Annotated in this window: 96 protein-coding genes and 1 tRNA gene (2 of these 97 cut by a window edge); 51 read left to right on the top strand and 46 right to left on the bottom strand. The window is 66.1% G+C overall.

What is annotated here, in order from left to right; all coding sequences use genetic code 11:
• The 3 genes in view from AQ611_RS14950 to AQ611_RS14940 are tightly spaced (at most 14 nt apart) and all read right to left on the bottom strand, a layout consistent with a single transcriptional unit that may run on beyond the window.
• Window positions 1-773, bottom strand: partial view of an efflux transporter outer membrane subunit gene (locus AQ611_RS14950; protein WP_102720220.1) — the beginning only. The gene continues 820 nt to the left of window position 1, outside the view; 773 of the gene's 1,593 nt are visible here — the first part of the coding sequence; it begins with the start codon at window positions 771-773; its stop codon lies beyond the left edge, outside the window.
• 14 nt (window positions 774-787) lie between these two features.
• On the bottom strand, window positions 788-2,374 hold the full coding sequence (locus AQ611_RS14945) for an MDR family MFS transporter (RefSeq protein ID WP_069234950.1): 1,587 nt from the start codon (window positions 2,372-2,374) through the stop codon (window positions 788-790).
• A complete protein-coding gene (locus tag AQ611_RS14940) occupies window positions 2,367-3,494 on the bottom strand; it encodes an HlyD family secretion protein (protein WP_069234949.1) in 1,128 nt (375 codons plus the stop codon). Before AQ611_RS14940 ends, AQ611_RS14945 begins: the two co-directional genes overlap by 8 nt.
• A gap of 102 nt (window positions 3,495-3,596) precedes the next feature.
• Between AQ611_RS14940 and AQ611_RS14935 the strand changes: the two genes are divergently transcribed.
• The 3 genes from AQ611_RS14935 (at window position 3,597) to mnmH (ending at window position 7,691) form a co-directional block, all read left to right on the top strand.
• Window positions 3,597-4,373, top strand: coding sequence for a CerR family C-terminal domain-containing protein (locus AQ611_RS14935; protein WP_069234948.1), 777 nt, complete (start codon window positions 3,597-3,599; stop codon window positions 4,371-4,373).
• Between the two features lie 380 nt (window positions 4,374-4,753).
• Entirely contained in the window at window positions 4,754-6,472 is a 1,719-nt protein-coding gene (locus AQ611_RS14930; RefSeq protein ID WP_083237335.1) for a purple acid phosphatase family protein, read from the top strand.
• Window positions 6,473-6,611: 139 nt separating this feature from the next.
• Entirely contained in the window at window positions 6,612-7,691 is a 1,080-nt protein-coding gene (mnmH, locus tag AQ611_RS14925; protein WP_069234947.1) for a tRNA 2-selenouridine(34) synthase MnmH, read from the top strand.
• Here the strand turns inward: mnmH and AQ611_RS14920 are convergent, their stop codons facing one another.
• A complete protein-coding gene (locus tag AQ611_RS14920) occupies window positions 7,692-10,820 on the bottom strand; it encodes a transglycosylase domain-containing protein (RefSeq protein WP_083237334.1) in 3,129 nt (1,042 codons plus the stop codon).
• Between the two features lie 312 nt (window positions 10,821-11,132).
• On the opposite strand from AQ611_RS14920, the gene AQ611_RS14915 reads away from it, so the two are divergent.
• Together AQ611_RS14915 and AQ611_RS14910 are read left to right on the top strand one after the other, a co-directional pair.
• On the top strand, window positions 11,133-13,520 hold the full coding sequence (locus AQ611_RS14915) for a penicillin acylase family protein (protein WP_069235332.1): 2,388 nt from the start codon (window positions 11,133-11,135) through the stop codon (window positions 13,518-13,520).
• Between the two features lie 261 nt (window positions 13,521-13,781).
• A complete protein-coding gene (locus AQ611_RS14910) occupies window positions 13,782-14,756 on the top strand; it encodes a LysR family transcriptional regulator (protein ID WP_059520577.1) in 975 nt (324 codons plus the stop codon).
• Between the two features lie 155 nt (window positions 14,757-14,911).
• On the opposite strand, the gene AQ611_RS14905 is transcribed toward AQ611_RS14910, so the two are convergent.
• From AQ611_RS14905 to AQ611_RS14895, 3 genes are all read right to left on the bottom strand, one after another.
• The gene (locus tag AQ611_RS14905) at window positions 14,912-16,078 is read right to left on the bottom strand and encodes a porin (protein WP_069235331.1); all 1,167 of its coding nucleotides are present in this window, start codon (window positions 16,076-16,078) and stop codon (window positions 14,912-14,914) included.
• A gap of 666 nt (window positions 16,079-16,744) precedes the next feature.
• On the bottom strand, window positions 16,745-16,942 hold the full coding sequence (locus tag AQ611_RS14900; protein ID WP_059520576.1) for a ribbon-helix-helix protein, CopG family: 198 nt from the start codon (window positions 16,940-16,942) through the stop codon (window positions 16,745-16,747).
• A 216-nt stretch (window positions 16,943-17,158) separates the two neighbouring features.
• A complete protein-coding gene (locus AQ611_RS14895; protein ID WP_069235330.1) occupies window positions 17,159-17,920 on the bottom strand; it encodes a YoaK family protein in 762 nt (253 codons plus the stop codon).
• A gap of 1,007 nt (window positions 17,921-18,927) precedes the next feature.
• Between AQ611_RS14895 and AQ611_RS25605 the strand changes: the two genes are divergently transcribed.
• Together AQ611_RS25605 and AQ611_RS25600 are read left to right on the top strand one after the other, a co-directional pair.
• The gene (locus AQ611_RS25605) at window positions 18,928-20,172 is read left to right on the top strand and encodes a hypothetical protein (RefSeq protein WP_146011830.1); all 1,245 of its coding nucleotides are present in this window, start codon (window positions 18,928-18,930) and stop codon (window positions 20,170-20,172) included.
• Between the two features lie 147 nt (window positions 20,173-20,319).
• Window positions 20,320-20,628: a hypothetical protein gene (locus AQ611_RS25600; RefSeq protein WP_102720218.1), complete on the top strand. Its 309-nt coding sequence runs from the start codon at window positions 20,320-20,322 to the stop codon at window positions 20,626-20,628.
• 446 nt (window positions 20,629-21,074) lie between these two features.
• Here the strand turns inward: AQ611_RS25600 and AQ611_RS14890 are convergent.
• The 4 genes from AQ611_RS14890 to AQ611_RS14875 form a co-directional block, all read right to left on the bottom strand.
• Window positions 21,075-21,151 (bottom strand) — tRNA-Met (locus AQ611_RS14890).
• Window positions 21,152-21,340: 189 nt separating this feature from the next.
• On the bottom strand, window positions 21,341-22,999 hold the full coding sequence (locus AQ611_RS14885) for an MFS transporter (RefSeq protein ID WP_059520574.1): 1,659 nt from the start codon (window positions 22,997-22,999) through the stop codon (window positions 21,341-21,343).
• Window positions 23,000-23,217: 218 nt separating this feature from the next.
• Complete coding sequence (locus AQ611_RS14880) at window positions 23,218-24,816, bottom strand: sensor histidine kinase (protein ID WP_059520573.1); 1,599 nt, start codon at window positions 24,814-24,816, stop codon at window positions 23,218-23,220.
• Between the two features lie 14 nt (window positions 24,817-24,830).
• Window positions 24,831-25,571 carry a response regulator gene (locus AQ611_RS14875; protein ID WP_059520619.1) on the bottom strand — a complete coding sequence of 247 codons (741 nt, stop codon included), beginning with the start codon at window positions 25,569-25,571 and terminating at the stop codon, window positions 24,831-24,833.
• Window positions 25,572-25,782: 211 nt separating this feature from the next.
• On the opposite strand from AQ611_RS14875, the gene recA reads away from it, so the two are divergent.
• From recA to AQ611_RS14840, 7 genes are all read left to right on the top strand, one after another.
• Entirely contained in the window at window positions 25,783-26,853 is a 1,071-nt protein-coding gene (gene recA / locus AQ611_RS14870) for a recombinase RecA (protein WP_059520572.1), read from the top strand.
• On the top strand, window positions 26,853-27,779 hold the full coding sequence (gene recX / locus AQ611_RS14865) for a recombination regulator RecX (protein ID WP_069234946.1): 927 nt from the start codon (window positions 26,853-26,855) through the stop codon (window positions 27,777-27,779). The genes recA and recX overlap by 1 nt, the downstream gene beginning before the upstream one ends.
• A gap of 827 nt (window positions 27,780-28,606) precedes the next feature.
• Window positions 28,607-29,773 carry an ADP-forming succinate--CoA ligase subunit beta gene (gene sucC / locus AQ611_RS14860; RefSeq protein WP_059520569.1) on the top strand — a complete coding sequence of 389 codons (1,167 nt, stop codon included), beginning with the start codon at window positions 28,607-28,609 and terminating at the stop codon, window positions 29,771-29,773.
• 150 nt (window positions 29,774-29,923) lie between these two features.
• A complete protein-coding gene (gene sucD / locus AQ611_RS14855; protein ID WP_059520568.1) occupies window positions 29,924-30,805 on the top strand; it encodes a succinate--CoA ligase subunit alpha in 882 nt (293 codons plus the stop codon).
• A 121-nt stretch (window positions 30,806-30,926) separates the two neighbouring features.
• Window positions 30,927-31,640 carry a TerC family protein gene (locus AQ611_RS14850; protein WP_069234945.1) on the top strand — a complete coding sequence of 238 codons (714 nt, stop codon included), beginning with the start codon at window positions 30,927-30,929 and terminating at the stop codon, window positions 31,638-31,640.
• A 133-nt stretch (window positions 31,641-31,773) separates the two neighbouring features.
• Window positions 31,774-32,397 (top strand): pilin, encoded by a 624-nt coding sequence (locus AQ611_RS14845; protein ID WP_173678707.1) that lies wholly within the window; start codon window positions 31,774-31,776, stop codon window positions 32,395-32,397.
• A 150-nt stretch (window positions 32,398-32,547) separates the two neighbouring features.
• Window positions 32,548-34,323: a Wzy polymerase domain-containing protein gene (locus tag AQ611_RS14840; protein WP_069235328.1), complete on the top strand. Its 1,776-nt coding sequence runs from the start codon at window positions 32,548-32,550 to the stop codon at window positions 34,321-34,323.
• A 219-nt stretch (window positions 34,324-34,542) separates the two neighbouring features.
• Here AQ611_RS14840 and moaC read toward each other — a convergent pair whose 3' ends face one another.
• The gene (gene moaC / locus AQ611_RS14835; RefSeq protein ID WP_069235327.1) at window positions 34,543-35,046 is read right to left on the bottom strand and encodes a cyclic pyranopterin monophosphate synthase MoaC; all 504 of its coding nucleotides are present in this window, start codon (window positions 35,044-35,046) and stop codon (window positions 34,543-34,545) included.
• Between the two features lie 224 nt (window positions 35,047-35,270).
• On the opposite strand from moaC, the gene AQ611_RS14830 reads away from it, so the two are divergent.
• Entirely contained in the window at window positions 35,271-37,013 is a 1,743-nt protein-coding gene (locus AQ611_RS14830) for a M48 family metalloprotease (RefSeq protein ID WP_069234944.1), read from the top strand.
• A gap of 177 nt (window positions 37,014-37,190) precedes the next feature.
• Here AQ611_RS14830 and AQ611_RS14825 read toward each other — a convergent pair whose 3' ends face one another.
• The 6 genes from AQ611_RS14825 to AQ611_RS14800 form a co-directional block, all read right to left on the bottom strand.
• A complete protein-coding gene (locus AQ611_RS14825) occupies window positions 37,191-37,796 on the bottom strand; it encodes a DUF2946 family protein (protein ID WP_069234943.1) in 606 nt (201 codons plus the stop codon).
• Window positions 37,789-38,823, bottom strand: coding sequence for a YheT family hydrolase (locus AQ611_RS14820; protein ID WP_069234942.1), 1,035 nt, complete (start codon window positions 38,821-38,823; stop codon window positions 37,789-37,791). The genes AQ611_RS14825 and AQ611_RS14820 overlap by 8 nt, the downstream gene beginning before the upstream one ends.
• Before the next feature lie 19 nt (window positions 38,824-38,842).
• Window positions 38,843-39,292, bottom strand: a complete 450-nt coding sequence (locus tag AQ611_RS14815) for a nuclear transport factor 2 family protein (protein WP_069234941.1) — start codon at window positions 39,290-39,292, stop codon at window positions 38,843-38,845.
• Window positions 39,293-39,392: 100 nt separating this feature from the next.
• Window positions 39,393-40,433, bottom strand: a complete 1,041-nt coding sequence (waaF, locus tag AQ611_RS14810; protein ID WP_059520561.1) for a lipopolysaccharide heptosyltransferase II — start codon at window positions 40,431-40,433, stop codon at window positions 39,393-39,395.
• 139 nt (window positions 40,434-40,572) lie between these two features.
• Window positions 40,573-40,770, bottom strand: a complete 198-nt coding sequence (locus AQ611_RS14805; RefSeq protein WP_059520560.1) for a zinc-finger domain-containing protein — start codon at window positions 40,768-40,770, stop codon at window positions 40,573-40,575.
• Between the two features lie 48 nt (window positions 40,771-40,818).
• Window positions 40,819-41,742 carry a branched-chain amino acid transaminase gene (locus AQ611_RS14800; protein WP_059520559.1) on the bottom strand — a complete coding sequence of 308 codons (924 nt, stop codon included), beginning with the start codon at window positions 41,740-41,742 and terminating at the stop codon, window positions 40,819-40,821.
• A 259-nt stretch (window positions 41,743-42,001) separates the two neighbouring features.
• Between AQ611_RS14800 and AQ611_RS14795 the strand changes: the two genes are divergently transcribed.
• The 9 genes from AQ611_RS14795 to AQ611_RS14755 all read left to right on the top strand — a co-directional run bounded on the left by AQ611_RS14795 (window position 42,002) and on the right by AQ611_RS14755 (window position 51,653).
• Window positions 42,002-42,760 (top strand): AzlC family ABC transporter permease, encoded by a 759-nt coding sequence (locus AQ611_RS14795; RefSeq protein WP_069235326.1) that lies wholly within the window; start codon window positions 42,002-42,004, stop codon window positions 42,758-42,760.
• Window positions 42,757-43,080 carry an AzlD domain-containing protein gene (locus AQ611_RS14790; protein WP_059520557.1) on the top strand — a complete coding sequence of 108 codons (324 nt, stop codon included), beginning with the start codon at window positions 42,757-42,759 and terminating at the stop codon, window positions 43,078-43,080. The genes AQ611_RS14795 and AQ611_RS14790 overlap by 4 nt, the downstream gene beginning before the upstream one ends.
• A 313-nt stretch (window positions 43,081-43,393) precedes the next feature.
• Complete coding sequence (locus AQ611_RS14785; RefSeq protein ID WP_059520556.1) at window positions 43,394-44,587, top strand: phosphoglycerate kinase; 1,194 nt, start codon at window positions 43,394-43,396, stop codon at window positions 44,585-44,587.
• Between the two features lie 225 nt (window positions 44,588-44,812).
• Window positions 44,813-46,249 carry a pyruvate kinase gene (gene pyk, locus AQ611_RS14780; protein ID WP_069234940.1) on the top strand — a complete coding sequence of 479 codons (1,437 nt, stop codon included), beginning with the start codon at window positions 44,813-44,815 and terminating at the stop codon, window positions 46,247-46,249.
• A gap of 271 nt (window positions 46,250-46,520) precedes the next feature.
• Window positions 46,521-47,585 (top strand): class II fructose-bisphosphate aldolase, encoded by a 1,065-nt coding sequence (fba, locus tag AQ611_RS14775; RefSeq protein ID WP_059520554.1) that lies wholly within the window; start codon window positions 46,521-46,523, stop codon window positions 47,583-47,585.
• Between the two features lie 143 nt (window positions 47,586-47,728).
• Window positions 47,729-48,619: a phosphoribosylaminoimidazolesuccinocarboxamide synthase gene (locus tag AQ611_RS14770; RefSeq protein ID WP_069234939.1), complete on the top strand. Its 891-nt coding sequence runs from the start codon at window positions 47,729-47,731 to the stop codon at window positions 48,617-48,619.
• Between the two features lie 36 nt (window positions 48,620-48,655).
• Window positions 48,656-49,180: a 5-(carboxyamino)imidazole ribonucleotide mutase gene (gene purE / locus AQ611_RS14765; RefSeq protein WP_059520552.1), complete on the top strand. Its 525-nt coding sequence runs from the start codon at window positions 48,656-48,658 to the stop codon at window positions 49,178-49,180.
• Between the two features lie 221 nt (window positions 49,181-49,401).
• A complete protein-coding gene (locus AQ611_RS14760) occupies window positions 49,402-50,616 on the top strand; it encodes a 5-(carboxyamino)imidazole ribonucleotide synthase (protein WP_069234938.1) in 1,215 nt (404 codons plus the stop codon).
• Window positions 50,617-50,627: 11 nt separating this feature from the next.
• The gene (locus AQ611_RS14755) at window positions 50,628-51,653 is read left to right on the top strand and encodes an L-threonylcarbamoyladenylate synthase (RefSeq protein WP_059520616.1); all 1,026 of its coding nucleotides are present in this window, start codon (window positions 50,628-50,630) and stop codon (window positions 51,651-51,653) included.
• Window positions 51,654-51,839: 186 nt separating this feature from the next.
• On the opposite strand, the gene AQ611_RS14750 is transcribed toward AQ611_RS14755, so the two are convergent.
• The 4 genes from AQ611_RS14750 to dacB form a co-directional block, all read right to left on the bottom strand.
• Complete coding sequence (locus AQ611_RS14750) at window positions 51,840-52,976, bottom strand: SGNH/GDSL hydrolase family protein (RefSeq protein WP_069235325.1); 1,137 nt, start codon at window positions 52,974-52,976, stop codon at window positions 51,840-51,842.
• A gap of 331 nt (window positions 52,977-53,307) precedes the next feature.
• Entirely contained in the window at window positions 53,308-54,447 is a 1,140-nt protein-coding gene (locus AQ611_RS14745) for an SGNH/GDSL hydrolase family protein (protein WP_069234937.1), read from the bottom strand.
• Window positions 54,448-54,552: 105 nt separating this feature from the next.
• The gene (locus AQ611_RS14740) at window positions 54,553-55,464 is read right to left on the bottom strand and encodes a sterol desaturase family protein (RefSeq protein ID WP_069234936.1); all 912 of its coding nucleotides are present in this window, start codon (window positions 55,462-55,464) and stop codon (window positions 54,553-54,555) included.
• A gap of 248 nt (window positions 55,465-55,712) precedes the next feature.
• Window positions 55,713-57,311 (bottom strand): D-alanyl-D-alanine carboxypeptidase/D-alanyl-D-alanine endopeptidase, encoded by a 1,599-nt coding sequence (dacB, locus tag AQ611_RS14735; protein WP_180978176.1) that lies wholly within the window; start codon window positions 57,309-57,311, stop codon window positions 55,713-55,715.
• 185 nt (window positions 57,312-57,496) lie between these two features.
• Here dacB and AQ611_RS14730 point away from each other — a divergent pair, with 185 nt between their 5' ends.
• The 6 genes from AQ611_RS14730 (at window position 57,497) to AQ611_RS14705 (ending at window position 62,884) form a co-directional block, all read left to right on the top strand.
• The gene (locus tag AQ611_RS14730; RefSeq protein WP_059520548.1) at window positions 57,497-58,162 is read left to right on the top strand and encodes a response regulator; all 666 of its coding nucleotides are present in this window, start codon (window positions 57,497-57,499) and stop codon (window positions 58,160-58,162) included.
• Window positions 58,163-58,165: 3 nt separating this feature from the next.
• Entirely contained in the window at window positions 58,166-59,482 is a 1,317-nt protein-coding gene (locus AQ611_RS14725) for an ATP-binding protein (RefSeq protein WP_059520547.1), read from the top strand.
• A gap of 170 nt (window positions 59,483-59,652) precedes the next feature.
• On the top strand, window positions 59,653-61,137 hold the full coding sequence (locus AQ611_RS14720) for a DegQ family serine endoprotease (protein WP_059520546.1): 1,485 nt from the start codon (window positions 59,653-59,655) through the stop codon (window positions 61,135-61,137).
• Window positions 61,138-61,219: 82 nt separating this feature from the next.
• Window positions 61,220-61,642, top strand: coding sequence for a carboxypeptidase regulatory-like domain-containing protein (locus AQ611_RS14715; protein ID WP_059520545.1), 423 nt, complete (start codon window positions 61,220-61,222; stop codon window positions 61,640-61,642).
• Window positions 61,643-61,759: 117 nt separating this feature from the next.
• Window positions 61,760-62,107, top strand: coding sequence for a hypothetical protein (locus AQ611_RS14710; RefSeq protein WP_069234935.1), 348 nt, complete (start codon window positions 61,760-61,762; stop codon window positions 62,105-62,107).
• 24 nt (window positions 62,108-62,131) lie between these two features.
• Window positions 62,132-62,884: an SRPBCC family protein gene (locus tag AQ611_RS14705; RefSeq protein WP_059520543.1), complete on the top strand. Its 753-nt coding sequence runs from the start codon at window positions 62,132-62,134 to the stop codon at window positions 62,882-62,884.
• A 151-nt stretch (window positions 62,885-63,035) separates the two neighbouring features.
• Here AQ611_RS14705 and AQ611_RS14700 read toward each other — a convergent pair whose 3' ends face one another.
• Entirely contained in the window at window positions 63,036-64,007 is a 972-nt protein-coding gene (locus tag AQ611_RS14700; RefSeq protein ID WP_069234934.1) for a helix-turn-helix domain-containing protein, read from the bottom strand.
• 178 nt (window positions 64,008-64,185) lie between these two features.
• Between AQ611_RS14700 and AQ611_RS14695 the strand changes: the two genes are divergently transcribed.
• Entirely contained in the window at window positions 64,186-64,827 is a 642-nt protein-coding gene (locus tag AQ611_RS14695; RefSeq protein WP_069234933.1) for an isochorismatase family protein, read from the top strand.
• Between the two features lie 87 nt (window positions 64,828-64,914).
• Here the strand turns inward: AQ611_RS14695 and AQ611_RS14690 are convergent, their stop codons facing one another.
• Window positions 64,915-65,553, bottom strand: coding sequence for a TetR family transcriptional regulator (locus AQ611_RS14690; protein WP_069234932.1), 639 nt, complete (start codon window positions 65,551-65,553; stop codon window positions 64,915-64,917).
• Between the two features lie 416 nt (window positions 65,554-65,969).
• Here AQ611_RS14690 and AQ611_RS14685 point away from each other — a divergent pair, with 416 nt between their 5' ends.
• The 3 genes from AQ611_RS14685 to AQ611_RS14675 are packed head-to-tail and all read left to right on the top strand — an operon-like array spanning window position 65,970 to window position 72,020.
• The gene (locus tag AQ611_RS14685) at window positions 65,970-67,247 is read left to right on the top strand and encodes an efflux RND transporter periplasmic adaptor subunit (protein WP_069234931.1); all 1,278 of its coding nucleotides are present in this window, start codon (window positions 65,970-65,972) and stop codon (window positions 67,245-67,247) included.
• Window positions 67,248-67,265: 18 nt separating this feature from the next.
• Window positions 67,266-70,469: an efflux RND transporter permease subunit gene (locus tag AQ611_RS14680; protein ID WP_069234930.1), complete on the top strand. Its 3,204-nt coding sequence runs from the start codon at window positions 67,266-67,268 to the stop codon at window positions 70,467-70,469.
• 3 nt (window positions 70,470-70,472) lie between these two features.
• Entirely contained in the window at window positions 70,473-72,020 is a 1,548-nt protein-coding gene (locus tag AQ611_RS14675) for an efflux transporter outer membrane subunit (RefSeq protein WP_069234929.1), read from the top strand.
• 344 nt (window positions 72,021-72,364) lie between these two features.
• Here AQ611_RS14675 and AQ611_RS14670 read toward each other — a convergent pair whose 3' ends face one another.
• Window positions 72,365-73,738, bottom strand: a complete 1,374-nt coding sequence (locus AQ611_RS14670; protein ID WP_059520536.1) for a nucleobase:cation symporter-2 family protein — start codon at window positions 73,736-73,738, stop codon at window positions 72,365-72,367.
• Between the two features lie 378 nt (window positions 73,739-74,116).
• Here AQ611_RS14670 and AQ611_RS14665 point away from each other — a divergent pair, with 378 nt between their 5' ends.
• From AQ611_RS14665 to fghA, 3 genes are all read left to right on the top strand, one after another.
• Window positions 74,117-75,649, top strand: coding sequence for a xylulokinase (locus AQ611_RS14665; RefSeq protein WP_069235323.1), 1,533 nt, complete (start codon window positions 74,117-74,119; stop codon window positions 75,647-75,649).
• A 161-nt stretch (window positions 75,650-75,810) separates the two neighbouring features.
• Window positions 75,811-76,917: an S-(hydroxymethyl)glutathione dehydrogenase/class III alcohol dehydrogenase gene (locus AQ611_RS14660; protein ID WP_059520535.1), complete on the top strand. Its 1,107-nt coding sequence runs from the start codon at window positions 75,811-75,813 to the stop codon at window positions 76,915-76,917.
• Window positions 76,918-76,931: 14 nt separating this feature from the next.
• Window positions 76,932-77,780 (top strand): S-formylglutathione hydrolase, encoded by an 849-nt coding sequence (gene fghA, locus AQ611_RS14655; protein WP_069234928.1) that lies wholly within the window; start codon window positions 76,932-76,934, stop codon window positions 77,778-77,780.
• Window positions 77,781-77,811: 31 nt separating this feature from the next.
• On the opposite strand, the gene AQ611_RS14650 is transcribed toward fghA, so the two are convergent.
• Genes AQ611_RS14650 through AQ611_RS14635 form a run of 4 tightly spaced genes read right to left on the bottom strand, consistent with a single transcriptional unit; the run spans window position 77,812 to window position 81,006 of the window.
• Complete coding sequence (locus tag AQ611_RS14650) at window positions 77,812-78,603, bottom strand: metal ABC transporter permease (RefSeq protein ID WP_059520533.1); 792 nt, start codon at window positions 78,601-78,603, stop codon at window positions 77,812-77,814.
• Entirely contained in the window at window positions 78,596-79,462 is an 867-nt protein-coding gene (locus tag AQ611_RS14645; RefSeq protein ID WP_069235322.1) for an ABC transporter ATP-binding protein, read from the bottom strand. The genes AQ611_RS14650 and AQ611_RS14645 overlap by 8 nt, the downstream gene beginning before the upstream one ends.
• Window positions 79,463-79,478: 16 nt before the next feature.
• Complete coding sequence (locus AQ611_RS14640) at window positions 79,479-80,492, bottom strand: metal ABC transporter solute-binding protein, Zn/Mn family (protein WP_069234927.1); 1,014 nt, start codon at window positions 80,490-80,492, stop codon at window positions 79,479-79,481.
• Window positions 80,493-80,541: 49 nt separating this feature from the next.
• Window positions 80,542-81,006 carry a Fur family transcriptional regulator gene (locus AQ611_RS14635; protein ID WP_069234926.1) on the bottom strand — a complete coding sequence of 155 codons (465 nt, stop codon included), beginning with the start codon at window positions 81,004-81,006 and terminating at the stop codon, window positions 80,542-80,544.
• Between the two features lie 521 nt (window positions 81,007-81,527).
• On the opposite strand from AQ611_RS14635, the gene AQ611_RS14625 reads away from it, so the two are divergent.
• From AQ611_RS14625 to AQ611_RS14590, 8 genes are all read left to right on the top strand, one after another.
• Window positions 81,528-82,304 (top strand): L-iditol 2-dehydrogenase, encoded by a 777-nt coding sequence (locus AQ611_RS14625; RefSeq protein ID WP_069234924.1) that lies wholly within the window; start codon window positions 81,528-81,530, stop codon window positions 82,302-82,304.
• A gap of 149 nt (window positions 82,305-82,453) precedes the next feature.
• Complete coding sequence (locus AQ611_RS14620) at window positions 82,454-83,410, top strand: sugar kinase (protein ID WP_059520529.1); 957 nt, start codon at window positions 82,454-82,456, stop codon at window positions 83,408-83,410.
• Entirely contained in the window at window positions 83,398-84,750 is a 1,353-nt protein-coding gene (locus AQ611_RS14615; RefSeq protein WP_069234923.1) for a D-tagatose-bisphosphate aldolase, class II, non-catalytic subunit, read from the top strand. Before AQ611_RS14620 ends, AQ611_RS14615 begins: the two co-directional genes overlap by 13 nt.
• A gap of 95 nt (window positions 84,751-84,845) precedes the next feature.
• Complete coding sequence (locus AQ611_RS14610; protein ID WP_069234922.1) at window positions 84,846-86,171, top strand: ABC transporter substrate-binding protein; 1,326 nt, start codon at window positions 84,846-84,848, stop codon at window positions 86,169-86,171.
• A 90-nt stretch (window positions 86,172-86,261) separates the two neighbouring features.
• The gene (locus tag AQ611_RS14605; protein ID WP_069235321.1) at window positions 86,262-87,206 is read left to right on the top strand and encodes a carbohydrate ABC transporter permease; all 945 of its coding nucleotides are present in this window, start codon (window positions 86,262-86,264) and stop codon (window positions 87,204-87,206) included.
• Entirely contained in the window at window positions 87,203-88,069 is an 867-nt protein-coding gene (locus tag AQ611_RS14600; protein ID WP_069234921.1) for a carbohydrate ABC transporter permease, read from the top strand. Before AQ611_RS14605 ends, AQ611_RS14600 begins: the two co-directional genes overlap by 4 nt.
• The gene (locus AQ611_RS14595; RefSeq protein WP_069234920.1) at window positions 88,066-88,773 is read left to right on the top strand and encodes an HAD family hydrolase; all 708 of its coding nucleotides are present in this window, start codon (window positions 88,066-88,068) and stop codon (window positions 88,771-88,773) included. Before AQ611_RS14600 ends, AQ611_RS14595 begins: the two co-directional genes overlap by 4 nt.
• Before the next feature lie 78 nt (window positions 88,774-88,851).
• On the top strand, window positions 88,852-89,961 hold the full coding sequence (locus tag AQ611_RS14590) for an ABC transporter ATP-binding protein (RefSeq protein ID WP_069234919.1): 1,110 nt from the start codon (window positions 88,852-88,854) through the stop codon (window positions 89,959-89,961).
• Between the two features lie 108 nt (window positions 89,962-90,069).
• Here the strand turns inward: AQ611_RS14590 and AQ611_RS14585 are convergent, their stop codons facing one another.
• The 9 genes from AQ611_RS14585 to kynB all read right to left on the bottom strand — a co-directional run bounded on the left by AQ611_RS14585 (window position 90,070) and on the right by kynB (window position 101,581).
• Window positions 90,070-91,368: a lipase family protein gene (locus tag AQ611_RS14585; protein WP_231935863.1), complete on the bottom strand. Its 1,299-nt coding sequence runs from the start codon at window positions 91,366-91,368 to the stop codon at window positions 90,070-90,072.
• A gap of 557 nt (window positions 91,369-91,925) precedes the next feature.
• Window positions 91,926-93,221, bottom strand: a complete 1,296-nt coding sequence (locus AQ611_RS14580) for a haloacid dehalogenase-like hydrolase (protein ID WP_069234918.1) — start codon at window positions 93,219-93,221, stop codon at window positions 91,926-91,928.
• A gap of 330 nt (window positions 93,222-93,551) precedes the next feature.
• Window positions 93,552-94,499: a sugar-binding transcriptional regulator gene (locus AQ611_RS14575; RefSeq protein ID WP_069234917.1), complete on the bottom strand. Its 948-nt coding sequence runs from the start codon at window positions 94,497-94,499 to the stop codon at window positions 93,552-93,554.
• Window positions 94,500-94,570: 71 nt separating this feature from the next.
• Window positions 94,571-96,052 (bottom strand): xylulokinase, encoded by a 1,482-nt coding sequence (gene xylB / locus AQ611_RS14570; protein WP_069234916.1) that lies wholly within the window; start codon window positions 96,050-96,052, stop codon window positions 94,571-94,573.
• Between the two features lie 105 nt (window positions 96,053-96,157).
• On the bottom strand, window positions 96,158-97,630 hold the full coding sequence (locus AQ611_RS14565) for a mannitol dehydrogenase family protein (RefSeq protein WP_069234915.1): 1,473 nt from the start codon (window positions 97,628-97,630) through the stop codon (window positions 96,158-96,160).
• Window positions 97,631-98,038: 408 nt separating this feature from the next.
• Window positions 98,039-98,287, bottom strand: coding sequence for a hypothetical protein (locus AQ611_RS25595; RefSeq protein WP_146011828.1), 249 nt, complete (start codon window positions 98,285-98,287; stop codon window positions 98,039-98,041).
• Between the two features lie 250 nt (window positions 98,288-98,537).
• Window positions 98,538-99,515: a tryptophan 2,3-dioxygenase gene (gene kynA / locus AQ611_RS14555; protein WP_069234913.1), complete on the bottom strand. Its 978-nt coding sequence runs from the start codon at window positions 99,513-99,515 to the stop codon at window positions 98,538-98,540.
• A gap of 132 nt (window positions 99,516-99,647) precedes the next feature.
• On the bottom strand, window positions 99,648-100,898 hold the full coding sequence (gene kynU / locus AQ611_RS14550; RefSeq protein WP_069234912.1) for a kynureninase: 1,251 nt from the start codon (window positions 100,896-100,898) through the stop codon (window positions 99,648-99,650).
• Window positions 100,899-100,939: 41 nt separating this feature from the next.
• Window positions 100,940-101,581 carry an arylformamidase gene (gene kynB, locus AQ611_RS14545; RefSeq protein WP_069234911.1) on the bottom strand — a complete coding sequence of 214 codons (642 nt, stop codon included), beginning with the start codon at window positions 101,579-101,581 and terminating at the stop codon, window positions 100,940-100,942.
• 246 nt (window positions 101,582-101,827) lie between these two features.
• Between kynB and AQ611_RS14540 the strand changes: the two genes are divergently transcribed.
• The gene (locus tag AQ611_RS14540; RefSeq protein ID WP_059520515.1) at window positions 101,828-102,328 is read left to right on the top strand and encodes an Lrp/AsnC family transcriptional regulator; all 501 of its coding nucleotides are present in this window, start codon (window positions 101,828-101,830) and stop codon (window positions 102,326-102,328) included.
• Here AQ611_RS14540 and AQ611_RS14535 read toward each other — a convergent pair.
• A complete protein-coding gene (locus AQ611_RS14535) occupies window positions 102,315-102,815 on the bottom strand; it encodes a flavin reductase family protein (protein WP_059520609.1) in 501 nt (166 codons plus the stop codon). The genes AQ611_RS14540 and AQ611_RS14535 overlap by 14 nt on opposite strands.
• Window positions 102,816-103,039: 224 nt before the next feature.
• Between AQ611_RS14535 and msrA the strand changes: the two genes are divergently transcribed.
• Complete coding sequence (gene msrA / locus AQ611_RS14530; RefSeq protein WP_069234910.1) at window positions 103,040-103,597, top strand: peptide-methionine (S)-S-oxide reductase MsrA; 558 nt, start codon at window positions 103,040-103,042, stop codon at window positions 103,595-103,597.
• Between the two features lie 277 nt (window positions 103,598-103,874).
• Here the strand turns inward: msrA and AQ611_RS14520 are convergent, their stop codons facing one another.
• The 3 genes from AQ611_RS14520 to pdxH all read right to left on the bottom strand — a co-directional run bounded on the left by AQ611_RS14520 (window position 103,875) and on the right by pdxH (window position 107,182).
• Complete coding sequence (locus tag AQ611_RS14520; protein WP_069234908.1) at window positions 103,875-105,164, bottom strand: DUF72 domain-containing protein; 1,290 nt, start codon at window positions 105,162-105,164, stop codon at window positions 103,875-103,877.
• Between the two features lie 23 nt (window positions 105,165-105,187).
• Window positions 105,188-106,408, bottom strand: a complete 1,221-nt coding sequence (locus AQ611_RS14515; RefSeq protein WP_069234907.1) for an SAM-dependent methyltransferase — start codon at window positions 106,406-106,408, stop codon at window positions 105,188-105,190.
• 129 nt (window positions 106,409-106,537) lie between these two features.
• Entirely contained in the window at window positions 106,538-107,182 is a 645-nt protein-coding gene (gene pdxH / locus AQ611_RS14510) for a pyridoxamine 5'-phosphate oxidase (RefSeq protein ID WP_059520511.1), read from the bottom strand.
• Between the two features lie 132 nt (window positions 107,183-107,314).
• Here pdxH and tcdA point away from each other — a divergent pair, with 132 nt between their 5' ends.
• Window positions 107,315-108,169 (top strand): tRNA cyclic N6-threonylcarbamoyladenosine(37) synthase TcdA, encoded by an 855-nt coding sequence (tcdA, locus tag AQ611_RS14505; RefSeq protein WP_069234906.1) that lies wholly within the window; start codon window positions 107,315-107,317, stop codon window positions 108,167-108,169.
• A gap of 99 nt (window positions 108,170-108,268) precedes the next feature.
• On the opposite strand, the gene trxA is transcribed toward tcdA, so the two are convergent.
• Together trxA and AQ611_RS14495 are read right to left on the bottom strand one after the other, a co-directional pair.
• Window positions 108,269-109,117: a thioredoxin gene (gene trxA / locus AQ611_RS14500; protein WP_059520509.1), complete on the bottom strand. Its 849-nt coding sequence runs from the start codon at window positions 109,115-109,117 to the stop codon at window positions 108,269-108,271.
• Window positions 109,118-109,168: 51 nt separating this feature from the next.
• A complete protein-coding gene (locus AQ611_RS14495) occupies window positions 109,169-110,053 on the bottom strand; it encodes a pirin family protein (protein ID WP_069234905.1) in 885 nt (294 codons plus the stop codon).
• 191 nt (window positions 110,054-110,244) lie between these two features.
• On the opposite strand from AQ611_RS14495, the gene AQ611_RS14490 reads away from it, so the two are divergent.
• On the top strand, window positions 110,245-111,126 hold the full coding sequence (locus AQ611_RS14490) for an EamA family transporter (RefSeq protein WP_069235319.1): 882 nt from the start codon (window positions 110,245-110,247) through the stop codon (window positions 111,124-111,126).
• A 172-nt stretch (window positions 111,127-111,298) separates the two neighbouring features.
• Here the strand turns inward: AQ611_RS14490 and AQ611_RS14485 are convergent, their stop codons facing one another.
• Complete coding sequence (locus AQ611_RS14485) at window positions 111,299-112,873, bottom strand: N-acetylmuramoyl-L-alanine amidase (protein ID WP_069234904.1); 1,575 nt, start codon at window positions 112,871-112,873, stop codon at window positions 111,299-111,301.
• Window positions 112,855-113,409 (bottom strand): tRNA (adenosine(37)-N6)-threonylcarbamoyltransferase complex ATPase subunit type 1 TsaE, encoded by a 555-nt coding sequence (gene tsaE / locus AQ611_RS14480; protein ID WP_059520506.1) that lies wholly within the window; start codon window positions 113,407-113,409, stop codon window positions 112,855-112,857. The genes AQ611_RS14485 and tsaE overlap by 19 nt, the downstream gene beginning before the upstream one ends.
• A gap of 16 nt (window positions 113,410-113,425) precedes the next feature.
• Between tsaE and queG the strand changes: the two genes are divergently transcribed.
• Complete coding sequence (gene queG, locus AQ611_RS26365; protein WP_231935861.1) at window positions 113,426-114,943, top strand: tRNA epoxyqueuosine(34) reductase QueG; 1,518 nt, start codon at window positions 113,426-113,428, stop codon at window positions 114,941-114,943.
• Between the two features lie 281 nt (window positions 114,944-115,224).
• A protein-coding gene (locus tag AQ611_RS14470; RefSeq protein ID WP_059569479.1) for a methylated-DNA--[protein]-cysteine S-methyltransferase crosses the window boundary here: on the top strand, window positions 115,225-115,343 show its beginning. Its footprint extends 346 nt past the window's final position; 119 of the gene's 465 nt are visible here — the first part of the coding sequence; its start codon is at window positions 115,225-115,227; its stop codon lies off the right edge, out of view.

Here is a 115,343-nt window from a genome sequence, read left to right as displayed (position 1 = left end):
GTCGCGCGGGTGTTTTCCACTTGGGTCGTGAGCCGCTCGACGTCGGCGTCAGCGGCCACGCCGCGCGCGCGGCGCTGCAGCGTGAGATCGAGCATCTTTTGCTGGATTTCGGCCGTGCGTTGCGACAGCGCGAGGCGCTGCTGCTCGTCGCGCAGATCGATATACGCTTGCGCGACCTCGGCGGCAAGCGACACCTGCGTATCGGCGAGATCGGCCTCGACCGCGTCCGCCTGGGCCGACGCGGCCTCGATCGCCCGCCGCGTGCCGCCGAACAGATCGATTTCCCAGGTCGCATCGAAGCCTGCCGTGTAGAGCTGCAGCGGGCCGGTGCCGGCCATCGCGGCCGGCATCGTCGCGTTTTGCGCCGCGCCCGCGGGCAAGCCGATCACGCCGGCATCGGGCGCGCGCATGCGCAACGCGGCGGCATCGGCGGATGCCTTGGGCAGCGCCGCGGCGCGTTGTCGGGTGAGTTGCGCGCGCGCCTCGCGCAGCCGCGCTTGCGCGGCGTGCAGATCCGGGTTGTGCGCGAGTGCCGCGTCGATCAGGTCGTTCAGATATGTATCGCCGAGCGCGAGCCACCATCGGCTCGGCTCGGGCGCGACGCTTGCGACGCCTGCCGCCGGTGCGCGCACGAACGTCCGCGCGTGCTGCACGCCGTCGGGCGCGCTCGGCGCGCCGCGGTAATCGGGGCCGACCGTGCAGCCGGCAAGCGCGCACGCGGCGAGTGCGGCAAGCGCGGCGCACCCGGTGCGGGAAAAGCGAGGAGCAATCATGGTGAATCGATTCGTCAGTGGCCTGCGGACGGCGCGTTCTGCTGCCTCGCGGGCGTCCTGAGCAGGAGCGCGAGCGGCACGCATGCGAGCAGCGCCAGCCCGAGCAGATAGAAGGTTTCCGAGTAGGTCATCACGACCGCCTGCTGCTGGATCTGCAGCGCGAGCTGGCCGAGCGCACGCATCTTCGCGTAGGCGAGATCGCCTGTCTGAGCGAACCAGCCGGCCGCGTTCGCGGCAAGCCGCTCCTGGCCGAGCGCCGAGTTCGCGCTCAGCGATTCGCGGATTCTCGCGGCGTGAAACGTCGTGCGCCGATCGATCACGGTGCCGATGATCGCGAGCCCGATCGAGCCGCCGAGATTGCGCGCCATGTTGTAGAGGCCCGCCGCGTCGCCCGAATCCTCGCGCGCGACGGCTGCCATCGACGCCTGGTTGAGCGGCATCATCGCGAGCATCTGCGCGACGCCGCGGATGAGCTGCGACCAGACGAAGTCGTGGCCGACGCTTTGCGCGGTGAGGTCGATGTCGAGCATGCAGCTTGCGAAGAACAGCAGCAGCCCGCCGATCACGAGCACGCGGAAATCGACCTTGCCGAGCAGGCGCGGCAGGATCGGCATCACGAGGAACGCGGGTAACCCAGACAGCAGCATGATCGCGCCGGATTGCTGCGCGTTGTAGCCGGCGACGATGCTCAGGAACTGCGGCAGCAGGTACGACACGCCGTAGAGCGCCGCGCCGACCGCCGACACGATGACGATCACGCTCGCGTAGCGCGGATTGCGCATCAGCGAGAGCCGCATGATCGGCCGCTTCGCGGTGAGCTGCGACAGCGCGATCAGCAGCATGCCGAACGCGGAGATGCAACTGAGCGTGACGATCATCTGCGATTCGAACCAGCGCTCGCGCTGACCTTCCTCGAGCACGACGGTCAGCGTGCTCAGGCCGATCGCGAGCCCGGCGATGCCGAGCCAGTCGGCGTTGACGAACGCGTGCCACTGCGGCCGATCCGATGGCAGCCCGACGAGCAGCAGCGTCATCAGCAAGATGCAGACCGGCAGATTGATGAAGAAGCACCAGCTCCAGCTCACGTTTTCCGCGAGCCAGCCGCCGAGCACCGGCCCGAACAGCGGGCCGAGCAGCACGATGAGGCCGAACAGCGTCATGCCCACCGGCAATTGCGAGACCGGCAGCCGCGTGCGGATGATGGTTTGCGCGGTCGGGATCAGCGCGCCGCCCGTGAAGCCCTGGCCGATGCGCCCGGCGATCATCATCGCGAGCGTGCCCGACCAGCCGCACATCATCGAGAACGCGACGAAGAGCGCCGCGTTCGCGAGCAGGAAATTGCGCAGCCCGAACACGCGCGTCAGCCACGCGGCAAGCGGAATCATCACGATTTCCGACATCAGGTAGCCGGTGGAGATCCACGTGCCTTCGGTGCCGGTCGCGCCGATCTCGCCCTGGATCTGCGGCAGCGCCGAGTTCGTGATCGAGATGTCGAGCGTTGCCATCAGCGCGCCGAGCGCGCCCGCGGCAACCGCGATCCAATCGGCCGCGCTCGCGCGCTCGGGGTGCGGCGGCATGGCCGCGGCGTTCGCATCAGCCATGACGTTTCGCCGTGTCGTCGCCCGGGTTCGAGCGCGTGTCGACGTCGACGGTGACGGACAGACCCGGCACGAGCACGTCGCGCGCATCGCGATCGGCATCGACGCGGATGCGCACGGGCACGCGCTGGACGATCTTCGTGAAATTGCCGGTCGCGTTCTCGGGCGGCAGCAGCGCGAACTGGGAGCCGGTGCCGGGCGCGAAGCTGTCGACGACGCCGTGCAGCTTGCGCCCGGGCAGCGCATCGATGCTCAGCGTGACCGGCTGGCCCGCGCGCATCCGGCCAATTTGCGTTTCCTTGAAGTTCGCGACCAGGTAGGTGTCCTGCACCGGCACGACGGTTAGCAGACGCGTGCCGGGCTGCACGTATTGGCCGACGCGCACCGTGCGGTCGCCGACGCGCCCCGCGAACGCGCTCTTGACGACCGTGTTGTCCAGATCGAGGCGCGCCTGTGCGGCGTTTGCCTCGGCGGCCTCCAACTGCGCGCGCGCCTGCGCGAGCTGCGCGCCCGTCGATGCGATTTGCGAGCGCGCGGCGGCGAGCGCCGCGGTATTCGCGGCGAGCGTCGCCTGCGCCTGGTCGCGTGTGCTCTTCAAATCGGCGAGACGCTCGGCGGTTTCGGCGCCCGTCGACACGAGGGGCGCATAACGCGCGACCTCGTCGCTCGCGTGGCGCGCGCTGACCTGCGCGAGCCGCCGTTGCGCATCCGCCTGCGCGATGTTCGCCTGCTGTTGCCGGATCTCGGCTTCGGCGCGCGCGATGTCGGCGCGGCGCGCGTCGACGGTCGCGAGCGCCTGGTCGAGCGACACCCGGTACTGGCGCACGTCGAGGCGCACGAGCGGGTCTCCCGCATGCACTGGCTGGTTGTCGCGCACATAGACGTCGGTCACGTAGCCCGACACCTTGGGCGCGATCACGACGCTGTCCGCTTGCAGGTACGCGTCGTTGGTGCTTTCGATGAAGCGGCCGACGCTCCACCAGCGCGCGAGCCATATCGCGCCCGCGATCGCAGCGATCACGCCCAGCACGATCCCGATCGTGCGTTTCGACGGCCGGCGCGCGGGCGCCGCCGCGTCTTCCTGGCGATTTCCTTTCGGCGGATTGCCTGCTGCTGTCGACATCTTGACTGTCCGATTCCGTTCAATTTATTCCAAGTGGAAGAATTATTCCGCTTGATAAAAATAAGTCAAGTAGAATGCGCAAAGACGATTCACGAGAAGGTTATGAAAGAGGCGAAGAAGCTTCGCCGTGCGTCGGCCGCCGGCTACGCGCGCGGAGAAGAGACGAAGCAGCGCATCATCGAGGCGGCCGTCGAGCTGTTCGGCGAACATGGTTTCGCCGGCGCGTCCACGCGCGACATCGCGGCGCGCGCGGGCGTCAATGCGCCCGCGTTGCAGTATTACTTCGAGAACAAGGAAGGCGTGTACCGCGCGTGTATCGAGGCGATCGCCGATCAGGCGTGGAACGAGTTCGGGCCTGCCGTCGAGCACGCGCGGCGGGTGCTCGACGCGAACGCGCCGGTGCCCGAGCTGATCGAGGCATTCGTGCAGATCCTGGAAGTCGTCGCCGGGCGGATGTTCGAGAAGGCGAATAAACAGAGCCAGCGGATGTTCTTTGCGCGCGAACAGGCCGGCTACGAGCCGGACAGCGCGACCGAGATCATCACGCGGCGCGTGCGCCGGCCGCTCAACGACGTGGGCGCGGCGCTCATCGCGCGCATCACGGGCAGCACGCCGGACGATCCCGTCACGCTGATTCGGATGTCGAGCCTGTTTGGCCAATTCGTGATTTTTCATACCGCGCGGCGTTCGATGCTCACGTTGCTTCAATGGAACGAGTTCGACGATGCGCGCGTGGCGCTGCTGAAAGCGACGATCAATGCTCAGACGCGCGCGCTGCTCGAGCAATGGAGCCGGGAGCGCGAAGCGAAGCAGGCCAAGCGCAAGCCGTCGCGCGCGGCGGCCGCCGCGACGGGCAGGGCGGGGCGCTCGACGCGCTGATTGCGGGGGCGCGGCGAGGCGGCGGGGCGCGGGCGTTATGAGGTGCGCAGGGCGCGCGTGCAGCCGGCATCGTGATGTCCGGGCGGGCGCCGGATGCCGGACGCTTAGCCGAATGGAGCTTGCATTGCGTGATACGCGTGCTTACCGTGCTGCTCGCAGTCGCAGTCGCAGTCGCAGTCGCAGTCGCAGTCGCAGTCGCAGTCGCAGTCGCAGTCGCAGTCGCAGTCGCAGTCGCAGTCGCACCATACGCCTACGCGCCTACGCGATGACATCGCGTCGTCACACTTTCCGGTCTATCGTCGCGTCCTGTATTGCAACGATTTCTCCGCGCAGCGAAAGCTGCCTTTCGCCCCTCGACCGCCGAAAGCAGAACGACAGCCATGCCGAACAAGACCGCCAGCGAAGCGCCCGAAACATCCGAAACGCCCGAAACACAGGGCAAGCCGCCCGCCGATCCGCACGCGTGCGTGTCGCGCCGCGGCTTCCTGAAATTCGCCGGCGCGTCCGGCTTCGCGAGCGCGGCGAGCGGCTTCGCGGCCGCGCGGGCGACGGCCGCCGCGCCGGACGGCACCCCCGAGCAGATCCATCTGACCTGGGGCAATGGCGACGCGTCGGAGGTGATCGTGTCGTGGGCGACGCTTGCGGCCGCGGTGAATCCGCGCGTGCGCTTCATGGGTCCGGACAGCGCGTGGCGCACGGCGCATGGCGTGCAGCGCACCTATACAGACGGCCTGAACGGCGAGGTGGTGTTCACTTACCATGCGCGGCTGCACGGCCTGAAGCCCGGCGCCGTCTACCGTTACGAGGTCACGGCCGACAACGACAGCAATGCCGCGCAGCCGTTCGCCGCGCGCTTCCGGACGGCGCCGCACGGCCGCGCGCCGTTTCGCTGGACGAGCTACGGCGATCTCGCGACGCCGAACACCGGCTGGGTGCTGTCGTCGCCGCAAAGCCGTTTCGCGGTGCAGGCGGTCGAGCGCTTCGAGCCGCTCTTCCATTTGCTGAACGGCGATCTTTGCTATGCGAACCTGAACCCGCAGCATCAGCCGGCCGTGTGGCGCGATTTCGGCAACAACAACCAGACATCGGCCGCGAATCGTCCGTGGATGCCATGCCCCGGCAATCACGAAGTCGAGTTTCACAATGGCCCGCAAGGCTTCGATTCGTATCTCGCGCGCTACACGCTGCCGGAGAACGGCACGCGTTTTCCGGGGCGCTGGTACAGCTTTCGCGTCGGCGCGGTGTTGTTCGTGTCGCTCGATGCGGACGACGTCGTCTATCAGGATGCGGGCGCGTTCGTCGCGGGCCCGAATCCGCTCGTGCCCGCGGCGAGCACCGGCAATCCGGCGATCGAGCCCGGCACGTCGTTCTATTTGCGCGGCTACAGTCACGGCGAGCAAACGCGCTGGCTCGAACAGACACTGCGCCGCGCATCGTGCGATCGCGACATCGACTGGATCGTCGTGCAGATGCATCAGGACGCGTTGAGTTCGTCCAAGAGCGGCAACGGCTCCGACAAGGGCATCCGCGAAGCGTGGCTGCCGCTGTTCGATCGCTATGGCGTCGATCTCGTGCTGTGCGGCCATGACCACGACTACGAGCGCAGCTTTCCGGTGCGCGGCTGCCGGCATCGCACGGGCGTCGATGCCGTGACGGGCGAGGTGGTCGATACATTGCAGCCGCGGCCCGTGATCACGTCGGAGCCGGTGGACGGCAAGTACGACACGACGCACGGCACGATCCATTTGATTCTCGGCGGCGGCGGCACGAGCGCGCCGGCCGATACTTACGGCGAGAACCCGGCCACCGGGCTGCCGCAGGCGCGCGTGTTCACGAAGCCGAACCGTCCGGTGCCGGGCGCGGCGCCGAATACGTTCGTGCGGCATGGCGCGGATGCGCTCGAGGACGCGATCTGGTCCGCGCGGCACGATACCGGCACGGGCTACGGGATCGCGGTGTTCGACTACGATCCGGGCGAGCGCGGCGGCGACACGTCGATCACGGTGAAGTACTACCATGCGCCGGGCGCCGACCAGAAGCCTACGGCCGAGTACGAGCTGTTCGAGACGATCGTGCTCAGCAAGGCGCGCCGCAAGTAAAGGAGCGCGACGGCATGCGTCGGCGCACGGTTTGCACCGGCTGGCGCATTCGGCAGCCACCCCGGCCGGCGCAGCGGGCGCACGTGCGATAATAGCGGCCCCTTTGCGCCTGCGATGCGGCCCCGCCGTACCCGATACGTTGAACCCCCAACCCGTTTCCCTCGACCGGATCGATGAATTCGACGAGATCATCGATGTCCGCACGCCGCTCGAATATGCGGAAGACCATATTCCCGGCGCGCTGAACGCGCCCGTCCTCAGCAACGAGGAACGGGTGATCGTCGGTACGATGTACAAGCAGGTGTCGCCGTTCGAGGCGACGCGCGTGGGCGCGGCGATGGTCGGGCGCAATATCGCCGCGCATCTCGATACGACGTTCGCCGATCGTCCGCGCAACTGGCGCCCGCTCGTCTACTGTTGGCGCGGCGGCAAGCGTTCCGGCGCGATGACCGTCTGGCTCAACATGATCGGCTGGCGTGCGTGCCAGCTCGACGGCGGCTACAAGACGTACCGCCGTTCGGTCATCGAGGCGCTCGACACGCTGCCCGACGGATTTCGCTACGTCGTGCTGACGGGACATACCGGCAGCGGCAAGACGCGCCTGCTGCACGCGCTCGCGGCCGCCGGCGCGCAGACGCTCGATCTCGAGGCGCTTGCCGCACACCGCGGCTCGCTGCTCGGCGCGTTGCCCAGTGGCGAGCAACCGTCGCAGAAAGCGTTCGACACGGCTCTGGTACGCACGCTGCGCGGTTTCGATCGCGGGCGGCCGGTCTTCGTCGAGGCGGAAAGCCGGCGCATCGGCGCGATCGCACTGCCGCTTTCGCTGCTCAACGGCATGCATCGCGCGGATTGCGTCAACGTCGAAACCGCGCGGGACGAGCGCGTCGAGTTGCTGTTGCAGGACTATGGGCATCTGTTCGATCTCACCACGTTCTTCAAGATTCAGCTCGAAAAGCTCGTGCCGCTGCATGGGCACGCGCGGATCGGCAAATGGCATGCGCTGCTTGACGAGGATCGGCGTAGCGAGCTGTTCGAGGAACTCGTCGACGTGCATTACGATCCCGCCTATGCGCGCAGCAGCCGCGCGCATTTCGTCCGGTTGCCGCAGGCCGAGCGCTTTACGTTCCGGCCGTTGGCAAGCGATGTCGTCGAGCAGGCGCGCGCACTGCTCGCCCGTCTGGACTCGACGGATTCGCACGCGCGCAGCAAGCGTGCGTGATCAGCGAATGACGTATGGAGCAGGCGCTCGCGGCGCCGGATGATCCGCGGGCAGTGCGGCGGGCAGTAGCGCATTCGTTTGCCGCGCGGGCGGCTGCGCGGGCTGAGCGACGAGCGGCTGCAGCGCCGGCGCGAGTGACTTCAGCAACTGCACCGCCATTGCGCTCGTGAAATCGTAGCGGGCAGCATAGGGCTCGTGCACATAGGCGGTCAGCACACCGAAGAAGCGCTCGCCGAGTGCGAACGCGAACGTCGCGCTGCGGTTGACCTTGCGCGATTCGATCAAGCGCGCGCCGCGCGCATACACGTTGTAACGCTGATCGCCCGTGCCGGTCTTGCCGTATACGTCGAGCGTCCTGCCGTCGGCGAACGTCAGCCCCTGCGCGAGACGCCGGCCGGTGCCCTGCTGAACGACTTCGCGCAGCAGCGCGCGCGCTTCGTTCGCGATTTCCGGCGACAGCAGCGGCTGCGGCGTGCCTGCCGTATGCACGAAGCGGGTTTCGTAAGGCGTGCCGCGCGCGAAGTCGAGCGATGTGATCCGTTCGTCCGGCACCTTCATCCCGCCGTTCGCGATGATGCCGACCAGCTTCGCGAGTGCGGCCGGCTGGTCGCCCGACGCGCCGATCGCCGCCGCATACGAAGGCGTCAGATGCTCGAACGGATAACCGAGCGCGCGCCACGACGCGCCGATCGCATCGTATGCGCGCATCTCGACGATGCGGCGGATACGCCGGTCCTGCGTCGCGTGATAGCGCGTTTTGAAGAGCCATGTGTATGCGCTCAGCCGCGCGTCGCGGCTCGCGTTCTGCACGTCGTCGAGCGTGGCGTCCGGATGCGCGCGCAGATACGCGAGCGTCCACAGCGCGAGCGGATGAACCCCGGAAATGTAGCCGCGGTCGTTGAGATTGAAGCGATCGGCCGCGTACTTCGCATAGAGCTTCGCGAGCGCGTCGTCCGACAGCGTTTGGGCGGCGGGTGTGTGCCGCAGCGCCGCGCGCATCTGCGCATCGAACCATTCGCGCGGCGCGTCGGGCGCGACGCTGCGCAGCACCGTCGCGACGCGCGGCGGCGATTTGCGCACGTTGTCGAGCATCGCAGCGAGCGCGCCGTCGCCGGATCGGCCCGCGTACTTCGTATAAAAGCGCTTCACGTACACGCGGCTTTCGTCGTCGACGAAGCGCAGCAGATAGCGGCGGCGCTCTGCCGGATCGTCGAGCCATTGTGACGGCGGGCCGTTCGCGCGGATCGTTTCGTAACGCACGATGTCGCGCATCAGCCGCACGAACACGAGATTGACCGAATTCCGGAATGCGGCGCGCACGCTCAGCACGCTGTGGTTTTCCCATTTCGCGAAATTCGTGAAGCTTTGCGCGCCGCCGCCGGTATAGAAGGTTTCGCCGGGGTTGGCCGAATATTTGCGCTCGACTGCGGCATCGAGCATCGGCTGCAACGAGCGATCCGGTGCGTGCATCAGATAGTCGAGCGCCCAGCGCGTGAGCGCGTCGGACGGATCGGGCTTGATCTGCGCGAGTTCCGTGTCGCTCATCGCCGCATAGCGCGTATGCAGCTCGGCGACGATCTGCAAATACGTGACGAGCGTGCGCAGTTTCGCGGTCGAACCGAGGTTCAGCCGCGCGCCTTGGTTGATGTCGAACGGCTGGTCGACACTGTCGGTCTGCACGCGCAGCAGGTTCGCGCCGCCGTGGCGTTCGTACAGCGTGAAGCTATACAGAATCTTCGACGGATCATCGCCTGGGCGCAGCATCTCGAAGCCATACAGGCCCGCAGCGCGCGCACCGTCGCGCGTCGACGCGCGCGCCAGCGCCGCCGCGACCGCTTGCTGCGCGGCGTTGTCGAGCGTGTCGGTCGCGCGCAGATCGAGGCGGTCGAGCTGGTAGACGTTGTCGACGCCAAGCGCGCCGAGCAGATACGCGCGCGCCGACGTCACTGCCTTGCGCGTGACGAACGATGGCGCGGGGGGCTGCGCAGGCGCGGCGCTGCGCTCGATGCGCGCGGCCAGCGCGGCATCGCGCAGCGGCGGTGCAATCACGTCATTGCTCGCGAGTAAGCGCAGATAGCTGTCGGTGAGCCGCTGCAACGCCGGATAGCCGCGATTCAGGAAGTATGACGGCGCGCGCTGCGCGATCATCAGCGACAGCGTCTGCCTGAACGCGACGCCTTGCGCGCCGGCGTTGTCGGGCGTGAACGGCGCGGCGAGCAGGCGGTTGACCTCGTCGAAGTCGCGGCCGTACCACGCGGCAAGGCCATCGCCCAAGCCCGTCACTTCGCCGATATGGGGCCGTGCGGCGAGCGGCACGGCGTTCAGGTAATGGACCACGATCGCCCGGCGCGCGGGCATCGTCTGCGCGCCGTTCAAATACGCGCGTACCGACGCCGACGCGATCTGCCGAAGTTTCTCCGGTGGCGTCGCCGTGCGCCCGTCGGGCGAGTGCCGGAATTTCTCGATCTGTGTCGCGAGCGTGCTGCCGCCTGCCGCCGCATGATGCCGATTCACGACGCGCGTGGCTTGGTCCGCGAGCGCGCGGCTGAAGCGGCCCCAGTCGATCGCGGGATTGCGGCTGGGCTGATCGGGATCGAGCAGGTAGCGGTCCTCGATGAAAAGCAACGACTGGACGATGACCGGCGGGATCGCGGCGAAGTCGCGATAGACGTGATGCGGATAGACGGCGTCGAAGAGCGGTGCGTTCGCGGTGTCGACGATCGACAGGCCAGCCTGATCTTTTTCGCCGTAGGGCAAAAACAGGCCGTCGTCGGCGAGCGCCAGCATGCGCTCCGACGCACGTGCCTGCGACGCGACGGCAAAGCCTCGAGACAACAGGCGTTGCTCGAACGACGGCAGCAGCGCGTAGCCGAGGCGAAGATCATACGGCCCGCGCTCGGGAAAGCGGATCCGGTGGTTGACGCCGTCACCGGGTTCGTAGCCGATGCCGCGCGTGAGCGCCGACAGAAACCGCGCCTGCAGCCACGATGTTTCGATTTCGATTTGCACGAGCCGCGCGGCGGCGGCGAATGCGATCAGCACGATCGCCACCAGCGACCATTTGACACTCTTCCAGGATGGCAGCGTCCCGGATGGGCGCGGCGTGATCCGAATCAGCGGCCGGTTCATGGCGGCATCTCCCCGAGGGCGCCGGCGCAGGCGACACCCGTTCCGAGTAGTTTAGTACCGATTCGTGCAGTATTCCTTACGGATTGGCCCGGAAAGCAACACGTTTTGGAAACGATTTCGCTTTCGCGATGCTTGCACCGCTGTGGGCGCCGGCGGCGCCGGTTGTGCCCGTCGCGCGCCGAGGATAAACGCCGGCGCGCAAATTCGACTGCGCCGACCTTGACGCAACGCGCGCCGCCAATGAAGATGCGCTGCGCGGCCGCGCGCCCGACGCGCTACGCGATCACGCCAAACCGATGGACTCGCGCATTCATGACGCCCAACAAAAACCGTAAGCTGCGCTGGCTCAAGATCCTGTCGGGCCTGATATTGGCGATCCTGCTGACCGCGGTCGCGGGCATGGCCGCGTGGCTGCGCGCGAGCCTGCCGCAGCTCGACGGCGACGTGCGCGTGCCGATGCTCGGCGCGCCGGTGACGGCCGGGCGCGATGCGTTCGGCGTGCCGACGATCACCGCGCGCGACCGCTTCGATGCAGCCTACGCGATCGGCTATCTGCATGCGCAGGACCGGTTCTTCCAGATGGATTTGCTGCGCCGGATCGGCGCGGGCGAACTGTCGGAGCTGTTTGGGCCGCAGGCGCTCGGCGTCGATCGCGAGCATCGGTTGTTCCGGCTGCGGGAGTTTGCCGCGAACGCATTGTCGCAACTGCCGGCCGACGATGCGCAGTTGCTGCAGCGCTACACGCGAGGCGTCAACGACGGTTTGTCCGCGCTGCATGTGCGCCCGTTCGAATACGGGCTGTTGCGGATGCCGCCGAGATTGTGGCGGCCGGAGGATTCGCTGCTCGCGATCTGGGCGATGTATTTCGATCTGCAAGGCAGGCTCGCGTCGCGTGCGGTGGCGCGGCGCTGGTTGCAGGAACATGCCGAGCCGCGTCAGCTTGCGTTCTTGCTGCCTGAATCGAGCCGTTTTGATGCGCCGCTCGATGCGCCCGCGATCGCCGGGCCGGCCGCGCCGGTGCCCGATGCCGCGCCCGCATGGTTGCGTGCCGCACCGCCGCAACCCCCCGGCAACGCCGGCGCACGTCTCGTCTCGATCGACGATCAATCGTCGGTCGGCAGCAACAATTGGGTGCTGGCCGGCCCTCGCAGCGCGACCGGCGCGGCGATCGTCGGCGACGACATGCATCTGGGGCTGCGGCTGCCGAACATCTGGTATCGCACCGCATTTGCGTATCGGAGCGACGCAGGCGTGGTGCGGCGCGTTGCCGGCGTCACGCTGCCGGGCGTGCCGGCTGTCGTGGTCGGCAGCAACGGCCAGGTTGCGTGGGGATTCACCAACGGCTACGTGAACGGTCTCGAACTGGTGCCGCTCGAGCCGCACGAGAGCGATGCGCACACCTTCCGGCTCGGTGGCGCGTGGGAAGCCGCACACGCCTATACCGAAACGATCCGGGTGCGCGACGCCGCGCCGGTCCAGATGACTGTGCTGCAAACGTCCGTCGGGCCGGTACGCGAGATCGGCGGCCAATACTACGCAGTCCATTGGATTGCGCAGACGCCCGGCGCGGTGAATCTGGCGCTGGCGCGCATGTCCGACGCACATGATGTCGACGAGGCGATCCACATCGCCCATGCGGCCGGCATTCCCGCGCAGAACATCGTGATCGGCGACAGCGCGGGCCACATCGGCTGGACGATCGCGGGCGCGTTGCCCGATCGCCGTGCGAGCGCGGACGACGGTGCGCCGTCGTGGCGCGTGCCGTTGCCGCCCGATGCGTATCCGCGCATCGTCGATCCGGCGGCCGGTCAGCTGTGGACGGCGAACAGCCGGCAATTGGCGGGCGACGCGTACCGGTTGATCGGCGACGGCGGCGCGGATCTCGGCGCGCGCGCCGGCCAATTGCGCGATGCGCTGACGGCGCTTGGCCGTACCGACGAGCGTGCCGCCTATCAGGTCGACCTCGACGATCGCGCGCGCTTCATGTCGCCGTGGCGCGAGCGCGCACTGCGCGTGCTCGACGACGCTGCGCTCGCCGACCATCCGGCGCGCGCCGAATTCAAACGGTTGCTTGAACACGGCTGGACGGGCCGGGCGAGTGTCGATTCGGTCGGCTACACGCTCGCGCGCGGCTTCCTGTTTCGCCTGTACGACATGCTGTTCGGCGGCCTCGACGCGCGCCTGAAGCAATTGGACGCCGGCGCGGATTACGCGCTGGCGAATCCGCGCTGGCCGGTGCTCGTCGCGCGGCTGCTCGACGAGCGGCCGGCCGCGTGGTTGCCGGGCGGCACATCGAACTGGCGCGACGTGCAATTGAGCGCAATCGACAAGACGATCGCGGCCCTGACCGTGGACGGCGCGCCGCTCGCCGGCGCGACCTGGGGGGCGCGCAATACGCTGAGCATCGCCCATCCGTTCGCGCGAAGCGTGCCATTTTTCGGGCGCTGGCTGTCCGCACCGGCCGATCAGGTGCCGGGCGATATCCATATGCCGCGCGTGGCCGGGCCGGATTTTGGACAGTCGGAGCGCATGGTCGTGTCGCCCGGGCACGAGGAGGCCGGTATTTTCAACATGCCGGGCGGGCAGAGCGGCCATCCGTTCAGCCCATTCTTTCTGGCGGGCCACGATGCATGGGTGAAGGGCGTACCCCAGCCTTTTCTGCCGGGAGCGGCCGAGCATACACTGCGGTTCGTGCGTTGACGCGGCGGCGGCGCGCAAAAGCGCGCATCGCAGGGGCGGCCGGATGCGCGGACCGGTTTTGCTGCTACCGCGCGCCCCTTTTGCAAGAATCGCCCGGGGAGCAGGCGTTTCCAACAATCGACGCGGACGTTCGCGGGCGCGGCAAGCGCGCGCGGCGCCGGCGTGCATCACTATTCGGTGAACACGAATAATAAGAAAACGACTTGTATCGGATATCGCCGGAGTTCTATTCTGTTCTGTTGGCGATTCGAAGGGGATAGCATGGACCGCATCCAGGCAATGGAAGTTTTCACGCGCGTAGTCGACGCGAATAGCTTCACGCGGGCGGCCGACACGCTCGGCATGCCGCGCGCGACGGTGACGACGATCATCCAGAATCTCGAGGCACTGCTCGGCGTGCGACTGATGAACCGGACGACTCGCCGGCTCGCGCTCACGCCGGACGGCGCCGCTTACTACGAGCACTGTATCAAGATCATGGCCGAGATCGCGGAGACGGACGCGAGCTTTCAGGCGGGCAACCGCAAGCCAAGCGGCGCGTTGCGGGTTCATATGCCGGGCTCGCTCGGGCGCCGGCTCGTGATACCCGCGCTGTCGATGTTCCGTCAGCGCTACCCGGACATCACGCTCGATCTGGGGTTGTCGGACCGATTGGTGGATCCGATCGAGGAGGGCGTCGATTGCATGATCCGGGTTGGCCCGCTCGAGGATTCGTCGATGGTCGCGCGCCGGATCGGCATGCTCAGGCGCGTGACCTGCGCGTCACCCGATTATCTGCGGCGCCACGGCGAGCCGCGCGCGATCGAGGATCTGGCCGAACATCACGCGGTGAATTTCCGCGCGAACCATGGCGGCCGGCCGTTGCCGTGGATGTTTTTGATCGACGGCAAGACGGTCGAGGTCAGGATGGACGGCGTGGTTCTCGTCAACGATTCGGATGCCTATGTGACATGCGGTATCGAGGGCTTTGGAATGATTCAGCCGACGCTCTTCATGGTGCTGCCGCATCTGCTCGACGGAACCCTGCGGGAAGTGCTGCCGGACTTCAATCCGAAGCCCAAGCCGATCTCGATCGTTTATCCGAACAACCGTCATTTGTCGGCGAAAGTCCGCGTGTTTGCCGACTGGATCGCGGAGCTGTTCGACTCGACGCCCGCGCTCGAGGGCGGCGAGGACTGGCGCGGCGCGATGCCGAAGCCCGAGGCCCTGCCGAGTCGCGGGCCGGTTGCCGCGTAACGGGCGGAATGGAGCGGCGTGTGCCGATGCGACGGCGCCGCGCCGCGCGTTGCCGCGGAGCATGGCGCATCGCCCGGGTTGTACCGCGCCGTGCCGGATCTTGCGGCGGCATCCGTTGAGTGCCGCCGCTGAGGGGAGCAGGCGTTGCCGCGCGCTCAGAACGCGTGCCGCAGGCCGGCCGTGACGGCCACTTGCGTACCGGTCGAGGACGGCGACAGCGTATTGATCATCGCATTGGCAAGCGCGGAGCCGGAAGGCGCGCCATGCACGTGCTGATACACGCCTTCGACGTAGACACCGGTGCGTTTGCTCAGCGAATAAGCGGTTTGCAGCATCACCGTGTTCCATTTGGGAGACGCGTTCGTCACCCCGTTCGAATAAGCGCCGTCGGTCAATGTGTAAGCGGCCGATACGACCCATGCCGGCGTGATCGCGTATTTCGCGTTGACTTCATAGTTGTCGATGCGCAGCGTGCCATGAAGCGGCATGTAGCTGCCGCTGCCGAGCGACATCACGCTGGTCATGTCGTCGATCTGCGTGTGGCTCCACACCAGCCCGACGGTGGCCGGGCCCAGCGCGTAGCTGCCGCCGGCGCCCCAGATGCGCTGTCGTTTTGCGATGAAGTTCGCGCTGCTGTCGCTCTGCGCGAGCGCGCCGTTCGGATTGCCGCCCGCCGGGCCGCCGCCCGCGTTGTTGAACTGCAAATAGCCTGCTGCGACATTGACGGGCCCTTGCGCGAACGCGGCGCTGATCCCGTATGCACGGTTGCTCGCAAAGCCGCCCGCCTGGTTGCTGAACGAATACATGCCTTCGGCCGTGACGCCATAGCGCGTGGGGCTCACGTACTTGACCGTATTGTTGGCCGTGACGGAATTCGCGGCGAGGTTGTCGTTCTCGAACGGATGCGCGGCCAGATTACCGCCCCAGGTATTGCTGCCGGCCGATAGCGGTCCGAGCAAATCATTGAGCACATCGAACTGGCGGCCGAACATCACCGTGCCGTATGGCTCGCTTTGCAGTCCGGCCCATGCCTGCGAGCCGAATGCGTCACCGGAGAACGCCTGGCTGCCGTTGTTCAGATTGAAGCCTTGCTCGAGCTTGAACTCCGCGTGCAAACCGCCACCCAGATCCTCGGCTCCCTTGAGCCCGAAGACGGTGTTCTGCGTCGAGCTGGTGCCCATTCGCCAGCTGCTGTGGCCGTTCTGATTGTTGGTATAAACAATACCGGTATCGATGAGACCGTATAACGTGACGCTGCTCTGAGCGTGCGCGGAAGCGACAAGCGTGCCGGATATCGCGGCAGCGAAAAGCGATGTCTTGATGATCGAAAGCTCTGTCATGATGAATGGAAAACAACGGATGAAACGCTCCGGCAACCGGTGAGCGCCGAAGAGGGAAACCGGGCTGGATGAGTGACTGCAACGCTTGCGGGACGCTGGAGCCCGCCGACCGTCGTGCGATCAGACGATGCGCGTTACGGCACACTTTGGAGCGGATAATGGATCGGCAGATAGTCGGGCATCGTCGTCGGTGAGGCAGGCGCGTGCGACAAACGATAAAGCATGCATGCGCATGCATATCCGCTTTCGAATTGGCTTAAACCTGCATCGATAGACGGAACAGTATGGTTTCAAAAATATCGAAACGCGGTAAAAAATAAGCCCGCTACTGTAAAAAGATTATCAACCGCGAAATGACGCACGAGATCGATTCGGGCTGCCGCTTACGCATGGGCACGTGCGCCGCGCATGTCATCTGGCTTCGACAGCGAGCGGTGCGTTCATGCTGCTGCGTGCGCAGGAAGCCGTGCCCGCCGCCGGTTAGAGGTCAGCATTCGGTAGGAGCGAGGTAGCGAGTCGGAGCGAATCGTAGAAATTCGACACCCCGATATCCGAAGGATGACGAATCATTGGCAGACAGCGATGCGTCCGATGAGTGCGGAGTGTAACCGCGCAACGGAGAATATTCGGTACGGCGCGCGCGTGCGGTTATTCGGTCCGTCGGCGAGCTCGGCCGCCGAGCGCGCTTTTCGTTTTATACGTCACGCCATGTTGCGCCAGATACTCGCGAATGAGCTGGCGCACGACTTGCGATGGAGTGAGATCCTGTTCCGCACACAGCGTTTCGAATGCTTTCTTTTTGGCAGGGTCGATCAGAACGGTCAATCGTGCGGTTTTCGTTTCCATCTCGGCATGGTTCAGGCAGATATGTGAATCCGATTGTAATGCATTCGCTTCGGAGCGCCGCCCAAACGCGCGACAGCTTGGTGCGATAAGGTTTCCGATGGCCTTCGGACGCTTCGTGCGGATAGTGCGGAGCCGCTCCGCGTCTTTCGTTGGCTAGCCGCGTCGGGCGGTAATGCCTTGCAATCGGCTCGTTTGACGACGAGCCGCGCTCGGCCGCTAACGGTTCCGTCGATAAAGAAAAGCCAGCATATCGTCGATGATCGGCACGATCGCGAGCGCGACCAATATCGCCGCGAGCGGCACGGTCGACACATAGCCGACATGCTTGAAGCCGAGTGCGCCTGTCACGCAGCCCGTGAAGAATGAGGCGAGCATGGTCGCGTGAATTTTCAGTTTCGTGCGGTTGGCGATCACGGCTTTGGCTCCTGCGGCGGCCGTCGACGAGTTCCAGTAAAAAAGCTTGCCCAACTCGATGCCGATGTCGGTCACGATCCCCGTCATATGCGTGGTACGGATCTCTGCGCCGGACAACTTCGTGATCATTGCGTTTTGCAGTCCCATGATGAAGCAGAGCAGAACCACCGTGACGGGGACGAAGAACGCTTCGCGCAGCGCGAGATGACTGCCTAGCAGTCCGAACAACAGCAGCAGCACCGCCTCGACGAGCAGCGGAAGCACATATTGGCTGTGCAGATCGCGGCGGCGTCCCCAATTGATCAGGACGGCGGAGCAGCCGGCACCGAAAATGAACGACGACAGCGAGCCGATGCCGGCAAGCGCGAGCGGCACGTCGCCCAGTGCGAGCTGATCCGCGATCGCCGACACGATGCCGCTCATATGAGACGTGTATTGCTTGACAGCCAAGAATCCGCCGGCGTTGATCGCGCCCGCGATGAAGGCAAGCGAGAATCCCAACTGACGGTTGGCGTGGGCGTTACGTTGCTTTCCCGTCAGGCTTCGGAAGTAATGCACGGGCATCGAATGGCAGTGGCTTGGCGGCTCGGTACCGAGCAGCATGAATGGCGCGGCGTTTTACGGAACGGCCGCGATGGGATTGCCCCGCGTGCCGGGTAGCGGCAAGGTTCGGCTCCTCGGCCCAAAGCGGTTTTACCGATGGCCGCGCGCAAAAAGGAATCGTGATTTGAATGATAACGTCATTAACATGTTCTGTTAACAAAAGATGATTCATATGTGTAGACGGAGCAGTGGTTCAGGGTATCGGTGCGATGGGCGTGGGCCGTGACTGGTCGGGCCGATCGTGGATTGCCGGGGCTGCGCGGCGCAAAAAGCGAGGGCGGGCGGATTGCGGCCGCCTGTGGAACTGCGGATCGATCTGAATGAACCGGGAAAGCCCGGTGCGCTTTGGAAATTGCGATTGGGAGGTGATGCTGTGCAGAAGCGCGGATTCGAATCCACGGTTCCCTGCTAGTGCCGGCTCCCAAGGGCCTCATGTGGTAGAGGAACGGTCAAGCTGTTCTAGCCTACGGCCTCGCTATTTGAAAAATCGATAGCGGTCATCGAACAAAAAAGCCCGCTAAAGCGGGCTTGTTCAGCAGTAACGTTTCATCAAGTCTAGTGCGCTAACCAAGATAATTGATTACCTAAACCTCCACCAATCATTCGCAGGTTGTGGTCGGCATCGCACGGTATGGCGCGATTCTCTACGGGGCGCATTCTCCGTCGCTTGTGACGTAGTCTGGTCAGACACCGGTTGGTTGGAGAAGCGCGGTTCATAACCAGCGGATTGCTGCAAAGGCGCTTGATTCGCGTCGTCCACCGAACTTGACCGAGCTTGCCGTCGGCCTGCATGTAGCCGATGGCCTGTCCGCTTGTGCTTTGACGTTGGATCGTCGCATGCAAGCCGCGTGTGACACAGCATGACTTTGGGTTACTGCGAAAGTCGGCAGTTGAAATCAATCTCCCGGAATTTAAAATCTAATCGGTATTTAAGGCGCATAATATTTGAGTGCTTGAGGAGGTTGGTGATGAAAAATATTCGAATCGTAAAAATTCTATTTTTATTTCTCATTTTTTCGCAATTTTCAATGGGGAATGCGCATGAAGCGGTAACATCCAAGTTGCCTGCTGCTTGTGCAATGCCAACAAAAATCCCAGACGGAGAGTATAAATTCCAGCAACTATCCTGGCAAATATTCACGGCGGCGAACTGTAAAGATCCGACTGGAAAACATCCGCTTGCATGGGAAAGTTGGCCTGACCAATACTGTTTGAAATCGGGTAAAAATAATTGTTCCGAGGTTTCTAGTAGGACTCTGCGGGCAAGTGTTCTTGCTCAAAAAAATGGTGTTAAACAAAACGATTTTGTGGGGAATGACTGTTCGCCAATGGTTGCATCGAATACACGGAATTTGCCGGCAGCACTAAAACCATTTATCCCAAAAAATCTTTCGATAAAACCAAAATTCTGTGAGGAAGTTCATGTTAACAAGGCAGAATCTGATTATATAATTCGTCCTTTGCCAAGGATGAACCTTCAGTCTTTGGCTGCGCAGGGTAGATATGCATTTGCAAATCATGTTATTAAATTTCCCAAGGATGCAATTGAAATTAAGGCGGATTGGATTCCGTCCAACTCCCTTACTCCTCCTTTCGATTGTAATGCTAATAAACCAAAAGGTGTTTACGTTGAAATTATTGATGGAACTTGTTACGCTTTGGTTGGGATGCATATATCTTCAAAATTAAATCCTAAGTGGGTATGGGCAACTTTTGAGCCGCAAAATAATCTAACCAATCCAAATCGCTGTAATGAGAAATTATATTCTGCTTGTGTGGATCCATGGGGTTCCAATCCTCAGGAAAGTACTGGGGAATTCACTGAGGCAACGCAACAACTTAAGAAGTTGATGAGTGATGCGGAACTTATGCCAGAATTTATGAATTACCGATTGGTTGGTGTTCAATCAGATTACGGAGGAGATCAAAAAACCGGGGAGAGTAAATATCTTGGAAATTCTTTTGTTGAATTCAATGCTCAGGTACTGCCTAGAGAATCTTCGTGCATAACTTGTCATAGCTATGCGGTATTTAATAATTCCAAGCGTCCGGATGTGAAGGAAAATCCGAACTTTGGCCCGTTTGATGATAAGTACGCGGTCGGAGTTCCCATGGTGCCGAGTGGATGGACAAGCCAGGATTTTTCGTGGCTTCTTGGAGTTATGCCGCAAAAGAGGATATCCAATAATTCGAACCCTTTAGAGAGGCGGTAGGTTGGCTGTGCGTCTTTAATTGATTGCAGCAGGATTGGCGTATGAGATGATGAAATATCCGATTGCGAATAAATTTGCGATCGGATAACTCAAAGCCAGGCGTGGCACGAACTGGGTGCTACGCGAGCGACCTGCTCGGCCCAATCGATGCTGCTGACCCTCCTGGTGGGTACGAACAATACGCGACAGGTGATCGTCGAAGTCGATCGTGAGATTAGCGTGTCGATATCGATCTTCGAATGGCGTGCGGTGCGCAGTTTGCGAAACATCGCTTCTTGCTTCATATGGCCAGTTTTGTCGCACAAGCCTTTGCCGCTCTTCTTTGCCATTCGCGGTGCGTACCTGCGCTTACCCCCATCACCTGCATGCGACTTGAAGCACTGTATCTGCATCGTTACGTCGTTGACGGTTTGGGGCGAGGGCTTTAGGGCGGTCTTCCTGTATCGTTTTCGTTGACCAAGGGAATCAGCTTGGACGTCTCGCTGACTTCGCCTTCGATGCGTTACAGTTCTTCTTCGACCACGGCCAACTTGGCGTCGGCAATGACCTTCAACAGTGCGACGAACTCCGTTGACACAGCGGACAGCCAGGCGCGCCCCATGTCAGATGTCCCTCGATGGTCTCTCGGGCATCGAAAAAGTCTTCTGCTGCGCGGGTGCGGCGTAATTGCTGGCGCGCCTCCTGCAGGGGGGGGCTTGTGCGCTTCATCGTCGTACAGTGGCCCGTCCGGCTCGACTGTGGGTTTCTCCCTGAGTGGTACGGGGCGATATGCGCGTTGCTCAAGGAGGGTAATTCCGCGCTGTCAGTCTGACAATTGAGGATGAGGCGCCGTAGATATGGAGAGAACTGTTTTGCGGAACGAAAATGAGAAAGGGCCCCCATCGGAGACCCTTTCTGGCATTTGGTGGCGAATCAGGGACTCGAACCCCGGACCTGCGGATTATGATTCCGTCGCTCTAACCGACTGAGCTAATTCGCCTAAGAGAAGCGATTATGGACGGCTGATTTGAACATGTCAACCCCCTTTGTGCGGGTTTCTTCAAGAATGCAGTGGAGCCCCGTCGGCCGCTCCACTCAGCCACCTGGAAACCCGCCCTGGCAGCACTCGCGATGCAGGCCATCCACCTACGCCAACCTGACCGCTGTCGCCCACCGCCCATTTCATCCATCAATCCCGTGCATAAATATCCGAATCCTTGGTTTCCTTGACGAACAGCAGCCCGATGACAAACGTCACGAGCGCGATCACGATCGGATACCACAGCCCCGAATAGATGTCTCCCTTCGCCGCCACGATCGCAAACGCGGTCGCCGGCAGGAATCCGCCGAACCAGCCGTTGCCGATGTGGTAAGGCAGCGACATCGACGTATAGCGGATCCGCGTCGGGAACATTTCGACGAGCATCGCCGCGATCGGCCCGTACACCATCGTCACGTAGATGACGAGAATCGTCAGGATGGCGATCGTCATCGGCCAGTTGAGTTGCGCGGGATCGGCCTTCGCCGGGTAGCCCGCGGCCTTGAGCGTCGAGGCGAGCGTCTTGTCGAACGCCTTCGCCTGGTCTTTCGCGTCGCCGGCCTTGCCGTCGTAAGTGTCCACCACGGTGTCGCCGATCTTGATCTTCGCGGCGGCGCCCGCCGGCGCGGCGACGTTCTCGTAGTTGAGCCCGGCTTTCGCGAGCGCGCTCTTCGCAACGTCGCACGAGCTGGTGAACTTCGCCGTGCCGACCGGGTTGAACTGGAACGAACACTCGTCCGGATTGGCGACGACGGTGATCGGCGCTCTTTGCGTGGCGGCCTCGAGCGCGGGGTTCGCGAAGTGCGTGAGCGCTTTGAAGAGCGGGAAATACGTGAGCGCGGCGATCAGGCAGCCGGCGAGAATGATCGGCTTGCGTCCGATCCGGTCCGACAGCGATCCGAACAGCACGAAGAACGGTGTGCCGATCAGCAACGCGAGCGCGATTAGGATATTCGCGCTCGCGCCGTCGACCTTGAGCGTCTGCGTGAGGAAGAAGAGCGCGTAGAACTGGCCGGTGTACCAGACGACGGCCTGTCCGGCGGTGAGCCCGACGAGCGCGAGAATCACGACCTTCAGATTCTTCCACTGGCCGAATGCCTCGGTGAGCGGTGCCTTCGACGTCTTGCCTTCCGCCTTGATCCGCAGGAACACGGGCGATTCGTTCAATTGCAGCCGGATCCACACGGACACGGCGAGCAGCAGGATCGACGCGACGAACGGCACGCGCCAGCCCCACGCACCGAACGCCTCCTCGCCGATCGACATGCGCACGCCGAGAATCACGAGCAGCGACAAAAAGAGTCCGAGCGTCGCGGTCGTCTGAATCCACGCCGTATAGAAGCCGCGTCGATGCGCCGGCGCATGTTCGGCGACGTAGGTCGCGGCACCACCGTATTCCCCGCCGAGCGCGAGCCCTTGCAGCAATCGCATCGCGATGAAGATCACGGGCGCGGCGATGCCGATCGACGCGTAGCCCGGCAGGAAGCCGACGACGAACGTCGAGATCCCCATGATCACGATCGTGATGAGGAACGTGTGCTTGCGGCCGACAAGGTCGCCGAGGCGTCCGAACACGATCGCGCCGAACGGGCGGACTGCGAAGCCGGCGGCGAAGCCGAGCAGCGTGAAGATGAATGCCGCGGTCGGGTTGATCCCGGAGAAGAAGCTCTTGCTGATATATGCCGCGAGGGAGCCGGCCAGGTAGAAGTCGTACCACTCGAACACGGTGCCGAGCGACGAAGCGAAGATCACCCGTTTTTCGTCGCTCGTCATCGGCGAGTGCGCTATATGCCCGCCTAACGTTGCCATGAATCGTCTCCAGTTCTTGATATAGATGTCGATGCGGTCCGTCTCGTGGGCGGGCTCGCGTCGGTATTGTTGGAGGGCAAACTTACGGCGTACTGACTGAGTGTGACGGCGGGGCAGGCGGTTTGGGGTCTGGTGCAGGCTTTTTTATTTATATTCGCCGATAATTCACCCAATTTCTTTTATTTTCAGTTTTTTGCGCTGGATGGGGCGGATGCCGATCAGGGTAAATCCGGAGGCGGTCGGCGCAGCGCGAAACTGATTCTGACGAGCGTGCCCGCAGCGCGCGGCGACTTTTGATACACGTTGTCGTCGATCGTGAGCGTGCCGCCATGCTGCGTGGCGATCTCGCGGACGATGGCCAGGCCGAGCCCGCTGCCGTCGCCTTCGCGGCCGAGAATCCGGTAGAAGCGCTCGACGACACGCTCGCGCTCGTGAACGGGAATGCCGGGCCCGGTGTCCTCGACTTCGAGATGCGCGGCGCCCGCCGCGCCGTCCGCCCGCACGCGCACGGTAATGCGGCCGCCCGGCGGCGTATAGCGGATGGCGTTGTCGATCAGGTTGCCGAGCATTTCGCGCAGCATCACCGGATGGCCGTCGATGTGCGGCAGCGGGCCGTGATCGTCGCCTGGCCCCTCGTAGCCGAGATCCATCTGTTTCGCGAGCGCGGCCTGCACCCAGTCGCGCACGGCGTCGCGCGCGAGCGACGCGATTTCGACGGCTTCGAACGTGAGGCCGCTTGCGCGATTTTCCGCGCGCGCGAGCGCGAGCAGTTGCGTGACGAGCCGCGCGGCCTGCTCGGAGCTTGTCGCAATTTGCTCGAGCGAGCGCGCGACGTCGGCGGGCACCTCGTGGCGCAGCGCGAACTCGGCTTGTGTGCGCAGGCCGGCGAGCGGCGTTTTCATCTGATGCGCGGCGTCGGCGATGAAGCGTTTTTGCAGCGTGACGTTCTGTTCGAGGCGGGCGAGCAGATCGTTGAATGACGTGACGAGGGGCTCGATTTCGGGAGGCGCGCGTTGCGCGTCGACGGGCGACAGGTCGTCCGGGCGGCGGCCGCGCAGGTGAGCCTGCAGCGCGGTAAGCGGCGCGAGCCCGCGCGACAGCCCGAACCAGACGAGCAGGATCGCGAGCGGCAGAATCACGAACTGCGGCAGGATCACGCCTTTGATGATGTCGTTGGCGAGGGCGTTGCGCTTGTCGAGCGTTTCGCCCACTTGTACGAGCACGGGCTGCGCGGTCATCGCGGCCGGGCCGGCTGCGCTTGCTTTTGTGCCGCTCGCCGCGCCGGGCAATGCGACGGTGGTGTAGGCGACGCGCACGTCGTTGCCGCGCAGCAGATCGTCGCGGAACACGACGACGCCGGGTGGCGGGCGGTCGTCGTCATGCGGCAGCGGCAGGTCGGCCTCGCCCGCGACGAGTTCGCCGCGCGTGCCGAGCACTTGGAAATACACGCTGTCGACATTGTCGGCGCGCAGCAGATCGAGCGTCGTCTGCGGCAGCTTCAACTCGGCGACGCCATTGACGGCGGTGATCTGCCGCGCGAGCACGTAGGCGTCGGCTTCGAGCGCGCGGTCGAATGGACCGTTCGCGATCGTCTTGGCGACGAGGTAGGTGACGGCGATGCTCATCGGCCACAGCAACAGCAGCGGCGCGAGCATCCAGTCGAGAATTTCGCCGAACAGCGAGCGCGGGCGCGCGCCGTCGGCGGCGTCGGCTTCGTCGGGTGGCGCGAACGGGTTGTCGTAGCGCGAGTCGCGCGCGGCGGATGCCGCGGCGGTCGGGCGGCGCGCGGCTGCCGCGGGACGGGCCGGCGTGGCCATGGCTTGGTCGCGCGTCAGCGCAGCGACGGGCCTGCGGCGGCCTCGGTGCGCGGCTGCGCCGGCGCCGTCGAGTCGCTCTCGGCGGGGGGCGCGGATTTCTCCAGGCAATAGCCGAGGCCGCGCACGGTTGCGATGCGCACGCCGCTTGGCTCGATCTTCTTGCGCAGCCGGTGCACGTAGACCTCGATCGCATTGTTGCTGACCTCGTCGCCCCATTCGCAGAGATGCTCGACGAGCTGCTCCTTCGACACGAGGCGGCCGATCCGCTGCAGCAGCACTTCGAGCAAACCGAGTTCGCGCGCGGACAGGTCGAGCGCGCGATCGTGCGCATACGCGACGCGGCCGACCTGGTCGAACGTGAGCGCACCATGCCGCACGACGGTCGGGCCGCCGCCCGCGCCGCGGCGGGTCAACGCGCGCACCCGCGCCTCGAGTTCGGTGAGCGCGAATGGTTTGGCCATGTAGTCGTCGGCGCCGAGATCGAGTCCTTTCACACGCTCGTCGACGCTGTCCGCGGCGGTCAGGATCAGCACGGGCAGGTTCGAATTGCGCGAGCGCAGACGGCGCAGCACGTCGAGGCCGGGCAGCTTCGGCAGGCCGAGATCGAGGATCAGCAGGTCGAACGTCTGCATGGACAGCGCGGTGTCGGCGTCGGCGCCGTTCTTCACGTGATCGACCGCATAGCCCGATTGGCGGAGTGACCGGGTGAGTCCGTCCGCGAGTATGCTGTCGTCTTCGGCGATGAGAATTCGCATGATGCGCAACCGATGCCGCTGCTGCGGCGTGGCGCTGCGCGCGGCTGTCTCCGAAAGATACCGGTTGGTGCGCGGCCACAACGAGGGCTTGCACAAACCACTGTTTTTTTATACAGTATCTGCATTCGCGCACCTAACGGCTCATGCGCAGCTTCTGGCCGGGGCGGGTGCGTCTGTATCAGACGCTGCTCATCATAGCAAAGGACGATTCATGGAAGAAAGCAAGAAAGGCTCCGGGCTGACTGCGGAAAAGAGCAAGGCGTTGGCCGCTGCGCTTGCGCAGATCGAGAAGCAGTTCGGCAAAGGGTCGATCATGCGGCTCGGTGACGGCGAGGCAGTCGAAGATATCCAGGTGGTGTCGACGGGCTCGCTCGGCCTCGATATCGCGCTCGGTGTCGGTGGCCTGCCGCGCGGGCGCGTGGTCGAGATCTACGGGCCGGAATCGTCCGGCAAGACGACACTGACGCTGCAAGTGATCGCAGAGATGCAGAAGATCGGCGGCACTGCGGCGTTCATCGACGCGGAGCACGCGCTCGATGTCCAATACGCGTCGAAGCTGGGCGTGAATGTGCCCGAGCTGCTGATTTCCCAGCCGGATACGGGCGAACAAGCGCTTGAAATCGTCGATGCGCTTGTGCGCTCGGGCTCGATCGACATGATCGTGATCGACTCGGTCGCGGCGCTCGTGCCGAAGGCCGAAATCGAAGGCGAGATGGGCGATGCGCTGCCGGGTTTGCAGGCACGCTTGATGTCGCAGGCGCTGCGTAAGCTGACGGGTACGATCAAGCGCACGAACTGCCTCGTGATTTTCATCAACCAGATCCGGATGAAGATCGGCGTGATGTTCGGCAATCCGGAAACCACGACAGGCGGCAACGCGCTCAAGTTCTATTCGTCGGTGCGTCTCGATATTCGCCGGATCGGCTCGATCAAGAAGAACGACGAAGTGATCGGCAACGAAACGCGCGTGAAGGTTGTGAAAAACAAGGTGTCGCCGCCGTTCCGCGAAGCGATCTTCGATATCCTGTATGGTGAGGGTATTTCGCGCCAGGGCGAAATCATCGATTTGGGCGTACAGGCGAAAATTGTCGACAAGGCGGGCGCGTGGTACAGCTATAACGGCGAGAAGATCGGTCAGGGTAAGGACAACGCTCGCGAGTTCCTGCGTGAGAATTCGGAAATTGCCCGGGAGATCGAGAATCGCATTCGCGAGTCGCTTGGCGTTGCCGCGATGCCGCAGGGCGCGGGCTCCGAAGCCGAGTTTCTCGACGAAGAAGAGTAATGCGCAAGAACCGGGAGGGCGCGGGGCCGCATTCCACGGCACACGGCATGCAGGCGGCTTCTGCCGGCAGCGGCCGCGCCAGGCGGCATACGCGCACTGCGGATTCGAGCGACGGGCGGCCAACAGGCCGTCCGGCAGCGGGGGCGTCAGACGATGACGCCCTCGTTTCGTTTGAGCGGCCGGCCGCCCATGAATCGCATGATTTGCACGATTCACATAATCCGTTCGTTTCTGCCGATTCGTTCGAGCCGGACGAATCCTTTGGCGCGCATGATGACGCGCGCCGACGCGCGGCGAGCGGTGCCATGGCGCGACCCATGTTTTCGTCGGCGGTGAGCGAGGGCGGCAGTGCGGGCGGCGATGTCTATACGCGTACAAGCCAATCCGTTTCGCGGTCGCGGCGGCGCGCATCACGATCTTCCGCTATTTCCATCGAAGGCGAGGGCGCTGAGTGCGAGCCGGCCGTGCAACGCCCCGCGCGCTCGCTGAAGGCGCGTGCGATTGCCTATTTGTCGCGCCGCGAATACAGCCGCGCGGAGCTGGCGCGCAAGCTCGCGCCATATGTTGGTGACGGCGATGATCCTCAATCGCTGCTCGATACGCTCGAAACCGAAGGGTGGTTATCCGATGCGCGGTTTGCCGAAAGTCTTCTCCATCGGCGCGCGGCGCGCGTCGGGGCAGTGCGTATCATCGGCGAATTGAAGCGGCATGCGGTTGACGATGCACTCGTCGAGGCGGTGAGCGCGCAATTGCTCGACAGCGAGCTTGAGCGCGCGCAGGCGGTTTGGTGCAAAAAATTCAGCATCGTGCCGCAAACGCCGGCCGAACGCGCGAAGCAAGCGCGCTTTCTCGCTTCGCGCGGTTTCTCGGGTACGGTAATCGCGAAAGTGCTCAAAGGCGATATCGACGAATTCGGCGGCGATTGAGCGCCGCGATGCACGTATCGCTTGTCGTAGACGCATAATTCTGGCGGCTTAGCGGCTTAGCGGCTTAGCGGCTTAGCGGCTTAGCGGCTTAGCGGCTTAGCGGCTTAGCGGCTTAGCGGCTCAGCCGGCAGCGCGGTGAATCGCTCCGTGTGTTTCCCGGGCGATCGCATCGCCCGTCATCGCTTCCGCATCGTCCTGCGCCTATCCGCATCGAATTCCCGCCTTTCCTGCTCGATATTGGCCTACCGTCGCTTGCCCGGATGCCCGGTTGGGCTCCGCGGCGGCGACAGCCGATATGCTAAAATCAATAGGTTTTCGTCTCCGGCTTTATTTCTCCGCATGCCGCTATCCGAGCCCGTTTCTCGTCAGTTGCGCCTTTGCCGCGCAATGCATGCGGAAGCTCGCGAGCGCGTCGGCCCGCCGGGCATCGAAGCTTGTCCAGTCGCACCCGAATCGCACGATATCGCGCCCGCGTCGAGCATGTTGCGCTCTGACCGATGCGAAGCCCAAGCCTTCCGATCCGCCTGCCGCGTCCTTACCGGAATCTCCCTTTCCCGTCATTTTCGTCGCGATGCTTGCCGGCCGCTGCCGTGCAGCGTGGACCGTATGGCCAATTCGCGTCTGGCCGGCGGGCGCCCGGGCCCGGCGCCGGCAGCCGCGCCCCGCGCGGGCGCGGCCGGTCGCGTATTGTGGCGCGCAAAGGCCGCGCACGCCCGCGCAAGCGGCGCGGGGACATGAGCGGGCGGGCGCGCGGATTGCAAGATGTAAGAAGAAGCGATCGTCAATCGACTTTTATTTAGCCAACTCTCAGACTGAAGGAATCACGCATGAAGATTCACGAGTACCAGGGTAAAGAAATCCTGCGGAAATTCGGAGTCGCGGTCCCGCGCGGCAAGCCGGCGTTCTCGGTGGACGAAGCCGTCAAGGTGGCGGAAGAGCTGGGCGGTCCGGTGTGGGTCGTCAAGGCGCAGATTCATGCGGGCGGCCGCGGCAAGGGCGGCGGTGTGAAGGTGGCGAAGTCGCTGGAGCAGGTGCGCGAATATGCGAACCAGATCCTCGGCATGCAGCTCGTCACGCACCAGACCGGCCCGGAGGGCCAGAAGGTGAACCGTCTGCTGATCGAGGAAGGCGCGGACATCAAGAAGGAACTGTATGTCGGCATCGTGATCGACCGTGTGTCGCAGAAGGTCGTCGTGATGGCGTCCAGCGAAGGCGGGATGGATATCGAGGAAGTCGCGGCGAAGACGCCCGAAGCTATCCACAAGGTCGCCGTCGAGCCGGCGACGGGCCTGAAGGATGCGGAAGCCGACGATCTCGCGAAGAAGATCGGCGTGCCGGATGCGTCGATTCCGCAAGCCCGCGCGATCCTGCAGGGTCTGTACAAGTCGTTCTGGGAAACCGACGCTTCGCTGGCGGAAATCAATCCGCTCGTGCTGACGGGCGACGGCAAGGTCATCGCGCTCGACGCTAAATTCAACTTCGACTCGAACGCGCTGTTCCGTCATCCGGAAATCGTCGCGTACCGCGATCTGGACGAGGAAGATCCGGCTGAAATCGAAGCATCGAAGTTCGATCTCGCTTACATCTCGCTCGACGGCAACATCGGCTGCCTGGTGAACGGCGCCGGCCTCGCGATGGCGACGATGGACACGATCAAGCTGTTCGGCGGCGAGCCGGCGAACTTCCTGGACGTCGGCGGCGGAGCCACGACGGAGAAGGTCACCGAAGCGTTCAAGCTGATGCTGAAGAATCCGGGCTTGAAGGCGATTCTCGTGAACATCTTCGGCGGCATCATGCGCTGCGACGTGATCGCGGAAGGCGTGATCGCAGGCTCGAAGGCGGTCAACCTGAACGTGCCGCTCGTCGTGCGCATGAAGGGCACGAACGAAGACCTCGGCAAGAAGATGCTTGCCGAGTCCGGCCTGCCGATCATCTCGGCGGACAGCATGGAAGAGGCGGCGCAGAAGGTCGTTGCCGCGGCTGCGGGCAAGTAACGGGCGCCCCGGCTCGGCGGGAGCGCGAGCGAGCCGCGCGGGCAGGAAAACCGGGGGGCGTCCCGGCGTTTTGTCAACGCTCGAGCGCATCAATGAACATGGATGGCGGCGCGGTTATTCTCGCGACGCCGATCGAACAGAGGTCAATACATGTCGATTCTGATCAACAAAGACACAAAGGTCATCACGCAGGGCATCACCGGCAAGACCGGCCAGTTCCATACGCGCGCGTGCCGTGAGTATGCGAACGGCCGCGAGGCGTTCGTCGCGGGCGTGAACCCGAAGAAGGCCGGCGAGGATTTCGAGGGCATTCCGATCTACGCGAGCGTGAAGGAAGCGAAGGCCGAGACCGGCGCGACCGTGTCGGTCATCTACGTGCCGCCCGCGGGCGCCGCGGCAGCGATCTGGGAAGCGGTCGAGGCCGATCTCGACCTCGCGATCTGCATCACCGAAGGCATTCCGGTGCGCGACATGATCGAAGTGAAAGACCGGATGCGCCGCGAAGGCCGCAAGACGCTGCTGCTTGGGCCGAACTGCCCCGGCACGATCACGCCGGACGAACTGAAGATCGGCATCATGCCGGGCCACATTCACCGCAAGGGCCGCATTGGCGTCGTGTCGCGCTCGGGCACGCTGACCTATGAGGCGGTGGCGCAACTGACGGCGCTCGGTCTGGGCCAGTCGTCGGCGGTCGGCATCGGCGGCGATCCGATCAACGGCTTGAAGCACATCGACGTGATGAAGATGTTCAACGACGATCCGGATACGGACGCGGTCGTGATGATCGGCGAGATCGGCGGCCCGGACGAGGCGACGGCCGCGCAGTGGATCAAGGACAACATGAAGAAGCCGGTCGTCGGCTTTATCGCGGGCGTCACGGCGCCCCCGGGCAAGCGCATGGGCCACGCCGGCGCGCTGATCTCGGGCGGCGCGGACACGGCCGAGGCCAAGCTGGAGATCATGGATGCGTGCGGGATCAAGGTCACGCGCAATCCGTCGGAAATGGGCCGTCTGCTGAAGGCCGCGCTGTAAGCGCCAGCGCTATTTCGTCTCGCTAAAAACGCCGGCGTTGCCGGCGTTTTGCTATGCTCGTGCAATTATTCCGTAAGATTTCGCCCATTTCCTTTTCTGACGCATCGCTGCGCTTTGACCCATGCTCGAATTTTTTGCCACGCTTCATTGGGGCGCTATCGTTCAGATCGTCATCATCGATATTTTGCTGGGCGGCGACAACGCTGTCGTGATCGCGCTGGCGTGCCGCAATTTGCCGCCGGAGCAGCGGGTGCGCGGCGTGCTGTGGGGAACGGCGGGGGCAATTCTGCTGCGTGTCGTGCTGATCGCGTTTGCGGTGCTGCTGCTCGATGTGCCGCTGCTGAAGTTCGCGGGTGGCGTGCTGCTGTTGTGGATCGGCATCCGGCTGATGGCGCCTGCCGGTGATGGGCACGAGAACGTCAAGCCGGCCGATAGGCTGTGGGAAGCGGTCAAGACGATCGTGATCGCCGACGCGGTGATGAGCCTCGACAACGTGATCGCGATCGCCGGCGCGGCCGAGCAGGCCGATCCGGCGCATCGGCTCGCACTCGTGATCTTTGGCCTCGTCGTCAGCATTCCGATCATCGTCTGGGGCAGCACGCTCGTGCTCAAGCTGCTTGACCGCTTTCCCGTCGTCGTCACGTTGGGCGCGGCGCTGTTGGGCTGGATCGCGGGCGGGTTGATGGTCAACGATCCGGCCGGCGACCGATGGCCGCTCCTCGATACGCCCGCCGCGATTTACGGTGCGAGTATCGCGGGGGCGCTTTTCGTCGTTGTCGTCGGCTATGCGCTGAAGCGGCGGCGCGCTGCATTGGATACGACGCATTCGCGCTGACGTCTGGCGGCGCGGCGTTGGCCGTTCGGCCGACTGTCCGTGCGCGGGCGCTCTGGCTACGATCGATACGCGTGCTTCGAGGCTTGAATCTTGAAGCACGCGTATTTCGTTTCCGGAGGCTGTCATGTGCGCAATGTTTTTCGTTGTTCCGCCGCTTGCTCGACTGCGGCGCTCTGTGTCGACGGTTCGCGCGGTGACGGGCCGCCGTTTGGCGTGCCGCCGGATCGGGACCGGTTGCGTGGCCGGCGGCGGCTTTACGTTGATCGAATTGATGATCGTGCTTGCGATCGTCGGGGTTGTGGCCGCTTACGCCATTCCCGCATATCAGGATTACCTTGCACGCAGCCGGGTCGGCGAGGGATTGTCGCTGGCGGCGTCCGCGCAGCTCGCGGTCGCGGAAAATGCCGCGAGCGGCGGCGGGCTCGCGGGCGGCTACGCGTCGCCGGCCGCGACGCGTAACGTCGATTCGATTCGCGTCGATGATGACACCGGCCAGATTGTCGTCGTATTTACGCCACGCGTCGCGCCCGACGGCGCGAACACGCTCGTGCTCGTGCCGTCGTCGCCGGATCGCGAGGAGGCGCCGACGGCGCGTGTCGGGTTGACGAAGGGCGTGATGCAGCCGGGGGCGATTACTTGGGAATGCTTTGCAAGCGGTAAGACGTCGTCGTCGCTGCCCGCGCCGGGTGCGGGGCCGATGCCTGCCGATGCGCCGACGCTTGCCGGCAGGCTTGCTCCGCCGGAATGCCGGGCGTGAGGCCGCCTATGTTCGTGCCGTGCGCAGCGCGGTGGCGTGGCGGCGCTCGCGTGGGCCGATTCGGGCGAATTTGCCGCGGAAGCCGGGCACGAGCGCACAGCGCGGGGATTTTTTTGTATAGTGCGCCGGTTGCTGACATCCGGTTCGCTCATGCCCGTTCCTTTACTGCGTTCTTTGTCGCTGATCGCGCTCGCACTCGCCCTGATTCTGCCGTACTCGATTACGAATCACACGTATCCGATCCCGACTTTTTATTCCGAATTCGCCGCATTCGCGCTGTATTGGCTACTCGGCATCGTTGTCATATTGCTCGTAAGGGCGCAGCGATCCGGGCCTTTCGACGCGCCGGCGGCGTTTGCCGCACCGCTCGGCTTCGGCGCGGTGTTGCTCGCGCAGATCGTGCTGCTGCCGCTGAAGCAGCCGTCGATGGCTTGGCTCGCAATGGGCTATCTGCTCGCCGCGGTCGCCGCGATGCAATCGGGCTATGCACTCGCTCGCGCGAACCTGCTCGAGACGGCCGCCCGTATGGCCGCGGGCGCGCTGATCGTCGGCGGCGTCTTTGCCGTTGCTTGCCAGCTCGTGCAGCTTTTTCGCCTGGAAGGGACGTTTTCGCCGTTCGTCGTGTCATATGGCGTAAGCGTCGATCGCCGGCCATACGGCAACATGGCGCAAGCGAATCATCTCGCCACCTATATCGCGTTTGCATTGACGGGGGCGCTGTATCTCGCGCAAGCGCGCCGGCTGCCGGTGCTTGCATGGGCGGCGCTGTCGGCTTTCCTGTGTGTCGGGCTCGCGCTTACCGTGTCGCGCGGGCCTTGGTTGCAGGTTGCGGTAATCGTCGTCGCCGGCTTTTGGACCGCGCTCGCGCAGGCGCGGCGCGGCGCGGCGACGGGCCGCTCATGGGCGGCGCCCGCCTTGCTCGCGGTGCTGTTCGTCGTGGTCAATATCGCGGTGCGTTGGGCGAACGTCCGCTATCAGCTCGGCCTCGCCGAATCGGCTGCCGACCGGATGCGCGATGCCGGACAGGTCGCGCCGCGTCTCGCGCTCTGGAAATACGGTTTGACGATGTTTCGCGAGCATCCGCTGCTGGGCGTCGGATGGGGCGAGTTTCCGATTCATCAGTTCGAACTGGTGCGTGCGCTGGGCGGCGTCGAGATCGCCAACAACGCACACGACATTCTCATCGATCTGCTCGCGAAGTCCGGCCTGATCGGTCTGGGTGTTCTGCTCGTCACGCTCGTTGCATGGTTCGTGCGCGCGCTGCGCGCGCCGCATGCCGAAAGCCGCGTATTCGGTTTTGCGCTCATCGGCGTATTGCTGATGCATGCGCTCGTCGAATATCCGCAGCAGTACACGTTCTTCCTGCTGCCGGCGATGTTCGTCATCGGCTTGCTCGAAACGAAGCCGCTTTTCGTGCTGCCGAGCCGCGCCGCGTTCGCACTGTTCGCGATACTTTCGGCTGCGGGGCTGGCGTCGCTGTATCCGGTGCTGCGCGATTATCAGCGTGCCGAAGTGCTTTACTACGGAACGAACCCGGCCGAGCAATATCGCGAAAATCCGTCGTTCCTGTTTCACGCATGGGGCGATTACGGCGCGGCTACCCTGATGCCGATCTCGCGCGACAATCTGCAGGCAAAGCTCTTCGCACACAAGCAGGCGATCGCATTGCTGCCGGGCGAGGCCGTGCTGCGCCGCTATGCGGTATTGCAGGCGCTTGACGGGCGGCAGGCGGACGCGCTCGACACGGTCGAACGGCTGCACATATTTGCGGTGGAGCTGAAAGACTGGCCGGCGCAGCTTGCCGCGCTGTATAAGCTGCTCGATGAGCAACCGTCGCTGAAGCGTTTCAGGGCAGCGCTCGTCGCGAAATACGGAATGTCGGCGGCAAACGCGGCGAGCGATGACGATGACGCGGGCGGCGAGTGATCGCGGGCGGGCCGATGGCGGGCTCGATCGCATTTGCTCGCGGCGACGGTCAGCCGGCGCAGCCGGTGTTATCGATCGAACGCGCGCGGTCTGATTGCGACGCAGTCCGTGCCCGTGCGGGCGGTCTTGTCGGGTTGCCGGTTGTGCGGCATTCGTTGCGCGCGGCGCGGCCGCGTGCGGCGATAGCGGCCATTCGGGGCGGGGCGTCGGGAAGAAGGGTCAGCCGGCGGGATGTCGGCCGGCGGCTTCGTCCGCCGTCCAATCTCCCGATTTTCCTCCGCGCTTGTGGGCTACGCCCACGTCGGTGATCACCATCGCGCGGTCCACCGCCTTGCACATGTCGTAGACGGTCAAGAGCCCGATTTGCACCGCGGTCAGCGCTTCCATCTCGACGCCCGTGCGTCCGAGCGTTTCGACTTGCGCGCTGCAACGCACGCCGGGCAGCGCATCGTCGAATTCGAAGTCGACCGTGACGCGCGTCAAGGCAAGCGGATGGCACAGTGGAATCAGATCGGCCGTGCGCTTTGCGCCTTGAATTGCCGCGATGCGCGCGACGCCGAGCACGTCGCCTTTTTTCGCGCGTCCTTCGCGGATCAGCGCGAGAGTGTCGGGACGCATTCGGATTGCGCCGCGAGCGATGGCAATGCGTTTCGTTTCTTGCTTGCCGCCGACATCGACCATCTGGGCGTGGCCTGCGGCGTCGAAGTGCGTGAATTCAGTCACGGTGTGCTCCAGTATCGGCCGGAGCCGGCGCTGAAGCGCCGGCTCCGATTCCATGCGAACCCAAAGGGCGCCCATCATAGCAGCGCGGGGCCGGACGATCTCCCCGGGTCGTGCCGACGGCCCCGCAGTCCGCCATCGTCCGCCGCGCCGCGCGCGAGCGCATCCCGCCGCTACAATAGCGCAGACGAAACCACTGCCGCGCCACGGCTGTCCCGATTTTCTTCATGCGCGTCAAACCGTTGCTTGCCGTTCTGCTTTGCTCGGCACTTGCGCTGCCGCCCGGCGGTTATGCGCAGCCGCGCGCCGATGCGCCGCCGCTCGAAACCGCGCCGGCGGACATCGGCGTAGGGGCGGCTTTGCCCGGTCTTGCCGATGCGTGGTCGACGCTGCCGTCCGGCATTGCCGCCGGGGTGTTCGGCAAGTATGGGGGCGCGCAAAGCCGGCTGTCGGACACATCGGACGCGCCGACTCGCTCATCCGACGCGACACCCAATTGGCGCGCACCGTTGCGTGCGCTGCAATTGCCCGATCTTGGCGATGGTTCCGGCGGCGCGCTGACGCCGCGGGCGGAGCGCCGTCTCGGCGAGCGCGTGATGCGCGACGTGCGGCGCGATCCCGATTATCTCGACGACTGGCTCGTGCGCGACTACCTGAATTCGGTGGCGGCGAAACTGTCGGCGGCGGCCACCGCGCAATTCATCGGCGGCTACGTGCCAGATTTCGATTTGTTTGCCATGCGTGATCCGCAGATCAATGCGTTTTCGCTGCCGGGCGGCTTCATCGGCATCAATAGCGGACTCGTCGCGACGACGCAGACGGAATCGGAACTCGCGTCCGTGATCGGTCACGAAATGGGACACGTGCTGCAGCGGCACATCGCGCGAATGATCGGTGCGAACGAGAAGACCGGCTACGCGGCGCTCGCGACGATGTTGTTCGGCTTGCTCGCGGGCATTCTCGCGCGCAGCGGCGATCTCGGCAGCGCGATCGCGATGGGCGGCCAGGCGTTCGCGATCGACAACCAACTGCGCTTTTCGCGCTCGGCCGAGCGCGAGGCCGATCGCGTCGGCTTTCAGTTGCTGGCCGGCGCGGGCTACGATCCATACGGAATGCCGGGCTTTTTCGAGCGGCTCGACCGTGCGTCGACGGGCGGTGATGCGGGCGTGCCCCCGTATGCGCGCACCCATCCGCTGACGGGCGAGCGGATCGCCGACATGGACGATCGCGCGCGGCGCGCGCCGTACCGGCAACCGCGGCAGTCGCCGGAATACGGTTTCGTGCGTGCGCGCCTGCGGATTTTGCAGAACCGCTCGTTGACCGACTACGCGAACGAGGTGCGCCGCATGCGTAGCGAAATCGACGACAGGATTGCGCCGAACGTCGCGGCGAACTGGTATGGGATTGCGCTCGGCGAGACGCTGGGCGGCCGATACGATGAAGCGTCGCGCGCGCTCGCGGCGGCGCGCGACGCGTTGGCACGCGAGGCGGCGCGCGATGCCGGAGGGCTGCCGGACTCGCCCAGCCTCGACGTGCTCGCGGTGCAGATTACGCGTCTGTCGGGCCGCGCCGACGACGCGGTGCGGCTTGCCGCGGCTGCGCACAAGCGTTGGCCGGGCTCGCACGCGGCGATTGCCGCGCACTTGCAGGCATTGCTGGCCGCACGCCGCTACGCGGACGCGCAAACGCTCGCCCAGGCCGAAACGCGCGCCGATCCCGGCCAGCCGGACTGGTGGAACTATCTCGCGCAAGCAAGCCTTGGCAAAGGCGATGCACTGATGCAGCGCCGCGCGCTGGCGGAGAAGTTTGCGCTCGATGGCGCGTGGCCATCGGCCATCCGGCAGTTGCGCGAGGCGCGCGACAACAAGTCGGCGGGCTTTTACGAGCAGTCGATCATCAGCGCGCGGCTGCATGAATTCGAGGCGCGCTACAAAGAAGAGCAGGAAGACGACAAGGATAAGCGCGGTTGACGCATGCGGCGGTAGTGCATTCGTGCGCCGGGTCGTGCAGGCCGGTGTCGGCATGCCGGACTGGCGCGCTCGCCCGGGCCTTGGATACTGGGTTCGGCAGCGGTGCGCAGGCGCGGCGTTCGACCAAGCGCGGACCGAAGCTGAAATCTTAGGCCGCCGGCTCAGCGCCGCCGCGGGTCAGTCCGCGGCGTGTTTTGGCGATTGCCGGTTGCGCGCCGCGGGACTTGCCACGAATCCGAACCGCCGCGCGACGTCGTCGCGCCGGATCGGCTCGATGCGCAAATCCACGCCGCCGCCCAGATGCAGCACGCCGTGCGTGCCGTCGCCGTCGAGGTCCGCGCGATCGGCGAAGAGCCCGAGGTCGTGGTCGTGCAGCGCGGCGACGCGCGGCGGCGCCGACGCATCGGCGAACAGCACCCCGCCCGCATCGTCGAGCCACACGCCGGCGGGCTCGAACGGGTGCCCTGTATGATCGGCGAGCGCGAGGCGCGTGGGCGCGGCGCTATCCGGCACGATCCGCACGATCCACGGCGTATATGCCAGTTCGACATATACGCGCTGCGGCCCGTTCTGGAAAAACCATTGCCCGTCGGCGTCGCGCTCGTAGTTGCGGCCGATGAAGTCGATCAGCGCCGGATGCCGGATGGGCGAGCCGAGCGCGCCCGCGGCTTGCGCCGCGTCGTCGCGCATGCGCCACACGCCGCGGCGATCGAGCAGCAGCCATCCGACGCAATGCGCGACGTTCGGCCATTTGGCGAGTGCCTGCTTGACGATGTCATCCATGGTCGACGAAACGTAGACAAAAATCGAAGATACGCGCCGACAGCCAGTCGATGCGCCCCGGAAACGGGCCCGTCATGAAGCCTGCGTGACCGCCGTGCTCCGGCTGGTCGAGTTCGACCATGCGCGACACGTCGCGCGGGCCGGGCAGCGCCGACGCCGGCAGGAACGGATCGTTGCGCGCGTTGAGAATCAACGTCGGCACGTTGATCGCGGCGAGCAACGGGCGTGTCGTCGCCCGCGTCCAGTAGTCGTTCGCGTTGACGAAGCCGTGCAACGGCGCGGTGACGACGTCGTCGAAATCGTGCAGCGTGCGCGCGGCGAGCATCGCTTGCCTGTCGAAGAGGCCGGGATATTGATCGAGCTTCATCAGCGCTTTTGTTTTCAGCGTCTTCAGGAAGCTGCGCGTATAGACCATCGAGAAGCCCCGCGAGATCGCCAGGCCGCCCGCATGGACGTCGATGGGCGTCGAGACCGCGGCGGCGGCCGCGACGATCGACGTGTCGCCGCGCCGGGCGCCGAGCCAGTGCAGCAGCACGTTGCCGCCGAGCGATACGCCCGCCGCGACGAGCGGGCCGCGATGGCCGCTCGCGAGCCGCCGCAGGATCCAATCGACTTCGTCGCTGTCGGCGAGGTGATAGAAGCGCGGGCGCCGGTTCATTTCGCCGCTGCAACTGCGAAAGTGCGGCACCGCGCCATGCCAGCCGCGCGCGCGGGCGGCGGCCATCAGCATGCGCGCGTAGTGCGAATCGGAACTGCCCTCGAGGCCGTGGAACAGCACGATGAGCGGCGCATCCGGCGCGGGGGCCGCGCCGTCGGGGTACGCGAGCCAGTCGACGTCGATGAAATCGTCGTCGGGCGTATTCCAGCGCTCGCGCCGGTATTCGACGTCCGGCCGGCGTCCGAACAGCGCGGGAACGATCGTTTGCGCATGACTCGTCGGCAGCCACAGCGGCGCGCGGTACGGCGCGAAGGCGGCCGCCCGGGGGGGCTCGTCGGCAGCGGGAAGCGGAGGGAGCGCCGTACTCATCGCTGCGAACGCGCCGCGTTCAGTGAAGCGGCCCTTGGGCGTGGCGGATCTTCGCGGCGAACTCGTTCGCCGTGCGTTCGGGGATCGCGCTTGCATGAATATGCGCGATCCGCCATTCGCCACGTTCATGGATCATCACGTAAGTGGTAAACACCATGTGCGGCGCGGCCGCGGGATCGGCCTGCTGCTGGTGCGCCTCGGCGACCGTGTAGACGACGGTGCCCAGGCTGTCGTAGACGCGGATGTCGAGCGGCTCGATCGTCACGGGGCGAGCGGCAAGCCGGGCGCCCAAGCCGCTCCTGATCTGATCGAGGCCGTGCAGGTGCGCGCCGTCCGCCCAAATGCAACTCGCGAAATCCTCGTCGATCCAGAGGGCCATCAGCGCATCGAGATTGGCGTCGGCGGTTGCCTGGTAGTACGCGTTCAGCGTATCGGCGGCGGCTTCGAAGAGGCGGGCAAAACGTGGCATCGGGTCTATCTCTCGCGCGCGGCGCGCGCCATTTCATCGTACCGTTGGGGGGATGCGGGCGCGCGGCGCGCGACGCGAGCGGCCCTTGGGCCGCCCGGCGTCAACGTTGTTCGACGAGCATCCCGCGCAAATCGCTGAAAACCTGCTCCGGGCTCAGCTCGCGCAGGCAGTTCAGGTGGCCGAGCGGGCATTCGCGTTCGAAACAGGGACTGCATTCGAGATGCAGCCATTGTACCTTTGCCAGCTCCGACAGAGGCGGGGTGTGGCGCGGATCGGTCGAGCCGTAGAGCGCGATCAGCGGCCGCCGCAGCGCCGCGGCGACGTGCATCAGCCCGGAATCGTTGGTGACGACCGCGTTGGCGCGTGCGATCAGCGCGCACGCTTCGGACAGCGAAGTCTGGCCGCACAGGCTTTTCACGTTCGGCGCGCGCTCGGCGATGGCCTGCGCGGCGGCCGCGTCCTTCGGCGAGCCGAGCGCGACGATCTGCGTATAGGGGAACGATTGGCTCACGCTTTGCGCCAGCGCCGCGAAATGCTCGGGCGGCCAACGTTTGGCCGGGCCGTATTCCGCGCCCGGGCAGAACACGATCAGCGGTTTGCGTGTATCGAGGTTGAAGCGCGTGCAGACGCGCGCCGTCTCGTTCAGATCGGCGTCCAGGCGCGGCGGCGGCAGCGTTTTTTGCGCGTCGGGCAGCTTCGCGCCGGGTGCATAGGCGAGCGCCGCGTAATGCTCGACCATCGGCGGGCGGGCGTCGCGGGCCTTCGCGGGGTTCGCATGGCGCACGTTCAGGAGGCCGTAGCGATGCTCGCCGGTATAGCCGATCCGCAGTGCAATGCCGGCCATCCAGGGAATCAGCGCCGATTTCAGCGAATTCGGCAGCACGTAGGCGGCGTCGTAGCCGACGTCGCGCAAGTCGCTGGCGAGCTGCCAGCGCCGCAGCGGCTGTAGCTTGCCGTGCGCGAGATCGGTCGCATGGACATCGTGAATCTCGGGCATGCGCTCGAGCACGGGCGCGACCCATGCCGGCGCCACGGCGTCGATGACGATGCGGGGGTGCAGTTTTTTCAGCAGCGCAAAGAGCGGTTGCGCCATCAATGCGTCACCGATCCAGTTCGGTGCGATTACCAACGCTCGACGCATCAGGTCGATTTCCGATGTCGTGATGAAACGCGGCGCGCGTGCGCCGTGCTCGGGTTGTGGGGAACGGGGCGGCGGCGCGAGCCGGCCCGGCCGATCGCGCCGCGCCGGGCGCGGGGGCCGTGAGCCGGCCGGCCGCGGCTCAATGGTGGCCTTGCAGGACTTCGCCGTCGCGCAGCTTGTAGCGCGTGCCGCAGTACGGGCAGCGCGCTTCGCCGTGCGTGACGTCGATGAACACGCGCGGATGCGCGCTCCAACGCGGCATCGTCGGATTCGGGCAGTACGCGGGCAGATCTTTCGCCGTCAGCTCGATGAGCGGCATTTCCTTGATTTCACTCATGGGGATTCTCGTTATCGCGATGAAACGCGGCGCCGGCGCGCCGCGCGCTTAGATTTTCGTGAGCCAATCCTGGTGCTGCGCGCTCTTGCCCGACACCACATCGAAGAACGCCGCCTGCAGCTTTTCGGTGATCGGGCCGCGCGCGCCGCTGCCGATCGTGCGGTTGTCGAGTTCGCGGATCGGCGTGACCTCGGCCGCGGTGCCGGTGAAGAACGCTTCGTCGGCCGTATAGACTTCGTCGCGCGTGATGCGTTTCTCGATGACCTCGATGCCGGCTTCCTTCGCGAGCGTGATCACCGTGTCGCGCGTGATGCCGTCCAGACACGACGAGAGGTCGGGCGTGAACAGCTTGCCGCGGTTCACGAGGAAGAAATTCTCGCCGGAGCCTTCGGACACATAGCCGTCGACGTCGAGCAGGAGCGCTTCGTCATAGCCGTCGGCGGTCGCCTCCTGGTTCGCGAGGATCGAGTTCACGTACCAGCCGGAGGCCTTCGCGCGCACCATCGACACGTTCACGTGATGGCGGGTGAACGACGACGTCTTCACGCGGATGCCCCTGGACAGGCCTTCCTCGCCGAGGTATGCGCCCCACGGCCACGCGGCGATCGCGACATGGATTGTGTTGCCCTTGGCCGACACGCCGAGCTTTTCCGAGCCGATCCAAATGATCGGGCGCAGGTAGCACGATGCGAGCTTGTTCTCGCGGACGACTTCGCGTTGCGCCGCCTCGAGCGTTTCCTGGTCGAACGGCACGTCCATCTGGAAAATCTTCGCCGAGTTCAGCAGGCGCTTCGTGTGTTCCTTCAGGCGGAAGATCGCGGAGCCGCCGTCGGCCGTCTGGTAAGCGCGCACGCCTTCGAATACGCCCATGCCGTAGTGCAGCGTGTGGGTCAGCACGTGGATCTTGGCGTCGCGCCAGTCGATCAGTTTGCCGTCCATCCAAATCTTGCCGTCGCGATCGGCCATTGACATAGGTTTCTCCCGGTGAATGCGGTATTCGCGGAAAACGAGCGCGGTCGGCCTGGGTGCTCCGGCACGCGGCCGCGTCGAAAAGACGCTCATTTTAGCGTTTTTGCGCGAGCAACGGTCAGCAGGACCAGGGGGGCGGCGCTATAATCGCCGCATCAATCCCATCGCAACAATAATGGGCGGCGGCACGCGGCGCGCAACAGTATGGCGCGGCGTGCGCAAGCCGCCCGGCTCTGCGCGTCGAAGGCGCTTCCCATATCCGATGCTCGCTCGTTTTTCCGCCACCGACCGTTTCGCATTCGCCCAAGGCGCCCGCGATTATTCGCCGACGCTGATGGCGATTCTGTCGTGGGGGCTCGTCACCGGCATTGCGATGAGCAAGTCGGTGCTGACGACGGGGCAGGCGCTCGGCATGTCGCTGCTTGTCTACGCGGGCTCGTCGCAGCTTGCGGTGCTGCCGCTGTTCGCCGCGAAGCTGCCGGTCTGGACGATCCTGCTGACGGCCGCGATGGTGAATACGCGCTTCGTGATCTTCAGCGCGGGGCTTGCGCCCCATTTCTCCCACCTGCCGCTCTGGCGGCGGCTCGCCATCGGCTATTTCAACGGCGACGTGATCTATCTGCTGTTCCAGAAGCAGGGCTTCGCGACGGGGCAGGTGCCGGGCAAGGAGGCGTATTTCTGGGGGATGGCGCTGGCGAGCTGGCTGTCGTGGCAGGTGTCGTCGCTCGCGGGGATCGCGCTCGCGAATATTTTTCCGGATAGCTGGGGGCTCGCGCTTGCCGGCACACTCGCGCTGATTCCGATCATGGTGTCCGCGATCGCGAACCGCTCGACGCTCGTGGCCGTCTCGGTTGCGGGAATCGTGTCGCTCGTCGCGTTCGAGCTGCCGTACCGGCTCGCGCTGCCGCTCGCGGTGGTCGCGGCGCTCGCCGCGGGCGTGATCGCGGACTGGATCGCCGAGCGCGCCGACTGGCGGCGCATCCGCGCCGAGCGGCGCGCCTGCGCGGAGGATGCCGAATGACCGATCTGCAGACCTGGCTCGCGATCGCCGGGATGACGCTCATCACCGCGCTCACGCGCGCGCTGTTCCTGATCGGCGGCGAGCGCACGGTGTTGCCCGAGCGCGCGCAGCGCGCGCTGCGCTACGCGCCCGCCGCCGCGCTCGTCGCGGTCGTGTTGCCGGACGTGCTCGAGACGCCCGCGGGCATTTCTTTCGCGCTGTCGAATCACGATTTCTACGCGGCCGCGGCGGGCCTCGGATGGTTTCTGTGGCGGCGCAGCATGCTCGGCACGATCGTCGTCGGGATGCTGGTGTTCACGCTGCTGCGGGTTTGGGTCTGACGCTGGGGCCGCCGCGCGCGAATGGGCACCGGTGCGGCGTCGCGGCGTTGCGATGCCGGCGGCCGGCGTGTCGTGGCATCGCGCGCCGCCCATTGTGCGTTCGCCCGCCTGAGCGCCGGAATTCGTCGCTGCGGATGGCCGCGGGACGGCAGCGCGGCAGTCGGATCGGCTAGAATGGCCCTTTCCGGAATTTCCCGCGCGTGCGCAGCGCGAGCCTGGCCAGGCGAAGCCGGCGGGTCGCGCGAGGCGCCTTTCACGGCGGCTGCCCGCGCGCGTTCGAAGCGCCTTCCTTCACCAACCTTCATCCAGTCCCATGAGCCAAGTCAAGCGTCTTACCGATTTGATCGCCGAAGGCCAGCTCTCCGGCAAACGCGTCTTCATCCGGGCCGATCTGAACGTGCCGCAGGACGATCACGGCAATATCACCGAAGACACGCGCATCCGCGCGTCGGTGCCCGCGATCCAGGCCGCGCTCGAGGCGGGCGCGGCCGTGATGGTCACCTCGCACCTCGGCCGTCCGACGGAGGGCGAGTTCAAGCCCGAGGATTCGCTCGCGCCCGTCGCGAAGCGTCTGGCCGAACTGCTCGGCCGCGACGTGCCGCTCGTCGCGAACTGGGTCGACAACGGCGTGTCGGTCGCGCCCGGCCAGGTCGTGCTGCTCGAGAACTGCCGCGTGAACAAGGGCGAGAAGAAAAACTCGGACGAACTCGCGCAGAAGATGGCGAAGCTTTGCGACATCTACGTGAACGACGCGTTCGGCACCGCACACCGTGCGGAGGCGACGACCCACGGAATCGCGAAATACGCGGGCATCGCATGCGCGGGCCCGCTGCTCGCGGCGGAACTCGATGCGCTCGGCAAGGCGCTCGGCAATCCGAAGCGCCCGCTCGTCGCGATCGTCGCGGGCTCGAAGGTGTCGACCAAGCTGACGATTCTCAAGTCGCTCGCGGAGAAGGTTGATCAATTGATCGTCGGCGGCGGCATCGCGAATACGTTCATGCTCGCGGCGGGGCTGTCGATCGGCAAATCGCTCGCGGAGCCGGATCTCGTCGGCGAGGCGAAGGCGATCATCGACGATGCGCGAAAGCGCGGCGCGTCGGTGCCGATTCCGACCGACGTCGTCGTCGCGAAGGAATTCTCGGCGACGGCCGCGGCCACCGTGAAGAAGGTGAGCGAGATCGAGCCCGACGACCTGGTGCTCGACATCGGCCCGGAAACCGCGAAGGCGCTGGCCGGCCAGCTCGAGAAGGCGGGCACGATCGTCTGGAACGGCCCGGTCGGCGTGTTCGAGTTCGACCAGTTCGGCAACGGCACGAAGACCCTGGCGACGGCGATCGCGAATTCGGCCGCGTTCTCGATTGCCGGCGGCGGCGACACGCTCGCCGCGATCGCGAAATACGGCATCCACGACAAGGTCAGTTACATCTCGACGGGCGGCGGCGCGTTCCTCGAATTCCTCGAAGGCAAGAAGCTGCCCGCCGTCGAGGTGCTCGAAACGCGCGCATGATGCACGCGTCGTGACGATGCATCCGGCGGGCCGCGCGAGGCGCGCCGGATGCGCATGGCAGGCAGGACGATGCGGCGCCGGCGATGCGAGCCGGCGCGCGCGAACAAAGCGACGCCGGGCGTGAGCACCGGCGCGCACCGACGGAGGCGGCGGCGGCTGGGCCGCGCGGCTTTCGCTCTCGCAGCGACCCATCCAGCGTTTTTACTCAGTCAGACGAGGAGTTTCATGCATCGCGCCACCAAGATAGTCGCGACGATCGGCCCGGCCTCCAGCTCGCCGGAGGTTCTGCTGCAGATGATGCAGGCGGGGCTCGACGTCGTGCGGCTCAATTTCTCTCACGGTTCGGCGGACGATCACCGCGCGCGCGCCGAGATGGTTCGCGACGCCGCGCGCAAGGTCGGCCGGGAGATCGCGATCATGGCGGACCTGCAAGGCCCGAAGATCCGCGTCGGCAAATTCGAGGCGGGCAAGACGATGCTCACGCCCGGCCAGCCGTTCATCCTCGACGCGGGCTGCGAACTCGGCAACGACGAGCGGGTCGGCCTCGACTACAAGGAGCTGCCGCGCGACCTGAAACCGGGCGACGTGCTGCTTCTGAACGATGGGCTCATCGTGCTGAAGGTCGAGCGGGTGGTGGGCGACGAGATCCACACCACGGTCACGGTCGGCGGCGAGCTGTCGAACAACAAGGGGATCAACCGGCAGGGCGGCGGGCTGTCCGCGCCGGCGCTGACCGCGAAGGACATGGAGGACATCCGCACCGCGATGTCGCTCGGCGCGGATCTCGTCGCGGTGTCGTTTCCGAAGACCGCGACCGACATGGAAATGGCGCGCCAGCTCGCGAACATCGCGGGCGCGCCGTTCGGCATCAAGCCGAAGATGATCGCGAAGATCGAGCGCGCGGAGGCGATTCCGGCGCTGCAGGAGATTCTCGACGCATCGGACGGGATCATGGTCGCGCGCGGCGATCTTGCCGTCGAAGTCGGCAACGCGGCCGTGCCGGCGCTGCAAAAGCGGATGATCCGGATGGCGCGCGAATCGAACAAGCTCGTGATCACCGCGACGCAGATGATGGAATCGATGATCCACGCGCCGGTGCCGACCCGCGCGGAGGTGTCGGACGTCGCGAACGCGGTGCTCGACGGCACCGACGCGGTGATGCTGTCGGCCGAGACGGCGGCGGGCAAGTATCCGGTCGTCACGATCGAGGCGATGGCGGCCATTTGCGTCGAGGCGGAGAAGTCCGAGCAGGTCGAACTCGACCGCGATTTCCTGGACCGCACGTTCACGCGGATCGATCAGTCGATTGCGATGGGCGCGCTTTTCACCGCATACCATCTCGGCGCGAAGGCGATTGTCGCGCTGACGGAATCCGGCGCGACGGCGCTGTGGATGTCGCGCCACTACACGCACGTGCCGATCTACGCGCTGACGCCACGAGTCGGCAGCGAGCGCGCGATGGCGCTGTTCAGGAACGTCACGCCGCTGCACGTCGATTTCGACAGCGATCGCGATTCCGCATTGCAAAAGGCGCTTGAACTGGTCGCGCGGCGCGGTTACGTCGAGCACGGCGACATGGTCGTGCTGACGGTGGGCGAACCGATGGGGCAGGCAGGGGGCACGAACACGCTGAAGATCGTGCGGGTCGGCGAGCATTACTGAGCCCGGCGGGCATTTGCCCGGGCCGGATCGAGCCAATCGCGCGGGTTTCCGACCCCGCGCGATTTTTTTTGCTTTTTTTCGCTTCAGTGCGATCTGGAAGACGTAACAAACGGCCCGCCGAATGCCGGTTTGGTCTGAATCGGCGGCGCTTCGCGATAAAATGCGGCTATTCGACGCTCCCGCGTCGGCGATCCCCCGCACTCATTTGATCTGCCGGGGCTCACGCCGCACGTCGTGCAGGGCGCAAGGTTTTCATACAAGGAGTACCACAATGCCTCTCGTATCAATGCGTCAACTGCTGGACCACGCGGCGGAACACGGCTACGGCCTGCCCGCGTTCAACGTGAACAACCTCGAGCAAGTGCAGGCGATCATGGCGGCGGCCGACGAAGTCGGCGCGCCGGTGATCATGCAGGCATCGGCGGGCGCCCGCAAGTATGCGGGCGAGCCGTTCCTGCGCCACCTGATCGAAGCGGCGGTCGAGTCGTATCCGCATATTCCGGTCGTCATGCACCAGGACCACGGCCAGTCGCCCGCGGTATGCGCGGCGGCGATCCGAAGCGGCTTTACGAGCGTGATGATGGACGGCTCGCTGGAGGCGGACGGCAAGACGGTCGCGTCGTATGAATACAATGTCGACGTGTCGAGGAAGGTCGTCGAATTCGCGCATGCGATCGGCGTGACCGTCGAAGCGGAGCTGGGCGTGCTCGGCTCGCTCGAGACGATGAAGGGCGACAAGGAGGACGGTCACGGCGCGGAAGGCACGATGACCCGCGAGCAACTGCTGACCGATCCGGAGCAGGCCGCCGATTTCGTCAAGCAGACGCAATGCGACGCCCTCGCGATCGCGATCGGCACGTCGCACGGTGCGTACAAGTTCTCGAAGAAGCCGACGGGCGATATTCTGGCAATCGAGCGGATCAAGGAAATTCATGCGCGCATTCCGAATACGCACCTCGTGATGCACGGCTCGTCGTCGGTGCCGCAGGAACTGCTCGCCGAGATCCGCGAGTTCGGCGGCGATCTGAAGGAAACCTATGGCGTGCCCGTCGAGGAGATCCAGGAAGGGATCAAGCACGGGGTGCGCAAGATCAATATCGACACCGACCTGCGCCTGGCGATCACGGCTGCGATTCGCCGCTATTTCGTCGAGAATCCGGCAAAATTCGATCCGCGCGACTACCTGAAGCCGGCGCGCGAAGCGGCGAAGAAGATCTGCGTCGCGCGCTACGTCGCGTTCGGCTGCGAAGGTCAGGCGGGCAAGATCAAGCCGGTTCCGCTCGACAAGATTGCCGAGCGCTATAAGTCGGGCGAGCTGGCGCAAGTCGTGCGCTGAACCGACGCGCAATCAGCCGGACGGGCGGCAGCGTGCCGCCGTTGTCCGGTTGCCGGCCCGCTGTGCTGTAAGATCGCCGTTCCCGCGTACCGACGGGAACGGCGTTTCCCTTTTTGTTTGGCCCTCATTTCTGCGAAAAGACGATGTCTACCCTTTACGAATCCACGCTGCGCTCGCTGCCGCTTCTCGGTCGCGGCAAGGTCCGCGACAACTACGCGGTCGGCCGTGACAAGCTCCTGATCGTGACGACCGATCGCCTGTCGGCGTTCGACGTCATCATGGGCGAGCCGATTCCGAACAAAGGGCGCGTGCTCAACCAGATGGCCAATTTCTGGTTCGGCAAGCTTGCGCACATCGTGCCGAACCATCTGACGGGCGACGCGCCGGAATCGGTCGTCGCGGCCGACGAAGTCGAGCAGGTGCAGGGGCGCGCGGTGGTGGTCAAGCGTCTCGAGCCGATCCTGATCGAAGCGGTCGTGCGCGGCTATCTGGCCGGCAGCGGCTGGAAGGATTATCAGGCGACGGGCAAGGTGTGCGGCGTCGAGCTGCCGGCTGGCCTGCAAAACGCGCAGAAGCTGCCCGAGCCGATCTTCACGCCGGCGGCGAAGGCCGAGCTTGGCCACCACGACGAGAACATCTCGTTCGAGGAAACCGAGCGCCGCATCGGCACCGAGCTTGCCGCGACGATCCGCGACATCTCGATCCGCTTGTACAAGGAAGCGGCCGATTATGCGGCAACCCGCGGCATCATCATCGCCGATACGAAGTTCGAATTCGGTCTCGACAACCACGGCGAGCTGTACCTGATGGACGAGGCGCTGACGGCCGATTCGTCGCGTTTCTGGCCGGCCGACCAATATCAGGTGGGCACCAACCCGCCGTCGTTCGACAAGCAGTTCGTGCGCGACTGGCTGGAGACGCAGGACTGGGACAAGACGCCGCCCGCGCCGAAGCTGCCCGACGAGGTGATCGCGAAGACGAGCGCGAAGTATCAGGAAGCGCTCGAGCGGATTACCGGCGGCACGCTTGCCTGATTCGCGCCCCGATTGATTGACGCGAGGAAGCGCACGATGAGCGAAGTACAGAACGCCCAACATCACACGCACAGCGCGCCGTTGGTCGGCGTGCTGATGGGCTCCAGTTCCGATTGGGACGTGATGCGGCATGCCGTTGCGATCCTGCAGGAGTTTGGCGTGCCTTACGAGGCCAAGGTCGTCTCCGCGCACCGGATGCCCGACGAGATGTTCGATTACGCCGAGAAGGCGCGCGAACGCGGCCTGCGCGCGATCATCGCGGGCGCGGGAGGCGCCGCGCACCTGCCGGGCATGCTCGCCGCGAAGACGACGGTGCCCGTGCTCGGCGTGCCGGTGGCGAGCAAGTATCTGAAGGGCGTCGATTCGCTGCACTCGATCGTGCAGATGCCCAAAGGCGTGCCGGTCGCGACGTTCGCGATCGGCGAGGCGGGCGCGGCGAATGCGGCGCTGTTCGCGGTGTCGATTCTGTCGGGCACGCTGCCCGATTATGCGAACCGGCTGGCCGGCTTTCGCGTGCGGCAGAACGAGGCCGCGCACGCGATGGTGCTGCCGCCGCTGTGATGCGGGCGGCCAAGCGGCTGGGCGGGAGCGTCCGGGCCGTCTGTTGCCGCCGATTCCTGAAATGAAACAACGTCCGCGCTGCTTTTCGCCGCTTTCCCCCGGGGAGCGGCCGACATGCGCGCCCGACGCAACCGCCGTCGGGGCGCCGGGCGGCGCGGCGAGTACTTGTCGATCCGGAAACCGGCGCCCGGGCGCCGAAACTGGCCCTATGCAAGGCTGACATGACTGCAATCCCCACTCCGATTTCTCCGATTCTGCCCGGCGCTTGGCTCGGCATGGTCGGCGGCGGCCAGCTTGGCCGCATGTTCTGTTTTGCCGCGCAGGCGATGGGCTATCGCGTCGCGGTGCTCGATCCCGATCCGGCAAGCCCGGCGGGCACCGTCGCCGACCGGCATTTGCGCGCCGCTTACGACGACCAGGCGGCGCTCACCGAGCTTGCCCAGCTTTGCGACGCGGTGTCGACCGAATTCGAGAACGTTCCGGCGGCCAGCCTGGATTTTCTCGCGCAGACCACCTTCGTCGCACCGGCCGGCCGGTGCGTCGCGATCGCGCAGGACCGCATCGCCGAGAAGCGCTTTATCGCGGCCTGCGGCGTGCCGGTCGCGCCGCACGTCGTGATCGAAACGGCTGATGCGCTCGCGGCGCTCGCCGACGCCGAACTCGAGGCGGTGCTGCCCGGCATCCTGAAGACCGCGCGCCTCGGATACGACGGCAAGGGGCAGGCGCGTGTCGCGAGCGCGCAGGACGTGCGCGATGCGTATGCGGCGATGGGCGCGGTGCCTTGCGTGCTCGAGAAGCGTCTGCCGCTCGCATTCGAGGTATCGGCGCTGATCGCGCGCGGCGTGAACGGCGAGGCGGCGACGTTTGCGCTCGCGCAGAACACCCATCGCGGCGGCATTCTGGCGCTGAGCGTCGCGCCCGCTCCCGCGGCGAGCGACGCGCTGGCGAGCGACGCGCTCAAAGCGGCGTTGAAGATCGCCGCCTCGCTCGATTACGTCGGCGTGCTGTGCGTCGAATTCTTCGTGCTCGAAGATGGTTCGCTCGTTGCGAACGAGATGGCGCCGCGGCCGCACAACTCCGGCCATTACACGCTCGATGCGTGCGAGACGAGCCAGTTCGAGCAGCAGGTGCGCGCAATGACGCGGCTGCCGCTGGGCAGCACGCGCCAGCATTCGCCCGCGGCGATGCTCAACATACTCGGCGACGTGTGGTTCGCGCATGGCGGTCCCGCCGGCGCAGGCGCGTTGCCGCAGCCGGTGACGCCGCCTTGGGATCAGGTCGCCGCCATGCCGACGGCGCGGCTGCATCTGTACGGCAAGGAGGATGCGCGGATCGGCCGCAAGATGGGCCACGTGAATTTCACCGCGGCGACGCTCGACGAAGCGGTCGAGGGCGCGAACGCGTGCGCTCGGCTGCTGCGCATCGCGCTCGATTGATGGGGCGGACGATGTCGAACGATCGACCGTTTCCGAGCGCCGCGCAGATTGACGACGCGGCCGCGCGGCTCGACGCGGGCGAGCTGGTCGCGTTTCCGACCGAAACCGTCTACGGGCTCGGCGCCGACGCGCAAAACCCGGCCGCTGTTGCACGGATCTACGCGGCGAAGGGGCGTCCCGCGAATCATCCGGTGATCGTTCACCTCGCGCCGGGCAGCGATCCGGACTATTGGTCGGATGCGTTGTCTGCCGACGCGCGCAAGCTGATGGACGCGTTCTGGCCGGGCCCGCTCACGCTGATCGTCAAGCGCGCCGCGCGTATTCCCGATGCGGTGAGCGGCGGCCAGGATTCGATCGGGCTGCGTTGCCCGTCCCATCCGGTCGCGCAGGCGCTGTTGCGCGCGTTCGACGCACGGCGCGGCGGGCATGGCGGCGTGGCGGCGCCTTCGGCGAACCGTTTCGGCCACGTGAGCCCGACTACCGCGCAGCACGTGCGCGACGAATTCGGCGGCACGGTGCAGGTGCTCGACGGCGGTGCGTCCGACGTTGGAATCGAGTCGACGATCGTCGATTTGTCGCGTGGATTTCCGGCGCTGCTGCGCCCCGGCCACGTGACGCCGCAGCAGATTGCCGACGTGCTCGGCGTCGCGCCCCGGCTGCCCGACGGCAGCGATGCGGGCGCGCCGCGCGCATCCGGCACGCTGAAGGCGCATTACGCGCCGCGTACACCGCTTGCGCTCGCGCCATTCGAGCAACTCGACGCATGGCTTGCCGCCGCGCGTGCCAATGGCGAGCGCGTGGCGCTCGTCGCGCGCCCGACGAGCGCGCGTGCGTGGGCGCACGCAGACGGCGTGCATTTCGTCGCGGCGCCCGAAGACCCGCAAGGGTATGCGCGCGCGCTTTACGGGCTGCTGCGCGCGCTCGACCGTGCGCAGGTCGCGCGCATTCTGGTCGAGAAGCTGCCGGATACGCCCGAGTGGGCCGCGCTTAACGATCGGCTCGGCCGCGCGGCGGCGGCGTTCGACGCCGAGCAATGACGCATGCGCGGATGGCGCGTGCCCGCTGCCCGCTCGGACGCGGCTGCCCGTGCGCAACGCATGGGGATGTCATTGTTGGCACGCCGCCATGCCCGCGCCGGTGTCGGGACAATCGGATAACGACACAAAAAATGCCCGGCTCGCATCATGCGAGCCGGGCATTTTCCTTCCTTAGACGCGCCGGGTTCAGCGGCTGATGCCCGCCGCCGCGATCTGCTGCTCCACATACTGCGCGAGCAGCGTGTGCATATGCGTGCTTGGATGGAGCGGGTCGGCAAACATATAGGTCTGGTCGGCGTCGGGCGTCGTGTACATCGGCGGCGAGCAGAACAGCGCCCACGCGAACACGGTCGGGTCCGGCGCGCCTGCCGCCGCGCCGGCAGCCTCCATCGCCTGCAAATTGCACGCGGTGCCCGTGTTCGTCACCGAGAAACCGTAAGTCTTCGCGTTCGCGGCGATGTTGTTCGCCCATGTGAACAGATCGAGGACCGCGACCTTCGCCGGATCGACGTTGAGCGCCTTCAGCGATGCGGCAAGCGTGCCGTTGAAGAGCTGCGACATTTGCGTGAACGCGCTCTGAGCGCCGGCCGCTAGCGCCACCGGCGTTTGCCCCATATCCCGCGTGTTCGCGACGAACACGTGCGTTGCGCCCGCCGCGACGATCTGCTGGATGATTCCAGCGAGCTGCTGCGCGGCCGCGCCGACGGCCTGCCCGGCCGCTTGTTGAGCCGCCGGCGTGTTGCCTGCCGTTTGCACGGCCTGCATCTGGTAAAGAATGTCGGCTTCGCCGACGGTCACGAGCACGATCTGGTTCGCATTGAAACTGCCGTGCTGCTGCAGATATTGCTGGACCTGCGTGGCGACCGGCACCGTCGTCGCGCCGGCGAAATCGGCGTTCGGCGTGCCTTCGGGCGCATGGCCGATGCCGGGTTGCTGCGATACGCGCGCGCCGCCTTGCGCGTAATCCAGGCCGCCCGCGGCCTGCAACGGCACGCCGACGCCGCCTTCGAACGCGGGCGTGAGCGTGTTGCCGTAATAAGCGGCGACTTCTTGCGTGAAGACTTGGCCGGGGTTCGTCGTGAAGCGCCCGCCGCCGCCGAACAGGTGCTGGACTTGCTTGGCGTAGGTGCCGGCATCCGACAGGCTGTCGCCGAATGCGACCACCTGCATGTTCACGCGGCCGGCGGTGGCGGGTGCGTCGTCACCGCCGCCGCAGGCGGCGAGCACGGCGAGCAGCGCGCCTGCGCAGGCTGTTTGGGCGGTGCGGCGTAGCAGGCGGGTCGTGAAGCGGACGGAAGAGAGTAGCGTTGGTCTCGTATTCATGATTTTGTCGGTCAAAAGGAAATTCGCGCGGCCGGGCTTGCGTCGCATCAGGCATCAATGCGGTGCGTCGAGCCCCGAAAGGCAACCGGCGATGCGATTATCGGAGGTGCGGCGCCGGCGGTTTGTGCGCGAACGGACCTTCGCGCGCGCGGTGTGTGCGCCAGATCGCAGGAGCGGCTAAGGCTTTGTCCGAGCGGGGTACGAGCAGATTTACGGCGTCGCCGCGGATGCGCTTGTCAGACAAAAACGCCTGGTTCGCGCGATGCGAACCAGGCGTTTTCGGGCGGCGCGGGAGCGCATCGCCGTGGGCGATGCGCCCGCGTCAGCGGGATCAGCTGCCGATACCCGCCGCTTTGATCTGCTGCTCGATGTATTGCGCGAACAGCGCGTGCAGACGGGTCGTCGGATGGACGGTGTCCGCGAACATGTAGGTCTGATCGGCGTTCGACGCGGTGTACATCTGCGGCGAGCAGAACAGCGACGAGCCGAAGCCGGTCGGATTCGGCACGCCGGCCTTCGTCGCGGCCGCGATCATCGATTGCAGGTTGCACGCGGTGCCGTTTGCCGCCACCGAGAAGCCGTTTGCCTGATAGTTCGCGGCGATCTGGTCTTGCCACGTGAACGCGTCGATCAGCACTGCCTTCTTCGGATCGACGTTGAGCGCCTTCAGCGTTGCCGCGAGCGTGCCGTTGAAAAGCGTCGTGACCTGCGTGAACAACGCCTGCGCCTGCGCGCCGCCCGACAACGCAAGCGGCGTATTGCCGATATCCGGCACGTTGACGACGAACACGTGCGTCGCGCCCGCCGCGACGATCTGCTGAACGATTCCCGCAAGCTGCTGCGCGGCGAGGCCGATTTGCTGCGCGGCCTGCTGCAGCGCGGCCGGCGTCGAGCCTTGCGCCTGCGCGACTTGCACCTGATAGAAGATGTCGTTCGCGCCGCCGTTGATCAGCACGATCTGGTTCGAGTTGAAGCTGCCGTGCTGCTGCAGGTATTGCTGCACTTGCGTCGCGACAGGGGTGGTCGTCGCCTGCGCGAAATCGGCGTTCGGCGTGCCCGCGCTCGCGTGGCCGACGCCCGGCTGCTGCGTCACGCGCGCGCCGCCTTGCGCGTAACCGTAGCCGCCCGAGGCTTGCAGCGGCACGCCGAAGCCGCCTTCGAACGCGGGCGTGAGCGTGTTGCCGTAGTACGCGGCGACGTCCTGCGTCCATACCTGGCCCGGATTCGTCGTGAACCGGCCGCCGCCGAAACCCAGCAGGATTCGCGGCGAATAGGTGCCGACGTCCGACAGGCTGTCGCCGAACGACACGACCTGCATGTTCACACCGGCGCCCGGCGCCGGCTGCCCGTTGTCATCGCCGCCGCCGCACGCGGCAAGGGCGGCGAGGGCGACGCTCGCGAGCGCGGCCTGCGCGTAGCGCTTCACGCGTGCGGCGCGAGTGGGTTGTGACGGTCGTTGCGGCTGGTTCATGCGGGTATCTCCTCGTAGATATGTCCGTGTTGCATGGTTTGCGCCGGGAGGCGAAGCGGCCGGCGCGGTAAATCGGTGAAGCGGTGCGGCAAGGCATCCGCGCGTTTATCGTGGGGGGGGCGCGGCGGCGAGTGCGGGCGCCTCGGCGGCGCCGGACGCCGCCGCCCGTGCATGATAAGCGCTTGCCCACTCGGGCGGCCCGATAATCGCGCGCAGTTTATTGCGCCATCCGTCGGCCGTCCAAGCGTCGACGGCCATCGAGCGCCATTCGGCGAACGTCGCGACGAGCGGATTGTTCGAGCGCAGCGGCTCGACGATTCCGTACTCGGGCGGATCGCGCGGATCTTCTTCGACGAAGCTGCCGAACAGCCGGTCCCAGATTACCAGGACGCCTGCGTAATTGCGATCGATGTAGCGCGGGTTGCGCGCATGATGCGCGCGATGGATCGACGGTGTATTCAGCACATATTCGAGCCAGCCGAGCTTGCCGATCGTCTGCGTGTGGACGAAGAACTGGAACGCGAGATTGATGAGCACGATGCCGACGATCTGCTGCGGCGCAAAGCCGAGGAACGCCAGCGGCAGCCAGAATGCCCACATGCCGGCGATCGGATACATCAGGCTTTGCCGCATCGCGGTCGAAAAGTTCAGGCGCTCGGACGAATGGTGGACAACGTGCGCGGCCCACAGCCAGCGCACGCGATGGCTCGCGCGATGGAACACGTAGTAGAGCAGATCCTGCGCGACGAACAGCACGGCGAACGACAGCCACGTGCCGTCCCACGTGAAGAGCCGGTAGTGCGTATAGCAGTATGCGTAGAGGGGAAGCACGAAGATCCATGCCAGCTTGTCCGCGCCTTGGTGCATCAGCGCAAGCGCGGCGTTGCAAAGCGTGTCGCGCAGGCTGTAGATCGCCTCTGAGGGGCGCGTGCGTGAGACATGCCATGCTTCCCAGCCGATACACAGCAGGAAGACCGGCGCAAGCGCGAGCAGCAGCAATTCGATGCTGAATTGCACGATTGTCTCCCCATGATGGCGAATCGGGTGCGGGGCGGCGCGATGCCGCGGGTGCGGCCCGGTGTCTTCGGTTGTAGCCGAAAGGGTACGCAATCGGCGTACCGGGCGCGAGAGTGTTTCGTAGAGGGAATCTTCGATGGGCGGCGCAAGGCCGCCGGCGCGCAGGCCCGGCCGGCGGACGTTTTAAGCGGTGACGGGGCGCCGGCGCGCGCCGCGCGTGTTTCGGCGCCGGCTTGGGCGCGAACGCGTCAGCGCGGGCCTTCGTACACCCACTCGAGGAGCGCATCGTGAGCGGCGCGCGCGGCGCCCGCGCGATCGTCATTGATGAAGCTGACGACGACGTAGCTCGATCCGTCCGCCGAGCCGACGTAGCCCGCGATCGCGCGCACGTCGCGCAGCGTACCGGTCTTGATATGCGCATTGCCGAGCACTGGCGCGTTCGTCAGCCGGTTTTTCATCGTGCCGTCCACGCCCGCGACCGGCAACGAATCGACGAACGCCTGAGCGACGGGGCTCGCGTTCGCCGCCTGCAGCAGATCGGCGAGCGCGAGCGCGGACACGCGCTCGTTGCGCGACAGCCCCGAGCCGTTCTCGAGCGAGAGCCCGGCCGTCGGCAGGCCGCTTTTCGCGAGAAACGCGCGGATCGTGCTGGCCGATCCGTCGGGCGTCGCGGGCGGGCGGCCCTTCACCGCGCCGATCGTGAGAAACAGGTTGCGCGCCATCACGTTGTTGCTGAACTTGTTGATGTCGTGCACGACGCTCGACAGCACCGGGCCGTGATGCGCGGCGACGAGCCGTGCGGCCGCGGGCACCTTGCCTTCGCCGACCGTGCCCGTGAACGCGCCGCCCGTCTGCCGCCACAGCGCGAGAAAGCCGCGCGCGAAGAACGCGGTGTGGTCGAGCACGGCGATGTTGGTCGTCGTCGGTCCGCAGCGCTGCGAGTACGCGCCCGCGAACGACGCGTCGAGCGCGCCGTCCGCGCTCATCGACACGGCAGGGCGCGCGGCGGCGGCCGCGGCCGCGCCGCATGCGCCGTCGCCGGCGACGAGCGCGTTGTCGATCGTCAGATCTGACAGCGCGGGCAGCACGTCGATCGCGACGGCGCCGTTGTCGGTCGGCGTCACCGTGAACGACAGCGACTTGAATGCATACAGCAGCGGATCGGGACCGACGTTGTACGGCGCGCTCACGTCGTCGTCGAGCGGCGGCAGGTCGCGCGTTTGCGGCGCGAAGAACGTCTTGTCGAGCACGAGCGCGCCGTCGATGTTGACGATGCCTGTGCGCCGGATGCGGTTGACCAGGTCGATCAATTCTTCCGGCACGAGCTTCGGGTCGCCCGTGCCTTTCACATACAGCGTGCCGTGCAGCGTGCCGCTCGCGTCGACCGTGCCTTGCGCGTAAGCGGTCGTGCGCCAGCGGTAGTCGGGGCCGAGAAGCGACAGCCCCGCATAGGTCGTGACGAGCTTCATCGTCGATGCGGGCTGCATCGCGCGGCTTGCGTTCCATGCGACGACCGGCGACGGATTGCCGATGCGCTCGACGACGACGCTCACGCTCGACGCCGGTACGCGGGCGCGCTGCAGCGCGGCGAGCATCGGCGCCGGCAGTACGCCCTGCGCGGCCGACACGGCGGCTGCGGCCGGCCGGTGCGGCTTGGTCTTGCGCGCGCTGGCGGGCGCGGCGAACGCGAGCGCGGCGGCCGCGGCGGCGAGCACCGTGCCGCGCAGAACCGCGCGATGGGCGCTTGCGGCGCAGCGGCGCGGGAGGGATGAGCGGGATGGGCGGAAAGGGGGGGAAAGGTGGCGCACGCTGGCCGGAGCTGCGAGGTGACGGGCAGGTGGATTCATCGACGAATATCGGGATATCGGAACAGGGGGGCGAAGCGAAAGACCGCGCGCTTGCGCGGCGGCGCAACGCGCACATTGTAGAGAAAACGATGTGCGCCGCGTTGCATTGCGCCGCTGTCCGCGTGTGCACGGCGCGGCGCTACAATGTCCGCCATCGTGAACGCAGGCGACGGACGTTTTTCAGAATGCGGATATTGCTAGTCGAAGATGATCGGATGATCGCCGAAGGCGTGAGAAAGGCGCTGAAAGCGGATGGTTGCGCGGTCGACTGGGTGCAGGACGGCGAAGCCGCGCTGACCGCGCTCGCCACCGGCGAGGCGCACGACCTGCTGCTGCTCGATCTCGGCCTGCCCAAGCGCGACGGTATCGACGTGCTGCGCACGCTGCGCGCGCGTGGGCTCGCGCTGCCCGTGCTGATTCTTACCGCGCGCGACGCGGTGGCCGATCGGGTGAAGGGCCTCGACGCGGGCGCCGACGATTATCTCGTCAAGCCGTTCGACCTCGACGAGCTTGCCGCGCGGATGCGCGCGCTGATCCGCCGCCAGGCGGGGCGCAGCGAATCGCTGGTCCGCTACGGCGCGCTGACGCTCGATCCGGCGTCGCATCAGGTCACGCTCGACGGCGCGCCCGTGGCGCTGTCCGCGCGCGAATTCGCGCTGCTCGAGGCGCTGCTCGCGCGCCCCGGCGCGGTGTTGTCGAAGAGCCAGCTCGAGGAGAAGATGTATGGCTGGGGCGAGGAGATCGGCAGCAACACCGTCGAAGTGTATATCCACGCGCTGCGCAAGAAGCTCGGCTCGGACCTGATCCGCAACGTCCGCGGCCTGGGTTATATGGTCGTGAAGGAATCGTAGCGCGTGAAGTCGATTCGTCATCAACTGCTGATCTGGCTGCTCGCGATTGTCGTGGCCGGCGTCGGAATCGCCGGCTGGCTGATCTACCGGCAGGCGCTCGACGCGGCAAACGAAGTGATGGACAACCAGCTGCAACTGATCGCGGCCGCGTTGCCGTCCGAACCGTTCTCGCAGGTGCTGGGCTCGCACACGAACGGCGACGAGGGGATCGTGATCCAGATCTGGAACCGCAACGGCGTGCTGATGTATTTTTCGCATCCGCGCGCGCCGATCGCACCGCGCGCGGAGCTGGGCTTCTCGACCGAGCGCACCGAGCGCGGCGCGTGGCGGGTGTATGGCGCGATCGTCGGCGACAACGTCGTGCAGCTCGCGCAGCCGCTGTCGGTGCGCAACCGGCTTGCCGCGAGCGTCGCGCTGCGCACGCTTTGGCCGCTCATCGTGCTGCTGCCGTTTCTCGGCGCGGCGGTGTGGATGATCATCGGGCGCGGTCTTGCGCCGTTGCAGCGCGTCACGCGTGCGGTGGAGGCGCGCCGGCCCGACGCGCTCGACGCGCTGCCCGACACGCCGTTGCCGCTCGAGGTGCGGCCGCTCGTGCGCGCGCTGAACGGACTGCTCGCGCGTCTGGCCGCCGCGCTCGACACGCAAAAGGCGTTCGTCGCGGACGCCGCGCACGAACTGCGCACGCCGCTTGCCGCCGTGCAGATCCAGGCGCAGCTCGTCGCGCGCGCGCAGGACGACGCATCGCGCCGCGAGGCGATCGCCGATCTGCAAAACGGCGTGACGCGCGCGACGCGTCTTGCCGAGCAATTGCTCGCGCTCGCCCGCGCGGAGCCGGGCGACGCAACCGTGCGCGAGCGCGTCGACTTGCGCGCGCTCGTCGAGGAATGCGTCGCCGCGCATGCGCCGCTCGCGCAGCGGCGCGATATCGATCTCGGCTTCGAGGCGCTCGAGGATGCGGCGGTGCTCGCCGATCCCGCCGCGCTGCGCGTGATGTTCAACAACCTGCTCGACAATGCGGTGAAGTACACGCCGCAAGGCGGGCGCATCGACGTCTCGCTCACGCGCGGCGACGGCGCGAGCGCGCTGGTGCAGATCGGCGATAGCGGCCCCGGCATTCCGGCCGCCGAACGCGAGCGCGTGTTCGACCGCTTCTATCGCGATTCGTCCGCGCGGGCGCGTACCGATGTGTCGGGCAGCGGCCTTGGTCTTGCGATCGTCAAGCGGATCGCCGCGCAGCAGCGCGCGAGCATCGAGATGGGCGAAGCGCCGGCGGGCGGCTTGCTCGTCAGCGTCAGGTTGCCGTGCGCGGCCGATGCGTGACGCCGCATGAACGATGGGCGGCCGGTATCTGACCGGCGCATGTGCCGTGCGCATGCTTGCCTCACCGGCTGCGCGCCTTGCATACGCGTTGCCCGTTCGTCTGCGAAGCCGGTTAAGACTGCTTTAAGACAGGCTCGTTACGCTTCGAACCATTAAACAAGGAGAACGATATGACTACCCGATTCCTTGCGCGTGGCGCAGTTGCCGTGGCCGTTGCCGCGGCGTTGTCGGCGGGGTACGTGGCGGGTACGCGTCATGCGGAGCCGCAGATCATCACGCCGGCGGTCGCCGCGCTGATGCCGGCCGAAGCCGCCGCCAAGACCGGCGTTCCCGATTTTTCCGGGCTGGTCGAGACCTACGGGCCCGCCGTCGTCAATATCAGCGCGAAGCATGTCGTGCAGCGTGCCGCGCAGCGTCGCGGGATGCCGCAGATTCCGCTCGATCCGAACGATCCGTTCTACCAGTTCTTCAGACATTTCTATGGACAGATTCCGGGCATGGGCGTGGGGCCGCAGCCGCCCGACGATCAGCCGAGCACGAGCCTGGGCTCGGGCTTCATCGTCAGTTCCGACGGTTATATCCTGACCAACGCGCATGTGATCGACGGCGCGAACGTCGTGACGGTCAGACTGACCGACAAGCGCGAATACAAGGCGAAGGTGGTCGGCGCCGACAAGCAGTCGGACGTCGCGGTGCTGAAGATCGACGCGTCCGGCTTGCCGACCGTCAAGGTCGGCGATCCGGCGCAGAGCAAGGTTGGCCAGTGGGTCGTCGCAATCGGCTCGCCATACGGTTTCGACAATACGGTGACCTCGGGCATCATCAGCGCGAAATCGCGCGCGCTGCCTGACGAGAACTACACGCCGTTCATTCAGACCGACGTGCCGGTGAACCCCGGCAATTCGGGCGGCCCGCTGTTCAATCTGCAAGGCGAAGTGATCGGCATCAACTCGATGATCTACTCGCAGACGGGCGGCTTCCAGGGGCTGTCGTTCGCGATTCCGATCAACGAGGCGATCAAGGTGAAGGACGAACTCGTGAAGACGGGCCATGTGAGCCGCGGCCGGCTCGGCGTCGCGGTGCAGGGGCTCGATCAGACGCTCGCCAGCTCGTTCGGTCTGCCCAAGCCGGACGGCGCGCTCGTCAGCGCGGTCGATCCGAAGGGGCCCGCTGCGAAGGCGGGGTTGCAGCCCGGCGACGTGATCCTTGCGGTCAACGGCGTACCGGTACAGGATTCCACTACGCTGCCTTCGCAGATCGCGAGCATGAAGCCCGGCACGCAAGCCCAGTTGCAAATCTGGCGGGACAAGTCGAAAAAGACGGTATCGGTGACGCTCGCGTCGCTGGGCGAGAACCAGACGACGGTGAGCAGCGACGCGAGCGTCGAGCAGGGGCGTCTGGGCGTGTCGGTGCGGCCGCTCACGCCGCGCGAGCGCAATGGCACGTCGCTTACGCACGGCCTCGTCGTCCAGCAATCGACAGGGCCGGCCGCGGGCGCGGGCATTCAGCCGGGCGACGTGATTCTCGCGGTGAACGGCACGCCGGTGACGAGCGCCGAGCAATTGCGCGACGTGGTCAAGCGCGCGGGCAACAATCTTGCGTTGCTGATCCAGCGTGACGACGCCCAGATCTTCGTGCCGGTCGATCTGGGTTGAGCCGGTCGGGCAAGTTCGTCCGGCTCGAGCGGGCCGCTGCGCCGGCCCGCCGTTTCCGGCTGACGAACTCAAGGAGCGAACCATGCGACAGCAAGCCATTTCGAGGTATCTGGCCGCGGCGGCGCTGACTTTCGGCATCGCGGGCGCGGCGTTTGCGCAGTCCGGCTTGCCGGATGTGCAGCGGCAAGGCAATGTCAGCTTCGTCTCGGGGGGCGTGGGGCAGGACGAATCGAGCGCATTCCAGCGCAACGAACGGCGCTGGCCGCTCGCACTGCGCTTTACCGGCGCGGGCGGCGAATTTCTTGCCGACGTTCGCGTGTCGGTGCGCGATGCGCGTGGCCGCGAGGTGCTGGCGGCGGACGCGCGCGGACCTTACATGCTTGTCAGACTCGCGCCGGGGCGTTATACGATCCGCGCCGCGTACAACGGCAACGAGCAGACGCGAACGGTCGCCGTGCCGGCGAAAGGGGGCGCGAAGGTCGCGTTCTCGTGGCGCATGCAGTAAATTTTGCACATTCGTCAGGCGGTTTGGCTGATAATGGGGCGTGAGCGGCATCTGTTGCCGTGGACCATTCCAATTTCCGGCCGGTGCGTATAGGCGTGGCGGCCTCGGAGGAAACCGATGTCCGACGCCGCAAGTCACTGCATTGAAACCGGGCCGAACCGCTTTCGCGCGCGCGCGATCCGCAGCCGGATCGCCGATGCCGAATCGAGCGCCGCCTCGACGCTGTACGAAGCACAGCCGTTCGGCCTTTTCCCCCAGCCGCGCCGTGATGCCGATGCATCGCGGCGCGCGCTTTGCCATCGCATTGCGCTCGGCGGGCAGCGCGCTCGGGCTGTCTGTTTTCATCCGTATGCCGCCGGCGGCATTGCCGAGGATGGCGAGCGAACGTCGCGGGCCATGCGTGCGCGTCGGTGCGATGCCGTCTTCGATATGGCACGTGCCGATCGTCTGCGCATGGCGCACTGATCGAACTCACCGGCGGAGGCGATCATGGAATTGCACGACGCATTGTGGATACCGCTCGCGCCGCTTGTCGTGCGCGATGCGCTGCACGATCCCGCGCTTGTGCGCGCGAGTCTCGAGTACTGCGAAGCATTTTCGCGCCTGTCGCGCGACGAGTTTTCGGTTGCGCTGTCGGTGCCTTTTGGGCTGCTGCGCGCCCGTTACGAGGTGCGCGCGCATGTCGTCGCGGGCGAGCACGGCGACGCACCCGGATCGGCCCGGCATACGCTGCACTTCAGGGCGCGCTCGGACGAGCTTGGCGCGCTGCGCGGCCAGATCGACGTGTCGTTGCCGCCTGCCGAATGCGCGCCGCGCGAGGCTGGCGGCGCAGGCCGCGGCGGCGAGTGCGACGATTTGCCGGCCAAACCGGCAACGCGGGTCGAATATGCGATATGGGCGACGGCGTTCGGCCCGCTTGCCGAACTGCCGGTGAGGCAACTGCGCGATGCGCTTGCCGAATTGGCCGACGATTTCTTCACGGAGTTCGGCCAGATCGTGCTGGCCAAGCACGGGCTTGCGCCGAATCGCGCGCGTGCCGGTGCGCGCGCGCGTCAGCACGTGTTTTTGCGGCCCGCGAGCATGACGCTCGGCGCGAAGCGCTCGCCTGCGATGTCGGCCGACGGCGCGCTGACCGCGCGCGCCGCCGGCGCGCTCGGGCATCGCGAATCGAGTCCGCTGCCGCCGTGGGCATGGGCGGCGATGATCGTCTTCGTCGCATTGTTGTTGTATGCGGTGCGCTGACGCGTTAGATCCGCTGCCGAGCGGCTGTTTGCGTCGCCTGCGTTTTCTTTCCTGAATCGCTCAAGTGGAGTGGTGCGGCGGCCGCGCGTGCCGCGCCGCTTGCGCCCGTTTCATCGCGAGCAGCCTGCGCATGCGCCGCGGCGCTTTTTTCTCAAGCGCCACGGAATTCGCGCCGGTAAGCCGATGGCGACGTGTCGAACGCCTCGGCGAAATGCTGCCGCAGCGATGCGCTCGAGCTGAATCCCGCCGTCTGTGCAATCGCGTCGATCGGCCGGTCGGTTGCCTCGAGCAACTGTTGCGCGCGTGCGAGCCGCTGCGCGAGCAGCCAGGCGCTCACCGTCGTGCCCGTCGCGCGCCGGAAATGGCGCGTGAACGTGCGCCGGCTCATCAGTGCGCGCGCCGCGAGCGAATCGAGCGTATGCGGCAGCGCAAGATTCTCGCGGACCCAGTCGAACAGTTCGGAGAGCCTGCCGTCGCGCGGATTCGCGGCCACTGGCTGGTCCACGAACTGCGCCTGGCCGCCTTGCCGGTGCGGCGGAATGACGAGACGCCGCGCGATCCGGTTCGCGGCGCTCGCGCCATACCGCTTGCGCACCACGTGCAGGCAGCAGTCGAGGCCCGCCGCGGTGCCGGCCGACGTCATCACGTCGCCGTCGTCGATGTAGAGCACGTGGGCGTCTAGCGTTACGCGCGGATAGCGCTGTGCGAAATCGTCGGCCCAGGCCCAGTGCGTCGTCGCCGTTCGGCCGTCGAGCAGGCCCGTTGCCGCGAGCACGAACGCGCCGAGACACAGGCCGACGAGCTGCGCGCCATTCGCGTGCGCGGCGCGCAGCGCATCGACGAGCGCGGCAGGCGGCGTTTGCGTGCCGTCGTGCCAGCACGGCACGATGACGGTGTCGGCGCCTTCGAGCGCATCGAGTCCGTGCGGCGCGGTGATCGTGAAGCCGCTGGTGGTCGCCAGTTCGCCCGCGTCGGTCGCGCACACGCGCAATTCGAAACGCGGCTCGCCGGGGCGGGATTCGCCGAACACGATGCACGGCACTGAAAGATGAAACGGGCTGATGCCGTCGTAGGCAACGACAGCGACGACATGCGGCGGTTCGGAAGCGGCGGCGATGCGCATCGATCGGACTCCGGGAGGCGGACGATTGGCCCGATTCTAGCGAATATTGGCAATCGGGCCGCTATCGGGCAATGGCCTGTGCGCGAACAATCCGCGGTAGCGAGTCGCGCCGCAGCCGGGCCGCGCGATTCGGCCGTCAACCTGTCCGGCGTTCCCGTTCATTTGCCAGGAGCCTCCCATGTCCGCTTCTTTTCCCCGCCGCGCGCTGCTCGTCATCGATGTGCAGAATGAATACGTGACGGGCAATCTGCCGATTGAATATCCGGATGTCGATACGTCGCTCGCGAACATCGGGCGCGCGATCGACGCGGCGCACGACGCGGGGGTGCCGGTCGTGGTCGTCGAGCACGTCACGCCGGCCGGCTCGCCGATTTTCGCGCGCGGCAGCGACGGCGCCGCGCTGCACCCGGTGGTCGCATCGCGTGCGTTCGCGTACCGGATCGAGAAGCAGAAGGCGAGCGCGTTCATCGGCACCGGTCTGGCCGCGTGGCTCGACGCCCATCGGATCGACACGCTTGCGATTGCCGGCTACATGACGCACAACTGCAATGCATCGACCGTTTATCAGGCGGCGCAGGCAGGGTATGCGCTCGAGTATCTGGCCGACGCGACAGGCGCGCTGTCATACGAGAACGCGGCGGGCGCGGCGAGTGCGCAAGAGATTCACCGCGCGTTCACGGTCGTGATGCAGTCGAATTTCGCGGCGGTGACATCGACGCGCGACTGGATCGACGCGCTTGCCAAGGGCGAGACGCTCGCGCGCGACAACATCTATGCGTCGAACCAGCGCGCGAGGGCGCGGCGCGCTGAACGCGGTTGAGCAACGCCGGGCAACGCCCGGCGCGCGCGGGGCGGTCGCGGACGGCTGCGCGCGGCCGAGCGGCGCACGGCGCACGGCGCGCGCGCGTCAGGCCGGATCGCGCCGCATCGACGCGCTAGTGCGCAGCATGTCGAGGCACGCGTCGACGAGCTTCTCCGCATGACAGTTCGCGTCGATCTCGTTGGGCAGCATCAGCATATCGCGCACGAAGCCGCTGACGAGCGTATGCAGCATCAGCGACGCGCGCCACGTATCGAGATCGGCCGGCATCTGGCCGTTCGCGACCGCCTGCGCGAGATCGGCTTCGAGGTTGTTCAGCGCGTCGAGCATGCTCGCGCGGTGGCGCTCGAGGAGCGGCCCCATGTCCGCCACGTACTCGCACTTCATGAACAGGATGCTGAACACGCGCTGCAGCTGCGGGTCGCGCGCGGCACCCAGCAGGCACCAGGTCAGGATCTCGCGGACCCTCCCGAGCGGATCGGCGAGCGTTTTGCCCGTGTCGGCCTTCAGTTCGTCCAGTGGCATCAGCACGCGGTCGAACATCGCGTCGAACAGTTCGCTCTTGCTCGCGAAATGCCAATAGATCGCGCCGCGCGTCACGCCCGCATGCCGGGCGATATCGGCAAGCGACGTATGCGACACGCCTTTCTCGAAGAAGACGTGCTCGGCGGCGTCGAGAATCCGGTCGCGGGTGGCGAGCGCCTCCTCTTTCGTGCGTCTGACCATTAGGGGCTCGTCGTGGGCAGGGGCGGGATCATGTGTAAGAAAAATGAAGGATATCGTGAACGCCGCGCCCGGAAGCAGGCCCCGCCGGCCGATGCGTCGTAAACGATGGTAATTTGTAAGAAATTGTGCGGTGCATAAAGTTATTTTACATACATTCGTGAATGTATATACAATGCTAGGCTACGACTGAATCGCTTATGAGGCAATCAGTTATTATCCGTTTCTGCTGATTTCCCTCCTCAGTGTCGCGCGCGGTTTGCGCGACGGCATCCCGGCACGGTGGTCGCGTGCCGCTGGCAAGTTTTGCATCCGCAGTCAAGCAATTCAGTTGTCCGATCCGCGGCGCACGGAGCAGGAAGCGTTTCGTGTTCCAGCGGGTTGGCGCTTATTTCTTTTGCTACAAACGAGGTCGCTCCATGCGCGTCGAACGGGTTCCATACCGCTTAATCACTGTTGCGACGGCCGCCGTTTTCCTGGCCGCGTGCGGAAAAAAAGAATCGGCTCCTGCGCCGCAAACGCCGGAAGTCGGAGTTGTCACGGTTCAGCCGCAGTCGGTGCCGGTCGTCACCGAGTTGCCGGGGCGCACGAATGCGTTCCTGGTCGCGCAGGTCCGCGCGCGCGTGGACGGGATCGTGTTGCGCCGGGAATTCGTGGAAGGCAGCGACGTGAAGGCGGGGCAGCGGCTGTACAAGATCGATCCCGCGCCGTATATCGCGACGCTGAACAGCGCGAAGGCGACGCTCGCGAAGGCGCAGGCGAATCTCGCGACGCAGAACGCATTGGTCGCGCGCTACAAGGTGCTGGTGGCGGCGAACGCGGTCAGCAAGCAAGACTACGACAACGCGGTGGCCGCGCAAGGTCAGGCGGCCGCGGACGTGGCCGCGGGCAAGGCCGCCGTGGATACGGCGCAGATCAACCTCGGGTACACGGACGTGGTGTCGCCGATTTCGGGGCGCGTCGGGATTTCGCAAGTGACGCCGGGCGCATACGTGCAGGCGAGCCAGGCGACGCTGATGTCGACGGTGCAGCAGCTGGACCCGGTGTACGTCGATCTGACGCAATCGAGCCTGGACGGGCTGAAGCTGCGCCAGGACATCCAGAGCGGACGGCTGAAGAAGGACGGCCCGGGGGCGGCGAAGGTGACGTTGATACTGGAGGACGGCAAGCCGTATCCGGAGCAGGGCAAGCTGCAATTCACCGACGCGACGGTGGATCAGACGACGGGTTCGGTGACGGTCCGGGCGATCTTCCCGAACAAGCAGCGCGTGCTGCTGCCCGGCATGTTCGTGCGGGCTCGGATCGAGGAAGGGGTCAACGAGAACGCGTTCCTCGTGCCGCAGATAGGCGTCACGCATGACGCAAAGGGGCAGGCGGTGGCGCTGGTGGTCGGCGGCGACGGAAAGGTTGCGCCGCGGGTGCTGACGACGTCGGGGATGCAAGGGCAGAACTGGGTAGTCGAGGGCGGCTTGTCGGCGGGCGACCGGGTGATCGTGCAGGGCACCGGGAAGGTGCAGCCCGGGATGACGGTGAAGGCGGTGCCGACACAGTTGCCGGCGGCCGGAGATGCGCCGGGCGCGGCGTCGCAGGCGCAGGCAGGGGCATCGCCGGGCGCGGCGCCGTCCGCTTCCGCTGCGCCGGGCGCGGCCTCGGGCGCTTCATCCGCAAGCGCCGCCGCGGCTTCGAGCGCGCGTTAACAGCAGGGGGCCTGTTTCATGGCAAAGTTTTTTATCGATCGCCCGATCTTTGCATGGGTGATCGCCATCATTCTGATGCTGGCCGGCGTCGCGGCGATCTTCACGCTGCCGATCGCGCAGTATCCGACCATCGCGCCGCCGTCGATTCAGATCAGCGCGAACTACCCCGGCGCTTCCGCGAAGACGGTGGAAGACACGGTGACGCAGGTGATCGAGCAGCAGATGAGCGGTCTCGACAACTTCCTGTATATGTCGTCGACGAGTGACGACTCGGGCACCGCGACGATCACGCTGACGTTCGCGCCGGGCACGAATCCGGATATCGCGCAGGTGCAGGTGCAGAACAAGCTGTCGCTTGCGACGCCGATTCTGCCGCAGGTGGTTCAGCAGCTCGGCTTGTCGGTGACGAAGTCGAGCAGCAGCTTCCTGCTCGTGCTCGCGTTCAACTCCGAAGACGGCAGCATGAACCGGTACGACCTGGCGAACTTCGTCGCGTCGCACGTGAAGGACCCGATCAGCCGGATCAACGGCGTCGGCACCGTCACGCTGTTCGGCTCGCAGTACGCGATGCGGATCTGGCTCGACCCGACCAAACTGACCAACTATGGGCTCACGCCGGTCGACGTGACGAGCGCGATCAGTTCGCAGAACGTGCAGGTCGCGGGCGGCCAACTCGGCGGCACGCCGGCCGAGCCGGGCACCGTGCTGCAGGCGACGATCACCGAGGCGACGCTGCTGCGCACGCCCGAGCAGTTCGGCAACGTGCTGCTGAAGGTCAATCAGGACGGTTCGCGCGTGCTGCTCAAGGACGTCGCGAAGATCAATCTTGGCGCGGAAAACTACAACTTCGACACGAAGTACAACGGGCAGCCGTCCGCCGCGATGGGTATCCAGCTCGCGACGAACGCGAACGCGCTCGCGACCGCGAAGGCGGTGCGCGCGAAGATCGACGAATTGGCGCCGTTCTTCCCGCATGGTCTCGTCGTCAAGTATCCGTATGACACGACGCCGTTCGTGCGGCTGTCGATCGAGGAAGTGGTGAAGACGCTGCTCGAGGGTATCGTCCTCGTGTTCCTCGTGATGTATCTGTTCCTGCAGAACCTGCGCGCGACGATCATTCCGACGATCGCGGTGCCGGTCGTGCTGCTCGGTACGTTCGCGATCATGTCGGCGGTCGGCTTCTCGATCAACACGCTGTCGATGTTCGGTCTCGTGCTCGCGATCGGCCTGCTCGTCGACGATGCGATCGTCGTCGTCGAGAACGTCGAGCGGGTGATGGCCGAGGAGGGCTTGCCGCCGAAGGAGGCGACGAAGAAGGCGATGGGGCAGATCACCGGCGCGCTCGTCGGCGTGGCGCTCGTGCTGTCGGCGGTGTTCGTGCCGGTTGCGTTCTCGGGCGGCTCGGTCGGCGCGATCTACCGGCAGTTCTCGCTGACGATCGTCTCGGCGATGGTGCTGTCGGTGCTCGTCGCGCTGATTCTGACGCCCGCGCTGTGCGCGACGATCCTCAAGCCGATTCCGCAGGGGCATCACGACGAGAAGAAGGGTTTCTTCGGCTGGTTCAACCGTACCTTCAACAAGAGCCGCGACAAATACCACGTCGGCGTGCACCACGTGATCAAGCGCTCGGGACGCTGGCTCATCATCTATCTGGCGGTGATCGTCGCGGTGGGCCTGCTGTTCGTGCGACTGCCGAAGTCGTTCCTGCCGGACGAAGACCAGGGCCTGATGTTCGTGATCGTGCAGACGCCGTCGGGCTCGACGCAGGAGACGACCGCGAAGACGCTCGCGAACATCACCGACTATCTGCTCAACGACGAGAAGGACATCGTCGAATCGGCATTCACGGTGAACGGCTTCAGCTTTGCGGGGCGCGGCCAGAACTCGGGTCTCGTGTTCGTCAGGCTGAAGGACTTCTCGAAGCGGCAGAGCGCGAACCAGAAGGTACAGGCGTTGATCGGCCGGATGTTCGGGCGCTACGCGGGCTACAAAGATGCGATGGTGATTCCGTTCAACCCGCCGTCGATTCCGGAGCTGGGCACGGCGGCCGGCTTCGACTTCGAGCTGACCGACAACGCGGGCCTCGGCCACGACGCGTTGATGGCCGCGCGCAACCAGTTGCTCGGGATGGCCGCGAAGGACCCGACGCTGATGGGCGTGCGTCCGAACGGCCTGAACGATACGCCGCAGTACAAGGTCGACATCGATCGCGAGAAGGCGAATGCGCTCGGTGTCACGCCGGCGGCGATCGACCAGACGTTCTCGATCGCCTGGGCGTCGAGCTACGTGAACAACTTCCTCGATATCGACGGCCGGATCAAGAAGGTCTACGTGCAGGCGGATGCGCCGTTCCGGATGCAGCCGGAAGATCTGAACATCTGGTATGTGCGCAACGGTGCGGGCGGAATGGTGCCGTTCAGCTCGTTCGCGACCGGACACTGGACGTATGGCTCGCCGAAGCTCGAGCGTTACAACGGCGTCTCGGCGATGGAAATCCAGGGCCAGGCCGCGCCGGGCAAGTCGACTGGCCAGGCGATGGCGGCGATGGAAGCGCTCTCGAAGAAGCTGCCGACGGGCATCGGCTATTCGTGGACGGGGCTGTCGTTCCAGGAAATCCAGTCGGGCTCGCAGGCGCCGATCCTGTACGCGATCTCGATTCTCGTCGTGTTCCTGTGTCTCGCGGCGCTGTATGAAAGCTGGTCGATTCCGTTCTCGGTGATCATGGTCGTGCCGCTCGGCGTGATCGGCGCGCTGCTTGCGGCGACGCTGCGCGGGCTGGAGAACGACGTGTTCTTCCAGGTGGGCTTGTTGACCACGGTGGGCTTGTCGGCGAAAAACGCGATTCTGATCGTCGAATTCGCGCGCGAGCTGCAGATCACCGAGAAGATGGGGCCGATCGAGGCGGCGCTGGAATCGGCGCGGTTGCGGTTGCGTCCGATTCTGATGACGTCGCTCGCGTTCATTCTCGGCGTGCTGCCGCTTGCGATCAGTAACGGCGCGGGCTCGGCGAGCCAGCACGCGATCGGTACCGGCGTGATCGGCGGGATGATCACCGCGACGTTCCTCGCGATCTTCATGATCCCGATGTTCTTCGTGAAGGTGCGCGCGGTGTTCAGCGGCGAGAAGGAAGATGCCGACGACGCGCTGCGTCTCGCTCAGGAGCACTCGCATCGCACCGAAGCGCCGAAGCACGGCGATGACGACGCTGGCAGGAAGGAATAACTGATGAAGCCAATCTATGCTTTGACCGCGCTCGCGGTCGCGCTGGTCGCGGCGGGTTGCACGCTGGCGCCGCGCTATGAGCGCCCGGCCGCGCCGGTATCCGGCGCGTTCCCGACCGACGGCGTGTATGCGGCGCAGCCGGGTGCCGCGCCGGGCGCGCGCAGCGCGAACGGCCAATCGGCCGCCGAGATCGGCTGGCGCGAGTTCTTTGCCGATCCGCGGCTGCAGCGGCTGATCGAGATCGCGCTGAAAAACAATCGCGACCTCCGGGTGTCGGTGCTGAACGTCGAGGCGGCGCGCGCGCAGTATCAGATCACGCGCGCGGCGCTGTTCCCGGCGCTCGACGCGAGCGGCACGGGCGATCGCCAGCGGTTGCCGAACGCGCTGACGGCGGTGCCGGGCCGCAATATCACGACAACCTACAACGTCGGGCTGTCGGCGTCGTGGGAGCTGGATCTGTTCGGCCGGCTGCAGAGCCTGAAGGATCAGGCGCTCGCGCAGTATCTGGCGACCGCCCAGGCGCGCAAGGCGGCGGAGATTTCGCTCGTCTCGCAGGTGGCCGACCAGTATCTGACGCTGCTGTCGACCGATGATCTGCTGAGGGTGACGGAGAACACGCTGAAAACCGCGCAGTCGTCATATAACCTGACGAAGCTGCAATTCGATAACGGCACGGGCACGGAGCTGTCGCTGCGGCAGGCGCAGACGGTGGTCGAGACGGCCTTGGCGAACCAGCAGGCGCAGGCGCGCGCTCGCGCGCAGGCGTTGAACGCGCTGGTGCTGCTGATCGGCGAGCCGCTGCCCGAGGACCTGCCGGCAGGGCTGCCGCTGGACGCGCAGAACCTGCTGACGGACATTCCGGCGGGGCTGCCGTCCGATCTGCTGACGCGCCGTCCGGACATCATGGAAGCGGAGCAGCAGTTGCTGGCGGCGAATGCGAACATCGGCGCGGCGCGCGCCGCATTCTTCCCGCGGATTTCGCTGACGGGCGCCTTCGGAACGGCGAGCCCGACGCTCGGGGGGCTGTTCAAGGCGGGCACGGCGGCGTGGTCGTTCGCGCCGCAGATCACGATGCCGATCTTCGAAGGCGGGCAAAACATCGCGAATCTGAATTACGCGAACGTGCAAAAACGCATCGAGATCGCGAACTACGAGAAGGCGATTCAGTCGGCGTTCCGGGAGGTGTCGGACGGGTTGGCGGCGCGCGGCACGTATGACCAGCAGATTGCGGCGCTGGAGCGCAACGAGCACGCGCAGCAGCGGCGGTTCGATCTGTCGGATCTGCGTTATAAGAACGGCGTCGACAGCTATCTGTCGGTGCTGACGGCGCAGACGGATCTGTACTCGGCGCAGCAATCGCTGATCACCGCGCGCCTTGCGCGGTGGACGAGCCTGGTGGATCTGTACCGCGCGCTGGGCGGCGGATGGATCGAGCGGGCGGGTGAGACGCCGCGTCCGGCCGATGCGCCGGTCGATTACGGTAATGCGGCTGCGCCTGCGGCGGCGTCCGCCGCGCAGGCCGCATCGGCTGCCGCCGTGACGCCAAGCTGAGCATTCGCGACGGCCGCGCGGCAGGCGAACGGAAATTCATTCGCCGTCCCGTGGCTCGGACGGCCGCCGCGCCGAGGCGAGCGCAACGGCGGTTGACCGCTGCATCGCAGGTTGGCCGTGCGGATGAAATATCTCGCGTGACGCTGTACCGCACCCCGAAAGCCGGAGGTTTCTTTCCGGCCTTCGGGGTGTTTTCGTTGACGGGCGCGCAGCGTGCCGTCAAATCGCTGCATTCATCGCGTTGGCGGGCCGGCACGCGGCGCGCATGGAAGGGCGGCGCGCGCCCCGGCCGGCTCGTGCGTTCATCGCGAGCGCCGAGCCCCGGCGCGCGCGGCACGCCGCCGTCAATGAAGATCGGCCGGCCGCCGGTCGAAATCGCGGCCTGCCTGCCGGATCGCTTGATGCGCGTCGCGTTCGCCGCTCATGCCGTTGAACACGATGTTGAGCACGACGGCCGATACCGACGCGAGCAGAATCCCGCTATGCAGAATCGGGGCGAGCGCGGCCGGCAGCTTCGAAAAGAAATGCGGCGACACGACGGGAACGAGCCCCAGCCCGACGCTTACCGCAACGATGAACAGATTGTGATGGCGGTGCACGAAATCGACCTTCGACAGCACCTTCATGCCGTTCGCCGCGACCATCCCGAACATCACGATTCCCGCGCCGCCGAGCACGAAAGGCGGCACGGAAGCGACCACCTGCGCCATCTTCGGAAACAGTCCGAGCAGCACGAGGATCACGCCGCCCGTCGCGCAGACGAAGCGGCTCTTCACGCCTGTCACGCCGATCAGGCCGACATTCTGCGAGAACGACGTATGCGGGAACGAATTGAAGATGCCGCCGATCAGCGTGCCGAGGCCGTCCACGCGTAAGCCGCGCACGAGCGTGTCGCGATCGACCGGCCGCTCGACCATGTCCCCCACCGCGAGAAACATTCCCGTCGATTCGATGAACGTGACGAACATCACGATGACCATCGTGGCGATCGACAGCGGATCGAAATGCGGCCACCCGAAATGGAACGGCGCGACGAAGCCGACCCACGGCGCGGTGGCGATGCCGTCGGTGTTCACGCGGCCGGTCGCGAATGCGATCGCGAAGCCCGCGACGATGCCGAGCAGCACCGAAATATTCGCGACGAAGCCGCGGCCGAACCGGTTGATCGCGAGAATCAGCGCGAGCACGACGAACGACAGCCCGAGATAGAGCGGATCGCCGTAGTTCGGATTGCCGACGCCGCCCGCCGCCCAGTTGATGCCGACTTCCATCAGCGACAGCCCGATCACCGCGATCACGGTACCGACGACGACGGGCGGAAAGAATCGCAGCAGCCGGCCGATGGCCGGCGCGAGCACGATGCCGATCGCACCGGCCGCGATCGTCGCGCCGAACACGTCCAGAATGCCGAGGCCGGGATTCGTGCCGATCGCGATCATCGGGCCGACGGCCGCGAACGTGCAGCCCATGATGACCGGCAGCCGGATGCCGAAGATCGCGACGCCCAACGTCTGAATCAGCGTGGCGATGCCGCACGCGAACAGATCCGCGCTGATCAGGAACGCAAGCTGATCCTTCGGCAGTTTGAGCGCGCCGCCGACGATCAACGGCACCGCGACGGCGCCTGCATACATCACGAGAACGTGTTGCAGGCCGAGCGTCAGCAGCTTGCCGGCAGGCAACACTTCATCGCACGGATGGACCGTGTTCGATTGCATCTGTCTCACTCCATGATTTTGTCGGGGTAGTGGCTCAACGTTATGCGCGTCGGCGAATCGCAACAAGATCGCCCGGTTTTATTCCGGGCTTTGCTGCGCCGATATGCGCTCGGAGACGGGAAAAACGATGCGTCCATGCTCGGGGCCGGATAATGAAGCGGTGTGGGCGGTGCGCCGTGCTTTTATCGCAGTTCAAAAATGACGGGTCGATGCCGTCAAATATCGCCGGATTTATCTTCGGTATCGAAGACTCGACATGGTGTTCGCGCGGCGGCCGCCGCGCGCGTTCAGCCGGCTGCTCGCGTGGACGCTGGGACCGGGCGGCGGCGGGCCGGTTATCATCGGCACCGGCTTATGCATATCCATTGCGATTACGTCATGCGATTTCTCGGCATTGATCTGGGGACAGGCTCGTTGAAGCTCGCGATCGTCGACGGCGGCGGCCAGGTGCGCGCGACGGCGTGCGCCGCGTACCCGGTCGCGACGCCGCAGCCGGGCTGCGCGGAAATCGACGTGCGCGTTTGGTGGCGCGCGCTCGTCGACGCCGCGCGGCGCTTGCCCGACGGTGAACGCGCGCGCATCGGCGCGATCGGCTTGTCAGGACAGATGCACGGTGTGGTGCTGGCCGATGCGGCTGGAGACGCGCTGCGCCCAGCGATGCTGTGGCCGGATACGCGCGCATCGGCGCTCGTTGCGGGTTGGCCGGGCGTCGGCGGGCCGGCGGCGGTCGACACGATCGGGCAGTGCAGCGGCGCGGCCGGGCAGGCCGCGTCCGGATCGAATGCGGGCGAGCCGCAGCCTGCGCACCGGCCGCGCGCGCCCAATCCCGTCTCGCCCGGCATGGCAGGGCCGCTGCTCGCATGGCTGGCGTTGCACGAGCCGGATCTGCTGCATGCCGCGCGCTGGGCGTGGCAGCCGAAGGACTGGCTGCGCGCCGCGCTGGGCGGCGAGAGCGCGAGCGATCCGTCCGATGCGTGCGCGACCGCGCTCGCGAGCCCGGACGGCGATTGGGACGACGCGCTGATCGACGCGCTCGGCTTGCCGCGTGCGCTGTTCGCGCCGCTGCGCGCGTCGCATGCGGTCTGCGGCGCGCTGTCGGCCGATGCCGCGGGCGCGCTCGGGATGCCGGCCGGCATCCCGCTTGCCACGGGCGCGGGCGACACGCCGTGCGCGGCGCTCGGCAGCGGCCTCGTGCACGACGGCGACGCGCTGCTTACCACCGGCACGGGCGGCCAGATCGTCGTGCTGAGCGAGCGGGCGGGCGCGCCGCGCGCCGGGCTGCACCGTTACCGGACGGCGCTCGGCGTGCGCTATTACACGATGGCGGCGATGCAGAACGTCGGGATCGCGCTCGATGCGGCGCGCGGCTGGCTTGTCTATCCTGACTGGCGCTCGGCCTACGACGACGCGTTTTCCCTGCCGGCGTCGCCGCAGCTCAGTTTTCTGCCGTATTTGACGGGGGAGCGTTCACCGTGGATGAACCCCGCGGCGCGCGGCGGCTGGCTCGGCCTCACGCTGGGCGACGCACGGGGCGCGCTGATGCGCGCCGCGTTCGAGGGCGTTGCGTTCGCGTTGCGCGCGGGGCTCGATGCGATCCGTGCGCACGGCTTGCCAGTGCGTGCGTTGCGGCTCGCGGGCGGCGGCTCGATCGAGCCGCGCTGGCGTCAATTGCTGGCCGACGCGCTCGACGTCGAATTGCTCGCCGTCGATTGCCCGCATGCCGCCGCGCGTGGCGCGGCGCTGCTTGCGGGTGTCGCGGCGGGGCATTGGCGGGCGGCCGAGCTTGCCGCGCTCGCGCCGGCGGCGTCGTGCGTGGCCACGCCGGGCGGGGATGCGGCGCTTGCCGCGCGCCACGCGCGCTTCGTCGAGCTGTACAGGCGCACCGAAGCGTGGTTCGGCGCAAACGATTAAAATTTTACGTTTTGCTTGCCGGCGCCAGCGATGTCGTATTTGAGCAAGCGGGCGGCTCGTGCGTACACGCGCGCTGCCCGCCGCTTTGCGATCATCCTGTTTGCCTATGTTCCCATTGCCGCGCCGCATGCGGCGCGGCCCGCTACCGACAGGAGTCCCCGATGAAAACGAAGGCCGCAGTTGCATGGAAGGCGGGCGAGCCGCTGACGATCGAGGAAGTCGATCTCGAAGGTCCGCGTGCGGGCGAAGTGCTGATCGAGGTGAAGGCCACGGGTATCTGCCATACGGACTATTACACGCTGTCCGGCGCGGACCCGGAAGGCATCTTTCCGGCGATTCTCGGCCATGAGGGCGCGGGCGTCGTGGTCGATGTCGGGCCTGGCGTCGGCACGCTGAAGCGGGGCGATCACGTGATTCCGCTTTATACGCCCGAGTGCCGCGAATGCAAATTCTGCCTGTCGCGCAAGACGAACCTGTGCCAGAAGATCCGCGCGACGCAGGGCAAGGGGCTGATGCCCGATGCAACGTCGCGCTTCTCGATCGGCGGCAAGCCGATCTTCCATTACATGGGCACGTCGACGTTCTCCAACTATATCGTCGTGCCGGAGATCGCCGTCGCGAAGATCCGCGAGGACGCGCCGTTCGACAAGGTTTGCTATATCGGCTGCGGCGTGACGACGGGCGTGGGCGCGGTGGTCTACTCGGCGAAGGTCGAGGCGGGCGCGAACGTCGCGGTGTTCGGTTTGGGCGGCATCGGGCTGAACGTGATCCAGGGCGCGAAGATGGTGGGCGCCGACAAGATCATCGGCGTCGACATCAATCCGGCGCGCGTCGAGCTTGCGAAGAAGTTCGGGATGACGCACTTCGTCAATCCGAAGGACGTGCCGAACGTCGTCGACCATATCGTGCAGCTGACCGACGGCGGCGCGGATTATTCGTTCGAATGCATCGGCAACGTGACGACGATGCGCCAGGCACTCGAATGCACGCACAAGGGCTGGGGGCAGTCGTTCATCATCGGCGTCGCGGCGGCGGGCGAGGAGATCGGCACGCGGCCGTTCCAGCTCGTGACGGGGCGCGAATGGAAGGGTTCGGCGTTCGGCGGCGCGCGCGGGCGCACCGACGTGCCGAAGATCGTCGACTGGTACATGGAAGGCAAGATCAACATCGACGACTTGATCACGCATACGCTGCCGCTCGAGCAGATCAACGACGGCTTCGCGCTGATGAAGCGCGGCGAGTCGATCCGCTCGGTCGTATTGTATTGAGCGCAGGTGACGCGATGCTCGAACTGGTTTCGTCGCATGCTTGCCACGGCGGCGAGCAGCGCTTTTACCGGCACGCTTCGAAAGCGATCGGGCTGCCGATGAAATTTTCGGTGTATCTGCCGCCGCAGGCGGCGCATGGCCGCGTGCCGGCGCTGTTCTATCTCGCGGGGCTGACCTGCACCGACGAGACGTTCGCGATTAAGGCCGGCGCGCAGCGCTTTGCCGCGCACGCGGGGCTCGCGCTCGTCGCGCCCGATACCAGCCCGCGCGGCGCGGGCGTGCCGGGCGAGACCGACGCGTGGGATTTCGGCGTCGGCGCGGGCTTTTACGTCGACGCGACCGAAGCGCCGTGGTCGACGCATTACCGGATGGAGTCATATGTCGCCGACGAGCTGCGCGCGACCGTGACGGCCGAGTTGCCGATCGACGGCGCGCGGCTCGGCATCTTCGGGCATTCAATGGGCGGCCACGGCGCGCTCGTGCTTGCGTTGCGCCATCCGGACGTGTACCGGTCGGTGTCGGCGTTCGCGCCGATCGCCGCGCCGACGCGCTGCCCGTGGGGCGAAAAGGCGTTTTCCGGTTATTTGGGCGCCGATCGCGAGGCGTGGAAACGGTATGACGCGAGCGAACTGGTCGCACGCGCCGATGCGCGCAAGTTTGCCGATGCCATCCTGATCGACCAGGGGCTCGCCGATCAATTCCTCGCGACGCAGCTCAATCCGGATGTGTTCGAGGCCGCGTGCCGCGCGGCAGGTCAGCCGCTCACGCTGCGCCGGCATGCGGGCTACGATCACGGCTATTACTTCATCTCGACGTTCATCGCCGATCACATCGCGCATCATGCGCGCGCGCTGACGCGCTGACGCGCTGACGCGCTGAGCGCGCCCCGCCCCGTTACGCGGCGCGCCGCTGTCCAACGAGGCTCAGCCCATAGGTCGCCGCCGATAGCGCGGTGATCCAGAAGCTCGTTGGCCAATCGGTGTAATACGCGAGCGCGATGCCGAGCCATGCCTGGCCGAGCGCAAGCCCGGCCGCGAGCCAAAGCCCCGTCGACAGGCGCGTGGCGAGATGCTGCGCGGCCGCCGCGGGACCGACGAGCAGCGTGAACACGAGCAGCACGCCGACGATCTGCGTGCACGCGGCGACGGCGAGTGCGCAAATCGACAGAAACAGCACCGACACGAGCCGCAGCGATACGCCCTTCGCTTCCGCGAGTTCCGGCTGAAGCGACGCAAACAGCAGCGGCCGCGCGATCGCGGCGAGCGCCGCAAGGCTCACCGCGCCGATGCCCGCGAGCACGGCGAGCGTCTCGCGGCTCACGCCGAGCACGTTGCCGAACAGCAGCGCCGTCACTTGCGTCGCGTAGCTCGTATAGAAATGCAGAAACAGCAGACCGCAGCCGAGCGCGACCGACAGCGTCACGCCGATCGCGACGTCACGCCCGGCCAGCCGCTCGCCGAGCGCGCCCATCCCGATGCCCGCCGCCAGCGTGAAGCCCACCATTCCCCAGATCGGCGACACGCCGATCAGCGCCGCGCCCGTCGCGCCGGTGAACCCGACGTGCGACAGCGCATGTCCCGCGAACGTCTGGCCGCGCAGCACCAGAAAATAGCCGACGATTCCCGCGAGCACCGCAACGATGCCCGCTGCCGCGAACGCGTTGACCATGAAGTCGTATTCAAGCATCGTGGGTATGTCCGCTGCCGTGTGAGTGCGCATGGCCATGTCGATGACCGTGGCCGTGGTGATGATCGTCTTCGTGCCCGTGATCGTGCTTTTCCACCTCGATGTCGCCCGACATCACGAAGATGCGGCCGTTGGCACGCATGACGTCGATTGGCGCGCCGTACAGCCGCGACAGCACCGGCTTGGTGATCACCTCGTCGACGGTGCCGAGCGCGGCGACGCCGTTGCCGAGATACAGCACGCGATCGAGCGCGTTGAGCAGCGGATTGAGTTCGTGCGCGCAGAACAGCACGGTGATCCCAAGCTCGCGCTGCACGCGCCGAACCAGCTCGACGACGCCGCGCTGATGGTTTGGATCGAGGCTGATCAGCGGCTCGTCGAGCAGCAGCAGCTTCGGTGCGCCGAGCAGGCATTGCGCGAGCAGCAGACGCTGGCGCTCGCCGCCCGACAGCTCGAACAGCGGCCGTTTCGCGAGCGCCGTCGCGCCGACCAGTTCGAGCGCGCGCTCGACATCGGCACGGATCGCGGCGCTCATGCGCGGCAGCCCCCAGCGATGGCCGCGCGCGGCCATCGCGACGAAGTCGTAGCCGCGCACGCGCCGGCCGGCGAGCGCACTGCGCACCTGCGGCATGTAGCCGATTGCCGGATTGCCGCGCGCGACCACGTCGCCCGCGACGCGGATCGTGCCGTGCTCGGCCGCCACGAGGCCGAGCACGGCACGCATCAAGGTCGTCTTGCCCGCGCCGTTCGGGCCGAGCACGCCGACGAATTCGCCCGCCTCGATGGCGAAGCTCACGTCGTGCAGGATCGTGCGGCCGCCGAGCGCGAGCGTGACGTGATCGAGTTCGAGTGCAAGCATCGAATCGCGTGCCACGTTACGGTTGCGGTTGGCCGAGCGCCGACGCCAGCGCGTCGAGCTGCGACAGCATCCATTGCTGGAAGCTCTTGCCGGCCGGTTGCGTCTCGGTGACGCTGACGACCGGCACGTGCGCGTCGTTCGCGATCTTCAGCATCCGCTTGGTCATCGGCTCGACGGCCTGGCTGTTGTAGAACAGCACGCGCACCTGATGCTTCTTCAGATCGTTCTCGAACGCGGCGATATCGGCCGGGCTTGCCTCGGTATTGTTCATCGCCGCGAGTTGCAGGCGCGGGTTGCGCATGTCGAGCCCGATCGCGTCGGCCATATAGCCGAATACGGGCTCGGTCGCGGTGACGGGAATGCCCCGGTAGCGCGCGCGCAACGCGGCCACTTTCGCGCCGACCGGCTGCATCGACGCGACGAACTTCGCGAGATTCGCATCGTAATCGGCCTTGTGCGCAGGGTCGGCCGAGCCGAACGCTGATGCGAGCGCGCGGGCGGCGGCGGGCATCGTCGGCGGATCGTACCAGAGGTGCGGGTTGTCGCCCGCCTTTTTGCCGACCAGTTCGGCGACGACGATGGTGGCCTGCTTGTCACGCTTGGACGCGGCCAGCAGCTTCGGCATCCAGGGATCGTAGTCGGCGCCGTTGTAGATCACGACTTTCGCCTGTTGCAGCTCGCGGGCGATTTTCGGGCTCGCTTCGAACAGGTGCGGATCCTGGTCGGGATTGCTGAGGATGCTCGATACCTGCACATGCGCGCCGCCGATTTGCCGCGCGACGTCGCCGTAAAAATTCTCCGCGGCGACCACCTTGAGCGGCGCGCCTTGCGCGAACGCGGCGCCGGCGGCAAGCAGCGCGGCGATGCCGGCGGCGAGCGCGCGTGCATGCCGCGCGAGGGTGGATGCGCGCGCGGCGCGGCGCGCATGCGCGGCGGACGTGACGTCGCACGCGGCGCATGCGCCGGTCAAACGGCGCGACAACGGAACAGACGCGCGCAATGGCGCGCGCGTCGGGGCGGCGAGGAACATACGGTCGATCCTTTTCGGTTTGACGGGACGAAAGCCTGGCGCGGCGGGCTCAGCCGTGCCGCGCGTGTTTGCTTTTGCACTGGCCACACAGGCCGCTCAGCTCGACGACTTGCCGGCGCACCTCGAAGCCGTGTGCGGGGGGGCTCGCGGACAATTGCTTGGCGAGTTCGCCGCCGGGAATTTCCACCGTCTCGCCGCACGCTTCGCAGATCAGGAACTGACCTTCGTGCGGCTTGCCGATCTCGCAGCACGCGACGAACGCGTTCTTCGATTCGATCCGATGGATAAAGCCGTGTTCGACGAGGAAATCGAGCGCGCGGTAGACGGTGGTCGGCGGCACGCGGCCGCGCTGCGGCTCCAGCTCGGCGAGCAGATCGTAGGCACCGATCGGGCGCAGCGCGGCAAGCACATGTTCGTAGACTTGGCGGCGCAGCGGGGTCCACGCGAGACCGTGCTCGGCGGCAAACGCATCGGCACGGGACAGGCGGGCGGCGAGAGGGTGGGTTGAGGCCATCGTGTGAACCGGTCGGTCGGATAGGGCGAACACGATGGCGATGATATAACGTATCGGCCGGCCTTGCATCCCGGCGGTTGCCCATTGTCTGCGGTTTTTTCGTTTCCGGCGGGCGGCTTTCGGCAGCCATGCGGGCTGCCCGGCAAGAAGGCCGGATATGCGGGTGCCCGTATCGCCGGCTGTTGCATTGCGTTTGTCGTTCCGTCGATGCGTTGTTCCGTCAACCGCGATGGCGATGTGCTTTCCGGATTTTCGCTGCGTTTATTTCGCTGCGTTTACTTTCCGGCCTTTTAGCCAATTTTCGCGCTTCGTTTCCCCCCGGTTCCTATTTCGCGCTGAGCGCGGTGTGCGCCTCGGCCGCGCGCTCGCAATGCGGCGGCGCAGCATCAAAAGGCGGTTTTTCCGCCTTGACAGCATGGGGTTCGTGGCCGATCATTCGTTCGAAATTAGAGCAAATGACCAATAAATGAGCGTTCGCTCAGTGCTGGCGGCGCGATGAATAACGAATCGGAGACAGATCTGTGAGATTGCAGAACAAGGTCGCGATCCTGACGGGCGCGGCGAGCGGCATCGGCGAGGCAGTCGCGCAACGCTATCTGGACGAGGGCGCGCGCTGCGTGCTCGTCGATCTGAAACCGGCCGACGGCGCGCTTGCCACGCTGGTCGCCGCGCATCCGGATCGCGCGCTGGCCATCACGGCAGACGTCACGCGCCGCGACGACATCGCGCGCATCGTCACGACCGCCGTCGAGCGGTTCGGCGGCATCGACATTCTGTTCAACAACGCAGCGCTGTTCGACATGCGCCCGCTTCTCGACGAATCGTGGGACGTGTTCGATCGCTTGTTCGCCGTCAACGTGAAGGGCATGTTTTTCCTGATGCAGGCGGTCGCGCAACGGATGGTCGAGCAGGGGCGCGGCGGCAAGATCATCAATATGTCGTCGCAGGCGGGCCGGCGCGGCGAGGCGCTCGTTTCGCATTACTGCGCGACGAAGGCCGCCGTGCTGAGCTACACGCAATCGGCCGCGCTCGCGCTCGCGAAGCACCGGATCAACGTGAACGGCATTGCGCCGGGCGTCGTCGATACGCCGATGTGGGAACAGGTTGACGCGCTTTTCGCGCGCTACGAGGGCCGCCCGCCGGGTGAGAAAAAGCGCCTCGTAGGCGAAGCGGTGCCGCTTGGCAGGATGGGCGTGCCGGCCGATCTGACCGGGGCCGCGCTCTTTCTTGCGTCAGCCGACGCGGATTACATCACCGCCCAGACGCTCAATGTCGACGGCGGCAATTGGATGAGCTGACATGAGCAGATTCGCGCGCACCCCGCGGCGGCTTGCATGCGCGGGGCGCTGGAGCAGGATCGATATGAGACAAGCCCCGGTGCGCGGTGCCGCGTTGCGCAGGCTGCGCGGCCGATCCTCGCGCCGGGCGGCTTGCTCGGGAGGGCGTGATGGCTGAGATTGTGGTGGCGGGCGAATTGCTCGCGGAATTCGTCGCCGCCGCGCGCGGCCAGGGCTTCGATGCGCCGGGCGAGTTCGTCGGCCCGTTTCCGAGCGGCGCGCCGGCGATCTTTGCCGATCAGGCGGCGCGCATGGGGGCGTCGGTGACGTATGCGGGCTGTGTCGGGTGCGATGCGTTCGGCGATGCGATCATCGCGCGCCTGGCAAGCGATGGCGTCGACGTTGCGCGAATCCGCCGCGTCGCGCGTCCCACCGGGGTCGCGTTTGTCGCTTATCGCACGAGCGGGGAGCGCCAATTCGTCTACAGCATCGACGGTAGCGCGGCGGCGCTTATCGAGCCTGCGGATCTCGATACGTCGATGTTCGCCGGCTGCCGCTATTTTCATGTGATGGGCTCGTCGCTCACGAGCGAACGCGCGATCGCCACGGTGCAGCGCGGCGTGAGCGAGGCGGCGCGCGCGGGCGCGAGGATTTCGTTCGATCCGAACGTGCGCGCCGAGATGCTCGCGTTCAAACCGATGCGCGCGGCGCTGCTCGAGATGCTCGGCGTATGTCATCTGTTCTTGCCGAGCGAGGCCGATCTGCCGTTTTTCTGCGGTGCGCAGCCGAGCGAACGCTCGATTGCGGGGTTGCTTGCGACGCATCCGCTGCTCGAGACAGTGGTGCTCAAGCGCGGCGCGGCGGGCAGCGTCGCGTTCGACCGCACGGGCAGCTTTGCCGTGCCAGCGTTCAGGACGGTCGAGGCCGATCCGACGGGGGCCGGCGATTGCTTCGGCGGCACGTTGGTCGCGAGCCTGGTCGCCGGCATGCCGATTCAGGCCGCGCTCGCGCGCGCGAACGCGGCAGGCGCGCTTGCCGTCGCGCGGGTCGGTCCGATGGAAGGTAACAGTACGCCGGATGAGATCGAACGTGTCCTTGGCGAGCGAGGTGCCGCATGCGTGGCGTGAGCACACTCATCGAGCCGCCGCGCGTGCACGGCGCCACGCGGATGCTGCGCGAAATTTTCGAGGCGAACCGCACGGGCCGGCGCTGCGGTATTTATTCGGTGTGCAGCGCGCACCGCATCGTGCTCGAAGCGGCGTTCGAAGCCGCGCGTGACGACGAATCCCCGCTTCTCATCGAGGCGACCTGCAATCAGGTCAATCATCGCGGCGGCTATACCGGCATGACGCCCGCCGAGTTCCGGCGCGACGTGGACGCGCTCGCGCGTGACAGCGGGTTTCCGGCCGATGCGTTGATTCTCGGTGGCGATCATCTCGGGCCGATTCCATGGCGTCATCTGAGCGCGCGCGACGCAATGCGCGAAGCGGGCGAGATGGTGGCCGCGTATGTCGAAGCGGGTTTCTCGAAGATTCATCTCGATGCGAGCGCGGCCTGTGCGGACGACCCGGCCGCGCTGTCCGATGCGACGATCGCCGAGCGGGCCGCGCAATTGTGTGCGATAGCGGAACGGGCGGCGCGTGCGAGCGGCGTCTCGCCCGTCTACGTGATCGGTACCGAGGTGCCGACGCCGGGCGGCGAGGTGAGCGATGCGGCAAAGCGCGGCGCGCTCGCGCAAATCGAAGTGACCCGCGCGGCCAGCGTGCACGCGACACTCGACGCGCATCGCGAAGCGTTCGCGCGATACGGCCTGCACGATGCGTGGTCGCGCGTGATCGCGCTCGTCGCGCAGCCCGGCGTCGATTTCGACGACCGGCGCGTACTCGACTACGATCCGCCGCGCGCGGCCGAACTGGGCACGAGCATCCTGCGCGAGCCGCGGCTCGTGTTCGAGGCGCATTCGACCGACTACCAGACGCAAGCGGCGCTTGCCGCGCTCGTACGCGATCACTTCGCGATCCTGAAGGTCGGGCCGGCGCTGACGTTCGCGTTGCGCGAGGCGTTGTTCGCGTTGACGTATATCGAGGACGCACTGTTCGACGACGCATCGCAGCGCTCGCAATTGCGCGACGTGATCGATGCGGCGATGCGCGAGCGCCCCGAATACTGGGCGCCTTACTATCGCGGCGACGCCCTTGCGCAGCGGCTTGCGCGTCAGTTCAGCTACAGTGACCGGATTCGCTATTACTGGCTGCAGCCGGCGGTTGCGGCGGCACTCGAGCGTCTGTTCGACAATCTCGCGCGCTGCGCGCCGCCCGAAACACTCGTCGCGCAGTGGCTGCCCGACGTGTATGCCGCGTGCCGGCGAGGTGAACTTGCGCGCGAGCCCGCCGCTTGGGTGCGCTACCGGATCCGCGAAGTGATCTCGCGCTACGCACGCGCATGCGCGATGCAGCAAAGCGGTTGAAAACGGGCCGCGCCATGCGAGGCGGCACGAAGCCCGCACGCCGTCGATACGGCACGCAGTCGACACGAAATCAAAACGCAATCAGGAGACATGCCATGCAACGAAAGACCTTCACCGCCGCCGCGCGTCTTGTCGCGAGTGTCGCGCTTACGGCGTCGGGATTGGCCGCACATGCGGCGACGCTGACCATCGCGACGCTGAACAACCCGGACATGATCGAGCTGAAGAAATTGTCGTCGGCGTTCGAGAAAGCGAATCCGGACATCCGCCTGAACTGGGTGATTCTCGAGGAAAACGTGCTGCGCCAGCGTGCGACCACCGATATCACGACGGGCAGCGGCCAGTTCGACGTGATGGCGATCGGTACCTACGAGGCGCCGCAATGGGGCAAGCGCGGCTGGCTCGCGCCGATGACGGGGCTGCCCGCCGATTACGATCTGGAAGACGTGATCAAGACCGCGCGCGACAGCCTGTCCTACAACGGTCAGCTCTATGCGCTGCCATTCTATGTCGAAAGTTCGATGACGTTCTACCGCAAGGATCTGTTCGCCGCGAAGGGTCTGAAGATGCCGGCTCAGCCGACTTACGACCAGATCGCCGAGTTTGCCGACAAGCTGACCGACCGCGCGAGCGGCGTGTACGGCATCTGTCTGCGCGGCAAGGCGGGCTGGGGCGAGAACATGGCGTATGTGTCGACCGTCGTCAATACGTTCGGCGGCCGCTGGTTCGACGAGAACTGGAATGCACAGCTCACGTCGCCGGAGTGGAAAAAGGCGATCGGTTTCTACACGAACCTGCTGAAGAAGGACGGCCCTCCGGGCGCGAGTTCGAACGGCTTCAACGAGAATCTGACGCTCACCGCATCGGGCAAATGTGCGATGTGGATCGACGCGACGGTCGCGGCGGGAATGCTGTACAACAAGCAGCAGTCGCAAGTTGCCGACAAGATCGGTTTTGCCGCCGCGCCGGTCGCCGTCACGCCGAAGGGTTCGCATTGGTTGTGGGCATGGGCGCTCGCGATTCCGAAGACGTCGAAGCAGCAGGACGCGGCCAGGAAGTTCGTGGCCTGGGCCACGTCGAAGCAGTACGTCGAGATGGTCGGCAAGGACGAAGGCTGGGCGTCGGTGCCGCCCGGCACACGCTTGTCGACCTATCAGCGTGCCGAGTACAAGAAGGCCGCGCCGTTCTCCGACTTCGTGCTGAACGCGATTCAGAGCGCCGATCCGAACGATCCGTCGCTGAAGAAGGTGCCGTACAGCGGTGTGCAATACGTCGGGATTCCTGAATTCCAATCGTTCGGCACGGTGGTCGGGCAGGCGATCGCGGGTGCGGTGGCCGGGCAGATGACGGTTGACCAGGCGCTCGCCGCCGGGCAGGCCGCGGCCGATCGCGCGGTGCGTCAGGCCGGCTACAAAAAGTAAAGCGCCGTGCGCGCGGCGACGCGCGCACGGCTTGGCGGTAACGCGGGCGCAAGCGGCAGTGCGCACGCATTGAACGAGGTGATTCCGATCATGCGTCACTTACGCGTTTCTCTGTCCAGTTCGGCGCCGCTTGCCGATGCGCCGTTCGCCGCCGCCGAGCATGCGCGCCGCAAGCCCGTGCGTTGGCTCGCGTCGCCGTCCGTCGCCGTGCTGTTGCTGTGGATGGCCATTCCGCTTGCGATGACGATCTGGTTTTCGCTCACGCGCTACAACCTGCTGAATCCCGACGTGAAGGGCTTCGCCGGGCTCGACAACTACCGGTTCCTCGCGACCGATCCGTCGTTTCTGCCGGCGATCTGGCATACGCTCGCGTTGATCGGCTCGGTGCTCGTCATTACCGTGGTGGGCGGCGTGCTGATGGCGGTGCTGTTCGATCGCAAGTTCTATGGGCAGGGCGTCGCGCGCGTGCTAGCGATCGCGCCGTTCTTCGTGATGCCGACAGTGTCGGCGCTGATTTGGAAGAACATGATCCTGCACCCGGTGTATGGGCTCGTCGCACGCGCGATGCGCGCGTTCGGAATGCAGCCTATCGACTGGTTCGCGCAGTATCCGATGACGTCGATCGTGATGATCGTTGCGTGGCAATGGTTGCCATTCGCATTCCTGATTTTGTTCACCGCGATCCAATCGCTCGATCAGGAGCAGAAAGAGGCGGCGCGCATCGACGGCGCCGGGCCGTTTGCGATGTTTTTCTATATCACGCTGCCGCACCTGAAGCGTGCGATCGCGGTGGTTGTGATGATGGAGACGATTTTTCTGCTGTCGATCTTCGCTGAAATCTATACGACGACGGGCGGCGGTCCGGGCGATGCGACGACCAACCTATCGTATCTGATCTACGCGCTCGGCCTGCAGCAATTCGACGTCGGGCTTGCGTCGGCGGGCGGCATTCTTGCCGTCGTGCTCGCGAACGTCGTGTCGTTCTTCCTCGTGAGAATGCTCGCGCGCAATCTGAAAGGGGAGTACGAAGCATGAGTGACTTGTCCGTAACGGTTTCGCGCGGCGCGTCAGGCGATCAGCCCGGCCTGCTGCGCACGGCAGCGCGCGCGCTGCCTGGCGTGCTTGCTTGGCTTGTCGCGCTTGCGCTGTTCTTTCCGATTTTCTGGATGGCGATCACGGCGTTCAAGACGGAACAGCAGGCATATTCGTCGACGCTTCTGTTCATGCCGACGCTCGACAGCTTTCGCGAGGTGTTCGCGCGCAGCAATTACTTCGCATTCGCTTGGAACTCGGTGCTGATTTCGGCAGGCGTCACCGTCATCTGCCTGCTGCTGGCCGTGCCCGCCGCCTACGCAATGGCGTTTTTCCCGGGCAAACGCACGCAGAAGGTGCTGCTGTGGATGCTGTCGACGAAGATGATGCCGTCCGTCGGCGTGCTCGTGCCGATCTATCTGATGTGGAAGAACGCGGGGCTGCTCGATACCGTCGCCGGGCTCGTGATCGTCTATACGTTGATCAATCTGCCGATCGCCGTGTGGATGACGTACACGTATTTCAACGAGATTCCGCGCGACATTCTCGAAGCCGGCCGCATCGACGGCGCGTCGACGTGGCAGGAGATCGTTTATCTGCTGATGCCGATGGCGCTGCCGGGGCTCGCGTCGAGCGCGCTCCTGCTGGTGATCCTGTCGTGGAACGAGGCGTTCTGGAGCATCAATCTGTCGAGTTCGAATGCCGCGCCGCTCACGGTGTTCATCGCGTCGTACTCGAGCCCCGAGGGGTTGTTCTGGGCGAAGCTGTCCGCCGCGTCGTTGCTCGCGGTCGCGCCGATCCTGGTGGTCGGCTGGCTGTCGCAAAAGCAGCTCGTGCGCGGCCTCACGTTCGGAGCGGTCAAATGACGGCGGCGGCAGTGCGCACGCGCGATGCGCGCGCGCTCATCTGCGATTGCGACGGCGTGCTGATCGACAGCGAGGCGATCGCGGCCGACGTGCTCGTGCGCGAACTCGAGGCACGCTGGCCGGGAGTGGCGGCGCGGCCGATCGTGATGCCGCTGCTGGGGCTGCGCACCGAGCGCGTGCTCGAGGGCGCGTGCGAGCGCGCGGGGCGCGTGCTCGGCCCCGGCGACGTCGAGGCGATTCGCGCGAGTGTCGAGGAGAAGGCCGGGCAGGCGAGCGCGGTCGCCGGTGTCGACGCGGCGCTCGCGCAGCTCGACTTGCCGATCGCGTGCGCGAGCAATAGCCGCCGGCATTATGTGGATGCGGCGTTGAGCCGTACCGGCCTCAAGCGTTTTTTTGGCGACCGGCTGTTTTGCGCGGACAGCGTCGCGCGGCCGAAGCCCGCGCCCGATGTGTATCTTGCCGCCGCGCAAGCGCTTGATGTCGCGCCGCGGCAGTGTCTCGTCGTCGAGGACAGCGCGGCGGGCGTGACGGCTGCGTTGGCCGCGGGCATGACGGTGCTCGGCTTTATCGGCGGCGGCCATGCATCGGCCGCGCAGGTCGACGCGCTGCGCGTAATCGGCGCCAGACGTGTGTTCGACGACATGCGCTTGCTGCCGGCGCTCGTCGCACAGTGGCTTGCAACCGGCACGGTGCAGCCGGATTGAACGAATGCGTCGCGCGGGCGTGGCGGTGACGATACGCCGCGCGGCCGCCACGCTGAACGAAGACAACGGAGACGAATCATGGCAAGCGTGATCCTGCGCAATATCGGCAAGCGCTATGAAAACAACGAAGTGCTGAAGGATGTGAATCTCGACATCGCGAATGGCGAGTTCGTCGTGTTCGTCGGGCCGAGCGGCTGCGGCAAATCCACGCTGATGCGGATGATCGCGGGGCTCGAGGAGATTTCGGGCGGCGACCTGTTGATCGACGGCGTGCGCGTCAACGGCGTGCCGAGCGCGAAGCGCGGCATCGCGATGGTGTTCCAGTCGTATGCGCTTTATCCGCACATGACCCTCTACGACAACATGGCGTTCGGCCTGAAGCTGAGCGGCGCGAAGAAGCAGGAAATCGACGATGCGGTCAAGCAGGCGGCGAAGATCCTGCACATCGATCATTTGCTCGACAGGAAACCTAAGCAGTTATCGGGAGGGCAGCGGCAGCGGGTCGCGATCGGCCGCGCGATCACGCGCAAGCCGAAGGTGTTCCTGTTCGACGAGCCGCTGTCGAATCTCGATGCGGCGCTGCGCGTGAAGATGCGGCTCGAATTCGCCCGGCTGCACGACGAGCTGAAGACGACGATGATCTACGTGACGCACGACCAGGTCGAGGCGATGACGCTGGCCGACAAGATCGTCGTGCTGTCGGCGGGCAGCGTGCAGCAGGTCGGTACTCCGAACGAGCTGTACCATGCGCCTGCGAATCAGTTCGTCGCGGGTTTCATCGGCTCGCCGAAGATGAATTTTCTTGCCGGCGTCGTGCAGGCGGTGTCTGCCGACGGCGTGCTGGTGCGCTTTGCGACGGGTGAGACGCAGCATGTCGCGATCGAACCGGCGACGCTGCGCGTCGACGATCCGGTGACGGTTGGCATCCGGCCCGAGCACCTGAGCGTCGGCGTGGCCAATGGCGGCGTGACGGCGCGCACGATGACGGTCGAATCGCTTGGCGACGCGGCGTTTCTGTATGCCGAATCGAGCACCGCGCCGGACGGGTTGATCGCGCGGATTGCGCCGCTGCAAACGTATCGCACGGGCGAGATGCTGCGCGTGACGGCCGAGCCCGAGCATTGCCATTTGTTCGATCGGGACGGGCGCGCGTTCAAGCGCAAGCCGAACCGTGCGCTTGCCGCGTGACACGTCGCGCCGCTGCTGTTTTCCATCCGGCCGATGCCGCTGGGCAGCCGATCCGGGCCGCGGGCCGCCTCCCGTTTCCGGGCGCGGCGGCCATCCAGTGCGCGTTCGTCAGTGGACCGTTTCGGCAGCCAGCGAGTTGCCCGGCTTGATCTGCGCGCAGTTGCTCGGCGCGGGCTTGCCGGCGAACCGGTCGAACAACCAAGGCACCATTGCGCTGGCCCATGCGACAGCAGTCGCGGTGTGCTCCAACGGATATTCGGTGTACACGACAGGCGTTCCGCTCGCGCAGAATTGCCGTGCAAGCGTGCGCACGTCGCCCGCGATCATCACGCCGTCGCCGGATTGGCTGCTGAACGTGCCGTTGAACACGCCGGCTGTGCCCTGGCTGATGAACATCGGGATGGTCGGCGAACCGACCAGCCCCGCGTTCACTTTGTTGACAGCGCTCACATAAGGCTCGATCCGATTGATGTCGCCTGCGTATTCCGGTTTCAGCAGCGTTTTCCAGTGCAGGCCCATCAGGCTCGGCAGGATCTGAATCAGTGACTGGTTCTGGACCTGCGCGAAGACTGCCTTGCCGTAGTCGCTCAAATAGGGCGTGAAATCGATGCCGTAGGCTCGGCCGACACCGACGATCGCGGCCGGCGCCACGCCGCCCCAGACGATGCTGCCGTCGACGTAATACAGGTTATGGGCCGGATCGACCAGCACCCCGCCCTCGGCGGCGCCGACGAGGCGCTGGTTGACGTCCGGGGCGTAGGTGGGCGCGAGCTGCGCCGCCCAGTTGGTCGCGATCGCGCCGCCCGAATAGCCGATCAGCGCGATCTTGCTGGCCGCGGTGAAGCCCGTCGACGGCGTGTTGAGCGCGGCGCGCACGGAGTCGAGCGTCGTCATCCCGTATTCGGGGCCGGCCGCGAAGTCGGCGGTCTGGCCTTCGGTGTCCGGAACGATGATGCTGTAGCCCGCGAGCAGCAGCGTCGAGAGCGGAATCGATTCGCCGCTGTAAAGCAGGCCGCCGAGCGTGCGGTCGCCGGCGATCACGCGCGACGGTTCGTCGAGCGGATTGAGCGAGTCGTATGCCGATTGGTACGAGATCGCGTGACCGTTATTGTTGCTGTAGGGGTTGACGATGACCGACGTCACGTTGACGACGGCTTCCTTGCGCGCGTTGTGGGTCCGGTACAGCAGTTGTTGCGCGAGCACCGCGGTCGGAATGCCCGCTATGTGGTAGTTCACGGTTCGGGTCTTCAGTACGGTGCCGGGCGCGATGGCCGACAGCGGCGTGCTGCCGGAGTACGTATAGAACGGATCGTCGGCGCCGCCCGCCGTGGGGGCGGTCGCGGCGATTGCCGTCGCGGTCGCGATCGACGCGAGAACGGCGGCGAATGCATGCAGGCTCGATTTCACTCGATGTCTCCTCCTAATGGGATCGGCGCCATTGCATTTTCGATTGCCGAGTCTCCGGCGCCCGCGAGACCCGCTGTATATTCGACGCGTTCAGGGCGATCAGTGCATTGCCTAAATGATTCGATTTGCTAATTAATTGACGGGTCTGAGCGTTGATTCGGTCGTTGTTTTGGGGAATTTGTTGCCCGGCATTTTCTTGGGTATTTCTAAATGACGCGGCAGCCGGAATGCTGGTTTGCATTGAAGCACGGCGAACTGGGCTTGACCACCGTTTGAAGGAAAATGCCTAATTTGGACGCGCATGCCCCATGTCGCTTATCCAGATTGGCTGCCTCAAGCCGGGTACGGCGCGGGCGGGATGGCGGTTATCTTAAAATTCGCGGTGCTGAATGAATCGGGTCATTCGGGGCTCAGGGACGAACTTCGAGGGCGGTGGAGGGCGGCGCATGACGGCAATCAATGCCGGCGAACGGCGATGGCCGCCGCCCGGCCCGCCGGCATTCCAAAGCGCGGCTGCAACCCGTTGCACGGCTCGCCCGTGATGAGCCGATCGCATGCTATGCCAGCAGTTTCGGCTCGCTTTTGCCGTATTTGATCGAGCGTTCATCGGCGATCATCAGCCCGGTATTCTCGTTGCGCCCTTGCAGCACGAGCCGCGCATCCTTCGCGCCGAGTTGCGCGGCCGCCTTTTGGCTGTCGAGTCCGATCTCGCCTTTCTTCATCCGGTTGACGATCACGCCGAGTGCCGTGTCGTCGAAATCGCGCAGCATCCATGCATCGCCGTCGCTGTCGCCGAACACGAGCAACGGCCCATAGCCCTTCTTCGATTGCAACTCGCGCCGAATGCCGAGCGTTTTGCCTGGCCCGTAGTTGAAATGCCAGTTAGGCGCGTACTGATTCACGTATTTGCCGTCCTCCGTCACGATCCGCATGCCGATCACATGGTCGTCGGGCACGCCGTAGCCGAATGCCGGATGGCCGGCGAATACGCGCACGACATCGTCGAGCGACGCGGTGCTCACATATACGTCGATGCCGTTCGAGCGCAGCGTATCCATCAGCGCGCGAATTTCCTCGTGAATCCGGATCCCATGAAAATGGGTTGCCGCGACCACGCCCGCCCGGCCCGGCCGCTCGCGCGAACTTTCGTAGGTGAGCTTGCGCAGCGCGTCGCCGAGGTTCGCGACGTTGCTGTCGTAGGCCATGGCTTGAAGTTCGTCGCGCGTCATGCCGGCGTACCAGTACATGATCCACTTGTAGCCGATTTCGACCGGATAGGTGTCGCAGATCGCGTCGTACATGAAATACAGCTTCGCTCGGAAGTCCTTGAACGGCTCGCTGCGCCGAATCTCGTCGAGCGGCATGTCGCCGTTCAGGCCGCGGTAGTTTGCGTACAGCCAGCGGTAGTCGTCTTCGACATCGGCGGCGATGTCCTCCATGCGCACCGGCTTGCCGTCGATCGTGGTGTAGCCGAGCTTCGCGTCGAACGGGCCGTTCGGCACCCCCTGGCGCAGGATCGCCGCGAACTGCTCGGGCTTGAGCCGGTAATGCAGCCCTTCGATCTGATGCATCATCAACGCTTCCTCGCAGTCGTTCATGATGCACGTGTTGTCCCAGTCGAAGACCGCGTAGGGCCGGCGTTCGGCGCGGTACGCCGGGCTGCGCGAGCCGTGCGCGGCGAGCACCGCCGACAGCCGCGCGGCGTTGCGCGGCGACCAGCGGCCCGGCGCGAGCGACAGCGGTTCGGCACCGCCGCCGGCGTTTGCCGCGCGCGCGGGCGTCCATGCGCCGGCCGCGATCGCGGCCGATGCGCCGGCGAATGACCGGACGAAATGCCGGCGTGCTGTTTTCATCGTTTGTCCTCCGAAGGAATGCGCACGTGATGGGGCGGGGCCGGCTGGCCGCAAACGGTTGAAGCGACCGGGAAAACTTGGCGGTGCAGCGGCGACGGCCGATGGGCTCGGCCGGAATCGGCGGCCGTCGTCCAGCTTCGCTCCGCATAAAACCGGCGGACAGTTCAAATCCGACATCCGGTTGTCGGAATGCGACGCGCCGCACGGGCGTGCCGACGGCACAACCGGTTTGCTAGCGACGCGTGAAATGGGCGCTCGCTTGACGTGTCGGGCGCGCCACCCGCCGGCGTGGTTGCGCCTGCGGTTTCTACGCTGCGGGCGTCTCGGCCCTTAGCCGTCCAACGCCGCCCGCGCGCAGCTCTCGTCCGTCACCAGCCCCGACAGCCAGCCGCCGCGCAACGCCGCGAGCACCGCCATGCGCTTGCGCGGCCCGCCCGCGAACGCGATCGTCGGCCGCGCGGGCGGCGCGTCGAGCGCGACGCTCGTCACGCGCGGGCTCGTCGATGCCTCGATGCGGCGGCCCTGCGCGTCGATCGGCAGCCCGAGCATCTCGGCCACCGCGCCGCGCGCGACCATGTCGTTCAACTCGTCGGCGGTGATGAAGCCGTCCTCGAACAACGGGCAGTGCGCGCCGATGTTGCCGATGCCGATGAACGCGACGTCTGCTTCAGCCGACAATTGCTCGACGATCCGGTACAGCCGGTGATTGCACCACTGGGCGCGCTCGGCGGCGCTATCGGCGATGAGCGGCGCGGGCAGCAGGAAATGCTTGCCGCCGGTTTTCTCGGAGATGTGTTGGGCGACGTCGTAGCGGTTCGACGAACCGTCCTGCGCGATCGCGCCGACCATCGACACGAGGCGATGCTGCGGCCGATCGATCTGCGCGATCTGCGCGACCGCGGCCTTCAGCGTGCGGCCGCTGCTGAGCGCGATCACCATCGGCTTCTCCTCGCTCAGATAGCGCTCGATCACTTGCGCGCCCGCGACGGCGAGCTTGCGGTCGATCGCATCGGGCATGTCGCCGTCGATCGGCACGACCTCGCACGTCTCGAGGCCGTAACGCTTCGACAACTGCGCGGCGAGTTCGAGGCAGTCGGCGATCCGATGGTCGACACGCACGCGGATCAGGTTCTTCTCGACCGCGAGCGCGACGAGCCGTTGCGCGACCGGCCGCGATACCTGCAGCTTCTCGGCGATTTCGTTTTGCGTGTCGCCCGCGACGTAATAAAGCCAAGCGGCGCGCGTCGCGAGATCGAGTTTTTCGGTGGATTTGGACACGGTGAGGGATCGTCTCAGGTCGGGCGACGCGGCGAGCGCCGGATTAAAGACCGCACTTTACCGTACCGCGCTCACGCAAGGCGTGCGCGCGTCGGCGTGAAAAGCGGGCGCACGTGGCGGTACAGCGAGCGAAACGTGTCGAGCCGCTCGCGCAGTGCCGCATGGCGGGCGGCGTCGGGCGTGAACTCGTCGGCGAGCGGCGGTTTCGCGAGCGCGTCGGCCGGCGCGCCGCCGAGCGCGAGCCAGCCGAGCCGCGCCGCGCCGAGCGCCGCACCCGTCTCGCCGCCGCCGTGCCGGCGCGTGCGCACGTTGAGCGCATCGGCGAGCAGCTGTGCCCAGTACGCGCTGCGCGCGCCGCCGCCGATCAGCGATAGCGCATCGGTTGCGGCGCCGGCCGCGCGCAGCGCGTCGTAGCCGTCGGCGAGCGCGAGCGTCACGCCTTCGAGCACGGCGTAGCCGGCGAGCGCGCGGTCGGTGCCGTGCGTCATGCCGAGGAACACGCCTTGCGCGTATGGATCGTTGTGCGGCGTGCGCTCGCCGGACAGGTAAGGCAGGAAGTACGGTGCGTCGGCGCACGCGGCGGGCGCGAGCGCGGCGATCTCGGCAACGAGCGTGGGCTCGTCGGTCGACGTCAGCTTGCAGAACCAGCGCAGGCAGCTCGCCGCCGACAGCACGACGCTCATCTGCTGCCAGCGCTGCGGAATCGCGTGGCAGAACGTGTGGACGGCCGATGCGGGATTTGGCCGGAAGCGGTCGCCGACGATGCTCAGCACACCCGAGGTGCCCAGCGACAGGAAGCCGTCGCCCGGCTGCGTCGCGCCGATGCCGAGCGCGCTCGTCGCATTGTCGCCGCCGCCGCCCGCGACGACGACCGCCTCGGACAGCCCAAGCGTGCGCGCGACGTCGGCGCGCAGCGTGCCGGACGGCGCATTGCCTTCGACGAGGCGCGGCATCTGCGCGCGCGTCATCCCGCCGGCGGCGAGCAGCGCGTCGGACCAATCGCGTTTGGCGACGTCCAGCCATAGCGTGCCCGCCGCATCCGATGGATCGGACACCTTCGCGCCCGTGAGCCTGAGCCGCAGATAGTCCTTCGGCATCAGCACGCACGCGATCTCGCGAAACACGTGCGGCTCGTGGCGCGCGACCCACAGCAACTTCGGCGCGGTGAAGCCGGGCATCGACAGATTGCCGGCGATCGCATGCAGATCGGGCGCGAGCGTTTCGAATTCCGCGCTTTCGTCGGCGCAGCGCATGTCGTTCCACAGGATCGCGGGACGCAGCACGCGATCGTCGCGATCGAGCAGCACCGCGCCGTGCATCTGCCCGGACAGCCCGATGGCGCGCACCTGCGCGAACGCCTGGCGATGTTGCGCGCGCAACGCGGCGAGCGCGGCGAGCGTGCCGGCCCACCAGTCTTGCGGATGCTGCTCGGCCCAGCGCGGATGCGCGCGCTCGACGGAAAACGGCGTGCCGGCCGTGCCGACGACGGTGCCGTCGTCCGAAAGCAGCAGCACTTTGACTTCGGATGTGCCGAGATCGATGCCGAGATACATGGGCGATGAGCGGGGCAAACCGCTAGACGAAAGAGAGCCGCTACTTTAGCTGCGCGTTTGCCGGCGTGCCAATGCAGGGTTGACCCGGATGCGGCGCGCCGCCGCTTACCGGCTCGCCAGCCACGCGTCGACGCGCTCGAGCCCGGCGCGCAGCGCACGCTCGAGTGCGCTCACGCCGGCGAGCGAGCCCCAGAGCTGACGGTCGGCCGCGAGCGCCGCGACCGGATCGGCCGCGTCCGCGATCGCGCGTGCGGTCCGCTCGTCCATCACGCCGTCCTGATAGGCAAAGGGCAGCGCGCGTTGCGCCCAGCGCTGCAGGAAGCGCAGGAAGAGCGCCGGCAGCACCGCCGTCGATACCGGCTCGGCGCCGCGCGCGATCGATTCGGCGAGCGTCGGCGCGATGAAACCGGGGATTTTCGAGAAGCCGTCTGCCGCGACACGCTGGTTAGTATCGAGGATGTGCGCATTGCCGAAGCGCTCGAGCACGACGTCGCGGTAGCAGGCGAGATCGAGCGGGCTGGGCGTCAGGCACGGGATCACGTCGTCCGTCACGTATGCGTGCGCGAAACGGCGGATCGCTTCGTCCCGCGTGCCTTCGTGGATATACGTGTAGCCTGCGAGCGTGCCGGCCCACGCGATGCAGCTGTGCGTGGCGTTCAGGATCCGGATTTTCGCTTCCTCGTAAGGATGAACGTCGGCGACAAGCTCGGCGCCCGCGCGTTCCCACGCGGGCCGGCCGGCGGCGAAGCGCTCCTCGATCACCCATTGGATGAACGATTCGCCCATCACCGGGCACGCGTCGTCGACGCCGGTTGCCGCGCGCACGCGCTCGCGCACGTCGGCGGTCGGGCGCGGCGTGATCCGGTCGACCATCGCGCACGGGCACGTGACGTTCGCATCGAACCACGCGAGCAGGTCGGGCGGCTCAGGCGTGCCGATTGTGCCGGCGGGCGTTGTCCGGGGCGTCGCGGCGGCGTCGCGGCGTTCGTCAACGGAGCTTGGGTGGCAGCGCCGAGCGAGGAATTCGCGCATGCCGGCGCGAAAGCGCGTGCCGTTGCTGCGCAGGTTGTCACAGCTTTGCAGCGTGATGGGGCCCGCGCCGCGCGCCGCGCGCTCGGCGAGCAGCGCGGCGAGCGTGCCGTAGATCGTCTTGCGTGCGCCTTGCAAATCGGCGGCGAGATCGGGATGCGCGACGTCGAGGCGATCGAGTTCGTCGAGGTAGTAGCCGCCTTCCGTCACCGTGAACGACACGATCTTGCACGCGTGATCGGCGCCGGCATCGATGAGTGCCGCGTGATCGGCCGACCACGGCAGCACGCGGGTGATCGAGCGGATCGTCTCGTAAGCGCGTTCGCCCTGGGGCGTGACGGTTTCGAGCGTGTAGACGCCATGTTGCGCGGCGAGCGCGTCACGCGTTTCGCGCAGATCGTCGCGGATGTCGCCGACGACGAGCGACCAGCGCTCGTGCGCCGGCGACATTTCGTTGACGCGATGTAGATACCATGCTTGATGCGCGCGATGAAACGATCCGATGCCGATATGCAAGATCGTTGGCGCGGCGCTGGCCGGACTACTCATTACGTGTCTCCTGTCGATCGGAGTTGGCGCTTTAGCGCTTACTCCGATCCCATGCCGTGATTGGCCGAAGTTGGCGCTTCAGCGCTTACTTCGCGCCTCACGGCGGTCGATCGTGACTAAAGGCTTCAGCGCCTACTCCGATCCCATGCCGTGATTGGCCGAAGTTAGCGCTTCAGCGCTTACTTCACGCCTCACGGCGGTCGATCGTGACTAAAGGCTTTAGCGCCTACTCCGATCCCATGCCGTGATTGGCCGAAGTTAGCGCTTTAGCGCTTACTTCGCGCCTCACGGCGGTCGATCGTAGCTAAAGGCATCAGCGCGTAATCCGATCCGATATAAGGCTGACGGCCGACTCACGCCTGCCGGGCCATGTTTTAGATCATTTGATCATCTTGTGAGCGAATGATCTTATTCGGAGCAGGGAAAGTCAAGGCAGGCACCGACGATTTCGATGCTGCGCTGCGTCGTTCGTCGCCGCTCGAAAGGAAGGGGATGGGCGTGTCGGCGCAACAGCCAGCCGCGCGGCACGTGTTCGCGTTGGATTGTCGGCGTGCGTGCGAACGCGCCGGCGCCGCGCACCGGGTGGAAGGTCCGGTTGCGTGCCGATCGCGCACCGGACGAAATGTGCCGCCGTGCGCGCGCGATGCGCTTGTCCACGCGCGCGGCCGTCGATATTGCGATTGTGCGACGCGCCGCGGTGGAGGAGGGGCGGGCGTGGAACCGGTGAATTTTGCGTCGCAACGGCGCCGGTGCGATAGACGCCGCCGCCGCCGCGCCGATTCCGGCCGCTTCCCGCGAAGCGCGGCGCGCGGCATGTCCGCGCGCTTATAAACGCGCGACGCCGGCCGACATCGACGCTCTCGCGCGGTGCCCGCGCGGTCGGAGCAACCGGCCGCGCACGGCAAAGCTACAGTGCGGTACGCACTCGCCAAAGCTCGGGAAACAGTACGACGTCGAGCATCTTGCGCAGGTACGGTGCGCCGTTCGTGCCGCCCGTGCCGGTTTTCAGGCCGATGATCCGTTCGACCGTGGTTACGTGGCGGAACCGCCATTGACGGAATGCGTCCTCGAGATCGACGAGTTCCTCGGCCAGTTCGTACAGTTCCCAGTGCGCGTGCGGCGCGCGATAGATTTCGAGCCACGCTGCCTCGACTGTCGGATCGGTGCGCGTCGGCTGCGTCCAGTCCGCGTCGAGCCGCTCCGGCGCGATCGCAAAGCCGCGGCGCGCGAGCAGGAATATCGCCTCGTCGTACAGCGACGGCGCGCGCAGCGACGCTTCCAGATGCGCATGGATTTCCGCGCGATGGGCGTGCGGACGCAGCATCTGCGCGTTCTTGTTGCCGAGTATGAACTCCAGTTCACGGTACTGGTGCGACTGGAAGCCTGACGATGCGCCGAGATACGGCCGCATCGCCGAGTATTCGGACGGCGTCATCGTCGCGAGTACGTTCCATGCCTGCACGAGTTGCTCGAGTACGCGCGACACGCGCGCGAGCATCTTGAACGCAGGCGGCAGCGCATTGCCGACGATCGATGCGCGCGCCGCGCGCAGCTCGAACAGCGCGAGCTTCATCCATAGCTCGCTCGTTTGATGCTGGATGATGAACAGCATCTCGTTGTGTTCGGGCGAGCGCGGGTGCTGCGCATTCAGCAGCGTCGACAGCGATAGATAGTCGCCGTAGCTCATCGATTGCGAGAAGTCGAGCTGCGCGTGGTGCCAGCCGGCGGCCGTGCCGTCGACGGTCGCGTCCGGCGCGTGCGTCGCTTGAGGCGCTTGAGGCGCTTGAGGCGCTTGAGGCGCGCCGGAGCTGGCAAACGGGCAGCGCGGATTGCCGTCGCCGCTGTCCGGCGGCGGGGGGTGATCTGAATTCACGAAGGTCTCCATGTTGGGATGAGCCGTGCCCGCGCGCGTCGAAGTGCGGCGCGGGCACGGCGAGCGCCGAATGCCGAATGCCGAATGCCGAATGCCGAATGCCGAACGCCGAACGCCGAACGCAAGCGTGGCCGCGCGAGCCGCTCAGGTCACCGACGAGCGCGTCGCGAACTCACTGGCGCGCCAAGCCCCGGTGTCGAGGATGTCGGCGAGCGCGTCGACTGCGTCCCATACATCGACGAAGCGCGTATAGAGCGGCGTGAATCCGAAGCGCAGAATGCGCGGCTCGCGATAGTCGCCGATCACGCCGCGCGCGATCAGCGCCTGCATCACCTCATAGCCGTGCGGATGCTCGATGCTCACCTGCGAGCCGCGCTGATGATGCGCGCGCGGCGTCGCGAGTTTCAGCGCATGTCCCGCGCAGCGCGACTCGACGAGCGCGATGAATGCGTCAGTCAATGCGAGCGACTTGCGGCGGATGGCCTGAAGGTCGGTTTGCGCGAACACGTCGAGTCCGCATTCGATCATCGACATCGACACGATCGGCTGCGTGCCGCACAGAAAGCGCGCGATGCCGGGGTCGGGGTCGAAGCCGGGCTGCATCGCGAACGGCGTGCGATGGCCCCACCAGCCGGTCAGCGGTTGGTCGAAGCTGCTCTGGTGACGCGCCGGCACCCAAACGAACGCGGGCGCGCCGGGGCCGCCGTTCAGATACTTGTACGTGCAGCCAACCGCGCCGTCCGCGTGCGCGCCGTTCAGATCCACCGGCACCGCGCCCGCCGAATGCGCGAGATCCCACAGCATCAGCGCGCCGGCTTGCCGGACCGCTTGCGTGACGGCCGGCAGGTCATGCATGTAGCCGGTGCGATAGTTCACGTGCGTGAGCATCGCGACGGCGGTTTCGTCGTCGAGCGCGTCGGGCAGTTGCGCGGGATCGTCGATCAGACGCAGCGTATGGCCCTGGCCGAGCTGAGCGATGAGTCCCTGCGCGATATATAGATCGGTCGGAAAGTTCGCGCGCTCCGATACGATCACGCGCTTGCGCGGCGCATGCTGTGCTTGATGCCCCAGCATCGCGGACAACAGCTTGAACAGGTTGATCGAAATCGTATCGGTGATCGCGACTTCGCCAGGCGCCGCGCCGATCAGCGGCGCGAGCTTGTCGCCGAGCCGGCGCGGCAGCGTGAACCAGCCGGCCGTGTTCCAGCTGCGGATCAGGCCCGCGCCCCATTCGGCGTCGATCACCTGCTGCGCGCGCGCGGCAGCCGCGCGAGGCTGCGCGCCGAGCGAGTTGCCGTCGAGATAGATCACGCCGTCGGGCAATGCGAATGCGCCGCGCAGCGGGGCGAGCGGATCGTCGCGGTCGAGAGCGAGCGCTTCTTCACGTGTCTTCATAAGGTCGGTCAGCTTGACGAGAAAAGAGAAGGGCGGGCGCGTCAGCGCGCGCCGGGCAGCGCGCGCAACACCGCGCGCACGGGGCTCGCGTCGAGCCCGTCGAGCTTGAGCGGCAATGCGATCAGTTCGTAGTCGCCTGCCGCGACGGCATCGAGCACGAGTCCTTCGAGAATCGCCATCCGGTGCGCGCGAACGCGGCAGTGCGCGTCCATCGTCTTCGACTCCTGCGGATCGAGCGACGGCGTGTCGATGCCGATGAGGCGCACGCCCCGTTCGGCGAGCAGATCGATGGTCGCCGGCGCGACCGAGCAGAACGCGCTATCCCACGCATGCAGCGGCGCCTGCCGGTATGTGCGCAGCAATACGCGCGGCGGCGGGGCGCCGGCGAGCGCCGCGGCGACATCGCCGGGCATGACCGCGGGATGCGCACCGATGCAATCGATCACGCGGCAATGGCCGAGATACGCGTCGAGCGGCACTGCGCCGATCGACGCGCCGTGCGCGTCGTAGTGCAGCGGCGCATCCGCGTGCGCGCCCGTGTGCGGCGATAGCGTGAGCCGCGCGACATTGACGGGCGATCCCGCTTCGATGCGCCAGACCCGCTCGACGCGAACGGGCGTATCGCCCGGCCAAACGGGGGTAGCGGGGTGGATTGATGGGGAGATGTCCCAGAGGTCGGCCATGTGAGATCGAAGCGAGTCGAATGCTGAAATCAGACGAATAAGTCGATTCGCCCTGCGCTCATCGCGTTTGCTGCTGAATCAGCGGGGGATTTCGCTGGGCGGGCGGCGGCGTGCGCGGGTGCGCGCGGCGGCCGGGCATGTACCGAGATGATAGGCAAACGCCGGCCGCAGATGGTTGCGAAATAAGCATGGACAATCCACCAATTTGGCAGATAATTCGAAATAGATTCGAAACGGAGACCAAAAGTGCATGCGATCACGCTGGACGCTACAGATTGCCGTATTCTCGCCGTCCTGCAGCAAGAAGGCCGGATCAGCAACCTCGATCTTGCGGAACGTATTTCCCTGTCGCCGTCCGCTTGTCTGCGGCGGATGCGGCTTCTCGAAGAGCAGGGGGTGATCGAACGCTATCGCGCGTGCTTGAGCCGCGAGAAGCTCGGGTTCGAGCTGGAGGCGTTCGTACAGGTGTCGATGCGCAATGACGAGGCGCAATGGCACGAGCGCTTCGCGCAAGCGCTGCGCGAATGGCCGGAGGTAGTGGGCGCGTTCGTCGTGACGGGCGAGTCACATTATCTGTTGCGCGTACTTGCGCATAATCTCAAGCACTATTCGGATTTCGTGCTCAATCAGCTCTACAAGGCGCCCGGCGTGATGGACATTCGCTCGAACATCGTGCTGCAAACGCTGAAGGACGAGGCGGGGCCACCCGTCGCGCTTGCGCGCACCGGACCGATCAAAGCTGTGTGAGGCGATGGAAGCCGCCGCCGTGGAACACGAGCGGCGCGCCGTCGCCTTGGAAGCCGCACCGCTCGACCTCACCGACGAAGATCACGTGATCGCCCTCGTCGTAGCGGCTGCGGTTGTGGCACTCGAACCACGCGAGCGCGCCGTCGAGCACCGGCATGCCCGTGTCGCCCGCCGCGTGCGACACGCCTTCGAAGCGATCGCCCTTGACGGTCGCGAAGCGCATGCACAAATCGAGCTGCGACGCGGCCAGCACGTTCACGACATAATGGCTGTTCGCGCGGAACACGGACGCCGACGCCGCCTTGTGCGCGAGGCTCCACAGCACGAGCGGCGGATCGAGCGACACCGAGTTGAACGAACTCGCGGTAATGCCAATCAACTGGCCGGACGGCGCACGGGTGGTGACGACGGTGACGCCTGTCGCGAACTGGCCGAGCGCCTGGCGGAACGCGGCGGAATCGAAATTCGGCGGGCTGGCTTGTTTCATCGCGCGATAGCCTTGGACGACGCGCGGCACCGGGCGACTGTGGCGGCGCGTGCCGGATGGCGGGTAGAGAAAAGAAAGGTCATGAGGGAATCGGTCAGAGTGTGACGATTTTAGCGGAATCGCGCTGTGCTGCGACGGGCATGACGTTTGACTGAGCGGCCTGCGCCGCATTAGGCGCGCTAAATACCGCATGCGAAATGGGTAATGAACGAAAGGATACCGGTATGAATCAGGCAATGCACGAAGTCGCCACGCTGGGCGGCGGATGTTTTTGGTGTACCGAGGCGGTGTTTCTCGATGTCGACGGCGTGGTGGCGGTCGAATCGGGCTATGCGGGCGGCCATACGCGCAATCCCGGCTATCGCGATGTGTGCGACGGCGAGACGGGTCATGCCGAGGTCGTCAATGTCACGTTCGATCCGGCCCGGATCGGCTATCGCGAGATTCTCGAAATCTTCTTCGCGACGCACGATCCGACGCAACTCGACCGGCAGGGCAACGACGTCGGCACGCAATACCGGTCGGTGATCTTCACGCACTCGGACGCACAGCGCGAAACCGCGCTCGACGTGATCCGCGCGCTTGAGCGCGACCCGCTGTACGACGCGCCGATCGTCACGCGTGTCGAGCCGCTCGACGGCAATTACTGGCCGGCCGAGACGTATCACCAGAATTACTATGCGCGCAATCCGGCGCAGGGCTATTGCGCGGTCGTAATCGGGCCGAAGCTCGCGAAGTTCCGGCAGAAGTTCGCGCATCGGCTGAAGTCGCGCGGTGCGTGATGCGGGGCGCGGCCGGCTTGCGGTTGGCGGGCTCGGTTGCGGCGGCGGGTGGGCACGCGCCGGCCGTCCCATCGGGACGGCTATCGAGCGATGCGGGTTGCGCGGGATTCGGCCCGAGCGGCACGGGCGTCGGCCCGGCGGGCATCGCGTATGCGCGGAATCGATCGCATGAGCCGCTCGGCTGCATATTCATTGCATCTGGCGCCGCCGCATTGAGCACGATGCGCGCTGCGCAGGTTTGTTACCGTTTGCGCCGTTCAGACGCGCCGCGCTCGCGCTACGCCGCCTCGCCCTGCGAGCGCGCGTAGGCAGCCGCAATCTCCTTCGCGAGCGCGATGCACGACAGCGGCGCCGATCCTTCCGCCTTGTTGTTGATCGTGATGATCACCGGCTGCCCGGCGAGCGCATAACGCGCGGCGAGTTCAGCGAGGGCCGAGCGCGTGTGCGGATCTTCGTCGACGAGCCGGTCGAACGGCTCGTATTTTGCCTTTGCCTGTTCGTACTTGAAGCCGCCGTGCAAGCTCCAGCGAACGAGGAGCGGCCCGGACGGCTCGCCGTCGAGCAACGCAAGCGCTGCCGATTGACGCAGCGGGTCGGGCATCCTGGCATGCAGCCCGACGCAGTAGCGCACGCCAGCGGCCGACAGCGCACGGATAAAGCGGGGCGTGAGCAGGCTGGCGTCGCGGATCTCGACCGCGTAGCGCGGGCCGCCGGCGTTGCCTGAGCCCCCGGGTAGCGGCGGCAGCGCGGCGAGGAACGCGGCAAGCCGCTCGATCAGCGCGGCCGGATCGGCAAGCAGGGTATCCGGCATCGGCGAAAACTGGAACACGAGCGCGCCCGCCTTGTGGCCGAGCCCTTCCAGACAGGGCCGGACGAATTCGTCGGTGGCGATCTGCGCGTTCAGGAACGTGGGATTCGGGCCGGCCGGCTCGCCGCGCGCACCGCGCACGAGCGCATCGGTGACCGACGCGGGCGCTTTCACGACGAAGCGGAAATCGTCCGGCACCTGCTGCGCGTAGCGCAGGTAATCGGCGACACTGAGCGGCGCGTAGAACGAGCGGTCGAGGCTGACGCTCTTGAGCAGCGGGTGCGCCGCGTAGGCTTCGAGCCCTTCGCGCGACAGCTTCGATTGCGCGTAGTCGTCGCCGTAGACGATGTCTTTCCAGCCGGGGAAATACCACGACGACGTGCCGAGCCGCACGAGCGGCGGCAGCGCTTGCGCGGCGGCCGCGACATCGTCGGAAATCTCGGCGGGCGCGACGCCGCGCCGGCCATGCCGGTGAGCGCGCTTCTTCGGTGGGGCGTCGGGCGGCGGCGGGGCGTCGAAGCCCGGCAGCGTGGGCGTGGCATGATCATCTGCCGCGTGGGCGCCGTGCGCGGCCGCAGCGCTGGATGGGCTCGACGTATCGGACGAGCCTCCGGCATTCGAACTGTCGCTCGCCTTACGCGGCGGCTTGCTGCCGGCAGCGGGCGGCAACGCGTTTCCGAACAAATCGAACTGATCGCGTTGCGCGTCGTTTTCCTGTCGCGGCTCTCGCGGCGCGCGCCGCGTGCTGTCGTCACCCATCCGTCATGGCAAAAAGACGCTGCTCAGCGCGGCAGCGCGTGTTCGTACATATAGCGGCGCGACCACGGCAGCGTTTTCGCGCTGCGCCCGGCCCGGCGGCACACGATCTGGAAGATCGACACGTCGTCGTGCTCGAACGCATACGCACAGCCGGCCAGATAGACGCGCCAGATCCGGAATTTTTCGTCGTCGACGAGCTTTCTCGCTTCGTCGGCTTTGGCTTCGAAGTTCTCTGTCCAGATTTCGAGCGTGCGCGCATAGTGCCGGCGCAGGCTTTCGACGTCAACCGCCTCGAGCCCGCCGCGCTGTGCGGCGTCGAGCGCGAGGCTGATGTGCGGCAGTTCGCCGTCTGGAAACACGTAGCGGTCGATGAATTCGCCGCCGCCGAGCGCGGTTTCGCCGCTATCGGCGTCGGTCGACGTGATGCCGTGGTTCATCGCGATGCCGTCCTCGACGAGCAGCTCGCGCACGCGCGAAAAGTAGAGCGGCAGGTTCTTTCGGCCGACGTGCTCGAACATCCCGACGCTCGTGATTCGATCGAACTGGCCATCGATATCGCGGTAGTCTTGCAGCCGGATTTCGATCCGGTCGCCTAGGCCGGCGGCTTTCACGCGCTCGGTCGCGAGATCGAACTGGTTCTGCGACAGCGTGACGCCGACGCAGCGCGCGCCGAACTTGCTTGCCGCGCGCAGCACGAGCGCGCCCCAGCCACAGCCGATATCGAGCAGACGCTGACCGGGCTGAAGCTGGATTTTCGTCAGGATGTGGTCGATCTTCTTGATTTGCGCGGTGCCCAGATCCTCGTCGCCGTTCTCGAAGTACGCGCACGAGTAGACCATGTTCTCGTCGAGCCACAGCTTGTAGAAATCGTTCGATACGTCGTAGTGATACTGGATCGCCTTCTGATCCGACTGCTTCGAGTGGCTGAAGTAGCGCTTCATGCGCGCGAGCTTGCTTGCGTTCGTCACGGTGCTGCGCGCGAGCGAATAGCCGATGTTGATGATGTCGGCGAGCTTGCCCTCGATGTCGATCTTGCCCTTCACGTAGGCTTCGCCGAGATTGTCGAGGCTCGGGTCGAGCAGCAGCGGCAGCGCCGACGCGTGATTGACCTTGAGTGTTACCCGCGGCGCCGAGAATGTGCCGAAATCGAGCTGCTGGCCGTTCCAGAGAACGAGGCGCGCCGGCAAGTTCGCCTTCGCCCTGACGTCGTCCGCCCATTGTGCCAGTTTCTTTTCCCAGAACATTTGGATTCTCCGTTGTTCGTTGAAACGAAATACAGACAGCCAAATTTTCGACCGGACGGCCCCCGCCGCCCTGCAAAGCGCGCCGCGCCGCAGGCCGTGCGTGATGCGGCGCGAAGAGCGCGGCTGAACTTACGGCGACAGGCGGGAAATCGTCCAGCCGCTCGCCGACGCGGCATCGCGCGTATATAACAGACGGTCGTGAAGCCGCGACGGACGGCCTTGCCAGAATTCGATCGACGACGGCACGACCCGGTAGCCGCCCCAGTGCGGCGGGCGCGGCGGCTCGTCGCCGAAGCGCGCGCGGATTTCGCGCTCGCGCGCCTCGAGCACGTCGCGGCTCGCGATCACCGCGCTCTGCTCGGACGCCCACGCGCCGATGCGCGAGCCGAGCGGCCGCGACGCGAAGTAACGGTCGCTTTCCTCCGCGCTGGTCTTTTCGATGCGGCCTTCGACGCGGACTTGCCGTTCGAGCTCGATCCAATAGAAAAGCAGCGCCGCATTCGGGTTCTGCGCGATTTCGCGGCCCTTACGGCTTTCGTAATTGGTGAAGAAAACGAAGCCGCGCTCGTCGACGCCCTTGATTAGCACGATACGTGCCGACGGCCGCCCCGACGCGTCGACGGTCGCGAGCGTCATCGTGTTCGGCTCGGGCAGCTGGGCGTTGAGGGCGTCGTTGAACCAGGCGTCGAACTGGGCGAAGGGATTCGGGTTGACGTCGGCTTCGCCAAGCGACGCGCGGGAGTAATTGATGCGGAGATCGGCTAGGGTCGTCATCGGTGTGCGAACGCTCAATCGGGGCCAGTATAGCGAAGGTGGAAAAATTCTGCGCGGCGTCGGATACGCGCGTGTTTGCTGCTCGGCGATCAGGCAAAATAGCGGACTTGTCGCCTTTTCCGTCTTTTCCTTATGCCTCGTACCGACGCCATCGCGACGTCCGATGATCTTACTCTGCGCGCGCCGCAACAGCTTGACGTGGATCGTGCGCGGCGCTTCGGCGGGCTCGCTCGGCTCTATGGCGCAAGCGTGCTCGCCGCGTTCGAACGCTCGCGCGTTGCCGTGATCGGCATCGGCGGCGTCGGCTCATGGGCGGCCGAGGCGCTCGCGCGCAGCGCGATCGGGGAATTGACCCTCATCGATCTCGATAATGTCGCCGAAAGCAATACGAACCGGCAGATCCACGCGCTCGACGGCAATTACGGCAAGCCGAAAGTCGATGCGATGGCCGAGCGCATCGCGCTGATCGATCCGGCGTGCAAGGTCGTCAAGATCGAGGACTTCGTCGAGCCCGACACGCTCGATGCGATGCTGGGCGCCGGCTTCGATTTCGTGATCGACGCGATCGACAGCGTGCGCACCAAGGTCGCGCTGATCGCGTGGTGCGTCGCGCACGCGCAGCCGCTCGTTACGGTGGGTGGTGCAGGCGGCCAGCTCGATCCGACCCGCATACGCATCGACGATCTCGCGCAGACCATTCAGGACCCGCTGCTGTCGAAGGTGCGCGCGCAATTGCGCAAGCAGCATGGCTTTCCGCGCGGGCCGAAAGCGAAATTCAAGGTGAGCGCCGTTTATTCGGACGAGCCGTTGATTTATCCGCAAGCGGCTGCGTGCGGCGCAGGCGATTTAGCCGCGCCGGCGGGCGCGATGGGGGCAGCGGGGCTCAATTGCGCGGGATTCGGCTCCAGTGTATGCGTGACGGCGAGTTTCGGCTTCGCGGCGGCCGCGCATGCGCTGCGCGCGCTTGCGGCGAACGCGCAAGGGTAACGCGCACGTACGCGCGGCCGATGCGTATGTGTGCCGCTCGCCGTTATCGGCGGTGGTCTGCCGTTGCCGATCGCGTCGCCGCGATCGGCCCGCGCGATTTCAATGGAGTGCCGTGCTCAGCTTGCGCCGCCATGTGGACACGAGCGCAGGCTGGTCGGCCGCCAGCTCAAACACCGAAATCATCGTTTTACGGCCGACGTCGTCGCCGAACGTGCGATCGCGCTTGACGATCTCGAGAAGCTGTTCGAGCGCGCCTTCGTAGGCGCGCCGGGCAATCAGGCTTTGCGCGAGATCGAAGCGCGCTTCGAGATCGTCCGGATGGCTGGCGATCCGTGCTTCGAGCGCGTCGGTGGGCGGCAGATCGGCGGTGGCGTCGAGCGCGTCGAAGCGCGTCTTGATCGCCTGATAGCGCGGGTCCGCTCCATTTTTGGTTTGCTGCGACAGCCGGTCGGCTTCGGCGCGCGCGTCGTCGATCCGGTTCTGCGCGAGCAGCAGCTCGACGAGATCGAGCCGCGCTTCGTCGTAGCCGGGGTTCAGCGCGAGCGCGTGTTCGAGATGCGAGCGCGCGTCGTCGGGCCGTCCTTCGGCGAACGCGGCCTGCGCGGCGCGGCGCTCGGCCTCCTCGGGCGCGGGCAAGAGTCGATCGATGAACGCGCGCAACTGCCCTTCGGGCAGCACGCCGACGAATTGGTCGACGGGCTGGCCGTCCGCGAACGCGATCACGTGCGGAATGCTGCGCGTTTGAAAGTGCGATGCAAGTTCGGGATTCTCGTCGACGTTGACCTTGACGAGCTTCCAGCGCCCTTCGTAGTCGCGCTCGAGCTTCTCGAGCAGCGGGCCGAGCGTCTTGCACGGGCCGCACCAGGGCGCCCAGAAATCGACCAGCACGGGTGCGGCAAGCGATGCGTCGATGACGTCTTGTTCGAAAGTGGCGAGCGTGGTGTTCATGACGTCCTCATTTACGTTGATATCCGCATAGTGCGGATGCGCTGCGGTTTTTCAATGCGCGCGGCGCTCCGGCAGCGCAATCCACTCGGTTTCACCGGGGACGCTGCCCATCTGCTGGGCCGCCCACGCGCTTTTTGCCTGTTCGATCGCGTCGCGGGAACTCGCGACGAAATTCCAGTCGAGAAAGCGCTCGCCGTCGAGTTTGTCGCCGCCGAGCACCATCACGCGCGCGCCTTGCGTGCTCGCGAGCGTGACGCGCGCGCCCGGCGTGAGGACTGCCATGTGCGCGGCGGGCAGCGGCTGGCCGTCGATGGCCAAGTCGCCCTCGGCCAGATAGACGGCGCGCTCGTCGTGCTCGGCGTCGAGTGCGAATGCGCCGCCGGGCTCGAATTCAGCCGCGGCGTACAGCGTGCGCGAATAGGTCGTGACGGGCGAGCGCAGGCCGAACGCATCGCCCGCGATCACCGTGAGCACGACGCCGTCGCGCGTGAGCTTCGGCAGGGTCGCGGCGGGGTGGTGCTCGAACGACGGCTCGATCGTCTCGTATTCGCGCGGCAGCGCCACCCACGTCTGGATGCAATGGACGGTCTGGCCGCTCGCGCGCTCCGCGTCCGGCGTGCGCTCGGAATGGACGATGCCGCGGCCCGCCGTCATCCAGTTGACGTCGCCCGGCACGATTTTTTGCACCGAGCCGACGCTGTCGCGATGCATGATCGCGCCGTCGAACAGATAGGTGACGGTTGCGAGGCCGATATGCGGATGGGGGCGCACGTCCTGACCTTCGCCGGGCGCGAACGTGATCGGCCCGAGGTGATCGAAGAACACGAACGGTCCGACGAAGCGCGGCGACAGCGCGGGCAGCGTGCGGCGCACGGACACACCGCCGCCGAGGTCGCGAACGTGCGGCTTCAGAATGGTCTGGATCGAATCGGTCATGTCAGCGTCCGGATGAAGGCGATGGGGCTCCCATTGTAGTGGCTGTTGCGGCGGCGCGATGCCTGCCGCCATCGCAGTTTGCCGCGCGCGCCGGCAGCGCCGTGCGCGGAATCTCGCTACACTGATCGGCTTCGCGCCGAAGCCGGCGGCGATACCAATCCAATACGCATCCAGGAGAACGCGTCATGCCGATGTCACCGAAGGATCTATTGCTCGCGCTGCTGGTGATTGTCGCGTGGGGCGTGAACTTCGTCGTGATCAAGGTCGGCCTGCACGGCGTGCCGCCGATGCTGCTCGGCGCATTGCGCTTCGTATTCGCCGCGGTGCCTGCCGTATTCCTCGTGCGCCGCCCGCGGATTGCATGGCATCTGCTGGCGCTTTACGGCTCGACGATTCTGCTCGGACAGTTCGTGTTTCTGTTTTTCGGGATGTCGGTCGGCATGCCGGCCGGGATCGCGTCGCTCGTCCTCCAGGCGCAGGCGTTTTTCACGCTCGGCTTCGCGTCACTGTTTCTGGGCGAGCGCGTGCGCGCGCAAAATCTCGCCGGCCTGGCGATCGCCGCCGCCGGTCTGGTCGTGATCGCCGCGCAAGGCGGCCAGGGGATGACGCTCGCGGGTTTCCTGCTGACGATCGCCGCGTCGGCGTGCTGGGCGCTCGGCAACATCGTGATGAAAAAGATGGGCAAGGTCGATCTCGTGCCGCTCGTCGTCTGGGCGAGCCTGTTGCCGCCGGTGCCGTTTGCCGTGCTGTCGTATCTGTTCGAGGGGCCGCAGCGGATGGCGGCGGCGATGACGTCGCTGTCGGGGCTGTCGATCTTCGCGATCGCCTATCTCGCGTTCGTCGCGACGCTGTTTGGCTACGGTATCTGGAGCCGGCTGCTGTCGCGCTATCCGGCCGGGCAGGTCGCGCCGTTCTCGCTGCTGGTGCCGATCGTCGGCCTTGCGTCGTCGTCGCTGCTGCTTGGCGAGCACCTGTCGCGCGCGCAGCTCGTCGGTGCGGCGTTGGTGATGGCGGGGCTGGCGGTGAACGTGTTCGGAGCCCGGCTCGTGCGGCGTCCGGTGGGCGCGTCGTGACCGCCGGCGCGGGGCGATCGGCTGCGGGCGTCCGCTGTGTCCCGCCGGGTGCCGGGCCGCGCGCGGCAGGCCGGGGTGAATACGCCGGCACTGCCGCAAGCCATCCGAGATCGCTCCGAACGACGAGCCGTGCCGCGCCGGATCGCACCACGGCGCGCCGCTCGGACGTGTGTCAGGCCATCCGGTTCTTCGCGAGCGGCGGATTCGCCGCGAAATAGCGCTTGATTCCACGGAAGATCGCGTCGGCCATCTGGTCGCGGTACGCGTCGTCGTTGAGCCGGCGCTCCTCGTCCGGATTGCTGATGAACGCGGTTTCGACGAGGATCGACGGAATGTCGGGTGCTTTCAGCACCGCGAACCCGGCTTGCTCGACCGAGCCCTTGTGCAGCTTGTTGATGTTGCCGACTTCCTTCAGCACGTAGTTGCCGTAGCGCAGCGAATCGCGGATCTGCGCGGTCGTCGACATATCGAACAGCGCGCGGCTTACCGATACGTCCTGTGTCTTGATATTGATGCCGCCGATCAGGTCCGACGAATTCTCCTTGTTCGCGAGCCAGCGCGCGGCGGCGCTCGACGCGCCATGATCGGACAGCGCGAAAACCGACGAGCCGCGCGCCGACGGCGTGGTGAACGCATCCGCGTGGATCGACACGAACAGGTCCGCGCCGACGCGGCGCGCCTTTTGCACGCGCACGTTCAGCGGAACGAAGAAATCGGCGTCGCGGGTCATCATCGCGCGCATGTTCGGCGCGCCGTCGATCTTCGCACGCAGCTTCTTGGCGATATCGAGTGCGATGTGCTTCTCGTAGGTGCCGCCGCCGCCGATCGCGCCCGGGTCCTCGCCGCCGTGACCCGGATCGATCGCGACGGTCAGCAGGCGCACGGTTGCGCCGCGGCCCGATTTGGGCGCGGTGAATGCGTAGGTGTCGTCGTCATCGTCGTTCTTGCGGGCGATGACGGGCGGCGCCGACGGCTTGGGCGCGGGCCGCGCCGCCGTGGCGGGCGGCGTGGTTTGCGCGCCCCCCGGATTGGCCGGCGCGCTCGGCGCCCGGCGCGCGGGATGCGCGGGCGACGACGGGGTGTTGTTCTGCGCGAAGCGTTGGAAGAAGGCGTCGCTGTTGTCGGTGCCGCCCGCGACCGGCGGCGCCGACGGGCCGTTGAGCGTGGCGCTCGGCGGCTGCGCTTCCTGCGCGCGCAGCGTGTCGTTGAGCTGCTGCTCCTTGCGTTCGGTCTGCATGATCAGATCGGCGAGCGGATCGGGCGCGACGGCCGGATACAGATCGAACACGAGCCGGTAGCGATAAGTGCCGACGGGCGGCAGCGTAAACACCTGCGGTTTCACCGAGCCTTTCAGGTCGAACACCATCCGCACGACATGCGGCTGGTACTGGCCGACCCGCACCGACTGGATCTGCGGATCGTTCGGCGTGATCTTCGACACCAGATCGCGCAGCGCCTGATCGAGTTCGAGGCCGTTCAGGTCGACGACGAGCCGGTCCGGGCCTTGCAGCAACTGCTGCGCGTTCTGCAGCGGCTGATCGGATTCGATCGTCACGCGCGTGTAGTCGCGCGCGGGCCAGACGCGCACGCCGAGCACCGACGTCGCATGCGCGATGCGCGGCATCGCGAGCCCGAGCACGAGCGTCGACGCGCCCGCGCGCAGAATTTGCCTGCGCCGCCAGTTGTGGTTCGCGGTGGCCGCCGATTCGATCGAGCGGAACGGTTTGATCAACATCTTTCGAGACATGCGTTTCCTGATGCGCTGTACGCGCGAGCGACGAGGACACGGCCCGCGCCGTCCACGTCAAGCGAGAACACGAGATCCGGCACGCCGAGCAGCGCGCCAGCCCGCTGCGGCCATTCGACGATGCAGATCGCGCCGGAATTGAAGTACTCGCGAAAACCCGCGTCGGCCCATTCGGCCGGATCGCTAAATCGGTACAGATCGAAGTGATACACCTCGAGTTCCCCGGCAGCGCGCGCGAGCGCATAGGGTTCGACGAGCGTGTAGGTCGGGCTTTTCACGCGGCCTGTGTAGCCCAGCGCACGCAGCATCGCGCGCACGAGCGTCGTCTTGCCCGCGCCGAGATCGCCGTCGAGCTGGATTTGCAGGCCGTCGAACGTGTGCTCGGCGCAGCGTTGCGCATAGGTCGCGTCGAGCGCGCGGGCGACACGTTCGCCGAACGCGATCGTTGCCGCTTCGTCGGCGAGCGCGAACGTGCGCTCGTTGAGCGCAGCGGGCAGGGCGGTCGTGACGGACACGTGGCTGGACGTTTCGGGCATCTCGTAAAATAGAGCGATGGACCGAATTCCGGAACTCGCAGTCGCAGATACGCACCCGCCGCATGACGGGCGCACGGCGCCGTCTCGCCTTGACAATCCCGGGCTCGCCGAGCTTGCGTCGCGCATCAAGGCGTGGGGGCGCGAATTGGGTTTCGGGGCGATCGGCATCAGCAATACCGATCTCTCGGATGCCGAAGCGGGGCTCGCCGCCTGGCTGGAAGCCGGATGCCACGGCGAGATGGATTATATGGCCAAACATGGGATGAAACGCGCCCGGCCGGCTGAACTTGTGGCCGGTACGCGACGCGTGATCTCCGCGCGGCTCGCCTATTTGCCCGCCGCGACGGTGGACGGCGCCGATTGGCCGGCGGCGCAGCGGGCGAGCGGGCAGGATGGCGTGCCCGCGCCGGATGGGGCGAGCGGTGCGGGCGCGGCGCGGCGGGCCGATTCGCCGGCCAGTGGCGTGCCTGTCTCAGACTCGGCGCTCGTGCGCGCGCGAAATCGGCCGGCCAGCGGCGCAGCGCTTGCCGCACGGGCGTCCGACGGCAGCGGGGGGGTCAACGGCTCGCGCGCGTGCGGCGTCTCGGATACGGCGGGGGCGCCGAGCGCCGCCCGCGCCGCCGACGCCGCGTCCGATGGTCCCGGCGCGACGCACGCGCCGGTTGCTTATCGCGGCGGCTGGCGCGCGCGCGAAGCGGCGCGTCTCGCGGACCCGCAAGCCGCCGTCGTATCGATTTACGCGCGTGGCCGCGACTATCACAAGGTATTGCGCGCGCGCCTGCAGACGCTCGCCGAGCGCATCGAGGCCGAGATTGGCGCGTTCGGCCACCGCGTGTTCACCGATTCCGCGCCGGTGCTCGAAGTCGAACTCGCGCAGAAGGCCGGCATCGGCTGGCGCGGCAAGCATACGCTGCTGCTGCAACGCGATGCGGGCTCGTTTTTCTTTCTCGGCGAGATTTATGTCGACCTGCCGCTGCCGACTGATGAGCAGACGTCGCCGTCCACCGCGCCCGAGACGCCCGGCGCGCATTGCGGCAGCTGCACGCGCTGTATCGACGCGTGTCCGACGGGGGCGATCGTCGAGCCGTACCGCGTCGATGCGCGGCGCTGCATCTCGTATCTGACGATCGAATTGCGCGGCAGCATTCCCGAGCCGCTGCGGCCGCTGATCGGCAACCGCGTGTACGGCTGCGACGATTGCCAGCTCGTGTGCCCGTGGAACAAGTTCGCGCAGGCGTCCGCAGTGGCCGACTTCGATGTTCGGCATGGACTTGACCGCGCATCGCTCGTCGAACTGTTCGGCTGGAGCGCCGAGCAGTTCGACGAGCGGATGCAGGGTAGCGCGATTCGCCGGATCGGCCACGAGCGTTGGTTGCGCAACCTCGCGGTCGGCCTCGGCAACGCGCTGCGCGCGCCGCCGGCGCGCCTCGAGCCGGCGGCGCGGGCGGCGATTGTCGACGCGCTGCGCGCGCGCGCCGGCGATGCTTCTGCGCTCGTGCGCGAGCATGTCGAATGGGCGCTGCGCGCGGCGTGAAGGGGGCGTAAAGTGGCAAGGTGATTCTCGATGCGGGCGGCCGGCCGAGGTTTGGCTGGGGTTGCCACGCTTGGCGGAGGATCGGTGCGGGTGCTGAATGCCGATTTCGATCGGCCGGGCGGCCGGGCCGGAGAGGGAAGCTGGGGACCGGGGTGAGCGTCGAAGCGCCCGCGCCGGTCGATCGCCACGGGGAGTACGCGCTACAGCGCGGGCTGCAGCCAACCGTGGCATGGGATCAGAGTAAGTGTCGCGCACTTGCTTGCGGCGACAAGGAGTCAACGATGTTCAACGCGGTAATCGATGCACCGTTCGGCAAGGTCGGTATCCGCACCGACGCGTCGGTCGTGCGCGAGATTGTCTATCTGCCAGAGTCGATGAAGAACGCCGCACCGGATACGGC

It is taken from the genome of Burkholderia singularis (genome assembly GCF_001718875.1).
GTDB lineage: Bacteria > Pseudomonadota > Gammaproteobacteria > Burkholderiales > Burkholderiaceae > Burkholderia > Burkholderia singularis.
The sequence above is the reverse complement of the archived record's forward strand: the minus strand, read 5'-3'. Positions and strand labels throughout refer to the sequence as shown.

Coding starts and splice junctions, on each gene's coding strand:
- AQ611_RS14945 (WP_069234950.1), bottom strand. CDS start 2,374: ATGGCTGATGCGAACGCCGCGGCCATGCCGCCGCACCCCGAGCGCGCG.
- AQ611_RS14940 (WP_069234949.1), bottom strand. CDS start 3,494: ATGTCGACAGCAGCAGGCAATCCGCCGAAAGGAAATCGCCAGGAAGAC.
- AQ611_RS14935 (WP_069234948.1), top strand. CDS start 3,597: ATGAAAGAGGCGAAGAAGCTTCGCCGTGCGTCGGCCGCCGGCTACGCG.
- AQ611_RS14930 (WP_083237335.1), top strand. CDS start 4,754: ATGCCGAACAAGACCGCCAGCGAAGCGCCCGAAACATCCGAAACGCCC.
- AQ611_RS14920 (WP_083237334.1), bottom strand. CDS start 10,820: ATGAACCGGCCGCTGATTCGGATCACGCCGCGCCCATCCGGGACGCTG.
- AQ611_RS14915 (WP_069235332.1), top strand. CDS start 11,133: ATGACGCCCAACAAAAACCGTAAGCTGCGCTGGCTCAAGATCCTGTCG.
- AQ611_RS14910 (WP_059520577.1), top strand. CDS start 13,782: ATGGACCGCATCCAGGCAATGGAAGTTTTCACGCGCGTAGTCGACGCG.
- AQ611_RS14900 (WP_059520576.1), bottom strand. CDS start 16,942: ATGGAAACGAAAACCGCACGATTGACCGTTCTGATCGACCCTGCCAAA.
- AQ611_RS14895 (WP_069235330.1), bottom strand. CDS start 17,920: ATGCCCGTGCATTACTTCCGAAGCCTGACGGGAAAGCAACGTAACGCC.
- AQ611_RS25605 (WP_146011830.1), top strand. CDS start 18,928: ATGAAAAATATTCGAATCGTAAAAATTCTATTTTTATTTCTCATTTTT.
- AQ611_RS25600 (WP_102720218.1), top strand. CDS start 20,320: ATGCTGCTGACCCTCCTGGTGGGTACGAACAATACGCGACAGGTGATC.
- AQ611_RS14885 (WP_059520574.1), bottom strand. CDS start 22,999: ATGGCAACGTTAGGCGGGCATATAGCGCACTCGCCGATGACGAGCGAC.
- AQ611_RS14880 (WP_059520573.1), bottom strand. CDS start 24,816: ATGGCCACGCCGGCCCGTCCCGCGGCAGCCGCGCGCCGCCCGACCGCC.
- AQ611_RS14875 (WP_059520619.1), bottom strand. CDS start 25,571: ATGCGAATTCTCATCGCCGAAGACGACAGCATACTCGCGGACGGACTC.
- recA (WP_059520572.1), top strand. CDS start 25,783: ATGGAAGAAAGCAAGAAAGGCTCCGGGCTGACTGCGGAAAAGAGCAAG.
- recX (WP_069234946.1), top strand. CDS start 26,853: ATGCGCAAGAACCGGGAGGGCGCGGGGCCGCATTCCACGGCACACGGC.
- sucC (WP_059520569.1), top strand. CDS start 28,607: ATGAAGATTCACGAGTACCAGGGTAAAGAAATCCTGCGGAAATTCGGA.
- sucD (WP_059520568.1), top strand. CDS start 29,924: ATGTCGATTCTGATCAACAAAGACACAAAGGTCATCACGCAGGGCATC.
- AQ611_RS14850 (WP_069234945.1), top strand. CDS start 30,927: ATGCTCGAATTTTTTGCCACGCTTCATTGGGGCGCTATCGTTCAGATC.
- AQ611_RS14845 (WP_173678707.1), top strand. CDS start 31,774: ATGTTTTTCGTTGTTCCGCCGCTTGCTCGACTGCGGCGCTCTGTGTCG.
- AQ611_RS14840 (WP_069235328.1), top strand. CDS start 32,548: ATGCCCGTTCCTTTACTGCGTTCTTTGTCGCTGATCGCGCTCGCACTC.
- AQ611_RS14830 (WP_069234944.1), top strand. CDS start 35,271: ATGCGCGTCAAACCGTTGCTTGCCGTTCTGCTTTGCTCGGCACTTGCG.
- AQ611_RS14825 (WP_069234943.1), bottom strand. CDS start 37,796: ATGGATGACATCGTCAAGCAGGCACTCGCCAAATGGCCGAACGTCGCG.
- AQ611_RS14820 (WP_069234942.1), bottom strand. CDS start 38,823: ATGAGTACGGCGCTCCCTCCGCTTCCCGCTGCCGACGAGCCCCCCCGG.
- AQ611_RS14815 (WP_069234941.1), bottom strand. CDS start 39,292: ATGCCACGTTTTGCCCGCCTCTTCGAAGCCGCCGCCGATACGCTGAAC.
- waaF (WP_059520561.1), bottom strand. CDS start 40,433: ATGCGTCGAGCGTTGGTAATCGCACCGAACTGGATCGGTGACGCATTG.
- AQ611_RS14805 (WP_059520560.1), bottom strand. CDS start 40,770: ATGAGTGAAATCAAGGAAATGCCGCTCATCGAGCTGACGGCGAAAGAT.
- AQ611_RS14800 (WP_059520559.1), bottom strand. CDS start 41,742: ATGTCAATGGCCGATCGCGACGGCAAGATTTGGATGGACGGCAAACTG.
- AQ611_RS14795 (WP_069235326.1), top strand. CDS start 42,002: ATGCTCGCTCGTTTTTCCGCCACCGACCGTTTCGCATTCGCCCAAGGC.
- AQ611_RS14790 (WP_059520557.1), top strand. CDS start 42,757: ATGACCGATCTGCAGACCTGGCTCGCGATCGCCGGGATGACGCTCATC.
- AQ611_RS14785 (WP_059520556.1), top strand. CDS start 43,394: ATGAGCCAAGTCAAGCGTCTTACCGATTTGATCGCCGAAGGCCAGCTC.
- pyk (WP_069234940.1), top strand. CDS start 44,813: ATGCATCGCGCCACCAAGATAGTCGCGACGATCGGCCCGGCCTCCAGC.
- fba (WP_059520554.1), top strand. CDS start 46,521: ATGCCTCTCGTATCAATGCGTCAACTGCTGGACCACGCGGCGGAACAC.
- AQ611_RS14770 (WP_069234939.1), top strand. CDS start 47,729: ATGTCTACCCTTTACGAATCCACGCTGCGCTCGCTGCCGCTTCTCGGT.
- purE (WP_059520552.1), top strand. CDS start 48,656: ATGAGCGAAGTACAGAACGCCCAACATCACACGCACAGCGCGCCGTTG.
- AQ611_RS14760 (WP_069234938.1), top strand. CDS start 49,402: ATGACTGCAATCCCCACTCCGATTTCTCCGATTCTGCCCGGCGCTTGG.
- AQ611_RS14755 (WP_059520616.1), top strand. CDS start 50,628: ATGTCGAACGATCGACCGTTTCCGAGCGCCGCGCAGATTGACGACGCG.
- AQ611_RS14750 (WP_069235325.1), bottom strand. CDS start 52,976: ATGAATACGAGACCAACGCTACTCTCTTCCGTCCGCTTCACGACCCGC.
- AQ611_RS14745 (WP_069234937.1), bottom strand. CDS start 54,447: ATGAACCAGCCGCAACGACCGTCACAACCCACTCGCGCCGCACGCGTG.
- dacB (WP_180978176.1), bottom strand. CDS start 57,311: ATGAATCCACCTGCCCGTCACCTCGCAGCTCCGGCCAGCGTGCGCCAC.
- AQ611_RS14730 (WP_059520548.1), top strand. CDS start 57,497: ATGCGGATATTGCTAGTCGAAGATGATCGGATGATCGCCGAAGGCGTG.
- AQ611_RS14720 (WP_059520546.1), top strand. CDS start 59,653: ATGACTACCCGATTCCTTGCGCGTGGCGCAGTTGCCGTGGCCGTTGCC.
- AQ611_RS14715 (WP_059520545.1), top strand. CDS start 61,220: ATGCGACAGCAAGCCATTTCGAGGTATCTGGCCGCGGCGGCGCTGACT.
- AQ611_RS14710 (WP_069234935.1), top strand. CDS start 61,760: ATGTCCGACGCCGCAAGTCACTGCATTGAAACCGGGCCGAACCGCTTT.
- AQ611_RS14705 (WP_059520543.1), top strand. CDS start 62,132: ATGGAATTGCACGACGCATTGTGGATACCGCTCGCGCCGCTTGTCGTG.
- AQ611_RS14700 (WP_069234934.1), bottom strand. CDS start 64,007: ATGCGCATCGCCGCCGCTTCCGAACCGCCGCATGTCGTCGCTGTCGTT.
- AQ611_RS14695 (WP_069234933.1), top strand. CDS start 64,186: ATGTCCGCTTCTTTTCCCCGCCGCGCGCTGCTCGTCATCGATGTGCAG.
- AQ611_RS14690 (WP_069234932.1), bottom strand. CDS start 65,553: ATGGTCAGACGCACGAAAGAGGAGGCGCTCGCCACCCGCGACCGGATT.
- AQ611_RS14685 (WP_069234931.1), top strand. CDS start 65,970: ATGCGCGTCGAACGGGTTCCATACCGCTTAATCACTGTTGCGACGGCC.
- AQ611_RS14680 (WP_069234930.1), top strand. CDS start 67,266: ATGGCAAAGTTTTTTATCGATCGCCCGATCTTTGCATGGGTGATCGCC.
- AQ611_RS14675 (WP_069234929.1), top strand. CDS start 70,473: ATGAAGCCAATCTATGCTTTGACCGCGCTCGCGGTCGCGCTGGTCGCG.
- AQ611_RS14670 (WP_059520536.1), bottom strand. CDS start 73,738: ATGCAATCGAACACGGTCCATCCGTGCGATGAAGTGTTGCCTGCCGGC.
- AQ611_RS14665 (WP_069235323.1), top strand. CDS start 74,117: ATGCGATTTCTCGGCATTGATCTGGGGACAGGCTCGTTGAAGCTCGCG.
- AQ611_RS14660 (WP_059520535.1), top strand. CDS start 75,811: ATGAAAACGAAGGCCGCAGTTGCATGGAAGGCGGGCGAGCCGCTGACG.
- fghA (WP_069234928.1), top strand. CDS start 76,932: ATGCTCGAACTGGTTTCGTCGCATGCTTGCCACGGCGGCGAGCAGCGC.
- AQ611_RS14650 (WP_059520533.1), bottom strand. CDS start 78,603: ATGCTTGAATACGACTTCATGGTCAACGCGTTCGCGGCAGCGGGCATC.
- AQ611_RS14645 (WP_069235322.1), bottom strand. CDS start 79,462: ATGCTTGCACTCGAACTCGATCACGTCACGCTCGCGCTCGGCGGCCGC.
- AQ611_RS14640 (WP_069234927.1), bottom strand. CDS start 80,492: ATGTTCCTCGCCGCCCCGACGCGCGCGCCATTGCGCGCGTCTGTTCCG.
- AQ611_RS14635 (WP_069234926.1), bottom strand. CDS start 81,006: ATGGCCTCAACCCACCCTCTCGCCGCCCGCCTGTCCCGTGCCGATGCG.
- AQ611_RS14620 (WP_059520529.1), top strand. CDS start 82,454: ATGGCTGAGATTGTGGTGGCGGGCGAATTGCTCGCGGAATTCGTCGCC.
- AQ611_RS14615 (WP_069234923.1), top strand. CDS start 83,398: ATGCGTGGCGTGAGCACACTCATCGAGCCGCCGCGCGTGCACGGCGCC.
- AQ611_RS14610 (WP_069234922.1), top strand. CDS start 84,846: ATGCAACGAAAGACCTTCACCGCCGCCGCGCGTCTTGTCGCGAGTGTC.
- AQ611_RS14605 (WP_069235321.1), top strand. CDS start 86,262: ATGCGTCACTTACGCGTTTCTCTGTCCAGTTCGGCGCCGCTTGCCGAT.
- AQ611_RS14600 (WP_069234921.1), top strand. CDS start 87,203: ATGAGTGACTTGTCCGTAACGGTTTCGCGCGGCGCGTCAGGCGATCAG.
- AQ611_RS14595 (WP_069234920.1), top strand. CDS start 88,066: ATGACGGCGGCGGCAGTGCGCACGCGCGATGCGCGCGCGCTCATCTGC.
- AQ611_RS14590 (WP_069234919.1), top strand. CDS start 88,852: ATGGCAAGCGTGATCCTGCGCAATATCGGCAAGCGCTATGAAAACAAC.
- AQ611_RS14580 (WP_069234918.1), bottom strand. CDS start 93,221: ATGAAAACAGCACGCCGGCATTTCGTCCGGTCATTCGCCGGCGCATCG.
- xylB (WP_069234916.1), bottom strand. CDS start 96,052: ATGTATCTCGGCATCGATCTCGGCACATCCGAAGTCAAAGTGCTGCTG.
- AQ611_RS14565 (WP_069234915.1), bottom strand. CDS start 97,630: ATGAGTAGTCCGGCCAGCGCCGCGCCAACGATCTTGCATATCGGCATC.
- kynA (WP_069234913.1), bottom strand. CDS start 99,515: ATGGAGACCTTCGTGAATTCAGATCACCCCCCGCCGCCGGACAGCGGC.
- kynU (WP_069234912.1), bottom strand. CDS start 100,898: ATGAAGACACGTGAAGAAGCGCTCGCTCTCGACCGCGACGATCCGCTC.
- kynB (WP_069234911.1), bottom strand. CDS start 101,581: ATGGCCGACCTCTGGGACATCTCCCCATCAATCCACCCCGCTACCCCC.
- AQ611_RS14535 (WP_059520609.1), bottom strand. CDS start 102,815: ATGAAACAAGCCAGCCCGCCGAATTTCGATTCCGCCGCGTTCCGCCAG.
- msrA (WP_069234910.1), top strand. CDS start 103,040: ATGAATCAGGCAATGCACGAAGTCGCCACGCTGGGCGGCGGATGTTTT.
- AQ611_RS14520 (WP_069234908.1), bottom strand. CDS start 105,164: ATGGGTGACGACAGCACGCGGCGCGCGCCGCGAGAGCCGCGACAGGAA.
- AQ611_RS14515 (WP_069234907.1), bottom strand. CDS start 106,408: ATGTTCTGGGAAAAGAAACTGGCACAATGGGCGGACGACGTCAGGGCG.
- pdxH (WP_059520511.1), bottom strand. CDS start 107,182: ATGACGACCCTAGCCGATCTCCGCATCAATTACTCCCGCGCGTCGCTT.
- tcdA (WP_069234906.1), top strand. CDS start 107,315: ATGCCTCGTACCGACGCCATCGCGACGTCCGATGATCTTACTCTGCGC.
- trxA (WP_059520509.1), bottom strand. CDS start 109,117: ATGAACACCACGCTCGCCACTTTCGAACAAGACGTCATCGACGCATCG.
- AQ611_RS14495 (WP_069234905.1), bottom strand. CDS start 110,053: ATGACCGATTCGATCCAGACCATTCTGAAGCCGCACGTTCGCGACCTC.
- AQ611_RS14490 (WP_069235319.1), top strand. CDS start 110,245: ATGTCACCGAAGGATCTATTGCTCGCGCTGCTGGTGATTGTCGCGTGG.
- AQ611_RS14485 (WP_069234904.1), bottom strand. CDS start 112,873: ATGTCTCGAAAGATGTTGATCAAACCGTTCCGCTCGATCGAATCGGCG.
- tsaE (WP_059520506.1), bottom strand. CDS start 113,409: ATGCCCGAAACGTCCAGCCACGTGTCCGTCACGACCGCCCTGCCCGCT.
- queG (WP_231935861.1), top strand. CDS start 113,426: ATGGACCGAATTCCGGAACTCGCAGTCGCAGATACGCACCCGCCGCAT.